Source organism: Crocosphaera chwakensis CCY0110 (assembly GCF_000169335.1).
Classification (GTDB): Bacteria; Cyanobacteriota; Cyanobacteriia; order Cyanobacteriales; family Microcystaceae; genus Crocosphaera; species Crocosphaera chwakensis.
The window spans coordinates 57,672-148,275 of the sequence record NZ_AAXW01000008.1; the positions used below are offsets into that span (position 1 = coordinate 57,672).

At 36.2% G+C, this 90,604-nt stretch carries 90 protein-coding genes, 1 pseudogene and 1 riboswitch; of the genes and pseudogenes, 36 read left to right on the forward strand and 55 right to left on the reverse strand.

From position 1 onward, the window contains the following. Positions 1-25 precede the first annotated feature (25 nt). From CY0110_RS07075 to CY0110_RS07110, 8 genes are all read right to left on the reverse strand, one after another. Positions 26-574: a hypothetical protein gene (locus CY0110_RS07075; protein WP_008274684.1), complete on the reverse strand. Its 549-nt coding sequence runs from the start codon at positions 572-574 to the stop codon at positions 26-28. Between the two features lie 138 nt (positions 575-712). Then, positions 713-1,963, reverse strand: a complete 1,251-nt coding sequence (locus tag CY0110_RS07080) for a cytochrome P450 (RefSeq protein WP_008274685.1) — start codon at positions 1,961-1,963, stop codon at positions 713-715. A 481-nt stretch (positions 1,964-2,444) separates the two neighbouring features. Then, a complete protein-coding gene (locus CY0110_RS07085) occupies positions 2,445-3,347 on the reverse strand; it encodes a metal ABC transporter permease (RefSeq protein WP_008274686.1) in 903 nt (300 codons plus the stop codon). A 23-nt stretch (positions 3,348-3,370) separates the two neighbouring features. Beyond that, positions 3,371-4,141, reverse strand: coding sequence for a metal ABC transporter ATP-binding protein (locus tag CY0110_RS07090; protein ID WP_008274687.1), 771 nt, complete (start codon positions 4,139-4,141; stop codon positions 3,371-3,373). Between the two features lie 224 nt (positions 4,142-4,365). Next, on the reverse strand, positions 4,366-5,349 hold the full coding sequence (locus CY0110_RS07095) for a metal ABC transporter substrate-binding protein (RefSeq protein WP_035798775.1): 984 nt from the start codon (positions 5,347-5,349) through the stop codon (positions 4,366-4,368). A 107-nt stretch (positions 5,350-5,456) separates the two neighbouring features. Next, positions 5,457-6,728: a sensor histidine kinase gene (locus tag CY0110_RS07100; protein ID WP_008274689.1), complete on the reverse strand. Its 1,272-nt coding sequence runs from the start codon at positions 6,726-6,728 to the stop codon at positions 5,457-5,459. A 41-nt stretch (positions 6,729-6,769) separates the two neighbouring features. After that, positions 6,770-7,447: a response regulator transcription factor gene (locus CY0110_RS07105; protein ID WP_008274690.1), complete on the reverse strand. Its 678-nt coding sequence runs from the start codon at positions 7,445-7,447 to the stop codon at positions 6,770-6,772. A 60-nt stretch (positions 7,448-7,507) separates the two neighbouring features. Further along, positions 7,508-8,476 carry a hypothetical protein gene (locus CY0110_RS07110; RefSeq protein WP_008274691.1) on the reverse strand — a complete coding sequence of 323 codons (969 nt, stop codon included), beginning with the start codon at positions 8,474-8,476 and terminating at the stop codon, positions 7,508-7,510. Positions 8,477-8,813: 337 nt separating this feature from the next. Between CY0110_RS07110 and CY0110_RS07115 the strand changes: the two genes are divergently transcribed. Beyond that, positions 8,814-9,005 (forward strand): phytochrome family protein, encoded by a 192-nt coding sequence (locus CY0110_RS07115; protein WP_008274692.1) that lies wholly within the window; start codon positions 8,814-8,816, stop codon positions 9,003-9,005. Here CY0110_RS07115 and CY0110_RS07120 read toward each other — a convergent pair. Then, entirely contained in the window at positions 9,002-10,453 is a 1,452-nt protein-coding gene (locus CY0110_RS07120) for an IS66-like element ISCysp3 family transposase (protein ID WP_008272619.1), read from the reverse strand. The genes CY0110_RS07115 and CY0110_RS07120 overlap by 4 nt on opposite strands. Before the next feature lie 37 nt (positions 10,454-10,490). Between CY0110_RS07120 and CY0110_RS07125 the strand changes: the two genes are divergently transcribed. Genes CY0110_RS07125 through CY0110_RS29870 form a run of 4 tightly spaced genes read left to right on the forward strand, consistent with a single transcriptional unit; the run spans position 10,491 to position 15,078 of the window. Then, positions 10,491-12,599 carry an ATP-binding protein gene (locus CY0110_RS07125; protein WP_008274693.1) on the forward strand — a complete coding sequence of 703 codons (2,109 nt, stop codon included), beginning with the start codon at positions 10,491-10,493 and terminating at the stop codon, positions 12,597-12,599. A 15-nt stretch (positions 12,600-12,614) separates the two neighbouring features. After that, positions 12,615-13,064 (forward strand): response regulator, encoded by a 450-nt coding sequence (locus CY0110_RS07130; protein WP_008274694.1) that lies wholly within the window; start codon positions 12,615-12,617, stop codon positions 13,062-13,064. A 12-nt stretch (positions 13,065-13,076) separates the two neighbouring features. Further along, positions 13,077-14,918, forward strand: a complete 1,842-nt coding sequence (locus tag CY0110_RS07135) for a diguanylate cyclase (RefSeq protein WP_008274695.1) — start codon at positions 13,077-13,079, stop codon at positions 14,916-14,918. After that, positions 14,911-15,078 carry a hypothetical protein gene (locus CY0110_RS29870; protein ID WP_008274696.1) on the forward strand — a complete coding sequence of 56 codons (168 nt, stop codon included), beginning with the start codon at positions 14,911-14,913 and terminating at the stop codon, positions 15,076-15,078. Before CY0110_RS07135 ends, CY0110_RS29870 begins: the two co-directional genes overlap by 8 nt. A 69-nt stretch (positions 15,079-15,147) precedes the next feature. Here CY0110_RS29870 and nadA read toward each other — a convergent pair whose 3' ends face one another. Next, positions 15,148-16,119 (reverse strand): quinolinate synthase NadA, encoded by a 972-nt coding sequence (gene nadA, locus CY0110_RS07140; protein WP_008274697.1) that lies wholly within the window; start codon positions 16,117-16,119, stop codon positions 15,148-15,150. A gap of 161 nt (positions 16,120-16,280) precedes the next feature. On the opposite strand from nadA, the gene CY0110_RS07145 reads away from it, so the two are divergent. The 4 genes from CY0110_RS07145 (at position 16,281) to CY0110_RS07160 (ending at position 19,135) form a co-directional block, all read left to right on the forward strand. Next, positions 16,281-17,327 (forward strand): anthranilate phosphoribosyltransferase family protein, encoded by a 1,047-nt coding sequence (locus CY0110_RS07145; RefSeq protein ID WP_008274698.1) that lies wholly within the window; start codon positions 16,281-16,283, stop codon positions 17,325-17,327. A gap of 54 nt (positions 17,328-17,381) precedes the next feature. After that, complete coding sequence (locus tag CY0110_RS07150; RefSeq protein ID WP_008274699.1) at positions 17,382-17,966, forward strand: Uma2 family endonuclease; 585 nt, start codon at positions 17,382-17,384, stop codon at positions 17,964-17,966. Positions 17,967-18,110: 144 nt separating this feature from the next. Further along, the gene (locus CY0110_RS07155) at positions 18,111-18,479 is read left to right on the forward strand and encodes a hypothetical protein (RefSeq protein WP_008274700.1); all 369 of its coding nucleotides are present in this window, start codon (positions 18,111-18,113) and stop codon (positions 18,477-18,479) included. 14 nt (positions 18,480-18,493) lie between these two features. Next, a complete protein-coding gene (locus CY0110_RS07160) occupies positions 18,494-19,135 on the forward strand; it encodes a hypothetical protein (RefSeq protein WP_198139116.1) in 642 nt (213 codons plus the stop codon). Positions 19,136-19,155: 20 nt separating this feature from the next. Here CY0110_RS07160 and CY0110_RS07165 read toward each other — a convergent pair whose 3' ends face one another. The 3 genes from CY0110_RS07165 to CY0110_RS07175 all read right to left on the reverse strand — a co-directional run bounded on the left by CY0110_RS07165 (position 19,156) and on the right by CY0110_RS07175 (position 20,688). Further along, on the reverse strand, positions 19,156-19,476 hold the full coding sequence (locus tag CY0110_RS07165; protein WP_008274702.1) for an addiction module antidote protein: 321 nt from the start codon (positions 19,474-19,476) through the stop codon (positions 19,156-19,158). Between the two features lie 16 nt (positions 19,477-19,492). Beyond that, positions 19,493-19,960 (reverse strand): SsrA-binding protein SmpB, encoded by a 468-nt coding sequence (gene smpB / locus CY0110_RS07170; RefSeq protein WP_008274703.1) that lies wholly within the window; start codon positions 19,958-19,960, stop codon positions 19,493-19,495. 107 nt (positions 19,961-20,067) lie between these two features. Continuing rightward, entirely contained in the window at positions 20,068-20,688 is a 621-nt protein-coding gene (locus CY0110_RS07175) for a vWA domain-containing protein (protein WP_008274704.1), read from the reverse strand. Between the two features lie 270 nt (positions 20,689-20,958). Between CY0110_RS07175 and CY0110_RS07180 the strand changes: the two genes are divergently transcribed. The 3 genes from CY0110_RS07180 to CY0110_RS07190 all read left to right on the forward strand — a co-directional run bounded on the left by CY0110_RS07180 (position 20,959) and on the right by CY0110_RS07190 (position 22,951). Continuing rightward, positions 20,959-21,279 (forward strand): hypothetical protein, encoded by a 321-nt coding sequence (locus tag CY0110_RS07180; RefSeq protein ID WP_008274705.1) that lies wholly within the window; start codon positions 20,959-20,961, stop codon positions 21,277-21,279. A gap of 524 nt (positions 21,280-21,803) precedes the next feature. Then, the gene (locus CY0110_RS07185) at positions 21,804-22,169 is read left to right on the forward strand and encodes a hypothetical protein (protein ID WP_008274707.1); all 366 of its coding nucleotides are present in this window, start codon (positions 21,804-21,806) and stop codon (positions 22,167-22,169) included. A 251-nt stretch (positions 22,170-22,420) separates the two neighbouring features. Further along, on the forward strand, positions 22,421-22,951 hold the full coding sequence (locus CY0110_RS07190; protein ID WP_008274708.1) for a pentapeptide repeat-containing protein: 531 nt from the start codon (positions 22,421-22,423) through the stop codon (positions 22,949-22,951). Positions 22,952-23,100: 149 nt separating this feature from the next. On the opposite strand, the gene accC is transcribed toward CY0110_RS07190, so the two are convergent. Then, entirely contained in the window at positions 23,101-24,453 is a 1,353-nt protein-coding gene (gene accC / locus CY0110_RS07195) for an acetyl-CoA carboxylase biotin carboxylase subunit (protein ID WP_008274710.1), read from the reverse strand. 86 nt (positions 24,454-24,539) lie between these two features. Beyond that, positions 24,540-25,310, reverse strand: a complete 771-nt coding sequence (locus CY0110_RS07200) for an MBL fold metallo-hydrolase (RefSeq protein ID WP_008274711.1) — start codon at positions 25,308-25,310, stop codon at positions 24,540-24,542. 669 nt (positions 25,311-25,979) lie between these two features. On the opposite strand from CY0110_RS07200, the gene CY0110_RS07205 reads away from it, so the two are divergent. After that, the gene (locus tag CY0110_RS07205; protein ID WP_008274712.1) at positions 25,980-26,609 is read left to right on the forward strand and encodes a cysteine dioxygenase family protein; all 630 of its coding nucleotides are present in this window, start codon (positions 25,980-25,982) and stop codon (positions 26,607-26,609) included. A 48-nt stretch (positions 26,610-26,657) separates the two neighbouring features. On the opposite strand, the gene CY0110_RS07210 is transcribed toward CY0110_RS07205, so the two are convergent. The 3 genes from CY0110_RS07210 to CY0110_RS07220 all read right to left on the reverse strand — a co-directional run bounded on the left by CY0110_RS07210 (position 26,658) and on the right by CY0110_RS07220 (position 28,519). Next, a complete protein-coding gene (locus CY0110_RS07210; RefSeq protein ID WP_008274713.1) occupies positions 26,658-26,882 on the reverse strand; it encodes a hypothetical protein in 225 nt (74 codons plus the stop codon). Between the two features lie 33 nt (positions 26,883-26,915). Beyond that, positions 26,916-26,997, reverse strand: a riboswitch (Glutamine riboswitch). A gap of 118 nt (positions 26,998-27,115) precedes the next feature. Beyond that, a complete protein-coding gene (locus CY0110_RS07215; protein WP_008274714.1) occupies positions 27,116-27,517 on the reverse strand; it encodes a hypothetical protein in 402 nt (133 codons plus the stop codon). Positions 27,518-27,829: 312 nt separating this feature from the next. After that, entirely contained in the window at positions 27,830-28,519 is a 690-nt protein-coding gene (locus CY0110_RS07220) for a riboflavin synthase (protein ID WP_008274715.1), read from the reverse strand. A gap of 184 nt (positions 28,520-28,703) precedes the next feature. Between CY0110_RS07220 and CY0110_RS07225 the strand changes: the two genes are divergently transcribed. The 5 genes from CY0110_RS07225 to prmC all read left to right on the forward strand — a co-directional run bounded on the left by CY0110_RS07225 (position 28,704) and on the right by prmC (position 33,085). Further along, positions 28,704-29,210, forward strand: a complete 507-nt coding sequence (locus CY0110_RS07225) for a bifunctional nuclease family protein (protein WP_008274716.1) — start codon at positions 28,704-28,706, stop codon at positions 29,208-29,210. A gap of 19 nt (positions 29,211-29,229) precedes the next feature. After that, complete coding sequence (locus CY0110_RS07230; protein WP_008274717.1) at positions 29,230-30,360, forward strand: aldo/keto reductase; 1,131 nt, start codon at positions 29,230-29,232, stop codon at positions 30,358-30,360. Between the two features lie 241 nt (positions 30,361-30,601). Beyond that, positions 30,602-31,348: a Tic22 family protein gene (locus CY0110_RS07235; RefSeq protein WP_008274718.1), complete on the forward strand. Its 747-nt coding sequence runs from the start codon at positions 30,602-30,604 to the stop codon at positions 31,346-31,348. A gap of 85 nt (positions 31,349-31,433) precedes the next feature. Next, positions 31,434-32,171: a Tic22 family protein gene (locus tag CY0110_RS07240; RefSeq protein ID WP_008274719.1), complete on the forward strand. Its 738-nt coding sequence runs from the start codon at positions 31,434-31,436 to the stop codon at positions 32,169-32,171. An 8-nt stretch (positions 32,172-32,179) separates the two neighbouring features. Next, positions 32,180-33,085: a peptide chain release factor N(5)-glutamine methyltransferase gene (gene prmC / locus CY0110_RS07245; RefSeq protein WP_008274720.1), complete on the forward strand. Its 906-nt coding sequence runs from the start codon at positions 32,180-32,182 to the stop codon at positions 33,083-33,085. Between the two features lie 330 nt (positions 33,086-33,415). Here prmC and CY0110_RS07250 read toward each other — a convergent pair whose 3' ends face one another. Genes CY0110_RS07250 through CY0110_RS07260 form a run of 3 tightly spaced genes read right to left on the reverse strand, consistent with a single transcriptional unit; the run spans position 33,416 to position 37,921 of the window. Beyond that, positions 33,416-33,859: a hypothetical protein gene (locus tag CY0110_RS07250; RefSeq protein ID WP_008274721.1), complete on the reverse strand. Its 444-nt coding sequence runs from the start codon at positions 33,857-33,859 to the stop codon at positions 33,416-33,418. Between the two features lie 56 nt (positions 33,860-33,915). Beyond that, a complete protein-coding gene (locus CY0110_RS07255; protein ID WP_008274722.1) occupies positions 33,916-35,367 on the reverse strand; it encodes a GGDEF domain-containing response regulator in 1,452 nt (483 codons plus the stop codon). Continuing rightward, positions 35,351-37,921 (reverse strand): CHASE domain-containing protein, encoded by a 2,571-nt coding sequence (locus CY0110_RS07260; RefSeq protein WP_008274723.1) that lies wholly within the window; start codon positions 37,919-37,921, stop codon positions 35,351-35,353. The genes CY0110_RS07255 and CY0110_RS07260 overlap by 17 nt, the downstream gene beginning before the upstream one ends. Before the next feature lie 358 nt (positions 37,922-38,279). On the opposite strand from CY0110_RS07260, the gene psb34 reads away from it, so the two are divergent. Then, on the forward strand, positions 38,280-38,468 hold the full coding sequence (gene psb34 / locus CY0110_RS07265; RefSeq protein ID WP_008274725.1) for a photosystem II assembly protein Psb34: 189 nt from the start codon (positions 38,280-38,282) through the stop codon (positions 38,466-38,468). 78 nt (positions 38,469-38,546) lie between these two features. On the opposite strand, the gene folE is transcribed toward psb34, so the two are convergent. The 4 genes from folE to CY0110_RS07285 all read right to left on the reverse strand — a co-directional run bounded on the left by folE (position 38,547) and on the right by CY0110_RS07285 (position 44,053). Further along, on the reverse strand, positions 38,547-39,266 hold the full coding sequence (folE, locus tag CY0110_RS07270; RefSeq protein WP_008274727.1) for a GTP cyclohydrolase I FolE: 720 nt from the start codon (positions 39,264-39,266) through the stop codon (positions 38,547-38,549). A gap of 27 nt (positions 39,267-39,293) precedes the next feature. Then, positions 39,294-40,022 carry an SDR family oxidoreductase gene (locus CY0110_RS07275; RefSeq protein WP_008274728.1) on the reverse strand — a complete coding sequence of 243 codons (729 nt, stop codon included), beginning with the start codon at positions 40,020-40,022 and terminating at the stop codon, positions 39,294-39,296. A gap of 296 nt (positions 40,023-40,318) precedes the next feature. Further along, entirely contained in the window at positions 40,319-41,317 is a 999-nt protein-coding gene (gene accA, locus CY0110_RS07280) for an acetyl-CoA carboxylase carboxyl transferase subunit alpha (RefSeq protein ID WP_008274730.1), read from the reverse strand. Between the two features lie 705 nt (positions 41,318-42,022). Then, the gene (locus tag CY0110_RS07285) at positions 42,023-44,053 is read right to left on the reverse strand and encodes an endonuclease (protein ID WP_035798780.1); all 2,031 of its coding nucleotides are present in this window, start codon (positions 44,051-44,053) and stop codon (positions 42,023-42,025) included. Positions 44,054-44,242: 189 nt separating this feature from the next. On the opposite strand from CY0110_RS07285, the gene CY0110_RS07290 reads away from it, so the two are divergent. The 4 genes and pseudogenes from CY0110_RS07290 to CY0110_RS07305 all read left to right on the forward strand — a co-directional run. After that, positions 44,243-44,485 (forward strand): hypothetical protein, encoded by a 243-nt coding sequence (locus CY0110_RS07290; RefSeq protein ID WP_008274732.1) that lies wholly within the window; start codon positions 44,243-44,245, stop codon positions 44,483-44,485. Positions 44,486-44,593: 108 nt separating this feature from the next. Further along, a complete protein-coding gene (locus tag CY0110_RS07295; RefSeq protein ID WP_035798783.1) occupies positions 44,594-45,355 on the forward strand; it encodes a tryptophan-rich sensory protein in 762 nt (253 codons plus the stop codon). Positions 45,356-45,831: 476 nt separating this feature from the next. Then, positions 45,832-47,313 (forward strand): alpha-amylase, encoded by a 1,482-nt coding sequence (locus CY0110_RS07300; RefSeq protein ID WP_008274734.1) that lies wholly within the window; start codon positions 45,832-45,834, stop codon positions 47,311-47,313. 241 nt (positions 47,314-47,554) lie between these two features. Beyond that, positions 47,555-49,042: pseudogene (locus tag CY0110_RS07305) on the forward strand (IS1634 family transposase); the annotation flags it as partial. Between the two features lie 212 nt (positions 49,043-49,254). Here the strand turns inward: CY0110_RS07305 and CY0110_RS07310 are convergent. The 3 genes from CY0110_RS07310 to CY0110_RS07320 all read right to left on the reverse strand — a co-directional run bounded on the left by CY0110_RS07310 (position 49,255) and on the right by CY0110_RS07320 (position 54,311). Beyond that, positions 49,255-52,071, reverse strand: coding sequence for a DNA double-strand break repair Rad50 ATPase (locus tag CY0110_RS07310; protein ID WP_008274736.1), 2,817 nt, complete (start codon positions 52,069-52,071; stop codon positions 49,255-49,257). A gap of 99 nt (positions 52,072-52,170) precedes the next feature. Next, entirely contained in the window at positions 52,171-53,562 is a 1,392-nt protein-coding gene (gene ftsY / locus CY0110_RS07315; RefSeq protein WP_008274737.1) for a signal recognition particle-docking protein FtsY, read from the reverse strand. A 242-nt stretch (positions 53,563-53,804) separates the two neighbouring features. Next, a complete protein-coding gene (locus CY0110_RS07320; protein ID WP_008274738.1) occupies positions 53,805-54,311 on the reverse strand; it encodes a DUF4168 domain-containing protein in 507 nt (168 codons plus the stop codon). A gap of 148 nt (positions 54,312-54,459) precedes the next feature. On the opposite strand from CY0110_RS07320, the gene CY0110_RS07325 reads away from it, so the two are divergent. Then, positions 54,460-55,410 (forward strand): DUF362 domain-containing protein, encoded by a 951-nt coding sequence (locus CY0110_RS07325; RefSeq protein ID WP_008274739.1) that lies wholly within the window; start codon positions 54,460-54,462, stop codon positions 55,408-55,410. Between the two features lie 55 nt (positions 55,411-55,465). Here CY0110_RS07325 and CY0110_RS07330 read toward each other — a convergent pair whose 3' ends face one another. From CY0110_RS07330 to lpdA, 7 genes are all read right to left on the reverse strand, one after another. Beyond that, on the reverse strand, positions 55,466-56,794 hold the full coding sequence (locus CY0110_RS07330) for an alpha-amylase family glycosyl hydrolase (RefSeq protein WP_035798806.1): 1,329 nt from the start codon (positions 56,792-56,794) through the stop codon (positions 55,466-55,468). A 204-nt stretch (positions 56,795-56,998) separates the two neighbouring features. Further along, positions 56,999-57,187: a hypothetical protein gene (locus CY0110_RS07335; protein ID WP_008274741.1), complete on the reverse strand. Its 189-nt coding sequence runs from the start codon at positions 57,185-57,187 to the stop codon at positions 56,999-57,001. Positions 57,188-57,383: 196 nt separating this feature from the next. Next, entirely contained in the window at positions 57,384-57,851 is a 468-nt protein-coding gene (locus CY0110_RS07340) for a TolB family protein (protein WP_008274742.1), read from the reverse strand. Positions 57,852-57,934: 83 nt separating this feature from the next. Next, entirely contained in the window at positions 57,935-58,438 is a 504-nt protein-coding gene (locus CY0110_RS07345; protein WP_198139120.1) for a TolB family protein, read from the reverse strand. 200 nt (positions 58,439-58,638) lie between these two features. Continuing rightward, positions 58,639-59,505 (reverse strand): Ycf66 family protein, encoded by an 867-nt coding sequence (locus CY0110_RS07350; RefSeq protein WP_008274744.1) that lies wholly within the window; start codon positions 59,503-59,505, stop codon positions 58,639-58,641. A gap of 154 nt (positions 59,506-59,659) precedes the next feature. Then, a complete protein-coding gene (gene psbX / locus CY0110_RS28475) occupies positions 59,660-59,782 on the reverse strand; it encodes a photosystem II reaction center X protein (RefSeq protein WP_012361448.1) in 123 nt (40 codons plus the stop codon). A 163-nt stretch (positions 59,783-59,945) separates the two neighbouring features. Beyond that, entirely contained in the window at positions 59,946-61,379 is a 1,434-nt protein-coding gene (gene lpdA / locus CY0110_RS07355) for a dihydrolipoyl dehydrogenase (RefSeq protein ID WP_008274746.1), read from the reverse strand. A 157-nt stretch (positions 61,380-61,536) separates the two neighbouring features. Here lpdA and CY0110_RS07360 point away from each other — a divergent pair, with 157 nt between their 5' ends. The 4 genes from CY0110_RS07360 to CY0110_RS29880 all read left to right on the forward strand — a co-directional run bounded on the left by CY0110_RS07360 (position 61,537) and on the right by CY0110_RS29880 (position 62,992). After that, positions 61,537-62,049 carry a hypothetical protein gene (locus CY0110_RS07360; RefSeq protein ID WP_157464550.1) on the forward strand — a complete coding sequence of 171 codons (513 nt, stop codon included), beginning with the start codon at positions 61,537-61,539 and terminating at the stop codon, positions 62,047-62,049. Positions 62,050-62,146: 97 nt separating this feature from the next. Further along, the gene (locus CY0110_RS07365) at positions 62,147-62,542 is read left to right on the forward strand and encodes a hypothetical protein (protein WP_008274748.1); all 396 of its coding nucleotides are present in this window, start codon (positions 62,147-62,149) and stop codon (positions 62,540-62,542) included. Positions 62,543-62,604: 62 nt separating this feature from the next. Next, entirely contained in the window at positions 62,605-62,790 is a 186-nt protein-coding gene (locus CY0110_RS07370; RefSeq protein WP_008274750.1) for a hypothetical protein, read from the forward strand. 37 nt (positions 62,791-62,827) lie between these two features. Continuing rightward, positions 62,828-62,992: a hypothetical protein gene (locus CY0110_RS29880; protein ID WP_157464551.1), complete on the forward strand. Its 165-nt coding sequence runs from the start codon at positions 62,828-62,830 to the stop codon at positions 62,990-62,992. Between the two features lie 60 nt (positions 62,993-63,052). On the opposite strand, the gene CY0110_RS07375 is transcribed toward CY0110_RS29880, so the two are convergent. The 3 genes from CY0110_RS07375 to CY0110_RS07385 all read right to left on the reverse strand — a co-directional run bounded on the left by CY0110_RS07375 (position 63,053) and on the right by CY0110_RS07385 (position 65,680). Then, positions 63,053-64,261, reverse strand: coding sequence for an NAD(P)-dependent oxidoreductase (locus CY0110_RS07375; RefSeq protein WP_008274752.1), 1,209 nt, complete (start codon positions 64,259-64,261; stop codon positions 63,053-63,055). A 96-nt stretch (positions 64,262-64,357) separates the two neighbouring features. Next, positions 64,358-65,470: a tocopherol cyclase family protein gene (locus tag CY0110_RS07380; RefSeq protein ID WP_008274753.1), complete on the reverse strand. Its 1,113-nt coding sequence runs from the start codon at positions 65,468-65,470 to the stop codon at positions 64,358-64,360. 3 nt (positions 65,471-65,473) lie between these two features. After that, a complete protein-coding gene (locus tag CY0110_RS07385; protein WP_008274754.1) occupies positions 65,474-65,680 on the reverse strand; it encodes a hypothetical protein in 207 nt (68 codons plus the stop codon). 586 nt (positions 65,681-66,266) lie between these two features. Between CY0110_RS07385 and CY0110_RS07390 the strand changes: the two genes are divergently transcribed. Then, on the forward strand, positions 66,267-67,277 hold the full coding sequence (locus tag CY0110_RS07390) for a septal ring lytic transglycosylase RlpA family protein (protein WP_008274755.1): 1,011 nt from the start codon (positions 66,267-66,269) through the stop codon (positions 67,275-67,277). A gap of 14 nt (positions 67,278-67,291) precedes the next feature. Beyond that, on the forward strand, positions 67,292-68,818 hold the full coding sequence (locus CY0110_RS07395; protein WP_008274756.1) for a bifunctional pantoate--beta-alanine ligase/(d)CMP kinase: 1,527 nt from the start codon (positions 67,292-67,294) through the stop codon (positions 68,816-68,818). Between the two features lie 89 nt (positions 68,819-68,907). On the opposite strand, the gene CY0110_RS07400 is transcribed toward CY0110_RS07395, so the two are convergent. From CY0110_RS07400 to CY0110_RS07415, 4 genes are all read right to left on the reverse strand, one after another. Beyond that, complete coding sequence (locus tag CY0110_RS07400; RefSeq protein WP_008274757.1) at positions 68,908-69,660, reverse strand: class I SAM-dependent methyltransferase; 753 nt, start codon at positions 69,658-69,660, stop codon at positions 68,908-68,910. 21 nt (positions 69,661-69,681) lie between these two features. Beyond that, a complete protein-coding gene (locus CY0110_RS07405) occupies positions 69,682-70,335 on the reverse strand; it encodes a hypothetical protein (RefSeq protein WP_008274759.1) in 654 nt (217 codons plus the stop codon). Between the two features lie 77 nt (positions 70,336-70,412). After that, positions 70,413-70,895: a hypothetical protein gene (locus tag CY0110_RS07410; protein ID WP_008274760.1), complete on the reverse strand. Its 483-nt coding sequence runs from the start codon at positions 70,893-70,895 to the stop codon at positions 70,413-70,415. Continuing rightward, on the reverse strand, positions 70,888-71,469 hold the full coding sequence (locus CY0110_RS07415) for a GNAT family N-acetyltransferase (protein ID WP_008274761.1): 582 nt from the start codon (positions 71,467-71,469) through the stop codon (positions 70,888-70,890). Before CY0110_RS07415 ends, CY0110_RS07410 begins: the two co-directional genes overlap by 8 nt. A 242-nt stretch (positions 71,470-71,711) precedes the next feature. On the opposite strand from CY0110_RS07415, the gene grxC reads away from it, so the two are divergent. Beyond that, a complete protein-coding gene (grxC, locus tag CY0110_RS07420) occupies positions 71,712-72,023 on the forward strand; it encodes a glutaredoxin 3 (RefSeq protein WP_008274762.1) in 312 nt (103 codons plus the stop codon). Here the strand turns inward: grxC and moaC are convergent. The 5 genes from moaC to cbiM form a co-directional block, all read right to left on the reverse strand. Next, the gene (moaC, locus tag CY0110_RS07425) at positions 72,020-72,517 is read right to left on the reverse strand and encodes a cyclic pyranopterin monophosphate synthase MoaC (protein ID WP_008274763.1); all 498 of its coding nucleotides are present in this window, start codon (positions 72,515-72,517) and stop codon (positions 72,020-72,022) included. The two genes, grxC and moaC, sit on opposite strands and share 4 nt — an antisense overlap. Further along, positions 72,510-73,268, reverse strand: coding sequence for a lipoate--protein ligase family protein (locus CY0110_RS07430; protein WP_008274764.1), 759 nt, complete (start codon positions 73,266-73,268; stop codon positions 72,510-72,512). The genes moaC and CY0110_RS07430 overlap by 8 nt, the downstream gene beginning before the upstream one ends. 6 nt (positions 73,269-73,274) lie before the next feature. After that, positions 73,275-74,045 carry a cobalt ECF transporter T component CbiQ gene (gene cbiQ / locus CY0110_RS07435; RefSeq protein ID WP_008274765.1) on the reverse strand — a complete coding sequence of 257 codons (771 nt, stop codon included), beginning with the start codon at positions 74,043-74,045 and terminating at the stop codon, positions 73,275-73,277. An 81-nt stretch (positions 74,046-74,126) separates the two neighbouring features. Further along, positions 74,127-74,480 (reverse strand): PDGLE domain-containing protein, encoded by a 354-nt coding sequence (locus CY0110_RS07440; protein WP_008274766.1) that lies wholly within the window; start codon positions 74,478-74,480, stop codon positions 74,127-74,129. 62 nt (positions 74,481-74,542) lie between these two features. Next, on the reverse strand, positions 74,543-75,250 hold the full coding sequence (gene cbiM, locus CY0110_RS07445) for a cobalt transporter CbiM (RefSeq protein ID WP_008274767.1): 708 nt from the start codon (positions 75,248-75,250) through the stop codon (positions 74,543-74,545). 245 nt (positions 75,251-75,495) lie between these two features. On the opposite strand from cbiM, the gene CY0110_RS07450 reads away from it, so the two are divergent. After that, positions 75,496-77,232, forward strand: a complete 1,737-nt coding sequence (locus CY0110_RS07450; protein ID WP_008274768.1) for a mechanosensitive ion channel family protein — start codon at positions 75,496-75,498, stop codon at positions 77,230-77,232. 65 nt (positions 77,233-77,297) lie between these two features. Here the strand turns inward: CY0110_RS07450 and thrS are convergent, their stop codons facing one another. The 5 genes from thrS to psb32 all read right to left on the reverse strand — a co-directional run bounded on the left by thrS (position 77,298) and on the right by psb32 (position 83,415). Continuing rightward, positions 77,298-79,121, reverse strand: coding sequence for a threonine--tRNA ligase (gene thrS / locus CY0110_RS07455; RefSeq protein ID WP_008274769.1), 1,824 nt, complete (start codon positions 79,119-79,121; stop codon positions 77,298-77,300). A 254-nt stretch (positions 79,122-79,375) separates the two neighbouring features. Continuing rightward, entirely contained in the window at positions 79,376-80,074 is a 699-nt protein-coding gene (locus CY0110_RS07460; protein ID WP_008274770.1) for a DevA family ABC transporter ATP-binding protein, read from the reverse strand. Between the two features lie 47 nt (positions 80,075-80,121). Continuing rightward, a complete protein-coding gene (gene devC, locus CY0110_RS07465; protein WP_008274771.1) occupies positions 80,122-81,273 on the reverse strand; it encodes an ABC transporter permease DevC in 1,152 nt (383 codons plus the stop codon). A gap of 5 nt (positions 81,274-81,278) precedes the next feature. Then, on the reverse strand, positions 81,279-82,595 hold the full coding sequence (locus CY0110_RS07470; RefSeq protein ID WP_008274772.1) for an HlyD family efflux transporter periplasmic adaptor subunit: 1,317 nt from the start codon (positions 82,593-82,595) through the stop codon (positions 81,279-81,281). A gap of 130 nt (positions 82,596-82,725) precedes the next feature. Continuing rightward, on the reverse strand, positions 82,726-83,415 hold the full coding sequence (psb32, locus tag CY0110_RS07475) for a photosystem II repair protein Psb32 (RefSeq protein ID WP_035798791.1): 690 nt from the start codon (positions 83,413-83,415) through the stop codon (positions 82,726-82,728). A gap of 340 nt (positions 83,416-83,755) precedes the next feature. On the opposite strand from psb32, the gene CY0110_RS07480 reads away from it, so the two are divergent. From CY0110_RS07480 to CY0110_RS07495, 4 genes are all read left to right on the forward strand, one after another. After that, positions 83,756-83,995 (forward strand): acyl carrier protein, encoded by a 240-nt coding sequence (locus CY0110_RS07480; protein WP_008274774.1) that lies wholly within the window; start codon positions 83,756-83,758, stop codon positions 83,993-83,995. Positions 83,996-84,088: 93 nt separating this feature from the next. Beyond that, entirely contained in the window at positions 84,089-85,339 is a 1,251-nt protein-coding gene (gene fabF / locus CY0110_RS07485; protein ID WP_008274775.1) for a beta-ketoacyl-ACP synthase II, read from the forward strand. Positions 85,340-85,440: 101 nt separating this feature from the next. After that, positions 85,441-86,067, forward strand: coding sequence for an esterase/lipase family protein (locus CY0110_RS07490; protein WP_008274776.1), 627 nt, complete (start codon positions 85,441-85,443; stop codon positions 86,065-86,067). A gap of 21 nt (positions 86,068-86,088) precedes the next feature. Continuing rightward, positions 86,089-86,595: an outer membrane protein assembly factor BamD gene (locus tag CY0110_RS07495; protein WP_008274777.1), complete on the forward strand. Its 507-nt coding sequence runs from the start codon at positions 86,089-86,091 to the stop codon at positions 86,593-86,595. Between the two features lie 13 nt (positions 86,596-86,608). Here CY0110_RS07495 and CY0110_RS07500 read toward each other — a convergent pair whose 3' ends face one another. The 3 genes from CY0110_RS07500 to CY0110_RS07510 all read right to left on the reverse strand — a co-directional run bounded on the left by CY0110_RS07500 (position 86,609) and on the right by CY0110_RS07510 (position 90,452). Continuing rightward, entirely contained in the window at positions 86,609-87,964 is a 1,356-nt protein-coding gene (locus CY0110_RS07500) for a cytochrome c biogenesis protein (RefSeq protein WP_008274778.1), read from the reverse strand. A 325-nt stretch (positions 87,965-88,289) separates the two neighbouring features. Continuing rightward, a complete protein-coding gene (locus tag CY0110_RS07505; protein ID WP_008274779.1) occupies positions 88,290-89,033 on the reverse strand; it encodes a cytochrome c biogenesis protein CcdA in 744 nt (247 codons plus the stop codon). A 162-nt stretch (positions 89,034-89,195) separates the two neighbouring features. Continuing rightward, positions 89,196-90,452 (reverse strand): bifunctional folylpolyglutamate synthase/dihydrofolate synthase, encoded by a 1,257-nt coding sequence (locus CY0110_RS07510; protein ID WP_008274780.1) that lies wholly within the window; start codon positions 90,450-90,452, stop codon positions 89,196-89,198. Between the last annotated feature and the right edge of the window lie 152 nt (positions 90,453-90,604).

The window sequence follows — 90,604 nt, forward strand, 5'->3', positions numbered from 1 at the left end:
CCCTAACCTTATTTTCAAAAAATAACTATCTATCTGATTCTTCAACAATTCCTGCTTGTTGGGTAATAATCTTTCTAGCGAGATCGATTTCTTGAACCGTTCCTTTGATCATTACTAAAAACATTTTTTCTAAGGATCTATTACTACTATTATTAATATTTTTTAAATCCTCGTCGGTTTTTGCAATATTAGCACCACTTAAGCTTAAAATAGACCCCATTCCTGCTGCTGCTACGATACCAGCAATCACAGGTGTAAGATAATGAATTGTTTTAAAATTTTCAAAAGCAGCAAATCCTAGGTGAGCAAAATCAGTCAGTATTAGACTCACTAAACAACCAATTAATGTCCCTAATATTCCTCCAGTAATTGCCCCCATTTTCAGGTTATTAATAGCTTGGGTTTGTTCAAGCTTTAGAGGGGGATTAAAGTTTTCAGTGGTGACAGTAATCTGCTCAGAATTAAGTCCTGACTCTTCTAATTTTCTTTTAGTTTCTTTGGCTGCGTCTTCACTGGGAAATTTGCCAAAGGTTGAATAAGGTCTTGTGGGAGATGATGGTGATTGTTTTGACATATTTTAAATTTTCCTATGCTATGTTTAATGAAAATAAGAACAGTTATTATTTTGCTTTGTCTAACTATTCTTATTTGATAACAGTAAGTAAATATATCCATCTCTCTCAGGTAAGATTATGGAAAAAAAAACATTTTATTAACATAAATTTACATTTTTGATCACGAAACCACTAGCAGGAACCGTCGGCATTTTTAAATGGTTAATCCGTAAATCTTGTTTAGGGACGTTATAGTTTATCGACTGAATTAAAAAGGTCATCGTTACCTTTAGTAATTCAATGGTAATCCATTCTCCTGGACAACGATGATTTGTGTGATAATCTCCCCCTCCTTGGGGAATAAACTTAAAAGAATCTAGCTCAGAGAAATTAAGAAATCGCTCTGGGTAAAAAACATCATGTTTGTCCCAAGATTGAGGATCACGGTTAGTCCCATAGAGATCAAGTAACACTCTTGTTCCCTCAGGAAAATGATACCCTTGCCAATCAAAGTCTTGACGAACACGAGCAGAAGCAAAGGGAAAAAAGGGATAAAAACGGCGAATTTCTTCGACAAATGCTCGTAAGTAATCTTCACTTTCCAAAAGTTTTGGTCGGCATTCTGGATGTTCATGTAAGGCTAATGCCCCAAAAGTGATATAACGATCAATGGCAACGATAGGACGTAGAACATTAATTAGTTCTACTGCTGCTACTCGTTTATCCAGTAATTCTCCCGATAAGTCGCGATGATTAGCAAAAATATAGGTTGCGCTAATTTCGGGAACCTCCAATTGATGATTACGCACTTTTTCGATGATAGTTTCTATCCATTGTTCATTTTCTTTGCGGGCTTTTCTTCCTTGCCAGTGTTTGGGTCCAACTACCCCAGAACCTGCGATCATCGCTTCAAACTGTTGGCTTCTAAGCTTTACCTCAGACTCTTCAAGAGGTACACCTGCCCAAGTACAAGCAACACGACATAAAACTTCTCTGGCTTCTTCAAATAGGACAATTGTATCCATTCTTTCCCATTTTTTAGCATAATTATGCCATTGTTTTTGGGTTAAAGTCCCTACTTCTTGAATGCGTTCTTTACTCATTAAACTCATAAACATTTGTTTGCGATGTAAATGAGCATCCCCATCCATTCCTTGAATGCCTTTTTCCCCGAATAAGGTTTTTTTAACCCTGTCAGGAGCAGCATTTTTACGGGTAAATTTTGTTTTATCGTAAAAAATTTTAGCAGCTTCTTCTCCTTTAAAACAAATTGTTTTTTCGAGCATTAGCCGAGTTTGGAAGATATTAGATTGATAACGTTTGCATCGTTTGGAAATAAAATCATAACCGTCGAATATTAAGGCCAGGCTGCTATCAATCCATTTGTCTTGAGGAATTTTCTTAATCACTTTTCACTCTCTTAAATATTGGTACGTTAAGCCGACTACAAATGTCGAGGTATCTAATTCTGTACATTCATAGTATTAAAGATAAACTCTTAAAAATATCTCTCTAAATGTATAAATTAATGATCAGGTTATCAGAGGTCTAGAGTTTAGGAGAACTCCTCAAAAATCATACTGTACAACCTAAGTAGTCTGACAGAAGAGGGATAAATATAGTGAACTGTTTTAAACAATGTAAATAAGCCGTAACTCTTCTCCCTACTCCCTGCTCTCCCGCTCATTTCACAGTAATATTTATTTTTTTCAGGTACTTAGTCTAGTTATTCGGGGTTGTGAGAAGTCAATTTGTAAAAGTAACGAATAATTAAAAATATTGAATCAATCTGCTTTTAAAATTCTAAATCTCAGAAACAAATTTTATTAACTTAAGTATATAAAATAATCGAAGCCTTTTGATGTTTCCTTTACAAACAGTCTCTTATACTCAACGGTGGGTTAATTCTTGATGTCGCTCCTCATCAAACCCCTTATTAGAGGGTTTTCTCAACTGTTGAGCTAAGATGCCGTATTTAGGAGCAAACATCATAGCAAAAAGAAAGAAAACCGTTAACAACACGACAATACTGCCTCCTGTCGAAACATCAAGATGATAGCTGAGATAGGTTCCCAAGACACACGAAAGAACGCTACTGATAACAGCAACCACCAACATATGATCAAAGCGATCGCTCAACAAATAGCCAATTGATCCAGGAGTCACTAACATAGAAATAACTAGAATAATGCCAGCAGTTTGCAATGCAGCCACAATAGTCAAAGCTAATACAGAAAGTAAGGTGTAATACATCATTTGAGTATTCAAACCAATAGCTTTAGCATGATTAGGATCAAAACAAAACAAAAGTAAATCTTTGCGCCTTAATAGAATAACAACTAAGGTAATAATTCCTGCAATTAAAGTTTGAATAATATCTAGTTGAGAAATACCCAAAACATTACCAAAGAGAATATGAAATAAATCAATATTACTGGGGATTTTCGTGACAAGAACTAATCCAAATGCAAAAAACCCTGTAAATACAATGCCGATGACGGCATCTTCTTTTAATCGGGTATTAGACTTAATATAGCCAATAGCCACCGTTGCTCCAAAGCCAAAGAGAAACGCCCCGATCGCAAAGGGAAGATTCATCGCATAGGCTACCACTACCCCAGGCACCACAGAATGAGAAATGGCATCCCCCATCAGTGACCATCCTTTGAGAGTGATATAGCAAGAAAGCACCGCACAAACTAAACCAACAAAGGCACTTACCCAAATAGCTTGCACCAAAAAACCATATTGCAAAGGTTCAATTAACCAGTGCCATAAAAAATTAGTTGCCATTAAATAATTCAAGTTTCTGACTCCTATTTACCTACAATTTGACTTAAGTTAGTTACTGGTAACCCACCAAAAGTCATCTCTAAATTTTCTTCTGTAAACGTTTCTTCTGTGGTACCAGAGGCTAAAATGGTTTGGTTAAGGAGAATAGTGCGATCGCAGAAGGTAGCAATGGACATCAAATCATGGGTTGACACTAAAATGGTATGACCTTCTTCTCGCAACTGGATCATCAGATTGATAATACTTTTTTCGGTCTTAACATCCACTCCTGTAAAGGGTTCATCGAGTAAAATTACTTTCCCTTCTTGAGCCAACGCCCTTGCTAAAAAAGCCCGTTTTTTCTGTCCTCCTGATAATTCACCGATTTGATGATAACGAAACTCCGTCATACCTACTCGTTCTAAGCTTTCCATCACCAGTCTCTTATCCTTAGCACTGGGAATGCGTAATAGGTTCATGTAACCATAACGTCCCATCATCACCACTTCAAAGACACTGACGGGAAAGTTCCAGTCTACTTCATCTGCTTGGGGTACATAGGCCATCCACTGTCGTTTTTGGGCTTTTTTGACGGAAGTCCCTCCTACCAAAACCTGTCCTTGACTGGGGGACAAAAACCCCATGATTGATTTAAACAAGGTTGACTTACCGCAACCATTGGGACCGACCAGAGCAGTAATCGAACCGGGTTCTACGGTACAACTGGCATTGTATAGAGCCAGTTTAGCGTTGTTATAGGTAACACTAAGGTTATCTACTGTAATATTGAGGGATGGGGAAGTTGTTGACATCATTATTAACTAATTCCTTAAATGGTTTGTATCCAAGAGTATGAGACGTTATACCGCTACGCACTCATGCAAAATTAGACTAGAAAAGGGTTTCAAGTTTTGTGAATCTCCGAACCATAATGTGTAGTGCTATAAGTGGTGGGACATAAATCTCATTCATTATCTTAAAAAATGTAAATTGGTATTAAACCTGTCTGAAGTTACACTTCCTTGATTCAAACAGGGACTTATTGAGTCTTACTACCAGCGAGTAACCCGTTAGAGATAACACGAGCATCATATTCGAGCAAATCTAAGAAAGTAGGCACTGGCCCTTCTTCGGTAGAAAGGGAGTCAACATAAAGGTTACCTCCAAACCGAGAGCCAGTGGTTTTGGCTACTTGTTTTTGTCCCTCGTCACTGACGGTACTTTCACAGAACACAGTAGGAACTTTATTCGTTTTCACCTTATCAATAACGGTTTTGACCTGTTTGGGAGTAAACTGCTGTTCAGCGTTAATCGGCCACATATAAACTTCTTTTAAATTGTAGTCGCGGGCTAAATAAGAGAATGCTCCCTCGCAACTCACTAAATATCGCTGATTTTCAGGTACTTGCTCTAAATCTTCTTGTAGTTGCTCGTCAATGGCTTTGAGTTTTTCGCTGTAAGCAGCAGCATTGGCGTTGTAAGTCTGAGCATTGTCGGGGTCAAGTTCTACAAATGCTTTACGAATATTTTCCACATAAACTAAAGCGTTTTTAGGGGACATCCAAGCATGGGGGTTGGGTTTATTTGTGTAGGGACCTTCTGCAATGGGAATGGGTTCAATTCCTTCTGTCAAAAGCGCCGACGGAACATTATCGACATTACCTAAAAACTGCTCAAACCAACGCTCTAAATTCATCCCATTGTATAAGACGAGGTCAGCGTTTTGAGCTTTGGTAATATCACTGGGAGTTGGCTCATAACCGTGAATTTCTGCGCCAACGCGAGTAATCGACTCTACGTCTAATTTATCCCCTGCTACATTTTGAGCCATGTCTGCTAGAACGGTAAAAGTCGTTAAGACTTTCTTTTTTCCCTGATTATCAGCAGCTAACTCTGTCGTTTCGGTATTGTCTGTTTGAGTTGAAGGAGCGGTAACTTCACTCGAAGTACAACTAATTAACCCAACCCCTAAGGTCAAACTCAGTGTGAAGACAATACCCCGTGAAAAGAATATGGGTATCATTGCAAAATTGCTTGATTTTATCTCATAATCTTATCATAATTTTATCATAATTATTTCATATTAGCTCACGATCCCCGATTTCAACCTAAATAATTGCAAGGATTTTCCTATTCTTTATGGTTTAAAATAGGTAAAGAAACTTGAAAACAAGTACCAATTCCTAACTTGCTTTTAACGGTAATTTTTCCTTGATGGGAGTAAGCGATCGCTTGAGCAATCGATAATCCTAACCCAGTTCCCCCACTATTATGACGAGCTTTATCAACACGCCAAAAGCGATCAAAAACATGGGGTAAATCTTCTTCTGCAATGCCAACGCCAGTATCTTCGATAGCGACTTTAACAAGCTGGTTATGTTGAACAAGTCGAACTAAAACCAAACCTTTTTCAGAGGTGTAATTTAGGGCATTATAAATTAAGTTAGAAAATAAACGGTTTAATTGATCGGGATTACCCATGACAAAAACTTCATCAAAAACCTGATAATTTAAAGTAATATTTTTTTCTGCTGCTAATGGTTCAAGTAAATCAATTAATTTTTGTAATAAATCATTAAGACAAATAGAACTATATTCAGGATTAGACTTAGTCGTTTTTTTTTCTGCACGAGCTAAAAATAATAAATCTTCAACCAAACGAGTCATCTGCTCCGTTGCATTAGCGATCGCTCCCACCTTTCTATTATCCTTTTCTTGAAAACGCTCTGGGTGACGACGCATGATATCAATAGAAGCTTTAATAGCGGTTAAAGGGCCTCGCAGTTCGTGGGATGCGTCAGCCGTAAACTGCTGTTGCTTGTCATAAGCTTCTTCAATAGGTTTAACGGCGGTATCCGTTAAAAAATACCCCCCCACAGCAGCTAAAGTAAAAGCAGCGATCGCGCTGAGAGATAAGATTAAAAGGAGTTGATGTTGTGATGCTTCTAAGTCTTCTAAAGATTGACTAATACGAACATAACCTTGTGAATAAGGTTGACTATGAACCGAAGCATTAACCGCAACAGACAAAGTAACACTACGAACTTCAGAATTATCTTGTTGAGAAGCCAGCGTAAATAAGCCTGGTTCAGGTTGAGAAGAAACTTCTAATGACCCTTGATGCCATAAAAGATTTTTGTTATGATCAAACCACTCTATCGATTGGCTTTCTGGATCAAAAAGTTGTTCATTATTCAACTGTTGCAACAAAGAGGCATCTTGATATTGAATTTTACTGAAGGTTGGCGCGACAACTTCAGCCAAAGCCATCAATTTATTATCTAGTTGTTTCGATTCTTGGCGAATAAAAGAAAAATAGATACTTCCACCGAAAATCATTAAGATCCCTTCCATTACCAATAAATAAGATAATAAGAGACGGAAGCGTGCATTTTGAAACATTAGTCATACCTCATCAGAATCTCAGCTTCATTTACGACAGTCTATGGAAACTCTTTAAGGCGATATCCCAAGCCGTATACTGTTTCAATGACATCCGATTCAAGTCCGGCCGTTTTTAGCTTTTGACGTAAACTACTTATATGGGCTTTAACGGTAGCTTCTTCAGGAATTTGATCCATAGCCCAAAGATGATCGAGAAGTTGCGAACGGCTAAACATACGACGGGGATGGCGTAAAAAAAACTCTAGCAGACGATATTCTTTTGGACTGAGGCTTAATACTTGTTGTTGATAGGTTACTTCACAACTACTTGGATCAACACATAACTCTCCCCAACTTAAAATAGGTGGTAAGGAGGTTTCTCCTCGACGGAGTAAAGCACGGACTCTTGCTGAGAGTTCTTCGAGATCAAAAGGCTTGATTAAATAATCATCAGCACCTGCATCAAGACCTTTCACCCTATCTTTGATGGTGTCTCTAGCTGTCAACATCAAAATTGGTGTCTTACAACCATTGGCTCGTAGTTGCTGACATAAAGAAATCCCATCGAGTTTTGGCAACATGATATCTAAGACGATGAGATCGTAATCGAAAACATCTAGAAATTCTCTAGCTGCTTGCCCATCAGACGCTATTTCAACGATATAGTTTTGTTCGTCAAGATACTCTTCAATGGGAATGATAATGTTTTCATCATCTTCGACAACTAAAATTTTCATGATGCTGATGGATGGAATTTAATAAACAAGGTAAGCAACAATCAGCAACACCCTAAAGGGTCATTCCTGATTAATCATGCTAATCTGGGGAGGATTAAAGCTACCAGGGCGATTTTGTCCATAGCGAGCTAACCACTTTAAAGTATCTGGGTCAATACCAGCTTTTTGGGCTGCCTCTTCTAAGGTTTGGCTGTTACCTTTACGCAATGAAAGAATAGCGGTTTGAACTCTTTTATAGTTTTTGGTGCCATAATTCAGTTCATTTCGATTATCTGCAACAATTAATCCTACAGATAAGTCATTAGCTAAGGTAATAGGTTGGTCTATGGGGGTTTTTGCTTGAGGAGCAGCGATCGAATAAGACGCTAATCTTGCTTGGTGTTGATTCGTTTGATTCAAATCCGCCACCGAGACAAAACCGTCAGGAGCAATTTGGCTGACCTCTTTGTTAGAAGGTTGATAAACAGCAAACAACTTATCAATGATGCTGGTGTAGACCATAAGATCAACCTCAGAAACCGATTCAAAGGATTTTTTCTCCTCAATAACAGTTACCTTGGCTTTTGCAGAAGTGGGTTTTGAGGGATTATTCGCCACTAATTTTTGCGAAGGTTGCTGCGGTGCTTTTGGTTGGGAAGGTGTTGCTATCTTAGTCTCAACCGATCTGTTCACAGAAGACTTAGATAGGTTTACTGGGGTTTGATATCTAGAAACAGGACTCATTTTAGTCGGATTACCCTCAACCGATGAACTATTGGCCGCCAATACTGGGGTAACAGTTTTAGCCTTTTGAGAAGCTTCTAACTTAGCTTGTAGCTGGTTTTTCTGGGCTTCGAGTTTTTCAAGTTTCTGCTGGTACTTAGGGGTGTCGTCTTGAATATTCCGGTGGAATTTTGAAGAGACATCATCTGCTGCAGCTAGATTTGTTGACTGCTGTTCATAGAGAGCCATAATGAGAAGGAAAGAAGGCAGTACAACGGCTCCGTTAATCAGCAATAGGGTTTTAATGACATCGAGTAATACTTTCATCAGTAGGACTCCTCACGTAATATAGCTATCTATGATAGCAATCTAATGCCTGGATTTTACATAAGCTTAAGTGTTTATCATATTTATAGATTTGAATCATGCCAATAAATGAGCCGTAAAATTGTCTATACAATTAGCCGAAAGCTTGAATAAATCAAGCTTTGCACTGAACTCTACCTAGTTGTAACCGATAGTTGTCAAGATTTTGTCAAGATTGTTCAGAAAATTGTATTAGATAGTTAAATAAGCTAGTTTGGATAATCGAGGATTGCTAGTTTTAGCACATCACTGATTCTCTAAATGATCTTGGCTTAAGGAAAAAGGACTGTATCCTAAAATGAATAACTCTCACCAAGAATTTTCAACTCATAAGATAGGTTGTATTCAACCTCATGGCATTTTATTGGTTTTAAAAGAACCAGAATTAATCATCATCCAGGTGAGTCAAAATACTGACACTCATTTAGGAATTTCCTGTAACGATTTGTTAGGTAAAAAATTAAATATTATCGTAAGGATTCAGGTCTAGAAGTTAGGAATTAGGGAAGGAAACAAACAATTCGGATGACCGACTTTGGCTATTAATGACTTCTCGAAAAAATCAATCACCGAACGTTCTTGACGACGACAAGTTTGAATAACCGTCAATAAGTTAGCTGTTTGTTTAAATCGTTCCATGCTTCTTGAACCCCCACTAACTTTCCGTTTCGTGATGGCTAATCTTAAGGATCTTTCAGCAAGATTATTATCAGGGGGGATCTCTGGATGCTCCAGAAAATACCACCATTGCTCTGCCTTTTGCCGAAGGTTTCGCAAAAGTTTTCCGGCTTCATAACCGGCTTTAGGCTTCCATTCTTCTGTGGCTATCTTTATCTTATCTTTGAATTGTCTTGCCCAAACTTGATAACCATGCCTATTCTTATCGTTTTGCCAAATACGATAATGACGGAAAGCTTCATCAATTAATTTGAGAAAAGTTTGACCGATGGTTTTGTTATATTGACCTGGAGTTTTTATTAATCGCTGAAAGTGACGGCGTAAATGTGCCAAACATTTCTGTTGAGCAACAACAGTATAACCATTGTAAACTCCCAAATCATCACTACTTAAAACACCACCATATTCATGGCCTAACTGATCTTCTAATTCCTTACGCCCCCTAGTATCAGCAGCCCGAAACAGGCAGAAAAGTTGATTGGTAAATACCCACAACCATTCTTTGACTCCCTTCACTGGCCAGGGTGTTTCATCAACATGAATTGGGGGTTGTTCTACTTTGACCCACTTGGATAATTGTTCAACCGACGGATTAATGGCTGTTTCTACTCGTTGATTGGTGGCTACGATGGTCCCCATACCTATCTCAATTTGCCCTAACTCCCACAACATCTCTTGTTGCTTTTCATAAGGTAGATGTCCATAATTCCCTAACCATCCCAGAAAAGCTTGTAACTTCACTCCTAAATCTTGTCCTGGGACGGTCTTGGGCGACCAATTCGCTTTGGTCACTTCACCACAATGCCCACAGCGACAATGATGACGATGATATTCTACTACCTCAATGGGTTTATCTACCAGTTGTGCTACCTGCTGAGAATCAACTTTCACTGGTTCTATTAATAATTCTGTTTGACCACAGTGACTACATATTGATGGTTGCAAGATTTGAATTCTGTCAATTCTCCCAAAGCCTTTCCTTGTTTTTCCCTTATGTCCAGGTTGTCCCCCTGGTTTTCTTTTCTTATCCTTATCGTCTTCAGTTGTTTTAGCCTTCTCAGACTTTTTCAATAAGTCTGTTGATGGGGGTTTTGATGAGGTTTGGCTATCTAAATTACGACTGAGCTTTAATTTTTCTATTTCTTTTTGTAGCTGCTCGATAAGTTTCTGTTGAGCCAAGATAATTTGTACCAACCCAGATTTTGACAGTTGGTTTAATTCGTCTGGATTTAACTGTACTCCTGGTTCAGTTTGACTCATACCGTTACTTTAGCGCAGTCAGCCTGTTTGTCAATATTTGCCACCTGAATCCTTACGTATTATCATTGGACAAGATCAAATCGATAAAATTCTCAGATATTTGGACAAAAAAGATTTTCAAGGGGTTGATTGTTTAGAGTTAAGCTTGAGTAATAATAAAAATGAAAAGTTATTTTATATTGGGAATATTCATCGTTATGATCAAGTTTTATTTTTAGAGTTAGAAAAGTATTTTCCTCAAGAAGAAATTTCTCTGATTGATTTTTACCAAGCGAGTGAATTTTCTATTTCTCAAATTAATAATAATCTAAGCCTTCAAGAACTTTGTCAGATTTCTGCCCAAGAAATTCGCAAATTGTCAGGATTTGATCGGGTTATGATCTATCAATTTGATCATGATTGGCATGGAAAAGTTGTTGCAGAATCTAAAATTACAGATATAGAGTCTTACTTAGGATTACATTTTCCTGCTGAAGATATTCCTCCTTTATCTAGACATCTTTTTAGTTTACAACCGTTACGATTTATTCCTAATGTTAATTATAAATCTGTTAAATTTTTACCGAATAATAATCCTATTACAGAAGAAGCTCTAGACCTTAGTTACTGTATTTTAAGAGGGGTTGCACCTGTTCATTTAGAATATCTACAAAATATGGGTATAGCTGCTTCTATGACTATTTCTTTAGTTAAGAATAATCAACTATGGGGATTAATTGCTTGTCATAATAAGACTCCTAAATTGGTAAGTATTGGGGTGAGAATGGCTTGTAAATTATTTGCTAGAGTTTTGATATTAGAATTAACGAATCTTATTGAAAATAATGATTTTAGATATAAGCTACAGATCCAAAGTAAAGAAAATAAATTAGTTCAATCAATTTCAAAACAGGATAATTTTCTACAAGTTCTAGTACAACATAAGTCTGATTTTTTAGGTTTATTTGATGCTAAAGGATTAGGAATTTATCTAGAAGACACTTATAGCACTATTGGTGATTGTCCCGAAAAAGAACAAGTTGTTGAATTAATTAGATGGATACAAAATAGTAATGTACAACCAATTTTTTACACTAACCAATTATCAGGAGTTTATCCCAAAGCAGAAGAATATAAAACCATCGCTAGCGGTGTTTTAGCCATGAAGTTATCTAATAATCCTTGGCAATATATTTTATGGTTTCGACCAGAAGAACAACAAATTGTAAATTGGGCAGGTAGTCGAAATAAACTGGTTTATGTTGATAAAAATCAAAAATTACATCCAAGAAATTCTTTTAAACAGTGGAAAGAAATTGTAGATGGAAAATCTTTACCTTGGCAAACGATTGAAATCGAAACAGCTTTAGAACTGAGAAAATCTATTTTAGAAATGGGATTTAAACAAATGAATAAATTAACTAAATTGAATGATGAATTACAACAAAAAAATCAAGATTTAGATGCTTTTGCTTACATTGCTTCCCATGATCTTAAAGAACCATTGCGGGGAATTTATAATTATGCTAACTTTCTTCTAGAAGATTACAGCGATCGCATCGATGAAGATGGGGTTTATCAGTTAAAAACCCTTGTTCGTTTAAGCAAAAAAATGAGTAATCTTCTTGACTCATTACTAGAATATTCTCGACTAGGAAGAGCTAATTTTTCCTCCGAAGAAGTTGATCTCAACGAAGTGATTGAACAAGTATTAGATATGGTCAAAGGAAGATGGGAAGAAAACTCAGTTACCTTGAATATTCCCCGTCCTCTACCTATCATTCAAGCTGATAGTGCAAGATTACATGATTTGTATATGAATTTGATTACTAATAGTATAAAATATAATGATAAGGAAGAAAAAATAATTGAAGTTGGTTATGTCAACAGAGAAGAAATGTTATCAAAATTTCCTTATGAAGAAGTACATGATTTCAATTATTCTCAATTCATTTTTTATGTTCGAGATAACGGAATTGGGATTTCTCCTGAACATGAAAAAAAGATTTTTCAAATATTTAAACGATTACATCCCCCTGAAAGATATGGAGGAGGAACAGGTATTGGTTTAACTATTGTTCAAAAAATTATAGAACGTCATGGGGGAAAGATTTGGATTAATTCAATAGTAGATCAAGGCACCACCTTTTACTTTACATTAACCTAATTATCAGTTATTTTAATGTCAAATTTAGTATCTAAATCCTTTGTATTGTTAGTTGAAGATAGCGATGAAGATTTCACCGCTTTTGTACGATTTAGTCGACCTTTTCTTCAAAAACATTCACTTAAACGTTGTCGAAATGGGGAAGAAGGGTTACAATTTTTACAAGAGATTGATTCTATTATTCAAGATTATAATAGTAACTATCCTTCTTTAATTATTCTTGATTTGAATTTACCTGGTATTGACGGAAGAGAAATATTAACCCGTATCACAGAAAACCCTCAATGGAGAAAAATTCCTATTGTAATTTTTAGTAGTTCTAACAATCCTAAAGATATTAATTTTTGTTATGAACATGGTGCAAAAAGTTATATACAAAAACCAATGGATATTGGTCTCTTAAAGAAAACAATTCATATTATTTGGGACTATTGGTTTAATGTTGTTGTTCTTGCTTCTAAATAGATTTTATGATGTATGTTTCCTCAAACCTGTACCGTATTAATTATTGATGATAATCAAGAAGATAGGTTTATCTTTAAACGCTATCTAAGCAAACAAAAAGACCAAAATTATCAGTTAATAGAAGCATCATCAGGAAGGGAAGGATTAGAAATTTTAAAGACAGTTCAAGTTGATGGGATTCTTTTAGATTTTCGTTTACCTGACATAGATGGTATAGAATTTTTGAAACAATTACAAAGTCAATTTTTTTATAGTTACTTTGCTATCATTATATTAACAGGAGTTGGAAACGAAACTGTTGCAGTAGAGGCCATGAAGAATGGCGCACAAGATTACTTAATTAAAGATAATTTAACTCCAGAAATTTTACATAAATCATTATATTTAGCCATCGAAAGGGTAAAATTACGTCGGCAATTAGAACAAAGTGAACAACGATTTAGAACAACGTTTGAACAAGCAGCAGTCGGAATTTATCATATTAACTTAGTTGGAGAATTTCTAAGATTTAATGAAAAATTTTTTCAAATTACAGGCTATTTACCAGAAGAGTTACAAGAAAAAACCCTAGAAGAAATTATGTTTCCTGAAGATTTACTCTTTTATCAAAAACAGCTAAAAAGACTTTTAAGTAATCAAATTAAAACATTTACGTTAGAACAAAGACTAATTGGATTCAATGATCAATTAGTTTGGATCAATTTAACAGTTTCTATGATTAATAAAAAAGATAATCGTCCTGATTATTTAATGGGAATTGTTCAGGATATTCAAGAAAGAAAAAAAACAGAAATTCAACTTAAAAAGGCTAATCAACAGTTAAAAGAAATTGTTGAACAATTAGCTAAACAAAACCAACAAAGAACTCTATTAAGTCGGGTAAGTCAATATTTACAAGTTTGTAATAATTTAGAAGAAGCTTATAATATTTTAGCTGATTTAATTCAACCCTTATTTCCTGATTGCTCTTTGGGTATTTATCAACTCAATAATCAGCAAACTCTCGCTACTTTAGTTTCATCTTCTGGAGATTTTCTTAATAGTAAACAAGACTTTAGATTTTGTGAATGCTGGGCATTACGTCAAGGAAAAGCCCATTATAATGATGTCACACATCGCCACTTATTTTGCCCCCATGTTGAAACAAATTTAATTACTAAAGCAACGTTATGTTATCCTATTATTGCTCAAGGAAAAACTCTAGGAATTCTTTATATTAGTGCTAGTAACCTCAGCAAATTAACGCCAGAAACAGAAAACTTAGCAGAAACAGTCAGTGATTATATAACCCTATCCTTGGCAAATTTAAAATTACAAGAAGACTTAAAAGAACAAAGTGTCAGAGATTCTTTAACAGGATTATTTAACCGTCGTTATCTTTATGAATTTCTTACCAAAGAAGTTGCTAAATCCCAAAGATATAAGACAAATATTGGTGTTATTTTAATGGACATTGATCATTTTAAACCAATTAATGATAATTATAGTCATGGTTTAGGCGATGTAGTTTTAGAGGAAATTGGTCAATTTTTAAGTAATAATATTCGAGAATCAGATATTGCTTGTCGCTATGGTGGAGAAGAATTTATTTTAATTTTTCCCCACGCTAGCTTAGAAAATACTTATCAACGAGCAGAAGCACTAAGAAAAAAAATAAAATGTCTCAATTTTCGCTATCAAAAATATTATTTAAACTCGGTTACTGTGTCGGTTGGAGTTGCTAATTTTCCTCAACATGGGGTGACGGGAGAAGAAGCAGTACATCATGCTGATCTTGCCCTATACGCAGCTAAAGCGCAAGGACGCGATCGCACTATTATTTACAGTGAAGAAATAACAGGTAACAGTGAGTAACAATGATAGAACAACTATTGATACTTGGGAAGAAAAACTAGAATCTTTCAATCAAATTAATCAACAAAAAAAACAAATATTTAAACGTTCAATCATTATATTATCAATATCAGGAATAACAGCAATTTTTGATAAAATTATTGCTTCAACTTTTTATTAAATTTAATATAAATAGGAAACAGGAAATAGGATATTATTATACTTCTCCCGACTCCTGATTCCTGACTCTTTACTTAGACATTTCTAACATTCTTTGAATAGGTTTTAAAGCAGCTTTTCGTGTAGATTCATCCATGATAATTTCTGGTTGTTTATACTTCATGGATAAATACAATTTTTCTAACGTATTCAAACGCATATAAGGACATTCATTACAAGCACAATTATTCATAGCTGGTGCCGGAATAAATGTTTTATTCGGCGCTTCTTTTTCCATTTGATGAATAATCCCTGGTTCCGTTGCCACAATAAAACTATCTTGTGAACTTTGCTGAGAATACTTCAATAATGCAGTGGTTGAACCGATATAATTAGCATGGCGTAAAACCGGTTCTTCACACTCAGGATGAGCAATAATTTCAGCTGAAGGATGTTCAATTTTTAGCTGAACAATTTTCTTTTCTGAGAAGGTTTCATGAACAATACAACTTCCTTGCCAAAGTATTAAATCTCTACCAGTTTGTTGAGAAACATATCGTCCTAAATTGCGATCAGGTCCAAAAATAATCGGACGATCTTTAGGCAGTTGATTAACAATTTTAACCGCATTTGAACTCGTGCAAATGACATCACTCATCGCCTTAATATCTGCGGTGCAATTAATGTAAGATACAACAATAGCATCAGTATATTGTGTCTTAAACTTGGCAAATTCTTTCGGAGGACAACTATCCGCTAAAGAACACCCTGCCTCTAAATCAGGTAATAGAACTAATTTATCAGGATTGAGAATTTTCGCAGTTTCTGCCATGAAGTGAACCCCCGCAAACACGATCACTTCTTTATCTGTGGTGGCTGCTTGCTGAGAAAGTCCAAGGGAATCTCCGATATAATCAGCAATGTCTTGAATATCAGGGTCTTGATAGTAATGAGCTAAAATAACCGCTTTCAATTCTTTTTTAAGCTCATTTATAGCAGAAAATAAATTTTTAGGCAGTGAGTTCGAGGTTTGGGATAGGGTCGGTTTCGCAGTAGTGAACACAGTGGTGAGCAACTCCTCCAGTAATTATAGTTAATCTTACCAAAACTATTATAACAAATAATCCATACTATCATCTTATGTTTAACAATAATGATGAGTTTTATTAAGATGATCCCCTTAGTCCTGTAAAATAAGAAAATGGAAATAGAGTCAAATCAAGCATGAGCAATACGTTTAGAGAGTATCTTAAAAAAATTGGTAGCGGGGTTCATACGGGCAGAGATTTAACCCGAAATGAGTCCGCAGATGCCATGAAATTGATGTTATTGGCAGAAGCAACCCCTGCACAGATAGGGGCGTTTTTGATGGTTCATCGTATTAAACGCCCGACTCCTGAAGAATTAGCAGGAATGTTAGATACTTACGCCGAATTAGGACCAAAATTGGACATTGATCACCTTGAGTTTGATTATCCTGTTACTGTTTTGGGAACTCCTTATGATGGGCGATCGCGTACTGCCCCTGTAACCACCCTCACCGCCTTGATTTTAGCCACTGTCGGGGTTCCTGTGGTACTTCATGGGGGAGAAGCCATGCCTACTAAATACGGGGTTCCTTTGGTCAATATTTGGCAAGGTTTAGGGGTTGATTTTGCTAAGCTTTCCCTCGAAGAAAGTCAAAAAATGTTAGAAAAAACAGGTTTAACTTTTGTCTATTTACCTAACCATTTTCCAGAAGCGCAGCAATTAGTACCTTATCGAGATCAAATCGGCAAACGCCCCCCCTTAGCTACTTTAGAATTAATGTGGTCTCCCTGTTCATCTTCTCAAGTTCATATTGTGTCTGGGTTTGTTCATCCTCCTACAGAAACCCTATTTAGAGACACCTTAAAACTGAGAAATTTTCACCATTTCACCACGGTTAAAGGGTTAGAAGGTAGTTGTGACTTACCCCAAAGTCGAACCGCTATTATCGGCATAAATCAACCTAGTAATAACCCTGAATGGCAACGGTTACACCTTCATCCCCAAGATTATGATTTAAGCGGTAAAGATGTTCCTTTAGAGTCTACAGAAAAACTTTTAGAACAAATGCAGCAAGTCTTACAGGGGAAAGATAACCCATTGATGCCTTTAGCTATTTATAACGGTGGGTTTTACCTCTGGCGTTGTGGGGTTTGTGCTGATTTAAAAACAGGATTTGACGAAGCAAAAACCCTATTAATGAGTGGAAAAGTTAGGAAAAAGTTACAGAGTATTCTTGAGTAATGATTATCATATAGACAGATATTATGTTTAATTGAAAAATTCACTCTTTTTATTATGACCAATGTTACCTTAAGTCTCAAACCCTTTATCGACAGAATTAGCGAGACAGATTTAGAAAAATTATGTCAAGAAAATCCCGAAGCTCGATTAGAAACTAATCCTCAAGGTCAACTAATTATTATGTCTCCTACAGGAAGTGAAAGTGGTAAACGCAATACAAGTTTAATTTTCCAAGTCGAGTTATGGAATCGTCAGCAAAATTCGGGAATAGTGTTTGATTCTTCAACAGGTTTTAAATTATCTAATGGCGCAGTACGTTCTCCTGATGTCAGTTGGATTACTCTTGCTAAATGGAATAGTTTAAGTAAACAGCAAAAAAGAAAATTTGCCCCGATCGCTCCTGATTTTGTTATTGAATTAATGTCTCCTACCGATGAGCTTAATGAGTTGCAAAATAAGATGGAAGAATATATGAATTGTGGTGTTCAATTGGGTTGGTTAATTAATCCTGACGAAAAACAAGTCGAAATTTACCGTCAACAAGAAAAGCCAGAAATATTAAATAATCCACTAACTTTATCGGGAGAGCAAATCTTACCTAATTTAATTGTTAATTTACAAGATATTATTGAAGATTAAACCAAGAACTGAGTTTTCTATGAGCGATCGCATTTTAATCATAATCTTAACACCAGCGATCACAATAAGCATCAGTATTATAACTATAACTAAAGTTTAATAGAATAGAGTGACTTATAAATAAAACTATTGAAGCAATTTCCTATGAATACTAGACAATGGCTTGTATCAGTCATATCTTATTACCGTAATTTAGGGTTTTTTCAGCAATATCCAAACTTATCAGATGAACAAATAGCAGATATCTTGGAAAATATCCAGAAAAAAAATCAATTTGGAGATGGAACATTTAATAGCCAAAAAGAAGAAGATGTTATTGTTTTAGATGAAACCAGAATTATTCCCATTTATTTAGAAGAAATGTATAGCAATTCTTGTGAACATAAAGAAGGCATTAATATAATAAAGTCAGTTTCAGAAGCACAGAATATCATTGAAGGAATATTGTTAGAGCTATCCTATATTGCCAGAGACGTTTTTACCATAAAAAATATTAAATGCTATCTTGTATAGATAACAGGGTTTCAGTGAAATTCACTTTGGGCGATAGCAAATATCTAATAGTAGCATTACAAGTTATTGATGATCCATCTCTAGCTATAACTAAACTCAACCCTATCTTAAAAGACACTAATTATCAATTTGAGATTTGGAATTTACTAGAAGCACAATTTATTTTATTGCTAACCTTGCAAGAAAAACAAAAACTACAAAAAGAAAAAAACTACGATTTTTTGGATTCTAATAGTGAATATGAAAATCCGAAGTATTCTCATCCACTAATTAAGAAAATATGTCTTCTTAGTGAATCAGTATGTTTGGGTTCAGAATCAGGCGAGCCGGTACAAATATACTTTACGCAAGCTGAGTCTTATCAAGCTGCTTGTAAAGAAGTTTTTAATTCCGAAGATGATATTTGTTGTATGACACTGAAGGATTTTGAGTATATGTATTTAGATGAATATGATGTTGTAGATGATAACCTGGAAAATATGGTTGACACATTCAAAAAATTAAGTGCTATTTATGGAGAAGTTACTCCTGAAGGATACATCAATGCGATACAAGAACATGGCACTCGTGGTTATTTTTATATTTGTTTTTTTATAAATCTTATTAAAGAAGCTGATACTAATATATTAATTGCTTTTCCTCGGTATGAAGGATAATAGAAGTTGAAGGAGGGACTTTACGAGTGCTGTGATGATTCTAACGAACTACGATTATTAGGGATAATAGTTATGTGACAGCCCAAACTTTCAAGAATATCGTAAATACCGATAAATTTTGGATTAGCATGGGATGAAAGGGTTTTATAAAGACTTTCCCGACTATGATTAATATCCTTAGCCAGTTGGGTCATGCCTTTTTGAGCATCAACCACATCCTTAAGGGCTAAAAAAAAGACATCCTTCCCTTCGGATAAGGCTGCATTAAGATATTCCCCTGCTTTAATGGGGTCTTGAAGGGATTTAAGTAAGTCATCTCGATAACTTCTACTTCTAGGCATCAGTTACATTGCTTCATCAAAAACGTTTCATCGCCCGTGAAATTTCCCGTTGATCTTGACGACGTTTGACGGTTTCTCGTTTATCATGGAGTTTCTTACCTCTTCCTAACCCAAGGCCGACTTTGACCCAACTTCCTTTAAAATAGAGTTTGAGTGGCACTAAGGTTAAACCTTTCTGCTCAATTTTCCCAATCAATTGACTAATCTGTTTACGATGTAAAAGCAGTTTACGGGTACGTTTCGGATCGTGATTGAAATATTGACTACTGCCTTGATAGGGTGAGATGTGAACATTGGTTAACCAAGCTTCACCATTTTTGATGAACGCATAACCATCGGCCAAGTTAACCCGTCCGGCACGAATGGACTTAACTTCCGTTCCCACCAGTTCAATTCCCGCTTCATAAGTCTCTAAAATTTCATAGAGGAAGCGAGCTTTACGATTATCACTAACGATTTTGATAGCTTTATTGTCATTTCCCATAGCCTTTCTAGGCTAACATTTTTTAAAGCTTTTAGCAATACCAAATAATGTTCTCTGATAAAACAGGTTTAAGCCCCTAACCGATAGAGGCTCAAAACCCATGTATCTTAGTCGATGAGAGCGTTTAACAAGACATCGGTTAAAGACATCCCTTTCATATCATCAACCGTAACCGTATCAACGATATCAAATTTCGCCCCAGCGGATTGAAGATCATCATCTAACGCCTTATAAAAACGAGTTGCGTTTTTATCAGTTCCCACTTGAATAAAGGAAATACCTAACTCATCTTCTCGATCAACGTTTTGAGACGCATCCATTATCAAACTGATAACGGCTTTACGATCCGTTGGTTCTCCATCAGTAATGATAATAAAGGTTTCTCCATTGGCTTGTGTTTTTCCTCCTGCTTTGCGTTCAAAATAGTTGTTTAGACCATCTTGCAAAACTCCAGCTAAGTCCGTTTGTCCCATCGGTTCGTTTTCTTCGTACACTTTTGTCACTTTATCCGATGTGACGTTATCGTACCGTCTAAAACGACCAGAAAATACATAGACTGTAATCCCATCAGGATCAATCTCTTCGCATTTCTTCGCTAAGGCTAAGGTTGACTCCTGGGCAATTTGCCAACGGGTTTTGCCATCAGGACCATCAGAAGTAGCCATACTACTGCTTTTGTCGATCATCAGGGTGTAATCCCGATTTTCGATACGTGAGTCTCCTGACATATCAGAAACAACCTCCTGGTAAATATTACATCTTATGATTATTCTGTTTTCTAGCCTATTATGACCTTTGAGAATTGCCCACAAATATCCTGATTTTCATCATAATTGAAAGGACTATTGCACTATGGTAGTTAAGGATCGATGACATAAATAAGTTGAATTGTAAAGTCATATTGCGACACTTTATAAAAATCTTTAAATATTGTCCTTTTATCTATCATCGTTATTAACGTAGAACATCAGAAGCAGCTAATTGTGGGAATTTTTATAATGGACAATGAATCTCAAAAATACCGTATGGTTTGCACCTTAAGTTTTGGTGATGTTTACGGTCAAATTATTGTTTGGTTAATCGTCATTTTCTTAACTTTAGCGAGTGCGTTAGGATTATGGAGCAGCACTCGTCAAATTTACGCTCTCGCTGTTGTGGGACTGGTTTTAGTGTTGTCTTTACCCTTCTTACTGTTTGCTTTCGTTACCACTTTACTCAACCATATTGAGTTCATCCCCCTCGAAGCAACAGAAAGCACTCGTTCTTCTTCTCGTAGAAAAATTAAGGCAAATCAACAACCTGCCGAAGCAGCCGGCTAATTTATATTGTGGAAACGTTAAGAGTTTATTGGTTAAGTGAATCTTAAAAGTTGCAGTAAAAAAATCTGAGTTTACTAATATGTAGGGTTCAGAATCTCATTTTCTTCAATTCAAAACCCTAATTATGCTCATTTTTTAACAAAAGTTCACAGTTTTGACTCGTTATCTCTTGTACAACGTTTCCACCCATTGACCCTGATTAACCTAACAAATAAAATTTTTGTTTATTTTTATTTAGTTTAGTCTCAACCTTCGACATAATGAAGTTAGTCAAAGTAAAGACAACAAAAAATTAAGTAATGAGGAGTGTTTAAGTCTCTAATTAGTTAACCTTTTGTTGGTGAAACTTTCCAAAAACTCTTAGAGAATTTGTGATCTCTTCGAGGTAAACATTCATGAGCAGTAAAGGCTCATATTCTTCTTAGTTCAAACTGAATAACTACACTCTTACTCTTAGCTCTATTTTAACTGGGCTATAGACGTAATATCCTTGAAAACCTCTACCAATAATTGGAGAGAAAATAATGAATATGTTTAACACTTTAGCACAGTTTTCTCAAATTGCCATCGGGAGTTTAACGTTGGGAATAAGTACCCTCGTTTTTATTATCCCAGTTGAGGCACAAACAGAAATTATTACTGATCCTAAACCTTTAGAAACCTATACGGGAAGCCTACAAGATTTAGAAGGAACAGAATCAAGAACTAGGGACGAAAGCTTGGCTGTTGGAGGCGAATATCCTCGCAATGTGGAAATTCCTTCCCTAGAAACTGATAAAAATTCCCTTGAGGCTAAAACTGAGGCTTTAAACGAAGTTTTAGAAGACCACGATTACAATTTAGGAGATGTAAAACGTCCAACCTATCGGGTTCCTTTCGTTCATTTTTGAATATTAGAACATTACAAAAATAGGTTTAATATCAGCCAGAAATTATAAAGTAATATCAATTTTTGTTAAAACTTATTGATTTCTGGCTAATTTATTGTTGTGAATTTATAAAAATCTTTTAAGATTAAATTATTGAATGCTGACATTTCGCTTCAATTCGGATAATTATTAATAACCCATAAAAGACCAGTCATAGATAACTAACAATTAAGCGAAAGAGAAGCCTATTCGCTGAGTCGGAGAAACACATCATGAAAGAGAGACAATTATTTACCAACTATTTGAAAAATCAACGAAATTTTCAAGGGGTTAGTTTACATAAAGCCAACTTAGAAGGACTCAATTTACAACGAATTAATTTAAGTCGTGCAGACTTGAGTGGAGCAAACTTAAAAGAAACCGATTTAAGTGGTGCTTGTTTATCTCAAGCCAATTTAACCGATGCGGACTTAACAAAAGCCCATTTAGTCGGTGCTAATCTCACAGAAATTAACCTCATTGGAGCAGATTTAAGCGAAGCAGATTTAACTGGAGTTGATTTAACCAACGCTGACTTACGCTGTGCTAATTTACAGAATGCCAATCTAAACAAAGCTAAACTTCAAGAAGTAAATTTAGATGGGGCAGATTTAAGCGGAGCGAAACTTTGCGGTGCTACTATTATTAACACTGATTTAACTGTAGCTGATACCCAAGAAATGTCTTTAGATAACACAGACCAATGTGAAGTAGACGAACCTTTATCAGCAACCTCAGCAAATTGGGTTAGTTGGGCTGGTTAAATTTAAGTTAAATTTATCTAAAAAAATTCAAAAATATGGCCTATTTTGACAGGTCTGCAACCCCAGAAGAAGCAGCAGGTGTTCAAGTGGATATTGCTGCTATTAGTGGGTTAACCAGTCCTTAAAAAAGATTCGGTTAACCCTAACATTTACGATTGAGGCATTAAATGTTCTGCCACAAAATTAGTATATACATCCCCTGCTAAAAAGGCGGGGGTTTCTAATACCCGTTTATGAAAATCAATCGTAGTAGGAACCCCTGTAATCGCACATTCTCTTAAAGCCCGTTTCATGCGTTTAATTGCTGTATTTCTATCAGGTCCCCAGACAATCAATTTACCAATTAAAGAGTCATAATAAGGAGGAATTTCGTAATCGGTGTAAACATGGGAATCCATTCTTACCCCTGGACCGCCTGGGGGAAGATAACCGCTAATTTTTCCAGGATGGGGACGAAAATTGAGATCAGGATCTTCAGCATTAATCCGACATTCAATCGCATGACCTTTTAAGGAGATTTCTGATTGTTTGAATTGTAATTTTTCTCCTTGAGCGATACGAATTTGTTCTGTAATTAAATCTAATCCCGTAATCATTTCAGTAACAGGGTGTTCAACTTGAATACGGGTATTCATTTCCATAAAATAGAAGTTCCCCTGATTATCCACTAAAAATTCAACGGTTCCGGCACCAACATAATTAATAGATTTAGCTGCTTTAACGGCAGCCTCTCCCATTTTTTTACGGAGTTGAGGAGTTAAAACAGGACTAGGGGCTTCTTCTAACAATTTTTGGTGACGACGCTGAATAGAACAGTCCCTTTCTCCTAAATGAATCACATTACCATAACTATCGGCTAATATCTGAAATTCAATATGACGGGGACGTTCAATAAACTTTTCTAAATAAACGCCAGCATTACCAAAGGCCGCCTCTGCTTCCCCTTGGGCTGCTTGAAAAAGGCGAGAAAACTCACTTTCTTCTCGGACTAAACGCATTCCGCGCCCACCACCTCCGGCAGTTGCTTTAATCATTACAGGATAACCAATATCGCGGGCGACATTTAAGGCTTCTTCTTCCGTGTCAAGGAGTCCGGCACTTCCAGGAACCGTAGGAACCCCTGCTTTTTGCATGGTTTTTTTAGCTGTGGATTTGTCCCCCATCGCCCGAATCGCTTCAGGAGATGGGCCAATAAAGACAATTTGATGATCAGCACAAATTTCTGCAAAACGAGCATTTTCTGCTAAAAATCCGTATCCTGGATGAATTGCCGTTGCGTTGCGCGTCAAAGCAGCCGAAATAATATTAGGAATATTGAGATAACTTTTACCACTAGCTGGCGGACCAATACACACACTTTCATCCGCTAATTGAACATGGAGGGCTTGACGATCAATGGTAGAGTGAACCGCAACCGTCCCAATACCAAGTTCTTCGCAAGTATGTAAAATACGTAAGGCGATCTCCCCGCGATTGGCAATTAGGATTTTGGAAAATTGCATCATTTAACCTGTGCTTTAACAGTCCTATTTAGTAGGATATCTGGTTTTGTGCTTGTGAGGATAGTCACGGGGAGATACAAGCGTCATTAATTAACCAATTGAGAGGTCAAATTAACGGTTTCTCCAGGATTAGGAGTCATGACTTGAGTGGCAAGGTTATTATTTTGTAACTGTTGACGAAACTTATCGATGGTTCCTTCTTGTCGCAATAAAGAAACTAACAATCCTTCATATTCTGTTTCTTTCGCCCCAGCAGTAGGTAAAATAAACTTCGGTTTTAGGGTTTGGCACAATTTTAGGGTGGTTTGTTGACCCTGCAATATAGGCAGAAGATGTAAAATACTAATTCCCACCACTGGGGTTAAAATAATGTCGATATCCCCTTCTCCTTGTAATTCTGAGCAATGATTGCCGTGGGGTTCATAGTAGAGTTTTTGCCCTTCTGTTAAATCGTTAATAATATAAGCATTTTCTACTAATTGTGGACCGACGAGAGATCCAGGAAAGGCTTTAATATCAATCGTTTCATCTAAGGTGTAACTATCACCGTGCTCCAGGGTACGAATATCAGTGTACCCTAATTCTTTGACAACTTTTGTGGCGTTGGGAGAGGCTACCACTGGAATATTATGATCCAGTTCTTTTAAAGTAGGAATGTGAGCATGATCGTCTAATCCTTGGGATAAAAGAATCAAATCAATAGGCTTATTAACATCATAAGCGTTTGATTTAACCCCTTTGAATAACCAATCTAAATTACCAAAGACTAACGGACCAACTAACCAGGGATCAAGAAGGATTCTTTTTCCTGAAATTTCTATCAACCAAGAGTTATTATCAAGCCAAGTAAGTTTCATAAAGATACTAATTATTGATTGTATTCAAAAAAATGATAATGCTACTATTATTCTGACATAACAACAAACTACTTTTCAAAAAAATTTGTTGATTATTCTTTAGTTAAGAGGTTTTTGAATTTTTCTTCTATCGATTTGTGACTATATTCATCGTTAGGATAGACCTTTTGTCCTAGAGATTGAAAATAAGGATGTTCATCATATATTGGTCGCCATTTAAAGTCAACTTGTCTGACTAATTCATGGAATAACTGAGAATTAGCTAAATTTTTATCTAACAGTTGTTTAAAAACTCATAATGATCCTGACGAATCCTGTAAATTACAGAGCCATAAATATGCAGTTATTATACTTGTGAGATATAGCGTTTTCTAGTTTTAGGAGTCAGAAGTTAAATATTCGGTGTATTTCATGAGTCCGAGAAACACTATATCTTCCATAATGATTATTAATGTCTTGAAATTAAACCTATTATATATCTCTCTGCCCCCTCCCTTTTGCCTTTTCACTCCTACCTCCTTCAAACCCAATTGAGGTGAATAGTCAAGAAACGTTAAATTTAATTGAACTCTGCTTAAATCATTGGTTACTGTAACCTATGATTGATTAAGTAGGATTGAATCAAGGTTTAAACCATAGGGTTTGGCGATTGATAGGAGTAATAATTATATGCCACAACAAGATTGGTTGATTCGAGATGATGGTGATTGTTTAGCGTTTCCATCTCCTCGACAATGGGACTTATTAAGCGCAACCACATCCTATCGTTTGCATCGCTTTTTGACAGAATTAGATGATGTGGTTAACCAAGCAGAAATCAGTAAACAACCAGAAACTGAGTATCTTCCTACCCTTCGTCGTTTGGTACGGAAGTTACTTTTAAATGTTTACTGGATAAGTCAAGAGATTCCTACCCCTTCTACAGCAACCGGAACCGACGTTAAATTACTCTACGATGAATCTGGATATCCCTTAACTCTACAAACAGAGATTATGTTACCAGGAACTAGCACAACTGTCCATAATCACGGAACCTGGGGAGTTGTGGCTACTTTAAAAGGAGAACAAAAAAATACCTTTTGGAAATCTGTCCCCACGGCAAAACATCCCCAAAATATTGAAAAGGTTGGTGAGCAAGTTTTTCAAACAGGGGATATTATTAGTTTTACAACAGGAGCCATTCATTGTGTTGAAGCGACAGGCAATGAACCAACTGTAACGCTGAATCTTTACGGAGATACTCACGCCTCGAAACGGTTCAAGTTTGACCCTGAGACTCACAAAGCCTATCACTTTTAGGTTAATTTGCTGAGTGAAGTTGTAAGAAGACGGAGATGAAAACTGAATCTAATTAGGAGATTCCTCGGTAGTTAAGTTATTTAGCCTATCAATCACTAAGGGAATAGCAATAATACTTAACTTCAAAATCCAAGGAGCAAATAAAAGCGTTAACAGAGATGATAGTAAAGCAACACACCCCATAGCAGCTTTCACCACATCTTCTTTTAAGTTATAACTCAAAAAAGCTGACACTGAAGCGATCGCTAAAGTGATTAAAGAAATGATAAGCATTGTTCTGTTACAACCTCATGTTTATCGACAGTTTGAGCGTTCCTTCGGCTTCATGATACAAGCCTACTTCCGTCCCTTCACTGTGTTTTCTCGTAACAATGTAGAGATGAACGACAAAGCTATTTGCATTTCTTAATAATACATAACTTTTAACATCAGTGTCAACCCTTAACTAGCAGTTGTCAAGGCTTCATGGGATTTACGTAATCAATCCCTTGACACCAACACAAAGACTAAAACCTAATTTCAGGATCCGTCATCTCAAAAGAGGGTACAGTCCCACTATTGGTATTTTGTGGGACTTGTCTTGTCGGTAAACCTTGCATCCATAACGCCATCACTAATAAAGCGACTGTTATTAACACTTCCCAAAAGAAGACTGGATAAGAAGAATCTGGTCTTTTTTGAGTAGAAGATGGGTTCATAATTTTCCAAGAATTTTCTTGAAGACTCAACTTTTTTTCAGGAGTCCATGAAGAAGGAGTTTCCTTAGTTAAGGAAGTTTTTTTTACAGTAATAATTTTAGTTGTTTTGTCTGTTTGGGAATCGTTAGAATATTGAGAATGCTTTTCATTGGGTTGAGATTTAATAACAGTTGATGGCTTTATATTGGGGTTACTTTGTCCGTGATTCATTGATTATTTTCCTCGTCAATAGCAAGCTGGGATAGAGATAATCCTGCGTTCACGGCTTACGATAGGACTATCTACTATCTCTTACTAGACATCAGTTATTATTTAAAATTTCCCACACCCACTTTTAAAAATAATGTCTAATGTCTGTAATTTTTTTAATTAAATTAACAGATGTAATATCTACTATACCTAGTATGCCTCATAATTCCAAATAAACAACCCAAGTTTAGGATCTTAGACAAAATTATGGAGATGCTGTTCAAATAAATATAGTGTTATCCGTTTTTTTACGTAAATAGACAAAATCAAAGTTTAAAGATAACCATGTTCTGTTAAGAAAGTTAAATTAATCTCAGCTACAGATTGATCCCCTTTGAACTGTTTTCCTAATAATTTCGCTACATACTTACCTAAAATATCCCCCTCAATATTGACCCAATCTCCTGTTTTTAGATAACAAAGATTGGTCTGACTGTAGGTATGAGGAATTACCGATGCTTTAAACCAAGTTCCTATAGCGTCACATTGAGCCACTGTCAAACTAATCCCATTGACAGTCACACTCCCTTTAGGGATCAAATAAGGTTTAATATAAGTGTCCCATTGTTCTTGACGAGAGGAAGGGGCTTGAAAGGACATTTCCCAGGCTTTGTCGGTAGCGATAGCTTCGACTAAGCATCCCAAACCATCCACGTGACCCGTAACAAAATGACCCCCTAATTTACTACCGACTCGCAAAGAAGGTTCTAAATTAACATAGCTGGCGGTTTCAATTTTTTGGGTTAAAGTAGTACGTTGTAGGGTTTCTGGGGAAGCCGTAGCAACAAACCCATTAGAGACAATTTCTTCTACCGTTAAACAAACCCCATCAACAGCAACACTATCCCCAATGGCCAAATCTGATAAAATAGAGGAGGAATAGCTATCGGGAATCGAGAGGGTAAAGCGATCAGATTCGAGGGGACGAATAATGCCAAGACCTTGAATTAAACCAGTAAACATTAACTAAGCTTTCCTCAAAAACATCTCCCCTATGTTCTATACAAGAATCTTATTTACATTTTGGGGCATACTGTGAGTATAACCCATTGTTCAACTTAGCTGATTAATCAATTAATACGGGGTCAATGGTTAGGTTAAACAGCAAAAATAATCGTTTTTTAAAGATATTAAAGAGGATTGGTCAATGATTGAAATGAAAGTGGCAGGAATTGCTTTAGACGCAGTTACTCGCAGTCCCATTGTTTTGTTAAAAGATGGTTCTGAACGTCGCGCTTTACCTATTTATATTGGGCAAGATCAAGCCAAATCTATTATTGGCGCGATCGAAAATCAAAAACCCCCTCGTCCTTTAACTCATGATTTAATTGCTAATTTGTTTGATGCTTGGGGAATGTCTTTAGAGAAAATTATCATTCATTCTTTACAGGATAATACGTTTTATGCCATTCTTTGCATGAAACAAGGAAAAAGGAAAAAAGAAATTGATTGTCGCCCTAGTGATGCTATTTCTATTGCTTTACGGACGAATAGTCCCATCTGGGTAATGGAAGAAGTGATTGCAGATGCCTCTATTCCAGTTGATAGAGAAGCGGATGAAGAAGAACGTCAAGCATTCCGAAATTTTTTGGACAAGTTACGCCCTGAAGATTTAATTCAACGGGGAAAATTAGAAAAAAATGATGAACAATAAAAGTTAAAAATTAGTTACAATGCGGTACAAGCGTTTTGGTAAAACGAATGTAAACTTGTCTATTTTTTCTCTAGGAACGATGCGTTGTCTAGCATCGGAAAGCGTATTTAATAACACTTTAGAAACAGGAATTTCTCTCGGTATCAACCATCTAGAAACAGCCAGAGGATACGGCAAAAGCGAACAATTTTTAGGTCACTTTTTGCAACAACAAACTTTAGTTTCTAGAGAAGAACTGTATATTACCACTAAGTTGACTCCCACCCCTGATGCTGAGTTAATGGCTCAATGGATTGATGAATCATTAGAACGGTTAAAATTGGATTATATCGATTGTGTAGCCATTCACGGGATCAATACTTGGGAACATCTTCAATGGATAACCCGCCCTAATGGCTGTTTTTTACCACTACAACGGGCATTACACCAACGTAAGATACGCCACATTGGTTTTTCTACTCATGGCAGCTTAGAATTGATTTTAGCAGCTATAGAGACTGATTTATTTGAGTTTATTAATCTACACTATTACTATTTTTTTCAACGGAATGAACCAGCGATCGCTTTAGCTGCTCAAAAGGATATGGGTATTTTTATTATTTCTCCTGGAGATAAAGGGGGTTTACTGTTTACACCTTCTACTTTACTTCAGGAGTTATGTTCGCCGTTGTCTCCTTTGGAATTGTCCTATCGCTTTTTGTTAAGCGATCAGCGAATTACTACCTTAAGTGCGGGGATGTCCGAGGCGAAGGAATTTAATTCAATTATATCTATGTTTGAGGGAAACAACCGACTAACCCCTGAAGAAAGTAAAAAATTAAATCAACTAGAGGAACATTTAAACACCGTTTTAACCACAGAAAAATGTAGTCAGTGCTATCAATGTTTACCTTGTCCTGAATCGATAAATATTCCTGAGATTTTACGATTAAGAAATTTAGCCGTTGCTTATGATATGAACAATTATGGACAATATCGTTATGGAATGTTAGAAAACGCCGGACATTGGTTTCCTGGAAATAAAGGACATCGTTGTACAGACTGCGGTGAATGTTTACCCCGTTGTCCTGAAAATTTAGAGATTCCTAAGTTATTAAACGATACTCATCAGAGATTAAAGGGTACAACAAGACGACGGTTATGGGAATGATCGGCTCACCGATTGATTCTCCTTAATGTGAACAGAGGAACTTACTGACAAAAAAAAAGTCTAATCACCTTAAGTGTCTATGTTTAAACGCTTTAAAAATAAATTTAGATGATTAACTGAGGCACTTTAAAACTGAATCTGATAAGGTAAAAAAGTTATCATAATGATCAACAGAGTCGCTACAACTCTAAAATTAGACTCTAATATATAAAGATAGTTATAAAATGCGAGGTTAATTTTTATGAAATCATTAATTCGTTGGAGTGCCACCTTAGGACTATTAGGTAGTACCTTACTAACCTCTTGGTTCGGTCAAGTTCCCAAAGCTTTAGCACTTCCTGAAGCTGAAGTCATCAAGGTATTACAGGGTGTTCCTGTTTTTACGATTACCACAGAAGAGGGTGGGCCTTTAATAGCAACGTTAGAAGACGATCAAAAGGTAACACAAGTTTTTATGAGCCAGGAAGATGCTAACCAGTTTCTTGCTAAACTTAAAGCAAATCAACCTGAAATCGGCAATAAAGTCAAAGTGCAACCCGTGTCTTTAGGAGCAGTATATAGCTTTGCCTTAGCCAATAACACCGAAACAGAGTCTTTGAAATTTGCTTATATTCCCATGGCCAGCGCGGTAGACTCTGCTAAAAAAGTTTTAAGTGATAACGGACAGCAATATCAAGGAGGCGTTCCCTTATTCACCTTACGGGGTGGACCAGATAATAGTATTTTAACCATTCAGCAAGACGATAAAGAAGTGATTCCCTTCTTCTTTGAAAAAGCGCCTATTCAGGCGATCGCAGAGCAAATGAAGAAAGATCAGCCCGATATTGCTGAAACCATGCAAATAGAAGTCATTGCTCTCGAAAATGTTATTGGTTTATTACAAAATAAAGATGATGCTATGCTCAAACAGATACAATTAGTCCCTTCCCAGGAAACCATGGAATTTATCCAAGAAGCTATTAAATCTCAGCAAAATCAAGGACAGTAACAGAATCATTTAATCGATAATGAAGATCCCCAGATGTTTTAGTTTGGGGATTATCTATTTGTTATACTAAGTACCAAAAAACGCCATGAAGACTTTAATTCGTTGGAGTTTAACCCTCGGAATTCTGATAAATCCTCTTACTAATCTAAATTTCATCCAACCTGCAGCCGTCGTTGCTTTACCTCAAAGGGAAATTGTCGAATTTTTATCGGGAGTCCCTGTTTATAGCTTACTCGATCAGCAAGGTTTACCCATTGGTCGTCAGTTAGACGATGGGAGTGTCATTACTCCTGTTTTCATGAGTCGCAACGAAGCACAAGCTTTTTTGAGAGAGTTAAAAGAAATTAATTCTCAGACAGCTGACTCTTATCGTATTCAAATTCTTCCCTTGAGTCGTATTTACGAAATTGCCAGAGATACTTCAACTAATTCAAGCCGTCTTTTTCTTGATTATATTCCCAGCGCTCAAGAATTACGGACGGCTCGTGAATTAGTCACAGAAAAAGGGCAAAAGTATCCAGGGGATGTTCCTTTATATTTAGCTAAACTTGAATCAGATCAATCCTATTTGACCATCAAACAAGAGGATCAAGAAGTTGTCCCTATTTTCTTTGAAAAGGCAACGATTGATCGATGGATTGAAACAGTTAGTCAAACTCGACCCGAATTAGGTCAGGATATCAGTATTAATGTGATTTCTCTAAGTAGTTTAATTGCTAATTTAGAAAACAATGATAACGCTTTACTGAGAAGTTTACGCTTTTGGCCCTCTCAGGAAATGATGAAAATTATCCGCTCTAATTCTGAGAATCAACTTCAATAATATTGTTTATGGACTCTCAAGGTACTATTTCAGGCCAAGAATTACAACAATGGTATGATTGGGCAAAACAAGAAGCGGTGTCTGCTCATATCTCACCCTCGGAGGTAGACTGGTTTGTGTTGGCGATGACTCCATTGGATAGTTTATCTTTGCGTTTAGGGTTATTTAAAGAGCGATCGCAGATTCCTATCAATTGTCCCTTACCAAAATTAAGCCAATTATGGCAACGCCGGGTCAAAGAAAGAGTTCCTTTACAATATTTAGTCGGGATGACTCCCTGGCGACGTTTTAGTTTAAAAGTTTCCCCTGATGTCTTAATTCCTCGCCCTGAAACAGAATTAATCATTGATTTTGCTCTCAAAGCGGTTCAACACAGTCCTAACCCTCATTTATCATCTGGTCATTGGGTAGATTTAGGAACAGGAAGTGGTGCGATCGCCCTTGGTTTAGCGGACAGTTTTCCCCAAGCAACTATCCATGCTGTCGATACTAGCATCGAAGCGTTAACCATTGCCCAGGAAAATGCCCTAAAAGAAGGCTTTTCTTCTCAAATTCATTTATATCAAGGATCGTGGTGGACTCCCTTACAACATCTTCAAGGACAAGTTAGCGCGATGGTTTCTAACCCTCCCTATATCCCCACTTCCTTATTATCTCAACTACAACCAGAAGTGAAAGAACATGAACCCATACTCGCCTTGGATGGGGGACATGAAGGGTTCGATGCGATTAATTATCTCATTGATACTTCCCCTAATTATCTCATTTCAGGGGGCATTTTTTTAGTAGAAATGATGGCCGGACAAGGAGAGAAAATCTCAAAATTATTACAAGAATCTTCCCGCTATCAAGACATTAATCTTTTACCCGATCTAGCAGGAATTGCCCGCTTTGCCTTGGCTTATCGTTGTTAAAAATAATAATTAAGTACCTAAAGTTAATTAATTGCACACTCGCTTCAAGTCGGGGAACCCGCCCAACTCGCTGAATCGCTTTTTGAGGTAAATAGGTATAAGCGATCAAGCCACCAAGACAATCATCGACATCACAGAAAACTTCAGTAAGATCGAGACGAGATTTTATATCCATAGCACCAGACCTTGAGGAATACTACTTCCAGCATAGGTCTGGTGTTCTCTGTTGGCCACAAAATTCTCGTCGAACTCACGTTAAATTTAGGTGAGCATTAGCCCACCTATAAAATGTCAGTTACTGAGTTAGAAATCTAACTAAAAAGATTAAACCTAACTATTCTTATCTTTAGACGGTGTGGTTAAAATTTCCCAAGCAGCTTTGGCCGCTTCATTAAGGCGATCGCCGAAACTACTCACCTCTTTAACCACACTATTCCATTCTTTAACCACACTCTCCCAATCTTTTTCTACCTCCGTTTGAATGTACTTAACCGCCTCATCAATGCGATGAGGATCAAAGAGTTTTCGTTCTTCGATATCTTGACGAATGCGCCGAACTGTGTCTAAATAGTTCTCACGGGCTAATTCTCCCGCCTCTTTTGCTTCGGTTAAGGCTTTACTTCTAATGGCCTCAATCAGTGCAGTAGTTTCTTGTTGAATCTCACTAGGGGTTTTAGAGGAGTCTTCGGAAACGACTTCAGGAGTAATCGCTGTTTCTTCAGTGTCTGTGGGAGTAATTGCACTTTCTTTAGGTACTTGAGATTCGGTAGTCATCTTAAATTTTCCTCCTGGGTAACTCTTTACATTACACTTACATTGTTACACAGGGATCAAGAGGTCTGTTTGTCCACACCTTTGAGGCGATCGCGTCCTTGTTTTTTAGCCTTAAATAACGCTTCATCTACCTGATCCACAAAGCAGGTGGCCTTTGTTTCCAAAGAAGGATTAATAGTTCCAACCCCTAAACTCATGGTGACATAGGGTTTAACATCAGAAGCTTTATGAGGCATCTTTAATTGGTGCAGGGAGTCTAAAATTCTTTGAGCAACTTGTTTTGCTCCTTCATAGGGAGTATCAGGTAGGATTACGGCAAATTCTTCTCCCCCGTAACGGGCGACTAAATCAGCCGGTCTTAAGGTGGCTTGGGCGATAGTTGCTGCCACTTTCTTTAAACAATCATCACCGCCTAGATGCCCATACTCATCATTATAGCGTTTAAAGTAATCAATATCTCCCAAGATTAGGGATAAAGGTTTTTTCTCTCTAGTCAAACGCTTCCATTCTTGTTCTAACGTCTCATCAAAACAGCGTCGATTAGCCACTTCTGTCAACCCATCCATATTAGCTAAACGATATAATTTTTGGTTCAGTTCATGCAATTCCCGATTCATTTTTTGTAGAGACGCTTCATATCTCTGTTGCTCTTCATTGGCTCTTTTTTTATCAGTAACATCCGTTTGTACGCCCACATAATAAATAATTTTATCTGATTCATCTTTAATGGGAGATAAAGATAGTTCATTCCAAAATAATGAACCATCTTTACGATAGTTTCTTAGTGTAATATGACAATTTTCTCCGTGGTAAAGACAATGACGTATTTGCTCAAGTTGAGGTTGTTTATGATCACTTCCTTGTAAAAAACGACAATTTTTTCCTTTCACTTCTTCAAAGAAATACCCTGTCATTACTTCAAATCCTGGATTAACATAGATAATTGGATAATCAGAAGTGGTTGCATCTGTAATAATGATACCATTATTAGTTGCAGCGATCGCTTGATACAAGAAGTAAGATTCCAGTGGCATTTGTTGATGAAATTTCTGAGAAACTTCTACTAATTTTAATTTTGGTTCTAAAAAATTATTCTTTTCTTGTAATCGTTTTATTTTTAAACTAATATTAATTTGGTTCTTTATTATCGCCAATAATTCTTCTTGTCGATAAGGTTTAATAATATAATCAATTGCTCCTACTTCTAAAGCTTTTACTTTTCCGCCAATTTCATCAAAATCACTTAAAAAAATAACAGGAATATTAGCAGTTTCTTCTTTTTCTTTAAATTTTCTACATAGGTCATAACTATTGAGTTTATCTAAATTAGTTCCTAATAAAATCAAATCAGGAATTTCTGTTTCTACTGCAATTAAAGCCATTTCACCATCAATAGCTTGTCTAACTTGATAGTCTTGATTTTCAATAATTTTAGATAATAATTTTAAACTGTCTACTTGATGATCGGCGATCAGAATATCTGCTTTTTTTTTATTTTTTAGAGTCATAATTAATTAATGGTTTAATAATTTGTATAATTTCACGATAATTAAAATTATCAATTAATTCCATCATACTTAGTATAACTGAAGAATTATTATCAGGAATATGTCGAATTAAGTCTTGTAAAATACGACCGTTTCCTGAACTAGCAGCCCAATAAACTTGCTCAAGCCATTGTGAAGACATCATTTCTAAAGCAGAAGAGTTTAGATTTTTAACAATTGTTCCTGTCGTAATTGTTTCGATATCTTCATATTCATAATAGTAATTAACTCCTAAATAATGATTAATTTTTTCTAAAATTAACTCAATTGCAAATGGTTTATAAAGACAATCGTCACAATACAATTGTAATTCGTCAACTTGATTATTTTCTATTTTTCCTGATGCTACCCCAATAATAATAGTTTTACCTAGTGATTGAAAACATTTGATATTCATCCAATCACTATTCTTCTGTAATAAGAGCATTTGAGTATCGATAAAAATTAAATGGGGATGCCAATTGTTTACTATAATTAAAGTATCTTCTTGGTTAGTTGATTCTTTTACGTTAAAACCGATAGGTCTTAAAAAGTTGATTAATAATTCTCGACTTTCAATCTGATCGTCAACAATTAAAATACGATAATTTGGTTCATCATTTGCAATACTAACTATTTTTTTACTTTTAGACGTTATGTGAATTTCTTCCGGTTTAGGAATAGTGACCGGTATATGAAATTGAAGAATTGTCCCCCTACCTAATTGACTTTTTAGGTAAATTTTTCCACCCATTAAACTAATTAATTTACGGGTAATAGATAATCCTAAACCAACTCCCTTATTTTCTTTCCATCTAAAAAAAGGTTTAAATACTTTTTTTTGAATTTCTATAGGAATACCATTTCCATGATCTTCTATTTCAATCCAAAGATTTTTTTTAAAACTATTATAATCGATATCATTATCTAAAAGCCAAGCCTGATTATCACAAAATAGCCTAATAGTGATAACACCTTTGTAACTAAATTTAACAGCATTATCTAGCAGGTTAATCAGAATTTTTGTCAGCTTATTTTCGTCTAGTTTTATATATTGAGAAACTTCTGAATCAATATAATACTTTAATTTTACTTGTTTTGCCTTTGCTTGCTGATCATATTGCTTTAAAACACTAATAACTAAATTTTTTAAATTCACAACATTATACTGAATAGATATTTCTTCTGATGTTAGCTTATAAAACTCTAATATTTGATTAAATAATTTTAATAAATATTGACTATTTTCGTGTATCATTTTAAAGCTATTTTGCTCTTTTTTTGTTAAGCTACTATTTTGAGTCAATACATCTAAAGATCCCAAGATATTATTTAATGGTACTCGCAATTCATGATTAATTTTATCTAGAATTTGATTTTTTTCTTCATTAGCTTTTTCTAGTTCTTTAGTTCTTTGCTTAACGATATTTTCTAATTCCTCAGTTGTTTTCATTAAAGCATTAGTTCTTTCTGCAACAACTTTTTCTATATGATTTTTCTCTGATAATGTCTTCCATAAATAATTTGTTATTAATGTAGTTAAGCCTAATCCTAAGAAAAAAACAAAAGTAGATTTTATTATCATATTTTTTTTATTGAATTGAGGAATTATTGTAATAAACCATTGATGATCTGCTATCATTACTTCATGTTGACATGGTAATATTTTTCTGCAACTTAATGGGATTGGAAATAGAATGGCTTTCGTGGTACTTGTTTGTTTTGTTTTAGCATCAAAATTTATAAAAACACTATTGTCTTGTAACTTTTTTGTATTACTAATATAAAAAGTATGATTAAGAAAAGATGAATTATTTAATATCGTTTTAATTACATCTTCTATTTGATAAACTGTATAAACAATTCCCTTAAATTCTTGACGACGCTCTTGAATATTTTTAGGATAACTTTCTCGACGATAAACGGGATAATATAACATAAATCCTTGTTCCCCATTAATTAAGGCAATTGGCTGACTAGAAGTAATTTCTCCTGTATCTCTTGCTTTTTCCAAAGGACTATTTAATACTTCATCTGAACTTAAGTCTAGACCAATAACGGATTCATAATTTTTTTTAGGTTCACCATAGGTTACTGGAAAATACTCAGTCCTATTATCAAGATTACTCCCATTTTTTGCCCAAATTATAAAATTACTAAACCCAGAAGTTTTCATTTTTTTTTCATAAAAAAAACGTTCTTGTTGAGAAATTTTTGGAACCCAAGCTATCCCTAAAATTTCTGAATATTCGTTTAAAAAGTTCTGAGTGAAAACCTGAAAGTCTTGACGAGTTACTAGGTCTGAAGCCTCATAAAATGCTCCTAATGTGTTGGTAATATTAGTATATTCTTGAATTTGTTTTTGTAAATGTTCAACTAAATAATTTCCTGGTTTTTCAAAACTTTTTTTAAACCTATCAATTTCCGAAGACCAATGTATCAAAGCAATAAAAATTGAAAGTCCTCCCCCTATTAAAATACTAATCAGTAGAGGAAGATACAAAGAGAGATGACGAGAGGAAAAAGGAAATTTCATCAGCAGGAACTACTAATATAAAAAGTAAAGGCAATGCAATAACTCTAATGGGATAACTTTAATTCTATTGTTGAAAAATAGTAAAAATTGGGTCTATCATATAGGCTAACTTATAGAAATGAAGATAGTTTCAGTAAACCTACGGGTTTCTGCCGATCTTTACTTATATACGAATACCTAATTTTACTAATTTACACAGTCAGAAGACTTATATCTCTCATTCAAACTAAACAAAGGACAAGATATTAATCCTATCGTTTTCATGGTAGTTCATTAGTCTTCCCTTGTTTGTAAAGTTTATTTATATTATATTAAGAGTGGTAACTTAAATTTTAAAAAGTACATAAGAGGATCTTTTATGCCCTATACCACAGAAGAAGGCGGACGCTTAAACAACTTTGCAGTAGAACCCAAGGTTTATGAAGCTAAGCCTCCTAGCCCCTCTCAACAACGTAACTATATTATCTTGGGAGTTGGCGCTGTATTGTTAGTCGGTGGCTTGCTTACCGTTGCTGTTTATGCTTCCTCCAATGCTGGTGTTAGCTAAATGAATTAACAAAACTAATTTATATTAAAATAAGGGGTCAACAGCAGTTGACCCTTCATCGTTTAATCCATCAATTCTCTAAAAGAATTTTGGTTGATGACGAATTAAATTGAGAAACTCTTCACGAGTTTTTTGTTCTTCATCAAATTCGCCAATCATAGCACTGGTAACTGTCCAAGATCCTGGCTTTTGAACCCCACGCATGACCATACACATATGACTGGCTTCCATTACTACCGCAACGCCACGGGGTTCTAAAATTTCTTGGATGGCTTCAGCAATTTGACGAGTGAGACGCTCTTGCACCTGTAAGCGACGAGAATACATTTCAACAATGCGAGCCAACTTACTCAAGCCGACTACTTTTTGGTTAGGAATGTAAGCCACATGAGCTTGTCCCATAAAGGGTAACATATGATGTTCACAGAGACTAAAGAAATTGATATCTCGAACTAACACCATTTCGTTATGTCCCTCATCAAAAATGGCTCCATTGACCAACTCTTCTAGGGACTGATTATAGCCTTGAGTCAAGAATTTCATGGCTTCTGCAACCCGTTTCGGGGTTTTAAGTAACCCTTCACGCTCAGGATCTTCTCCCACTGCTTCTAACATGGTATAAACCGCTTCTTTCATTTTCTCGGTGCTTTCATCAGAAGTGGGCTGAATTTTCGCCTGTTGTCCATTATGGGTGTTGCGATCTGGTCTACTGGCTACCCGATCTACTAAATTGGGATTAAGCACGTTAGAACCATTAGACTGACGAAAGTTGGAGCCGTTGGAGGAAGCTATTGTCATAGTAATAAAAAAACGCTGATCTTGGGATTAAAGAGTTCCAGCACTAGGTAAAATGGTTAAATCTTCAATGACGGCTTCGGCTGGTAATAAGACCGCTTGAAGAATGGTTTGCGCCACGAGATCAGGGGTTAGCATGGCACTACGATCAAAGTCAGCTTGTACCGTGTCTGTGTCCCAAATTGATGTATTAACCGCACCAGGAGAAATTGTCACCACACGAATGCCATGACTGCGTTCTTCGGCCGCTAATACTTTAGAAAAAGACAGTAACGCTGCTTTGCTCACAGAATAAGCTCCCCACTCTGGGAAAACTTGAGTGGCAGCAATGGAAGCAACATTAATAATGGTTCCTTTTTTCTGCTCTCGCATCTGGGGTAAAACCCCTTGCACACATTGAAAAACGCTGGTTAAGTTCAAATTGATAACCTGTTGCCAGTCTGCTAAGGAAGTTTCCCCTAGTAAATTGGTGTAGCCCATTCCTGCGTTATTGACTATAATATCGATGTTGCCAAAATCCCTAACAATTTCCTTAATCTTTGCTGGAATTTTGGTTAATTCTATTAAGTCCATAACATAGGGTTTGGCCTTTACTCCTTCTTGGGTACAAGCTTGAGCAACCGTCTCTAGAGCATCTGGAGAACGGCTAACTAAAGCTATATTAATCCCTGCTTGAGCAAAGGCTAAACTGGTTGCTTTGCCAATACCACTACTTGCTCCTGTAATGATGGCGTTTAGTTGACTTGAAGAAGAATTCATGGTATTATTGGCTTTCTATATTCAAATCTCAGCACTCTTGAGAGCATCATAGATAATTGGTAAGGGCTTGCGTTAAAGTTTTAGGAACTAAAACGACGGGATTACCCCATAGTTAGATCAGAAAATGTCTGATTTTTTTTAGAAGATAGTCCCCTTAGGCAAAGCCTCAGTAACATCTACGGTGTTTTTAATGTTTTGTTACAAAAGTTTACCTAATCAATTATAACATCCCTCGGTCAATTCTTAACGAGGGATCGCAAAAATCAATGGTTTTGCCTATGATCCCCGATGAAAAACTATGAGGGAACGGGAGTATTCGAGGTTGAATCAAGAAAAACACCAATCTCGCGGAATTTTTCATAACGTAAGTTTTTGCGTTCTTCGGGGGTTAAATTTGATAACTCTTCTAAATGATTCACTAACGTTTCTTTAAGGATAGCTGCTGCTTCTAAGGGGTTGACGTGAGCAGCCCCTGACGGTTCTGGAACAATAGTATCAATAATTCCCAATTCTTTCAAATCCTTAGAAGTAATTTTGAGGGCGACGGCTGCTTGAGCAGATTTTTTAGCATCTTTCCAGAGAATAGCTGCACAAGCTTCGGGAGTCGCTACGGTATAAACAGCGTGTTCAAGCATCAATAGTTTATCCCCCACACCGATGCCTAAAGCTCCACCTGAACCCCCTTCTCCGATGACAGTACAAATAATAGGAACATCAAAACTAAACATTTGACGCAGGTTAAAAGCGATCGCTTCCCCTTGACCTAATTTTTCAGCATCAACACCAGCCCAAGCTCCAGGAGTATCAATAAAGGTCAAAATGGGCATAGAAAACTGATTAGCGTGTTCCATTAAGCGAAGAGCCTTACGGTAGCCTCCTGGTGCCGGCATTCCGAAGTTTCTGGCCACATTATCTTTAGTATCCCGTCCTTTTTGATGGCCGAGAATGACCACCGGACGGCCTCCCAAACGGGCGACTCCTCCCACTAAAGCAGGATCATCGTAGCCCCCGCGATCGCCATGTAACTCAAACCATTCATCAGCAATGGATTGAATGTAGTCTAAGGTACTCGGCCGACGAGGATGACGAGCCAATTGTAGACGTTGAGAGGGGGTAAGACTGCTAAATATTTCTTGTCTGAGATTTTGCGCTCGACTTTCTAACTGAGCAATTTGTTCAGAAACATCGACATTATTTTCCTCAGCCAATTGCCGAATTTGTTCAATGCGAGCCTCTAATTCCCATAGTGGTTTCTCAAAGTCTAATAAGAAGGTTCGGCGTTCGTTTTTGCTCATTAGGTCTGATTAAAATTGTAACTGTCTTTCCTTCGGGGCTACTAAAAATAGGAACTTCCATGACAATTCTATCAGATGAGGGGTGCATGATGCTTAAGTATGTTGGTGAGTGTGTTTGAATAGTAACGTGAGTTTTTCTGTCTAATGCCAATTCTCAAAAGTGAGCGGAAACTTGGTAGGTTGGGTAACTTATATCTTGCACCTTCGATTAAATTAGCTAGTTTAGGGAGGGAAGAGGGAACGGGGAACAGGTAACAGGGTTCATAATGAAAGGTAACTGCTTAATAATTGATTTTTTTTGTTTTATATTTAGTTCTTATGTACTGGTGCAAGATGTCAGGTAAAACGATAGTGAAACCCAACAAAAGCTTATGGTTGTTGGGTTTCGTGCCTTAACCCAACCTACACTTTAAACACGATCTATCTAGCCATTTCTAAGAACTGGTATAAGTTATCAAATTGATAATTGTGCATAAAACCGCTAAAATGAACACTAAAAATTTCATTTTTCCCTTGATCGAACTCGAAGCGGGTAATCTCCACTCCACTATCCCTACTAATAGAAGTAAGCAAGTCAGTAGTTGCACTATATCAATATTCAATAATAGATCCATCGCTGTGAGTTTTGTTAATGAGTTGATAGTTATTGAAAATACAAAAGAAGGGGAAAACATAAAAAATTCCCCCTCAAAAGTAAAAAATTGTTTATTGACAATAGAGACGCTTTGCTAAAGATGGATCAAGAACAAAAGGATTATCATTGCCTTGTTTAGAAGCAATTTCATGACTGCGTTTTAGTTCAGCAGCATCGACTGGATCATTGATATTCCAATCACAAAGGGTATCTTGTTGTCCCTCAAAGAAACCCTCTTCAGCTTGATCTCGATAAATAGTGTAAAAGTAAAACAAGGCTCTGGCAATATTCCCTTTAAAACTTTCTTTGGGTTCAAAACCGCCGTTAATCCATTCACTATAAGCATCAATATTACTGCTAGGAATCATATTTTCTTCTCGGTTATCGATTAACCAGCGTTCGGTGCGACTATCCTCAATTTCTGCAAAGGGAAAACTACCCCGAAGACTATTGACTCTTACGTGAGTAGGAAAAAGATGATGAATATCACTTTTAGCCACCCCGGTTGCTCCTTTACTTTGAGGCCAAGAATGTTCAGCATTAATTCCTTTCCCATTTTGAAACGCATCTGATCGCGGACGGGAAGAATTAGAATTCACTCGAACCGTAAAATCTGAATAAACGCCACGAACTATCCCATTTTCATTATCCAATTCGCTGTACATGAAATCTCGTGCTTTATCGTATCCCAAGCTTGTTTGCACCTTATATTCTTTGGCTAAACGTGAGCGTAACCTTTCTCGGCTCAAATCAGGAAAAATGCTCTCAGAAGTCGGTTTTTCGGGTGTTGTGACCCTTTTAGGTAAGGTAAATTGAGCCAAAACTGGATCATGATCGCTCAAAGCGAGATTACTGGGTTGATTGACATTAACATGAACAATATCAAATTGACTTTTACCTGTGGTGAATAAATTGTCACTGACTAAAATGTAATCAAGTTGTTGAAGATTATTTCTGAATTCATAAGTATAGCGATCGCTTGGGGGGAGTAACTCAGACAAATTAGTTAATCCAGATGCTTCTAAAATAGCAATGGGTTCTGAATCAATAACATCATTAAGATCCCCTGCGACGATAACATTAGCTTTGTCATCTTCAGATAATAACGTTTTAACAAAATTCCCTACCGCCGTCGCTTGTTTCTCTCGTTTAGCATCATTTCCACCCCGTTGAGAAACGAAATGATTACCGATGATAAATAAAGGATTTTGGTTAAATTGAAACTCAGCGACAATCGGTTTACGACTGTTCTTAAATGCACCATTATCGGGTTCAATGCGTCCAGGGTTTAAGGATAATGTCGGACCTTCTAAAACGGTAACTGTATCTGTTGCTGTTCCTACAGTTCCTGGGGTTAACGCCACTCTAGCGGGTTGATATAAATAACCGACACGAATATTCCCCCCTGGTTGTCCTCCGTCTTTGTCATCGCTAGGAGGAATATCAAAGGCAATATAATCAGGTCCATCAGCTTTTTCAATGGCATCAATTAGAGCATTATAAGTTTCGGTTCCGTCGGTAATATCTGAATTATTTGGCCCGTCGTTGTCCTGTATTTCAGTCAGGACAATAATATCGGGGGATTTTAAATTGTTAACAATAAGTTTACCCAGAGGATTTAAGCGATCGCTATCGCCTGGATCTAAGTTTTCTACGTTCATTGCTGCTACAGTGAGCTTATCTTCTCCTGATAGCAAGTTAGTTACTTCACGATTATCTACAGTTTCCCCTGTAGAAGAGACGATACGACGGATATATCGCTCTACAATCCAATTTTGCGCTCCAGAGGCTAACTCAATCTCGATCCACCTTTGATTATTGGCTGTAGCTACCACTTCGGCAATCGTTCCATCCGATGTTCTCCCCACCAAGCTTGGAGACGGATTATCATGGAGCGGAACGCCCAAAGAAGAGGTTGCTTGGAGTTCAATGCGATCCCCTGGAGATACATTAATGGCCCAAGCTGGCTGAGTTACCAGTAAAACACAGAATAACGTGCTTCCGAAAATACGAGCAATTTTCTGAATCATGACGATAAGCTGGTTATTGTTCAATTTACCTTTAAGCTTACGAGTAAGTTGCTGATTTTGGGTTAATGTCAAGTTAATTAACTCAAAATTTTTACGTATTCTCTCAATGCAGGATACCTAAGCTTAATTTAGGTTGTTCATAAAGTAGGTTCGAGATTCTCTAGTAATTTTTGTCTTTTCTGTGTTTATTTCTAAAATGCTAGTTCCTTTACCTTGTACAATAAAATATAAGTCTTAAAAAAATATAAAAAATTTTCTAACATGGCTTCTAATGTACTAGGTCCGCAAAGTCTTCAGTTATTGTTATCCATACTGCTTCCGAGAGGTTGTCGTTTATCGTTGGTATCTGATAATACTTATCGCATCAACTGTCCTGATTATGAAATTGCCCACGTTGTCTGGGAAAATCGCATTAATTGCATTTATCCCCTTCTCGGTCCAGGAGAGGTTTTAGAAGTAGTTGCTTCTGATTATTATGCTAGAAGTTATCCTAAACCCTCTTAAGAGAGATAGTTTATTGTAGAAATTAATGTTAACTTTTAAAGAAGTTGAGAATGAAGCATAATTCTTAGCTTCTATTTTTTATTGTTAAAAATTCAAACATTGTTAATCATGAAAATAGATAAAAATACTATGAGACAATGGGCTAATTTATTAGCTATTTTAGCTGCTTTTTTCGCCAACGTATTAGCTAATATTGCCCCCATTAATGGTTTAACCATTGGAGAGATTTCCAATACTCTTTTCAAAAATGTTTTAATTACCCCTGCAAGTTATGCTTTTGCTATCTGGGGACTCATTTATTTAGGATTAATTAGTTTAGCAATTTATCAAGCGTTACCAAACAATAAAGATCATCCTTATTTACAAAAAATGGGTTACTATTTAGTAGTTAGTAGTTTGGCACAAATTGTTTGGGTATTTTTATTTTTATCTCGTCTTTTTGTTTTATCTACTGTGGCAATGTTAGCTATTTTAGTTTCTTTGGTGTTACTCTATTTAAAATTAGGAATTTCTTTAACTTCGATTTCCAAAAAACAGAAATGCTTAGTCAATTTTCCCATTAGTGTTTATTTAGGATGGATTACAGTAGCTACAATTCTTAATGTTTCTTTAGCCTTATCTTGGGTGAAATGGGATGGTTTTGGTTTATCTAATGAGATATGGACAGTAATTATGATTATTATTGCAGCTATACTTGGTATTCTAATCATAATTGATAGAAAAGATAAGGCTTATTCTGGTGTCTTTGTTTGGGCTTTAGTTGCTATTGCAGTACGTCATTTAGATACTTTGTCTATTGCCATTACTTCAGGTGTTTTTGCTATTATATTAGTTTTTTTAATAACAACCAATACTAAATTTAATAATTAGTCATTTCAGAGCTTTTCAAACAAAAACAAAAAAAATATAGTAATATTAAGAACGATTCATCAAACATGATTTTACCTGTTCTATTCCCTATGACCTATGCCTTTTGACTGAGTTTGATTTTTACTACTGATTATTGATGACTGATGAAAATCAAAAATTACCTTTCTAAGTGATTTTGGTTTTTTTTAGAATAAATTTGTCTATTAAATTAGAATTTTTAACCCAAACTCAGTTCAAATCTTTTGTTATTATACTTTAGATACTATTACTTAATTCAGGTTTAAAAAAGTTGACATTTTTCATAAGAAATGCTAACTTTATAAGCTATAGAAACAATAAAATAACAGCAAGTTTTTTTAGCACTTAACACAAACCTATAGTTCTATAAAAATACTGTCGCTGCGAATTTATTGAACTTAAGAATAAACATTGAAAAACACGTAATTTTTTTCTGCAAGCATAGCAGGAGTGTTAATATGTCTGAGTTTAATGGCGTAATGATGCAGTATTTCCACTGGTATAACGAGCCAAATGGCACGCTGTGGAATGAATTGGCAGAAAATGCAGCCGATTTAGCAAAAGCTGGTATTACTGCTGTGTGGTTACCTCCAGCTTACAAAGGGACAGCCGGTGGCTACGATGTCGGTTATGGTGTTTACGATCTTTTTGATCTAGGTGAGTTTGATCAAAAAGGCTCAGTTAGAACCAAATATGGAACAAAAGAGGAGTATGTTAACGCCATTAAAGTTGCTAAAGAAGCAGGGATGCACGTTTATGCTGATGCCGTGTTCAACCATAAACTAGGTGCTGACCAAGAAGAAGAAACCGAAGCAACACCCATGAACCCGGAAAACCGTCACGAGGCTATCGGAGAGTTGCAAAAAGTCAAGGTTTGGACTCATTTCACTTTTCCTGGTCGTCAAGGCAAATATTCTAACTTTGAATGGCATTGGTGGCATTTTGATGCGATCGATCACAATGTCTACGATGAAAACATGAACGCCATTTATTTGTTCAAAGATAAAAAATTTGACGAACAAGTGGACTTAGAAAAGGGTAACTTCGCTTATTTGATGGGTTGTGACCTTGATATGGAATGTGAAGAAGTCAGGGAGCAACTGAAATATTGGGGCGAATGGTATGTCGATACAACCGATATTGACGGGTTTCGATTTGATGCAGTCAAACACGTTAAAGCCGGATTTTTTCCGCAGTGGCTTAATCATGTTCGTCGTTATTCTGGTAAACGATTATTTGCTGTTGGAGAATATTGGTCTGGCGACATTGATGCTTTGAATTATTTTATCGAAGTCACTGGGGGAGATGTCGCCTTATTTGATGCACCTTTACACTACAATTTCTGTGAAGCCAGTAAAACAGGTGGCGACTACGATATGCGTCAAATATTTGACGGAACCTTAGTGCAACAGCAACCTACCTTAACAGTAACGTTAGTGGAAAACCACGATTCTCAGCCGTTGCAGTCTTTAGAATCGGTAGTTGAGAGTTGGTTTAAACCCCTCGCTTATGCTCTAATCTTATTGAGAAGAGATGGTTATCCTTGTGTTTTTTATGCCGACTATTACGGCGCACATTATAAAGATACTGGGAATGACGGTGGTGAATACGAAATTCACATGGACGCTCATCAGTGGATTATTGATAAATTTTTAGAAGCTCGTCAAGAATATGCTTATGGGGAACAGTATGATTATTTTGACGATAACAGTATCATCGGCTGGACTCGTCTGGGAGATGAAGAACACCCCAACGGTATGGCCGTGGTGCTGAGTAATCATCAAAAAGGGACAAAATGGATGGAGATTGGTCAACCTAACCAAACTTATATTGATCTTACTGAACACATTGAAGAACCTGTCGTTACCAACGATGAAGGTTGGGGTGAATTTCCCTGTTTAGCAGGTTCTGTGTCGGTTTGGGTTCCACAACCTAAATAGGCAATAGGGAGTCGTGAGTCGATTTTTGTAGAGTCAAACCTCTCGATTTAACGATTCCCTTTCCTGAATTCTATTTTATCTGAACTTACCCCATACAAATCTACTAAAATATCCTAAAACCCTTATCCATCAATGGATACAGACATCAACTCTTGTTAACGTACCCATGTAAATTGTAATATTTATTAATAGACAGCCATAAGGGAAGTAAGCTAAAATAGTAGTCATGTATATAGAGCGTGTGCCTATAGGATTAGATAAGATTATTGCTGGTAAGACCTCTCGAATTAGAAACTTAGTTTTGGGGATGATCATCGCTAGGATTATCAATCCTAAATCCAAATTAGCCACAGCTAGAGGATTTCATGAAAAAACTTGTAGCAATAGTTTAGGAAAAGTATTGAATTTAGAAAAAGCTGATGAGGATGAACTCTATGAGGCTTTAGACTGGTTATTAAATAAACAAGAGAAAATTGAAAATAAATTAGCTAGTCTTTATTTAGATAATGGCTCATTGGTTTTATATGATGTTACCTCAACTTACCTAGAGGGTAACGGGTGTGAATTAGGAAAATACGGATATAATCGAGATAAGAAGAAGGGAAAAACCCAAATAGTTTTTGGACTACTTTGTGACCAAAATGGTTGTCCTATCGCTGTAGAAGTTTTTGAAGGAAATACCTCAGATACTAGCACATTCTTGAGTCAAATAGAGAAAGTGAGGAAACGGTTTGGGGTGAAGAATGTAGTGTGGGTGACAGATAGAGGAATCTTAACATCTTCAAACATTAAAGAGTTAGTTAAACCAGTAGAAGGGTTAGATTATATAAGTGGTTTAACTAAAGCAAGCATCAGAAAATTGGCGGAAGTAGAAGCAATTCAATTAGGATTATTTGATGAGGTAAATCTAGTTGAGTTTGAAAACGAAGATTACCCAGATGAAAGATTAATTGCCTGTCGAAATCCCTTGGTAGCTGCTAAAAACAAGAAACAAAGAGAGGCATTATTAAAAATAGCAGAAGAACAATTTGAGTTAATTATTGAAGCTATAAAAAGGGAAAAAAGAGCTTTGAAAGGAGCCGATAAAATTGCTTTAAGAGTTGGGAAGGTCTTAAACAAGTATAAAATCAACAAATACTATGATTTAAACATCACAGATTCAGAGTTTACTTATGAGCGTAAAAAAGAATTAATCTCAGAAGAAATAGCATTAGATGGAGTTTATATTCTCAGAACTTCTGTAGATAAAACTCTGATGGATAGTTTTGAAGTTGTCAAAGCGTATAAAAGTTTATCTTCAGTTGAAGAAGCTTTCCGTTGTTATAAATCTATTGATTTGAAAGTTCGTCCAATTTATCATTATAAGGGAGATAGAGTGAAAGCACATATTTTTTTGTGTATGTTAGCTTATTACGTTGAATGGCATTTAAAACAAAAATTAGCCCCTTTATTATTTGAAGATGAAGAAATTGATGATAACTGTCTTGATGTCATCAAAGCTCGTCGCAGTGATTCTGCTATTGCTAAAGATAGAAAGAAACGCACTGAAAACAATCTCCCAGTTCACAGCTTCCGTACTTTACTAGAAGATTTGGGGACAATTTGCTTAAACACAGTTGAGTGTACTTTAGAGAGTGGAAAATACGTTTTTGACAAGATAACTCGACCCACTGAACTACAACAAAAAGCTTTAAATTTGTTAGGTATTTCTTCTATTTGTACCCAGTAACGATGGGTAGCTAATTCGGCGTATCCCTCATGAAGCATACCTTATGGCATTTTGTCAAAGGGGAAGTTCAGTTTTATGAATATAACGCTAGTTTGTAGCGAGTCCTTTAGAACTAGAAACCTAGTCATGATCAAGGATGAAGCCTTGACTACGGACTTTTATATTTTATTACACTTTATCTACTTAAAATACAATCAAATTTAATAATTAAATCAAGCTGGATTATCTGGTAATCCAGGTATTCTCCTTAAATCATACAGCATTTTCCTTTCATATAAATCTAAAATTTCTATAGGCACTTTTGTTTGAATATCACAATAATCTTTTACCATTTGTTGGTTTAAGTATTTTTCTTGAGACATAGTTTCTGTACTAGCATTTTCCTTTATTTCTAATTTATAAAGGTTTTTATCTAGGTCTTCTCTTATATTTTCTGGATATTTTTTTAAATTAATTGTTTCCTCTTCTTTTGGTATATTTTCTCTCTTTATAGATGGATCTTTTTTTAATTCTTTTCTATGTTCTTTAATTAGTTCTTCAAATTTTTGAGTAGTTTGTAGTTTCTCAATATATCCGTTTAATTCCTGATTAAATTTATTTGTATACTTAGAATTCTTTTCGGTTGGAAATTCACTTTGTAATACTTTTTCTCGGTTTTCATAAAATTTTTCTAAGCTGTGATTTTTATCATCTAATAATTTGATTGTACCGATACTAAGAAACTGTGCTAATCGATAATAGCATAACGGTTTTAAGATTTCTGCTTCAGGATTTTGTTCTTTAAAGTTTTTAAAACTTATGTCTTTGACAATTATTTCATTCTTATTATCGTTAGTTTTTACTTCATCTATAATTTTTACTTTTGAAGAAAATAAAGTCTCTTCGTTTGCTAAAATAAATGGTTTATCATCTTCTGATTGTATTTTCAACTTTAACTTTCCATCTACCTCCATATCTTCTAGTTCTCGTGAGATTTGAGGTTCAAGTAGTCCACTAAGAAGAGATGCCCATCGAAAATGAGTTTTAGCTTCTTTTAACTTATTAACTAATGTATATGATACTTGATTTCTTTCTTGAATATTCTCAGAATTCTGAACAGAATTCATGACTTCTTGAAAAGAGGATAACTCATACATTCCATGAACAAATTTTAAATTCCTTATTGCTTTTAAATATTCCATAAATAAACCATCAGCTTTGTTATTTGGCTTTTTTAAAAACTTTTCATCTGAATTTTTATTTTTACGTTTGTAAAATTTTCTATCAAGCTTATACCAGTCAATATCTTTCATATCTTTATATTCTGGATATTTTTCACCTGATAGAATGTCATTATTATACGGACACTGTTGCTCATTCTTTGTATTCATCAAACGCCTTAGTATCTCCGTAGACGCATACTTTTGATTATAGTTTTTCTCACCATCACATTCATCACTATCACTATTGTTAAGGATTTTTGAAAAATTACTAATAATATTTTTTCTATAAATTGAAGCTGATTTTTCTAAGAAAAATTTAGCATCTCTCATTCTTCTTTTATTGATAAACTCTCGTTGTTCTACTAATGTATTTTTATCCTTATCTCCCAAATTTCCAGAATAATCAAGACTATCATCTCTAGAACTAAGTCCATAAGATTTTAACACTAAAACTTTAGCAAGGTTGGTCAAATACTCCATATAAAATGCACCGTCTTTATTATCTTCGTTTTTGATTGCTGATATATAATATTCTTTTGCTTTATCTAAGTCTAGTTGTTTATAGTAAGCATAGCCTAATTTAAACAATGCTAATGGATGTTGTTGTTCAGTAAAAGATAAAGAAAGATAATTTTGTATTCTCTGGAAAGGAAACCACCAATTAAACCAATAATCATCTAAGTCACTAGGCGAGTCTAGATAAGTTAACGCTTTTTTGTACTGTATTTCTGCTTCAACATATTGAGTTTCGTCTAAAGCATCATCTCCGTTTCTTAAAGCATCTTCACCAGCAGAAGGTAGATGAAGAATAAACCCCCAAACAACTAAACTCAAAAGTCCTAAAGAAACAAGTGCCATAATTTCATCATGCCACTTTTCTAGTTGACGGGAAAATAAACCTAAAAGACGAATAAAGATTTGTTTTCCTTGTGATAAAAAAGTTCCACTAATAAGAGAAACAACTAAACCAGATAAGAATAAAGGCAATAATTCTAACCCACCAAAGTCAAATAATTGGATAATACTCCAACTACGAAGTAAGATGAGAACAATAGAAAAAATACAAAATAATGTTATAATTTGTGCAGGTAAATCAAACTCTCTATGTAATGGTATAAGATTTTTCCACCAATCATTTTCATAAGAAATATTATCCGATGCGCTCTGACAATATTCTTGAATTTTTTTATGGGTTGACGAATTAGATAGATTTTTGAAAAAGGGGATTATTTTAAAAATGAAAATAAGCAGAATTATCAATGCGCTTACTACTTGAATAAACCAAGGAAACCCCAGATATATACTTACGATTAAAGTAAGCGGTAGCCAGCAAAATAATATTAATATTAATCTAATTACTAATGGTATATTTTTAAGAATTTTCTTAACTTTATTAATAATTGTTTCTTCTTGATCACTTTTAGTAATAATTTTTTGTAGTTTATCAAGATAACTATCTAATTTATTTATTTTTTCAATCTCTATAGGAATAGGATATAGTTGAGAGAATAATATTTTCTGGACTTCGTCCCTAGCTTTTAGAAGTCGGAAATAATTATCATAAAAAACAACTTCAACGTCTTGCTTATTATTATCTATTTCTTCTTGTACTTCGTTTATTTTATCTTCATAGCTAAGTGGTCTTATATAATATGCTTCGTCTTCATTATTTGATATAATATCTAACTTTTCCAATTCGTTTTTGAATTCTGTAAACAATTCTTCTGTTTGATGAGCTTCTTGAGAATTAGCTCTAAACTTCTCAAAAACAAAAATTGTTTTTAATATAGATAAGGCATATTGTTCAATGGCAGAGTTCAAGTTCATTGTTTCTATTTCTTATATTTTTAGCTCGAAAGTCGCTTGAAAATTTAAGAAAAGAAAGTCTAGAAAAAGTTGACACTTCTCCTAAACTTTTATTTTCAATTATTCGTTCAATAAAGCTTCAACAAACTCATAACTAGAAAAAGGTCTTAAATCTTCAATTCCTTCCCCAACACCAATAAAACGAATGGGTAAATCTAATTGTTGGGCAACCGCTAAAGCGACACCACCTTTGGCAGTTCCATCTAATTTAGTTAAAACCACACCGCTTAAATTAGCTGCTTCAGAGAAAACTTGCGCTTGACGTAACCCATTTTGTCCTAAAGTTGCGTCTAATACTAACAAAGACTCAACTTGAGCTTTATCCGCTTTCTTATCAATTATACGCCGAATCTTAGCTAATTCTGCCATTAAATTCTTTTTATTTTGAAGTCTTCCTGCCGTATCTACCAATAATAAATCAGCTTCACGGGCTTGAGCAGCAGAAATGCCATCAAATACTACAGCAGCCGGGTCTGTATTTTTGCCAGGGTTGGCAATAACAGGAGTGTTGGTTCTTTCTCCCCAAACCTGCACTTGTTGAACAGCAGCAGCCCTAAAGGTATCAGCAGCAGCAATAATACAATTGTAGCCAGATTGTTGAGCTAAATGGGCTAATTTACCGATAGTAGTTGTTTTTCCTGCACCATTGACCCCCGTTAATAGCCAAATATTTAAAACTCCTTTTTCTGGGGCAAAACCAGGATTAACCACTTTTTGCAAAGGACGGTCTAAAATCTCTCTTAAAATACTTTTGAGGTATTCTAAAGCTTGTTCTGGGGGCAGTGCTTCTTCTAAAAGTTTATTTTGTAACGTAGAAATAATATAATCTGTCGCTTCTATCCCTGTATCCGCTTGTAATAACAGGGCTTCAATTTCCATGACAGCATCTTCATTAAGAGGCCCTTGACCGACAATAGATTTAAGTTGGTTAACTAACCCGCGTCGGCTTTTTCCTAACCCTTGACGCAGACGTTTTAACCAATTAATTTCTTCTTGTGAAACATCATCCGGGGCCCGTCCTTGTGCTGCTAAAACTTTAGCTGACCAAACAAATTCGTCATCGAAGGTGATGGGGGTTGTGTCTTCAACCGTTGCCTTCTCCATCGCCGTTTCTTTGAGTGCTTCTAAGCGATCGGATTTTTGCATCCACGCTGGTGTTTCCTCTGTTTTCTCTTTTTGAGGAGACTGAGACACCTGGGGAGTTTCTGGTTCAACCTCCGTTACTTGGTCATCTGTTGTTTCTGAGGGGGTTTCTGTTTCCTCTGACTCGGAGGTTGAAGGCGTTTGACGTTGTTGAATATTTTTATATGCTGTTTTTGCCCAACTTAAATAATCTTCTTGATCGCTTTGTTCACTAGAAGGTTCAGTTTCAGGAGTCTTGGTTTGTTGAGTGGGTTCTGAAACTTCTTCAGATTCGGTCTTATTAATTTTACGGCGAAACCAATTAAACATAGGAATAAAAATTAGTGCTATCTAAAACATTTTAAGCCTCTGTTTGACTTTTCACGATCTATTTTTAATCCATAGCCGAAAGTAATGCGCTTTTTCTGGTATGAGGCGAAGTGGGCAGACTTTCCCATCATCACCGTACCAGAAACTCTCATCACCACACTCACTGTGTACCAAGGCTTTGGCCTCAAAGGCAAGACAGGTGAATACTTTTGCCTTTTGTCTGTTGTGCCTGTTGTTTTGAATTATTGAGATAAGATTTCAACGACTTTCTTTTGAAGATCGCGATTATTTTCAACAATTTTGCCGATTTCATTAAACCGTGAAATTTCTAAACCGGCCTCTTTAACAGCAACTCTTTTTTTCTTGCGATCTTCTTCGTTGAGTTCTCGAACTGCTTCTAAGGCTTCTTCAAACTGCATTTGTTTATCAGCAGACAGATTCATTTGAGTGTCTTCTTGTTTGCCAATTTTCATAAACTCTTCAGGGGACATTCCTGTAGCTTGAACGGCTTCAATCATTTTTTGCTGAGTTTCTTCATCGATCGCCCGTAAATCGGCGATCGCGTCGGCAAATTTTTCTAAGTCTTGTTGGGAAATATTTTGCTCAGCCATTTCAGAAGACGATTGAGCGATCACTTCTCCTGGCTGACTATAAGCGGGAAATCCACCAAAACCAGTAGCGCAAATAACTACGCCAAGACACCCTTTCGATAATAATTGTTTAAGCATTTTGTTATTTGTAGAATCCATTACATTTAGCCATCAGTCTCAAGAAATGATTAATCTAGAGCTAACAGTTTTTAGCATCTTAGCAACTCTTGAGAAAAATGGAGCAGTAAAAATTTTATTTTTCAATTTTCACTAATATATTAAATAACCCAACTAAAAATAATCATTTATGTCTAGCGTTAGTTTATTATCAGCCCATTCTTACGATCTGCCTTTACTTAAAGCCTCTTTAGAAAAGCTTTTAGAACCATTAGGAGGAATCAAGTCTTTTGTTCAACCAGGACAAAGAGTTTTACTCAAACCAAATTTATTGACGGGAAGTCGTCCAACCAAAGAATGTGTCACTCGTCCTGAAATGGTGTATTGTGTGGCTCAATTGGTTAAAGAAGCAGGAGGAACGCCATTTTTAGGAGATAGTCCAGCCTTTGGTACAGCCCGTGGGGTTGCCTTGGCCAACGGTTACGGGTCTATTATTGAAGCGTTGGGGTTAGAGGTAGTCGAATTTAAAGGCAAACGTTACAGTCATGATAGTGACCATTTTGATCATTTACGCTTGTCTAAAGAAGTGATGGATGCAGATGTGGTCATTAACTTGCCTAAAGTTAAGTCTCATGTTCAGTTAAGTTTAACTTTGGGGGTTAAAAATTTATTTGGTTGTGTTCCGGGGAAAATGAAAGCCTGGTGGCACATGGAAGCTGGAAAAGATGCCGATCGCTTCGGAGAGATGTTAGTAGAGACAGCTAGAGCCATCGCCCCAAATTTAACCATCATTGATGGTATTATCGCTCATCAAGGTAATGGACCGAGCAGCGGCGAACCGAGGGATTTAGGCATTTTAGGAGCTTCTAGCGACGTTTTTGCTTTGGACTGCGCTATGATTGAACTCTTAAAGCTATCCCCTTCATCGATTCCTACATGGGTGGCTCAAAAAAGACTAGGATTAATTAGTAAGGTTGCAGACATCGAATTTCCCTTATGCCATCCGACTCAATTACAAGTGAATGATTGGCAGTTACCCCATAAAACAATGCCCATAGATTTTGGACTCCCTAGAGTGATTCGTTCAACCTTTAAACATTTATATATTCGTTTAGTACGAGAACCCTTAAAGATTTCTTAGATCATCAAGTTGACGGAAGCGATCTCGAAGAGATCCGCTTTGCGGTGCGCCTAATTTATTCAGATAACCACATTTGAGCCGTTCTAGGATGAATGGATAAGGTAAAGCGATCGCCCTCGATTGTCATTTTGTTATTATTTAGACAATCTTCATAGAGACTGGGATTTTTTAAACCCGAAGTGCTAAACTCCACCGAAGCATGATCACCCCCTTTATTAATAGCAACAATGCCACAATCTCCTCGTCTAAAGACTAGCACCAAGTCGCTTTCATATAACATAGCCATCTGTTTTCCTTGAACCTGACTGTGAAAGCGAATCATTCGCTTAATATCGTCTCGTTTAAACGCATTACACCAGCGATCGTGATCTTCAGGATGTCGGTGAACGGATTCGTTATGATCTGAGTAAATTAAAGGAAGACCCCCATCTTTCCCGACAATGTAAGCATAAGCTAAATTTTCATCGGTGCGATCAAGTAACAAGTTACGAAAATCCTCATTATGAGGAAGATCATGATTGACCACAAAAGTAACAGACCTAGACCAAGGTAAACCATTATTCTCGTTTTCAGGACGGGCTAATGTTCTAAGAGAACCTCCCATCTCAAATGCTTTTCGGATGGTTTGAAACAAACGGAAATCATAGGCAGATATCCAAGTTTCTTGGAGAAAGGGATCTAAAAAGGTTTTTTCTTCATGATCATTGGTGGTCAAAACTTCCCCGAATAAATAGCGTCCAGCCAATGAATCACTATCGGCAAAATTATCAATCATCCGCTTACTTATATGTTTGATAGCATCAATACGGAAGCCATCAAAGCCCATTTTTGCTAAGGCAGCTAACATGGTTCGTTGTTGCAATAACACCCAAGGAGAGTCCATTAAATCCGGTAAATCACTGATATCGCCATAGACAACTCGGTGTCGATCAGACCATTCATGATCTTCAATATTTCCGGAACGATTAAAATCATGACCAGAAAATAAACCCTCATTCAAATCGCCATACAATTTATTGGCTTCAAATAAGTCTCGATTATGTTGATAGTTAGCGAGTTCAGCGTCTCCTGGAAAGTTTAACCGATCTTCTCTTTGTTCATTAGCCATATGGTTGATGACAATATCAGCATAGACTTTGAGTTTATGCTCACCGGTATGACATTGTTTAATCAATTCCTCTAGTTCTTTTTTCCCTCCCAAATGGGACAAAAGCACTCGATAATCTTTCGGTTGATAACGTTGCCACCAGTCATGAGAATTGACATCTGAATAAAGAATCGGTGGAATGAGTAGCGCACCATAACCTGCTTCTCGTATTTCTCCTAGTCTGTCAATAATTTCTTGATACTTCCAATTGAAAACATGAAGTACGACATCACTCATAACAATTTTTTCCTTGTAGCGGGGTCTTGCTTTGGGTTGCAATAACGCCATTTTAACTGACAATACCCTTTTAATACGAATATATTACACCAATAACAAAAAACTTAATTCTTCTTATCGATTCTTTAATTAATGATAAAAACTCGTTACCTATTGATAACAACCATAAATATAAATATTAGATTTTCCAAAAATAAAGGATCATTAAGTATTTCTTGGATAAGCTCCTCGTTGCCGGATAGCAGACATACAATACTCAGAACCACATTTTGAGCAAACTAAAATAGCGGTTAATGTCGATTGAGATTTAATCAATAAACCTTTACTGTGACACTTGGGACAAATATCTAAAGCTAGATTTGTCCAGAGTTTTAATTCAATAGTATTATTCATAGCAATTTATTTGAACAATGATTTAAACTAAATTCCAGAATAATAGCTATCAAGAAAGGATGTCAGGGTAAAAAAATGTAGATATTTTGAGTAAAAATAGATAATTGATGTCAATGTAAAGTAGGCAAAAGTGGAAATTAGGAGAATTTAGGGGAATATAGTTTTCTTATTATTTTAAAAAGCTAAATAGGCATCTTTATGGGAATTTAAGAGGATTACCGAATAAATCATAAATCATAATATCCCATTGTCCGTCCTGGGCAATTTCAAAAGCAATTTGAGTCCCGTCGGCATTAATAATAGGATTCCGGACTTCTGCTTGTAAATCAGTTGTTAAATTCCGTTTTTGTTCGGTTTGTCGATCATAAACATAAATATTAGTTTTTCCTTGACGACTACCTGCAAAAACTACATAGCGACCATTTTCAGAAATAGACGGATGAGACGCTATTTCATCTAACGCATTTAACCCCGGTAAAGAAATTAATTGTCGTTGTTGAGCATCGAAAAGATAAACGTCTTGAGAACCATTTCTATCAGAGATAAAGACAATATAAGTAGAAGTCACTTGGGGTTCTAAGTCCGAAGCGCGACTATTTAATCCTCGTCCCCCTCCATCGAAAGGGAAATTAAGATAACGAGGATAACCTGTACACCCTGTCATCAGACTACTAATGACAACTATCCACGTAATAAGAAATTGTTTCACTGATCAATCCTAAACTTAAACGAATAACTGATCACTGCTTACTGATCATTGATCACTGGTGTACCATCAGGAATATCTAATTCAATTAATGGGCCACGATCTAATACTTCTATGTCCCATTGTCCTCGCCGTGCGGTTTCAAAAACAATGTAGCGTCCATCAGCACTAATTTGTGGATTTCTCACCCAATTACGATAACCTTGAGTTAACAGTTCTGCCCGTCGAGTGGCGCGATCATAAAGTGCTACGTCTGGCCGTCCTTGTACACTAGAAATATAAACTAAATATCGTCCCGTACGGCTTAAACTAGGACTTTCTAAGATAACGTTACTTTGATTTAACCCTGGGAGATCCATGAATTTTTCGCTACGCAAATCATAGAGTAAAATCTCGTTACTGCTGTTACGATTGGAGACTAGAGCTAACCAACGACCATCACCACTAAGAGCCGGTTGTTGGTCATTATAACGACTATTGAGGGTAGCCGGGGGTTCGGGACGGTTGAAGGCATTACAAGAGCCTAGGAGACTTATTAAGCTTATTCCTATGAGTAGCTTAAGAGATAGATAGGGTAAAGAAACTTGTGAGCGGAGGAGCAGGGAGCAGGGAGAGGGGAGAATTGCTAAAAACTCTCGTTGCTGACAAAGCCTTCTCCACTTTGGTATTCCTCGCTCATCAAATTTTTTGGCCTTTATGTTGTCTCCCTTTGCGCCTCTGTCTTGTTTACAGTGGAGCATTATTGTTAATAGTCAAAATTAGAGGGATCTGACGGGCGATCGCCTTCGTAATTATCCTCTGGTTTTGAGGGTCTAGGACTGCGCTTTCTAGGGCTTTCCTCTGAGTCAATGGGTTGATAGTCAACGTAGTCGGTGGTGGTTGGTGTTTCCTCTGGACTCGAAGGATAACCTTTTGTCTGACTACTGGGACGAGGACGGCGTTTCCGAGGGGGACGAGAAGGAGTTTGCGGGGACGAGCTTTCAGGACGAGGACGACTGGGACGACGTTTTTGGGGGCGATCTTCCCACATATCATCTTGACTACCCCAAGCATCATAGTTTTCCGTTGTCGGTCGACTGGGACGGGTTTGCCGTCTGGGGGAAGGGCGATCGCCGTAGGGATCGCTAGGGGGACGACGACGAGTTCTCGGTGTTCTAGGGTCATCCTCTGTGTAACCCCGATTGCTGCGAGGATCAGCATATCCTTGTAAACGGGGGTTATTCCGATAGGTGGGTTCTTCTTCTTCGTAAGGTTCTAAGCGATCGAGTTCTGCTTCTGTATAAACTCTTGTTTTACTCACCCGACGATCATCATCAACAAACGAAGAACTCCGTTTTGCTTGTTCGGTGGTAGCTCCTCTTAAGCGAATACTTTCGACGGCAAAAAATACGGCCGAACCTGTCAACAAAAATTGTCCAAACTGTAGGATCGGATCAAGTCGCCATCCTTGAAACAATAGTATAAGTCCGCATAATAAGCCGACTGCTGCAAAAAATATATCATGATCCCTCGACAACTCTGGCCGTACCGTTCGCAAGAAGTATAAACCGGCTCCGGCAACAGCTAAAAAAATTCCGAGGACACTGGCTGAGTTCAGCCCAAAATTAACCATTATCGCTCTCCGTTTTCATCTGCTATGGTAGCGAATTTTCTTTAATATTTCAGTCTTAGAATACCCAACAGGGTAAACTTTTTTCGTATTACTAATATAACTAAATAATGAAACTGACCCCACCCAACTAAGGATGGGGTTGATTCAAACAAGCTTAGAAGTTGCGCTTGATTTTATCGCTTTGACTGATGAATACCAGTCCGACGGTGACGGGGATAACAACGATAACGGTTCCCCAGACAAGGCTCCATAAGAAATTAGCTAAAGATGGTGTCATATATTTGTTACCCTTTTTTCGGTTTTGATACCTAACGTTACTTATTCTAAGGGGTTTTTTCCCCATTGCGTCAAGAAATTCTTGGATGGCGGGTGTGGGGTGTGGGGTGTAGGGTGTAATGTTTTTCTCCCTGCTCCCTTCTCCCTTGGCTCCCCTGCTTAGGCTAAACTCTAGCTTCAGCGCGTTTAAAGGCTTCGTCTAATACTTCGGATAGGGTGGGATGGGTATGAATATTAAACGAGAGTTTCTCGACACTTTGACGTTGAGCGATCGCATTTGCTGCTTCTTGGATCAAGTCGGAGGCGTGAATACCCATGATATGCACTCCTAATAATTCCCCGTTATCTTTACGGAAAACAATCTTAGCAATACCGTCGGTTTCTCCTTCTGCAAGAGCTTTAGAATTGCCTTTAAAGTAGGTTTTAACGGTTGCTACCTCAAATCCTTCTTTTTCTCCTAATTCACGGGCTGCTGGTTCAGTTAGCCCGACGTAACTGATTTCGGGGTGAGTAAAGGCTGCTGCTGGAATACTACGATAGTCGATGGTTTTGTCTCGTCCGCAGATATTTTCGACGGCGATCGCTCCTTGTCCCGATGCTGCGTGAGCTAACATCAATTTTCCGTTTGCGTCTCCTACTGCCCAGAGGTGGGGAACCGGTTCACCGTCTCGTAACACTTCCATTTTGTCGTTGACGGGGATAAAACCGCGATCGGTTTCAATACCAAGGTTTTCTAAGCCAAGATTTTTGGTTGCAGGGACTCTACCAGTCGCTACTAAACAAGCATCTACTTCTAAAACATCAATGACTTCTTTTGTCTTAGCATCGGTTAATTCAATGGTAACGGGTGCGCCTGGGGTGACTTTGGTAGCAAATACCCCGGAATAGGTTTCGATATCACGGGCTTTTAATAGGGTTCTTTCTGCTAATTTAGAGATTTCGGGGTCAAAACCAGGCATCAAGGTGTCTAAGGCTTCGATCATGGTGACTTCGCACCCTAATGCGGTGTAAATATCAGAAAATTCTAACCCAATATAACCACTACCAATAATGGCGATCCATTGGGGTAAAACGTCTAATTTAACGGCTTCGTCGCTGGTAAAAACGGTTTTATGATCGATTTCAATACCACGGGGAACAAACGGCACTGAGCCAGGACATAACATAATATCCTTGGCGGTAATAGTTTTTTCTCCATCGTCGGTAAGTACACTGACTTTTTGGGTGTCAATGACTTTTCCCCAACCTCGGATAGTTTCGACTTTGAGGCGTTTTAAACTGTTGGTGAGATCCCCGCGTATTTTATTGACTAAACTAAGGGCATGATCCGCGATCGCTTGTCTTTGGAAGTCTACCCCTTCTATATGAATTCCTAAATTGTAGAGATGTTGGGCATTTTGTAATTCTCGCACTCTTCCTGAGGCTGCTAAAAGAGCTTTTGAAGGGATACAACCCCGGTTAACACAGGTTCCTCCCATGTCTTTTGCTTCGATAATGGCGGTTTTTAAGCCACATTTGACGGCGTGTAAGGCTGCACCGTGTCCTCCGACTCCTGCACCGATAATGATTAAGTCATAATCGAATTCTCGCTCGCTCATAATCTTTTTCCTTAATGGTTTGATTATTCTTTCTTAGTGAAAGACCTATCTTCTGATCATAAATCTCTATATACAAGTTAGTCTAGTGGTTTAAGGTTTGATGGTGAAGCAAATTAAACAGAATGATTTTTACATGGAGAATATTCTTAATAAACTAATGATGAATAAACTTTTGAGAAAAACATGGAATGAATTTCAGTATATGATTTCTCAGATAGAAGATCAGGCTACTCCGCAACAAATCTTTGAAAGTTTCCAAAATTGGTATAAAAAAAATAAAAAAAACTTTTCCCCTAGTTTACTCAAAATATATAGAATAGAAGAATTAATCAATATCGATCCGAAAAAATATCCACTTGCTCATTCGCAATGTACGCCACAAACCCTTAGACGTTTCCTTCATTTAGAACTTTCACATGAAGATTCTTTTGTAATGTTTTTAAGAGATCAATTATGGGAACTTGTAGTTTTGACTATAGATGCTGAATGTCATAGATGTGGAACATTAGAAATGTCTGCTTTATTTGATGTTGAAGCACAACAAGTCGTTTTAGAATGTTTACAATGTGGAGAATTACAAACACTCAAAGGAAACTCCTGTAAATGCTTAAATCCTAAAATATTACGTTTAGCACAAAAAAAATACTTAGAAATTTTTGGATTAATCTAACAGAAAAAATACGATACCATCTTTTTAGTTTATTTCTTACTTGAATTTTGCCAAAATTAATCATAATATAAGTAGCAATATTGATAGTTAATTCATTATGAATGCTGTCCCAGAACGATTTCCTCCTTCAACAATAAAAAACTTTCAAAATTATATTTGTCCGATTAGTGGAATTAAAGCTAATGGAAAAAATGTACCTAATCAATGGGTAAATTGTCCGCTAGTTGAGCAACCAATTTGTTACGGACTTTGCTTGGATTTACAATCAATTGCTCGTGATGATGAATTTGATGATCATCCTTATGTGGACGATTTTTATAAATTAGCGAAAAAGCTAAATGTTGATGTCCTTAAGTTAAGAAAAACTTGTTTAAATCATCAAAAAAAGATTCTTATTGAAATGCTTAACGATGAATTCTATCCATATCCTGGAGACAAAAAAGAGAGTAAAGTTTTATTAGATTGGATAGTAAACCTTTCTAACGAGCTTTAAATTACTTTTTGAGTTTATATTGATAATGTTTATAATAAATAAAAAGATTAGTAAATTAGTTGATGCTAAAAATTTTAATTGAATTAGAATCAAATGTGATTGAAGAAATTGATAGCTTTAGTACAGGTCATATTACTATTGAAGTAAACAACAAGATTCTAAGCTCAAAAAATCAGACTCCTAGTCAATCCATGATGATTTTTATCTCTCTTGTTGAACTCCTTGATGGCGTTTATTTATTTAATTAAACACAATACTAACAAAATAAGCTTTACTAACAGTAAAATGGAAACTTTGGGTCAAATAACAGAACTAGAGATGATTAAATCTCTGTGGCAAGGAGTTCAAAGTTTTATTTTTAAATATGGTGATTTTCTTGGTGAAAACGAAATTATCAAAAATGATTTTGATAGTTCTCTAGAAAACTTTAAAAAGCAATTCAATCTTTAAGTAAGTATATAGTAGAGTGTTTTACTAATGAGTAGGCAATATATTACTTTACTGATTTACTTATTTCTCAAAATCAACAAAATCTTGTAAATATTCATAAGGTTTATTTAATTGCCCACTAATCGCAATAGTCGCCTCATTAATCATTTGACTATCAGGTTTTTTTAACTCATCCCAAACTCTTTCAATTAATTGGTTTCCGAAATCTTCTGAAGCGTCACGGGGTAATTCATTGGGTAAATTATCAACAGCCATAATATCAATACTTTGCGGTTGAAAAGGCTTTATTTCTGTTTCTAAATTGGGATCATAACCATAGATAGGATTTTCAATAGTAGATGCTCTTATAGTACAAGGAATAGAAGCATTTGGGGCAATATCACAGGTTATATCTGCAATCACTTTTATTTTAAAATCATTTTTTTTCAGATCTTCTTTTGTAAAAAATATAGGGACTTTTTTCTCCCAATAAATACCATTAATCATAATATCGCTGACTTTTATATAAGGTTCAAAAATGGAATAATATTGTTCTGGATGTTGATAATAATCAGATTCATTAAATATATCTTCTTCTTTTTTAGCATACATATCTTTGACTGATAATTGTGTATAAACAGGATAAGAAAATTCTTGATTTAACAAGTCTTGAGGTGATACTTTTTTGATATTCATTAAATTAAGAACGGTTGCTGCACCATTACTAACTCTTCCATCTCCCGTAATAATAATTTTAAAATTAGGAAGAGATAAATCATTATAATAAGTCTTCGCTTCAGCAAAATCATGACATTGGTGCATGGGTTTTAAATCAAAAGTTTGCTTACGTTTTCCCCAGGCTAATATAGCATTATGCGCGCCAACAACACCAGCCCAATGACCAAAAGCAATCACTCTTTTTCCTTGTGCATCACAGAGACATTCATAGTCAATTAAACGAATATTTTTTTGTAAAATTGTTTGTAATAGTTGACGGTTATAAGGTTGTTTTTTATGAGTATGAGAAAAAAATAAATAGGTTTTCTTAGCAATCAAAGAATTAATAGGAACTTCTTTGACTCCTAATAAAATGTCACAATGACTAATATCTTCAACCACAGAAATATTTTTTTCTTGGTATTCTGAATCAGAAAAACATCGTTTGTCACTTGATTGAATAAATATGTCTAAATCTTGGTTATTTTCGATTAAATATTGACATTGTTCTGGAGTTAAAGGAACCCTAGAATCTGGGGGATTTTTTTCTTCTCGAATAATACCAACTTTCATAAAACAATAAGAAAATTAAGTTTTAGAATCTTTCTTTATTAGTCTAATTATAATAAATATAACTTTTTAAAAACAAATTTTCTGATATTATTTATACTATTTTCCATAAATCCAATCTTGAACCCAAGGAGAACCCCCAATTTCTAAACCTCCTAAAGAACTTGTTGCTTTTAGTATTAGTTTTCCTTCATTATTATATAATTCTATTACTAAATTTCCTTGAGTAGTATCACGACAAAGAAACTTTAACCCTTCAGCCGTAGGAACCCTAACATAATTACCAATGTCGTCTGTTTTTCCTTCAATTTTAATTGAAAACTCTGTATTTCTTCCTTCGATTATCCAACTTCCCCACGGTTTAATTTGCCAAGATAACTGACTGTTTTCCCTGGTAAATTCATAAAATTTGCCTTGATAATGTAATCCAATAATGCCTACAGATTCTTGCCAGTTGAAGACTTGTCTAATACCACCAGCTGCCGTTAAAGATAACTCAGATTCTTCTTGAAAACTATTACAATTAATCCAAAACCATTTACTCGGAAAAGAATGCCCCCAATTTTTTTCACTGTAGGCAGGAACTTCGTTAAATTCGTATTTTTTCCCATTCCAATCAATATAACCGGTTGCCCATCCATGAGCCATTAAAACTTGCCATCCTGGATCAAAAATCGGTAAAAAAGATAACCACCCTGCTGTTGCTTCTTGAGGAGAAAAACGATTTCCCCAACCATCTATAGGCTTAATATCATAATACCAACGACAATAATTTTTAGTCATAGGATCTTCAATATATCCCTGATTTAAAGTAGCCGTTGCTTGATATCCTTCGGTTACTGTTGCTTCAAAAATAATCGGATCAAGAATTTGAGGTTTTTGAGTAAGAATATCTTGTTTCCAATGACATAAAGCTAATTCTTTTTGACTCGCCCAAAATCTTTTAACATCTGGAAAAATGCGGTATAGGTAGTTATTATTTTCTCCTAAAACTTGCGCTGCGCCACCACTATAATATTTTTCTCCAATTGGATCATCAATAGAATACATAAAGGCAAAACTTTGACCCAATTGCGGTAAGGTAACCCGATAATACCAACCTTCAAAAAAACGCTGTGAACTACCATCCCAATGATAGCTAGAGTGGGGCGTTTTCCATAATTGATCGTTAGGTAATAATTCTTGTAAGAAAAAACAATTCTCGATTTTCACTTCTTAATGATGGATCGAATACGCTTTTAAAACTAATTCCAAATTCGCAAAAGGAAGGACTACGACCCAGAAACTAGAACCAATAATAAGAACAATCCAAGAGGATAAATCATTTTTAGCCGTCGTTTCATCAGCCCAAAATACCTTAAACCATACACAGAAGACGATTAAGGCAATAACCCAATAATAACTAATGGCGGTCGCTAACATAATGTAAATCCAAAGGAGTTTCTCCTTCTACTTTAATCTATCTGAAGGTAGATGCACAGTGTTAGAAACTGAAACAAGGTTCTATGACCAGACCTATATCTGTCTCTTTTTGTCAAGATGTTATTTGAAAATCTGATATAAATATCCAAAAACGATCAAGATATTTAGTCTTTTCAGGGTCATCATGTTTAAAATATCACACTTATTTTTACGTATAAATACTGAAAGTTTGCCCCGATGTCATCTGAGATGTTACAAGGTTCATCCTCTTACAGAGTCAAAGGTTTCCACCTTAATCCTTTCTTAAGTGTCAACTAGATCACATTGGTTTCACGGATCGTTTCGGAGCAAATTTAAGTAAATACACCATCGTAATCGATCTTCTTTTTCCTGTAAACCTTTATTTAAAGATTCAATGAAAACTATTCCGAATGATTATCAGGAATAGGACACCCCCTGAAAAATTCATGCTACTGTGTAAAGGTTTAAGAAATGTAAAACGCAGTTCTGTGAGGATTCAAAGTTGGAAAATCCATTAAATCACAAGAATTTCCAGGGGTTGAACAACTCACTTAACAAAGGATCTATGAATAAGAAATTTTGGACCGGACTAACAACTGCCTTAATGACGACTGTAGGAACCACTGCCATTATTGGCGCTTCCTTACAGGATTCAGAAGCATCTGATACCAGTGGAAAAGTAGGGCAAATAGGAGAAATCCTAGGCATTGGGACGCTAATAGCCCAAGAAAGTTCCAATTTCCAAACAGAAAATGTTGTCAGTTTAGGGCCAATTGAAACTGATGCCAACGCTCAAACGTCTTCAAAGGAGATAGCAACCCTTCATCTCCATCAATGGCAATATCAACTGGCAGTCACTTTAAAAATTCGTCAGATTCCAGTTTTAACTTTCTTGGGGTCAAAAGCGGACTTAGCAGCCCTCAAAGAACAAGGAGATGACATTGACCCCAGTCACATTGAAAGCGAAGCCCTCAATAATGCTAAAGCTTTCGCTCATCGGCTAAATAAACTTAGTCAAGATAATACTTTTAAAGCAGAAAAATTAACGGTCAGCTTAAATTCTGACCAAACTCATAGTATTAAATTAGATTCAGAAGAACTCATCAAACTCGATAAAGGCGTTATCTTACCAGATACCACTCGGAATGAAGCGGTAGACGCTTTACAAGCCACTAACCGTCTCAGACGACTAATGGGAGATGCCCCTCCTTTAACTGCCATCGTTAAGCCTGAACAAACTCCTAGCCAAGAATCCGGTTTAGCCAGTGTTCGCCCTGTTACCAGTCGTCGTAAAGGAATGGCCTCCTGGTATGGGCCTGGTTTTCATGGCCGTTTAACCGCGAATGGAGAACGATATAATCAAAACGGGTTAACTGCAGCCCACAAAAGCCTACCTTTTGGTACTCAGGTACGAGTGACGAATCTTCGTAATGGTCGTTCTGTCATAGTTCGTATCAATGATCGCGGTCCTTATATTCATGGTCGAGTGATAGATTTATCAAAAGGAGCAGCCAATGTTATTGGCTTACTTAATAGTGGAGTCGCTCCAGTGCAATTGGAAATTTTGGGACGTTAATAAATAACAAAAAAATGCGTCTGTTTAAAACTGTGGCCGGGTTACGTACCTATTTAGCTTCTAAAAAGGATAAGCAAACTATTGGCTTAGTTCCTACTATGGGAGCTTTACATCAAGGTCATCTCAGTCTAATTCATCGTGCCATAGCTGAGGTAGATGTGGTGGTGGTTAGCATTTTTGTTAACCCCTTACAATTTGCCCCTCACGAAGATTTAGGCCAGTATCCTCGTCAATTGGAGACAGACGCAAAACTATGCGAACAATCAGGAGTGACAGCAATTTTTGCCCCAACTCCTGACGAAATGGGTGTCGATCCTACTTTTGATCAACTCACTCAAGTCATTCCTCCTTCGAGCATGATTTCCTCATTGTGTGGACCTTTTCGTCCGGGTCATTTTCAAGGAGTGGCCACCATTATCACCAAACTCTTGAATATTGTCAGTCCCGATGTGGCTTATTTTGGGGAAAAAGACGCGCAACAACTTGCTATTATTCGTCAGTTGGTTCAGGATTTAAACTTACCCGTTATTATCAAGGGTTGTCCGATTATTCGAGAACCTTCTGGACTGGCTTATAGTTCTCGAAATCAATATCTTTCAGACAAGGAAAAAAAAGAAGCGATCGCTTTATATCAAGGGTTAGAATCAGCAAAGCAAGCTTTTATGGCTGGAGAAAGACACACTAAAATCTTAATAGCTTGCGTCAAAGATACAATAACCTCCCATTCTGACATAACGATCCAATATATTGAATGTGTGCATCCTCAAACCTTACAACCTCTAGACACCATTGAAGAAGCTGGATTATTAGCGATCGCTGCTTATGTCGGCTCAACTCGACTGATTGATAATGTGGTCTTACGACTGCGAAAACCGATTATCGCTATCGATGGGCCAGCCGGTGCAGGAAAATCTACCGTCACCCGTCGGGTAGCCAAAGCCTTAAATTTGACTTATTTAGACACTGGAGCGATGTATCGAGGGATCGCCTGGTTAGTCTTAAACTCAGGAATATCAATAGAGGATGAAAGTGCGATCGCAGAATTAGTGTCCCAAGCGGATCTAGAATTTATTCCCTCCTCAGATGATCAACCACCACAAGTGATAATCAATGGAGAAAATGTGACTAATGCCATTCGCACCCCTCAAATTACAGCATTAGTATCTCCTATTTCTGCTTATGCTGCAGTTCGTCAAAAATTAGTCAACTACCAACAAAAATTAGGGAAATTAGGGGGTATTGTGGCCGAAGGGCGAGATATTGGTACTAATGTGTTCCCGGATGCCGAGGTTAAAATTTTCTTAACCGCCTCAGTCCAAGAACGAGCAAGACGACGGCTCCTTGATTTTCAAGACCAAGGACAAGATAATCTTGATCTTCAACAACTAGAACGGGAGATTGAACAAAGAGATTATCAAGATAGTCATCGTACCTTAGCTCCTCTTCGCAAGGCTAGCGATGCCATAGAATTAAACACTGATGACTTAACTGTTGAAAAAGTTGTCAACAAAATTGTTCATTTTTGTCAAATCAATGAATAATTGATGATCAATAGTTTAATACTACTCGGTTAAGCCCAAAAACCTAGTTGAGACTGCAAGGGAACTTCTGCGCAGGGACAGGTGGAACCTTAATTCAACTTTCTGGCGATATACACACCATAACTGTAGTGAGTTTTATATTTCTCATACAGTTCAATTTCTCGATTTTCCGATTTTACTATTGTCTGTGCTTCTTCGCTGTTGCCGTTTCGGTATAGAAAATCCTTAAAGCTATTTTGCATCGGCCGATAATAATTAGCCAGCCAACAATGCTCTGGTAGAATAAAGTAGCCAATGGGAGAATAGCCATTTTTCTCCAGTATGCCGATCTTTGAAGATGCCACATCTATTTCGGGGTATTCCTCATCCCAATATTTTTGAAGTTCCGAGGGACGGGAGTCGGTAATCCAGGTAATCTCCGAAACAACCAGGACTCCGCCCATTTTCAGATAAGGTTTCCAGTCTTTTACCCCTCTTTCAAAGCCAATATTATAGATCGCCCCTTCAGACCAGATAATATCAAATTCCTCATTTCCAAAGGGCAGGTTCTCCATTGAACAGCAAAGGGTTGTTATTGTTTCAGAAAGCCCCATATTTTCGGCTTTACCTTCAAGCACGTCAAGAAACTCCTGAAGGAAATCCACTGCCGCAATTTGAGCTTCCAATAGTTGAGCAAGCAGCAGTGTAGAGGCTCCGGTACCGCAACCGATATCAGCAATCTTTAATGGGGCAGACTGATCTATCATAGACAAGTCGAGGGCCATTTTCGTCTCAGCATCACCTCCTGGACCCTGCCGATTGGCACTTTTATGAAGGTCTATTAACAGTTGATAATCTTCCACCCATTTCTCCTTATCTATTCATCAAAATAATTTTATCCCTTGACCTTCTAAATAAAGTTCTTGCCAAGACGGTTGACGATAATCTGGGTTTTGGCTTTGATCGACGTATCCCACTAAATTCGGGAGTTGTTTAAAGTGAATTTCTTTATTAAGATATTGACTAATTTTCTCGACAAAATCTTGAGGATAATCTCGAATAATGGGATGTTTAATCACCATTGATTGATATTTACCTTCATCGGGATCTGTGACAATATCTAAACTCAAAGCAGCTAAAGGTTGAATAAACATTCCGGTGGCAGCGATTTTAAATTCTCCGTTGACCTTATTTTGTTTCAAAACAGCGACGAAGTGACCTCCCTCTGGAATATTATAGGGAATGCTGTCATGATCAACGATGGGTTCAACCTCGACGTTATAGCCTAAGGTTAGTCCTTCTTCTAAGCTAATGTCTTCGTAGGTTTGATCGGGATGAGGGACATAAATGGTAAATTGATGCAAATCTAACCAAGGATTATTAATTAGATCATCTGTTTCAGATTTCCAGTCATTGTAACGTTGTTTCATGGCTTTACCCACAGGACTGTCTTGATTACAAATATTAATTAAGGCAAGACTGAGAACACATTGATCAAATTTATTGGTTGCCAGAATTTCTGAGGGTAGGAGTTCCATGAACATCAATCCTTATATTGACCTAACCCCATCATAAGAGGGAATTTAGCAAAGGAATCTTAATTTTCCTTAAAAAGTTATTGCGACAGTAGTTCACTTTGGGTGCGAACTTTTTTTATAGTTTGAGGGAGTACCCCTACTAATAAAGCAAAGGTTTCATCGGGTAAAAGACTGGCAGTTTGGAAATCAAACCAATGTTCAAATTGATTTAAAATGACTTGGGCTCTTTGTTGAGCAATAGTATTATCACTAATTTGTTTAGCTAATTTAACCCATTGTCGCCGAATTAAATAGCTATTGATTCGTTCTGGGGAAGTTCTGGGGATGCTTAAGGATAATTTACCCACCGGAAGAACATCAAGAACATCTTGATCAAAATTAGCCCCGATCGCTGCTCCGGGTCCTGCAAATTCGGCATGATAAGGTTTATAAAGAATTAAACCATTTTTACGACGGGGATTAATAACCAAAAGTTCTTTATTATGCAAATGCTGAAGTATTTCATCAATTTTTTGTCTTTTTTTGACGTTTATTTCCTGGTTGAAAATATCGTTAGACATGGGGTTTTATCTGTTTTTGTAAGAGCAATTTTTGAGAACGAAACAGAGACCAACTGGGCCAAGTTAATTCAGCGTCAGATACTTGATAACCGTTACTTAAATATAGTTTTTTAGCTGCATAATTTTCATCTAAAACGTGAAGATTTAGCGTATTGTATCCCCATTTTGAAGCAATTTGTTCACATTGTTCTAAGAGTTGTTTGGCAATTCCTTGTCGTCGATGACTCTGTATAACAGCTAAGTTACTAATATAGAGATAATGGCAATTAAATCCACTTTTGAGACTTAGTTCAATGGTTCCAATGATTTTTTCTGTGGTGTTGGTAAAGGTTGAGTTTGTTTCGACGGCTACTAAACAACAATAATAGGGAATAGTTCCTCGAAGACGCGATCGCAAATCTTCATAAACCCCTAATTTTAAAATAGGTTGTAAAAAAGATAACCATCCTTTAGTCGGATGAAAGCTGAGGGTGAGAACCTCTGTCAAAGCTTTAATGTCTTGTAATTGAGCCTCTCTAATAGTAACAGAAACGGCACAGGGCTGATTGTCATCCAACTCTGAACCATCACTCATCAATGACGACAACCCACAACAGTCCACAACCTTTCCCCAGTTAATTTTTAAATGATGTGAATTTCTTTGTATCATCTATTATGACCTTTATATCATTTCTTTTGTTGATTAGCTAAAGATTTTCTAGACTTAGGGAATAGGTAACAGGCAATGGACAAGGATTAATAACCTAGATATTGTCTGTTAACTTTAAGCCTACCTTGTCTTTTATAATAATAAACGTAAAAACATAAAAGGTTACTATGTTTAATATTTTTAATTCGTTATTAGGTCGTCATCCAGAAAAGATGAAAGCGGATGTAGAAATCTATACTTGGCAAACTTGTCCCTTTTGTATCCGTGCTAAATTACTTTTATGGTGGAAAGGGGTTAATTTTACTGACTATAAAATCGATGGGGATGAAACCGCTAGGGAAAAAATGGCACAACGTTCCCAGGGAAAACGAACGGTTCCTCAAATTTTCATCAATAATCAACACATTGGGGGATGTGATGATCTCTATTCTCTTGATCAACAAAATAAGTTAGATTCTCTTTTAACTAAAGAAAACTAAGGATTTAAAAGGGTATAATTACCAGATTTTCCTCCTGTTTTACTCATTAAACGTATATTTTCAATTTTCATAGATTTTTCTAACGCTTTAGCCATATCATAAAGGGTTAAAGCAGCAATAGAAACGGCGGTTAAAGCTTCCATTTCTACCCCTGTTTCTGCTTTGGTGATAACGGTTGCTTCGATTTGATAACCGGGTAAGGTTTTGTCTCCTATTATCTTTACATCTATTTTTTGTAGGGGTAAAGGATGACATAATGGGATCAAGTTTGCTGTTTGTTTTGCGGCCATAATACCCGCTATTTTGGCTGTTCCTACAACGTCACCTTTTGGTGTGTTTCCTGTTTCTATTGCCTCAAAAGTTTCTAATTTCATTTTTATTTCTCCTTTGGCAACGGCTTGGCGACGGGTTACATTTTTATAAGAAACGTCCACCATTTGCGCCTCTCCTGTTTCATTCAGATGAGATAGTGTCAAATCATTTTGATCAGGCATTACTTCTTGACTCTCCATTATTAATTTTCATAATTTTTTGCCATTCTTCTTCTGATAAAGGTTGTGTCGTTAATTCTATTTTAAAGTGTTCTTTTGCTGCTTGGGTTAAAAACTCAATAATATTATCTATAGAATAATCTTTAAATAGTTGTTCTCTTAACGTTAAATTCCAAGGTGCAACTTGATCAAAAATCATTTCAAATAAAGCTTTATCCGTTGACAAAACCATAGAACCATGTTGCAAAATTGATTTTTTTCCGCGTCGTTGTGCGCTACCAATTAATTTACTCCCTTCTGCTGTTATTAAATCTGCTATCGTGGCAGTATTAAAGCAACTAGAATTATGAATATATCCCCGTTTAGCTGTGCCATACCTGAGGGGAATTCCTAATATTTTCCAACCTTCAATTAAAAATTGACAAATATCTCGATAAATATCCAATGTTTTACGATGATCTAAGGACATAATCACCATATAAGTTAAATCTCCTTGATGTAAAACCGCTCTGCCTCCTGTAGGACGCATAACTAAATCTAAGGGGTCATTTTTCCATATTAAATGATTCCAAGGATCAGGGTATTTTTTTTGTAAATATCCTAAAGAAATGGTAGGTTTTGACCAAGTATAAAAGCGTAATATAGGATAACTCAATTCATTTTCATATTGTTGAAATAACCAACTATCGATAGCCATCTGGATTCTTCCTGAAGCTTGAATCGGAGGAATCAAACGCCATTTTTTTTTATCCATAAAATTTTAAAGATAAATTACTTGACCCCAAAAAACGATTCCTATGGTAATAATTAAAGCGATAATATCTTGTTTTGTATAAGAAATTTTTTCTGGAATAACAGGAATACCCTTATACCCTCTTGATAACATAGCCTGATAAATTAATTCCCCTCGTTCATAGCTACGAATAAATAAAGAACCAATAGCATTTCCTACAACATAACGGATCATTTTACCATTACTCATTAAATTTCGAGAAATTGCTGCTTGTTTCATGGCAGTAAATTCTCGATTTAATACATCTATATAACGATACATCGAAGCCATAATCGCTACTAATAAAGGAGGCATTTTTAAAACTAATAATGCTTTAAATAAATCAGGAATTTCTGTGGTAAGAATTAATGTATTTAACATCAATAACGACAATATTACCTTAGTAGTTACACTACCTAATACCATGATTCCAGTGGTCGTAATTTGTAGTATTCCCCAAGACCAAATCACATCCCCTTCAGGACGAAATAGAGTACCTAATAACACCACTCCTACAAAGGAAAATTCAATGATTACCCTCGATAATAAACTAAGCCAAGAAACTCGGCTAATTAAGATTATTAATAACACTCCAACTCCATAAATGCCCCAAGTTTTCCATTGTCCATTGGGGGTTAAGGCAATAGCAAAAACACTGATAAATGCACATAAAAGCCGTACGGAAACATTCAAGGAATGCCAAAAAGTATCGGGTTGTTTTTCTTGATTATTGATAAAAGAATGAATATGTAGCAACATCTTTAATTTAGAATTAAGAATTAAAAATTTAGAATAAAGATACTGTTACCATTCCAAATTCTTAATTCTACATTTCCTCTATCACTCTTCCCCATGTTCATTATTAGTTTCCCCAGAGGGACGAATGAATAATTTACCAGCACCCCAAGCTAGGCCAAAGGTTACTACAGTCCCTGCTAAACCAGCGAGAGGGGTAGCTACAGCTTCAGGAACCCCTCGCAGGGCATATTCTTCAAAAACGGTGTAGAAAGGCAACTTATTGGCTGGAGCATCTTCTATAGCTCTATCCTCAAATTCTAAGTCTTGGGCGACTCTCTCTAAACCGTCGGGATCAGAACTAGCAAAGGGAGAGACAAATACAGCGATAATGAGAGCAATTCCGAGTCCAGTGAATATGAATAAGCGATTACGTTGATTAGAAAAATTATTGGTCATCTTACAGTTACTTCTATTGTTAGGGTATTAGGGATCAATGTTTATAGATAACAATTAAATATTTAATCTGCATCTAACTTGAGAGAGAGAGGGCTATCATAGATGAGATCCGGACGCGATCGCCAAACAAATCCTACAGCGATCACGGTAATTATGGCTTCTCCAACCCCAATGAAAATGTGCCAAGATACCATTGCAATCATTGATACCATTAAGGGAACCGTTCCTGATAAGGCTAATTGTAAGGCAGTTGCGATCGCTGCGATCACCACACTACACCAAGCTGCCACTACCGTTGCAATGGTCATGCTTTTCCAAGAATTTCGACCTAGGGAAAAACGAATGGCTTTGTAGAGATAATATCCGCAAAAGGTTCCGATGAGTCCCATATTCAAGACATTTGCCCCTAAAACCGTTAAACCCCCATCTTGGAATAAAACTGCTTGAACGATAAACACCACAGTTACTACTAAAGTTCCGGCCCACGGTCCAAGGATAATGGCTGCGAGGGTTCCCCCTACTAAATGGCCTGAGGTTCCCCCAGGAATAGGAAAGTTAATCATTTGTGCTGCAAAAATAAAGGCTGCACAAACCCCCATCAAAGGCACTGTTTTTTCCTGATAGTCTTTTTGTACTTTGTTTAAAGAAACAGCTATTAAAACAAGGGTAATCACCCAACAAAATATGCTGATACCAGGACTTAAAAAGCCGTCAGGAATATGTAAGGCGAAATAGGGAGTAAACAGAGAATTTTGTATGATTTGTTCCATAAAAAGTAAGCAAAAGCCTCTTTGTATTGATTTAGTTTCGTTTTCCTTTGTAAACGTTTTTTCTGGGTTTAACAATTATTTTCACAACATCTTTAGATTTAGGGTGAAAAAATAGGGGTTAAAAATAGTTTATCAACATCTAAACAATTTCTGAAATTAATCTAAAATAATGGGTCTTCTTCCTTAATGATTAGGCACAATTACTTTAGAGGCTGATTCAATCATACTTAGGGAATAAAACTCAGATGAAACGTTATTTTTTAAATTTCCAGCCAAATAAAACTTATCAAAAGGTAATTTTATCTATTGTTACCTTATTAATCGTGCTATTTCAAAGCAACTTTTTACCTAGTTATGGCTTAGAAGATATTTCTAATGCTCAAGGTTTTCCTGTGGTTTTGGATCATAGTAATCTTTTCTCTATTTATAAGGGAAATGGTTCTTTGTCAGCAGAAGAAAGAGCAGATATTGTCACTCGCCGATTAAATAATATTGCTAGTAATAATAATATTGAAATCACAGATGATAAATTTGATTTAGATGATCGGGGTAATGTTATCGTTATTTTATATAATAAAAAAACTTTGATGACTATAACTGGAGATGATGCTACTACTGCAGAATTATCTCGGCAAAATTTAGCAGAACAATATTTAAAGACTATCAAAAAAGCCTTAAAAGCTTATCGAATTGAACGCCGTCCTTTTTATTGGGTTATCGGTGCTGTTTCTACGGTAATTAGTTTATTGATTTTATTGTTGATTTTCAAAATATTTAGTTTTACTTTTCCTTATATTTATTCTCGACTAGACAGTTGGGAAGGAACCTTAATTCCATCGATTAGAATTAAAAACCTCGAACTCTTATCAGCAGAAAAACTAACCAAGACATTTAAAACAATTGTTAAATCTGTTCGTATTATTTTGACTTTTTTTATTCTTTATATTTTTGTTCCCATTGTTTTAGGTTTTTTCCCACAAACCCGACAAGCGGGCAATGTATTATTTGACTATTTAATTCGAGCAATCAATACTGTATTTAGTGGATTAATTGGTTATTTACCGAATATTTTTGTTGTCGGGGTAATTGTTTATCTGACTTATTATATTTTACGATTTTTGAAATTTATTTTTGATGCAATAGAAACAGGCAATCTACAATTTGCTGGCTTTTATCCTGAATGGGCGCAACCGACTTATCGACTGTTAACTTGGTTAACCATTATGTTAGCTGCGGTATTTGCTTTCCCTTATTTACCAGGGTTTAATTCCCCTGCATTTAAAGGTGTTTCTGCATTTGCTGCCCTTCTATTTACTTTAGGTTCAACGGGAGTTATTTCTAATACAGTATCAGGATTAGTCTTGATTTATACTCGTGCTTTTCAACTTTCTGATCGGGTAAAAATTGGTGATGCGGTGGGAGATGTTTTAGAAAAAAACCTATTAGTAACCCGAATTAGAACGATAAAAAATGTTGTTATTACCATTCCTAATTCAGTTATTATTAATAGTAATGTTATCAATTATAGTGCTTTAAAAAGAGACTTACAACGGCCTCTAATTTTACATACAACCATTACCCTTGGTTATGATGTTCCTTGGCGAAAAGTTCACGAGGTGTTAATTTTGGCTGCTCAATCTACTGATTATATCTTAAAAACACCGTTACCTTTTGTTTTACAAACAGGGTTAAATGATTTTTATGTTAGCTACGAAATTAATGCTTATACTAACGAATCAACAAAAATGGCAGAAATTTATTCTCATTTACATCAAAATATTCAAGACAAATGTAATGAGGCCGATATTGAAATTTTATCTCCTCATTATAGTGCCATTCGTGATGGTAATCATAATACAATACCCGCAGATTATTTACCCGAAGATTATACAGCACCAGGATTTCGTTTAGATCCAGTTACTAACTTATTCAACCAAAATCATAATCAAAAAAATGGTTCTTTTGAAAGTCACGAAAATTAATAAGTATATGAACAGTTGAAGTGTTTATTGAAAAATAGTTGGGTGGGCTATGCCCACCCAAACCGTTAAAAGTTGCCATGATTCGTGATAGTATCCCTTAACTTTTCTATCACTTCATCAACAGCCATTGTTCCTAACTCACCCGATGCACGAGTGCGAATACTCAAAGCATTGGCTTCTACTTCTTTTGCTCCTACAATAGCCATAACAGGAATCTTTTGTTTCTCCCCGTTACGAATCATTTTACCGAGTCTTTCTCCTGATGTATCTGCTTCTGCACGAATACCCAAAGAAAGCATTTTATTAGCGATATCTTTAACATAGTCTAACTGGACATCACTCACCGGTAAAAGACGCACTTGAATAGGTGCTAACCACAGAGGAAAATCACCGGCATACTCTTCGATTAAAATGCCAATTAAACGCTCTAAAGACCCAAAAGGTGCGCGGTGAATCATCACGGGACGGTGACGATTTCCTTCTTCTCCCACATATTCTAACTCGAATCTTTCGGGGAGGTTATAGTCAACTTGCACCGTTCCTAGTTGCCATTCTCTTTCTAGTGCATCTTGGAAAATAAAGTCTAATTTTGGACCATAAAAGGCCGCTTCTCCTTCTGCTTCAAAATAATTCATATCCAAAGTTTGGACAGCGCGACGGATGGCATTTTCTGCCTTGTTCCATGCTTCATTTGAGCCAATATATTTATCAGAGTTGGGATCTCGGAAACTCAATCTTGCTTTAAAATTCTTCAGTTGTAAACTTCTAAATACTGACAGAATTAAATCCACAACATTGAGAAATTCATCATCTAATTGATCGGGAGTGACAAACAAATGAGAATCATCTACTGTAAACCCACGAACACGGGTTAAACCCCCTAATTCTCCTGATTGTTCGTAACGATAAACGGTTCCAAATTCTGCTAAACGCATCGGTAAATCACGATAAGATCGTAACTCACTCTTATAAATTTGGATATGAAACGGACAATTCATCGGTTTAAGAACAAACCCCATTTCTGAGGTTTTTGCTTCCTCATTTTCCGCCATCATGGGAAACATATCTTCTTTATAATTTTGCCAGTGACCGGAAATTTTAAACAAGTCCACTCGGCCAATATGAGGAGTCACCACCGGAAGATAACCCCGTTTCAGTTGTTCTTGTTTCAAAAAGTCTTCTAAGGTAGACCGAATAATGGTTCCTTTAGGAGTCCACAAGGGTAAACCAGGACCCACGGGGTCTGAAAAGATAAATAACCCCAACTCCTTCCCTAAACGCCGATGATCACGCTTTAATGCCTCTTCCTTGCGTCGTTTATACTCAGCTAACTGTTCGGGGGTTTCCCACGCAGTCCCATAGATGCGTTGCAGTTGCGCTTTGGTTTCATCTCCTCGCCAGTATGCACCGGCCACAGATTCAATCTCAAACGCTTTGGGGTTCAAGTCTCCCGTGGTTTCCACGTGAGGACCGGCGCAAAGATCCCACCATTGATCCCCTAAATGATAGAGGGTGATAGGAGGTTCTAAACCTTCGAGGATTTCCAGTTTATAGGGTTCTTGTAGCTCAGTAATGCGTTTTTTGGCTTCTTCGGCCGAAACTTCTTCACGGGTTAGGGGAAGTTTCTTTTTGATGATTTTGATCATCTCTTTTTTGATCGCTTTTAAATCTTTGTCCGTGAAGGGTTCGGGAACATCGAAATCGTAGTAAAATCCGGTTTCTGTCCAAGGGCCAATGGTAACTTGCGCTTTCGGGAATAATTTTTGTACGGCCATGGCCATCACATGGGATGCAGTGTGACGGATACGCTTGAGTTTATCAGATTCGCTGGTGCGGGGTAGTTTGATGGGTTGTTCTAACACTTCGGGTGATGCAACTTGTTTAACCATTCACATTCATACAATAACTCTTTATCTAGTTTATTGTGCGCCTTAACTTTTTGTACCACACTAAGTCAAAAACTGCTGTAGTTCTTGAGGCTCTTTTTTTATCATGCAGAAATTGCTTATTGTGATCAAAAGTATCGTTATAATTTGGCAAATTTTGAATACTTTAATTCTAATTTCAGAAGTAATGAAACCAGAGGAAATGGAAAATAAACTTGAACTTTTATAATATCAGATTACATTAATCAGAACACATCTTAACTAACTTCTATTTTCGTCTGTTTAAGATGACCGTCTTCTAATTCTACAATACGATCAGCTACATCTAAAATGCGATTATCATGGGTAACAATTAAAATAGTACATCCTTGGTCTTTAGCTAATTTTTGCATAATATTAACCACATCATGACCTGATTTACTATCAAGAGATGCGGTAGGTTCATCAGCTAAAACCATCTTTGGATGACTCACCAATGCACGAGCGATCGCAACTCTTTGCTTTTGTCCTCCAGAAAGGTTTTGAGGATAATAATTAATCCTGTCTCCTAACCCTACTGCTTCTAATATTTCTTCGGTTTTTTGCTTCATTTCTTCCCTAGAATATTGAGAATGTAATTCTAAAGACATGGCTACATTTTGTCTTGCAGTTAAGCATTCTAAAAGGTTATGAGATTGAAAAATATAACCAATATTACGCCTAATTTTAACTAATTGATGTTTTTTTGCACCGACTAACTCTTGTCCCAATACTTTCAAACTTCCTGTTTGTGGCGATCGCAGTCCTCCCATTAAAGTTAATAAAGTTGTTTTACCCGAACCCGATGGGCCTTTTAAAATGACGACTTCTCCTGCTTTTAAAGTCAAATTAATATCAAAAAGAATCTGTTTTCTTAACTCACCTTTTCCAAAATAATGGCTAAGTTCCTTAATATCAATAACAATATTATTATTCATAATCTACTTAATTAACTAATTCATAAAACACTGATAACTATTCACTATTAAAAAATATCAGCCGGATCAGCAGCGCGTAGTTTACCCACAGCAATAACCCCAGAAATACAACACATCAAAATTGTTAAAATTAAAACCATAATCGCTCTTGATGTTACCATCATAATTGGTAAACCCGTCGCTTTAGCTGCATTATAATACAGTAACATCGAAAAAGAAACACCAGGAATAAACCCAATACAACCTAATATAATTGCTTCTTGAAATACAACTGTTAATAAATAAAAATCCGTATATCCCATCGCTTTCAAGGTAGCATATTCTGGTAAATGATCAGCTACATCTGTATATAAAATTTGATAAACAATAACCGTTCCTACGATAAATCCCATTATGGTTCCTAGGGTAAAAATAAAACCAATGGGTGTTCGATTTCTCCAGAACTTTTGTTCATGTTTGATAAATTCTTGTTTAGAATAGAAACTGATATCTTCATAATCAAATGTATCTCGTAAAAACTCAAGATTATTTTCTAAATTAGTCTCTGGTTTTAATTTAATTACTCCAATATCAATTAATCCTTGTTTTCGATCAGGAAATAAGCGTAAAAAATTAATATCGCTGGTAATAACAGTACCATCTGCACCAAAAGAAGTACCTACCGAAAACAGTCCACCAACTTTTATTTGACGGTTCCCCAGTTCGGTTTTGACTGTTTTTCCTGACTCAAACAATTCAGCGATCGGACCAAATTCTTTTCGAGAAAGACGATCAAATAAAACCACATCTTGCTTTTTTGTTACTGATATATTCTCTTGTACTTCCGGTAACATGATTACATTTTGATCGGGGTTTAAACCCACATTAAAAATATTTCTCGTTTTTCTTGCTAGAGGATTTTTCCAGGTAGAAACTCCAATATACATAGGGGTAACACTGTCTACTTTATCCACGCCTAATGTTTCATATAATCTACGGCGAGAAAAACTTCTAATTCCTGTTAACGTATCGGTTTTAGAATTAAGCATAAAGATATCACCGTCTAAACTTTGATGAAGTCGGACAGAACTATCAAACAAAGCATCTCTAAATCCTAACTGCATAAACATCAAAACATCAGCAAACGTAATTCCTGCTAATGCTACTAATAAACGGGTTTTTTCATGGGTCAATTGTAACCAAGCTAAAGGAGTTTTCATAATACTTATAATTGAATTTCTGTAATTACTTTTGCATAAGTGAGTCCCGAAACTTTAGCAGATGATTCTGGGGTTAACAAGATGTCGACTTCAACCACTCTGACATCAACATCGGCTGCGGGATCAGTATCTAAAACATCTTTTTTACCAATTTGTAAACCAATTTTATTAACAGTTCCTTCTAAGGTTCCTACAAAGCTATTATTATCACTTTTTATGATGGCTTTTTGTCCTATTCTTACCTGATTAATTTCACTTTCATAAACTTCTGCTACTACCATCATCTGCTCAGTTTTCCCGAGTTCTAAAATACCATTATTATCGTCAACTTTTTCCCCTGGATATGTATGAATTTTTAACACTTGTCCATCTAGAGGAGACTTAATATAAGCTAAGTCTAAATCTGTTTGTTTTTCTTCTAATTGAGCCATCGCTCTATCTAATTCTGCTTGAGCTTTTTGAACATCCACAGGTCTAATTTCTGCAATACGGTTTAAATTGGCTTTGGCTGCTATAATTTGTTGATTTAGACTATTGATTTCTTTGTTAGATTGTGAGCTTTCTGCTGCAATTTGTTCTTGTAATGTATTAATCGTTTTATTTAGTCTTTCTTGACCTTCTTTTAAACTTTCTTGTGCTTGTTCTAATTCCAATTCACGTTGCTCTAATTCTGACTGAGAAATCACGCCATTTCCTGCTAAATTTTTATATCTTTGATACTCTCTTTGAGCATCTTTTAATTCAGCTTTTAATCGCTCAATGGTAGCAGTTTGTTGTCTTTTCTCCCCATCTAATTCCATTTCTAATTGTGCAATAGTGGCTTGATTTGTAGTAAGTTCCCCCTTTAACTCTGCTTCTAATTGTTGAATGGTCGCTTTTTGTGCTTCTATTTCCCCTTGTTTAGCTCCTGCTTTAACAATTTCTAAGTTAGCTTGGGCTACTTTGACTTCTTCTTGGGCTGCTTTGAAAGCAGCTTTTTTGCTGTCTATATTATCTAAAATAGCAAGGGTTTGCCCAATTTTTACCCTGTCCCCTTCTTGAACTAATAATTGTTCAATTTTTGCTCCTCCTTGGGTGGGTGGTGGGGCTAAATGAATCACCTCTCCCAACGGTTCGAGTCTTCCTAAGGCTGAAATTGTTTCTACTTCGGGTTGTTTAATAGACGTGCTAATCTCAGACTGTTGTGACTCATTACGACTTAGGTTTAGTAGGTAAAAGGTTGTTACCCCCATCAAAGCAACCCCTAGAATAGAAACCGCAATTACCCAAGGTTTACCCTTCTTCGATAGTAAGGTCTTTTTGAACTCTATTGCTTGTCCCATGGCGTTTCACCACACTCATATAAAATTAGACTAGACTGTACAGTTTGATTATAAGGTTTTAAACTAAAATAAACTAGGGGTCAACCATCGTTAACCCCTATCTAAATACGATCTAAACAGGATTGTTTTCTTATCGGCCTGGTATCCCAACATACCAGAAATAGGTAGCCATAGGAATAACTGTAGCTAGAACCATTAATACCACTACCCAGATGGTTGCGCTGGTATCGTCCGTATCTTCAGCACTGGTAAAGGTGCTTTCGATGTTAATTCCTTGAACTTCAGGGGGACCAGGATCAGGGTTTCCGGATAAAACAGCTACAAGGCGATCGCCGGCTTCGAGAAAGGCTTCATTATACTTTGCACTCCGTAAAGGCACAGCAACTGTTTCTTTAACCACACTCGTAGCAATTTCATCAGTTAATAAAGACTCGGTATTGTCTCCTTGACGCAAGGCAGTTTTATTAGTCAAAGTATCAACCACTAAAATTACTTGATTAGCTTGTTCTTCAGGGGTAGGATACCATTGATCAAAAATACCATCGGCCAAGTCCTCCATTGTTAAACCATAATCTAAACGACGAATAGCAATGAGTCTCACTTCGTTACCAGTATTATTGGCTAATTTTTTAAATTGACCATTCAAGCGATTTTCATTAGCAAAACTAATGGCATCAGCTTGGTCGACCACCCAAGTATCTGATCCTGGACTCAACACAGGCAAATCATAGACTCCGGTAGCATTTGCTGGAGCGATCGCGGTACTAAAAGCGATCACTAGACATAGTATTAGTCCTATGACGTATTTTATAGGTTTCATAGCAAATAGTTGAATGAAGATAATAGCTTAATTTTCAACTATTTTCACATACAAAGGCGTACCTGCAAATAGAAAGGAACACTATTAACCACTGACTCACTGAATAAACTCTCATTAATACTTAATTTATACTCACACCTCTAAACTGGGAACTCAGGTTTGTGCCAATTAAAGAATCTTCCTTATTCCCCTATTCCCTCACTGACCATTTACCGATAATATGAATAATGCCCAATAAACCTTAACTGTACAATCAATTTTAGGAAATGGTAAATTCCGCCCCATTTCCTCCCCATCATAGTTAAACTAACGGGGTTCTTAGCGGTTAACTTAAAGATTAATGAACCAAGAAATATTTGATAAAGTAAAAACCATCGTCGTTGAACAACTCGAAGTTGAAGAAGATAAAGTAACCCCAGAGGCCAACTTTGCCAATGACTTGGGGGCTGACTCTTTAGATACAGTAGAATTAGTAATGGCCTTAGAAGAGGAGTTTGATATCGAAATTCCTGACGAAGCTGCTGAAAACATTGCCACAGTGCAAGCTGCTGTGGAATATATCGAAAAAGAGCAAGCTTAAAGCCTAATTAATAACAAAAATAAGTTATTTATCCCCCCATCTCCCCTCCTAAGTGCATTGCTGGGTAGATCAATTTTTTTATAAGGGAAAATCATGACGAATTCACAATTAAAGCGAGTAGTAGTAACCGGGTTAGGTGCGATTACCCCCATTGGCAATACCCTAACAGACTATTGGGAAGGTTTAATGAATGGAAAAAGTGGGATCGCCGAGATTACCCATTTTGATCCGTCTCAACACACTTGTCGTATTGCTGGTGAAGTGAAAGGATTTGACCCTCATGACTACTTAGATCGCAAAGAAGCAAAGCGGATGGATCGTTTTTCTCAATTTGGCGTGTCAGCCAGCTTACAGGTATTGGCTGACTCTCAGTTAGTGATTAATGACTTAAATGCAGAGCAAATTGGGGTAATTATTGGTACAGGAGTGGGGGGAATCAAAGTTCTCGAAGACCAACAGGAAATTTACTTAAACCGAGGACCGAGTCGTTGTAGTCCTTTTATGATTCCCATGATGATCGCCAATATGGCCTCAGGATTAACAGCAATCCATACAGGGGCTAAGGGACCGAATACTTGTACGGTAACTGCTTGTGCTGCCGGGTCTAATGCCATCGGCGATGCCTTCCGTTTGGTGCAACGAGGTTACGCTAAAGCCATGATTTGTGGGGGAACCGAAGCGGCCGTTACTCCCTTATCTTTAGCAGGTTTTGCTTCGGCCAGAGCCTTATCAACTCGTAATGATGAGCCTCAACGGGCAAGTCGTCCTTTTGATAAGGATCGAGATGGCTTTGTCATGGGAGAAGGATCAGGAATCTTACTACTCGAAGAATTAGAACACGCTTTAGAACGAGGAGCAAAAATCTACGCAGAAGTCGTGGGTTATGCCATGACTTGTGATGCCTATCACATGACGGCTCCAGTCCCCAATGGTGCTGGTGCTACCCGTGCTATAGAATTAGCTCTAAAAGACGGAGGGATTTCTCCAGAAAAAGTCAGTTATATTAATGCTCACGGAACCAGTACGGCAGCTAACGATGTTACCGAAACCAAAGCCATCAAAAAAGCGTTAGGCGATCATGCTTATCGTATTGCTGTTAGTTCCACTAAATCTATGACGGGTCATTTATTGGGAGGTTCTGGTGGTATTGAAGCCGTCGCTACAGTGATGGCGATCGCGAATGATCGCATTCCCCCAACCCTTAATTTAGATAACCCTGATCCTGAGTGTGATCTTGATTATGTTCCTTACCAGAGTCGTCCTTTAGAGATTGATGTGGCTTTATCTAACTCCTTTGGTTTTGGTGGCCATAATGTTACTTTAGCTTTTAAAAAATATATTTAACTCAGTATTGTTGTTCAGTCAGTCATCGATCACAAATACTTTTCTTTCTCCTACAAAGCTGTAGGAGTAATAGTATTGAGAATAACTAAAATGATGTCATTATGATAGGAAATCATAAAAATCCAGTATTATTGATTCATGGAATTTACAACACATCGGCTAAATTTAATATAATGGCAAACTATTTGACTAATTTAGGTTGGTCGGTTCATCGTTTGTCTCTCAAACCTAATAACGGAGATGGTCATCTTGAACATTTAGCCCAACAAGTTCATGATTATATTAATGATAATTTTGAAAATAACCAACCTATTGATTTAATCGGTTTTAGTATGGGAGGATTAGTAACTCGTTATTATTTACAACGTTTAGAAGGAATCAAAAGAGTTCAACGTTATATTAATATTTCTACCCCCAATTATGGAACCATTACTGCTTATGTATTACCCAATCCAGGAATTAAGCAAATGCGTCCTAATAGTCAATTTTTACAAGACTTAAATAAAGATATAGAGACAACTTTAAATAAGATTGATGTTACCGTAATCTGGACTCCATTTGATGTGATGATTTTTCCAGCATCTAGTTCTAAAATAGCCATAGGAGAAGAAATTAAACTCTCTATTTTGACCCATGAACAAATGGTAAGCCATCAGAAACTTCTAAAAACGATTTCTGACTCCCTTTCTAAACCTCTTAACATTAATAAGATATCCGTTAAACTGTAAAAAAGCAAAGTTATTATAACGATGGATTCTAAGTTAGAACAAGTCAAACTAAAATATCAACAAGGACAAGTATTATTAGATCGGGGACAATATCGTAGTAGTGTCCAAACCCTCGAAGACGCAAAATCATTAGTTAACCTATCTTCAAAGTTAGGAGGAGAGGTTCAATTGTCTTTAGTCACAGCATATCAAGGAGTGGATAAATTAGACGATGCGATCGCCCTTTGCGAGGAATTAACCCGTCACCCTAACTTAGCTATACGTCAACAAAGTCAACGTATATTATACATTCTCAAAGCACCTCAGTTAAAGCGTCCTGAAGCATGGATGACCAAAATTCCAGCAACTAATTCTGAAGATAACCCAACTCCTCGCTATGTACAAGCAAAACCAGCTACTAAACCCATGAAAACATCATCCTTAGACTTAGAAGATATTACCCAAATGGATACCAAGGATAATGGGTTTATTGGCTTAGCATTGGGATTATTTATTATTATTATTGGTGGGTTAATTTGGTTAAGTTAAGGGTCATTGATTCTTAATTTTTCTCTAGTTCTAATGATTCAATAATTCCTAATAATTCCCGTTCAAAGGTGACTTGAGATCGGTTTGTTTTTCCTCCAATATAACAACGTTCGTCTTCTTGTAAGACCCAAATCTGAGAATGAGACACATAACTCATGATTACACCAATCATTAATAAACCGAAACCAGTATAAACAAAAGGAATACCTGGATCGGCTTTAATTTGCAACCCTGTACTACCAATTAATTGATAAATTTTTAATTTAACTCCATTAATTTCTAAGATCATTCCAGGTCTAACTGCACTGTAAAGATTTCCTTTTTGATCATAAACCATCATCGTGCCTTGTAGGTCTTTGGCTAATAAAGAAACCCCTTCACTTAAATCGGGTTTTGTGGGTATCCAAGTTCCCCAAATTCTACCGTTTCCATTGGTATTTAAAGGGGCCATAGGAAGTTGAAAAATCGGACTATTATTAACTTGTGCTTGGACTCCTGCAATTCCCCAATCTGTCTGATAAAAAGTGACTCCATGATAACGCAAAGGTTCATTAACATAAATCGTTTTGCTTTTTAATTCTTCCCCATCATTATTAATGACAGAAAGATCAGAATAAAACTGATCAATAGTTCCATCTGGGGTGTAATCAATCCAAAATCGATTCACCCGAATTCCCCAATCTGTAGGGATTTGAGGTTTAGATAAAGGACCTGCTTCAATAATATTATTAACCTTAAAATCAGTGCCACTGGGTACCATTGCTTGGGCTAAAAATCCCGTTAGTGCGCCCCAAATAGCACCCCCTAATATAATTAACATAGCAGCATGAACTACAATCGGACCAATTTTTCCGATGATTCCTTTTCTAGCATAAATAGATTTATTTTCTTGAAATGTTTTATAGCCTTTCCTCTCTAAAATATTGTTAACGGAACCAAGATATTTATTGTGTAATTCTGTGCTTAATGCTAACTTTTGAAACTGTCGAGGTTTTTGGTAAAATTTCCATTTTTTCGCTGCTTTTAAGGCAGGAAATTGACGAGTAAAGGTACAAGCAGTTAAGCTAGTACCAAAAAGAACTAATAGAGATAAAAACCACCAAGTTGTATAAACATGGTTGATGCCTAAAATTAAAATGACTTTCCAAGTTAAAAAGCCAAATAAAGCTGGATTTTCGGGATAGTTTTGTTGATAAAAAGGAATACTTTCACCTTGTTCGATGACAGTACCACTAATACTAAATAAAGCGATCGCTAATAACAGAACAATAGCTAAACGAAGATCGGCAACTATTTTAATCAGTTGTCTAAATCCTTGTTTTGGCAAGGATATATTGTCAGTTGTTTGAGGAGAATCAGATATTGTCATATTTCACACCTTATCTTACTTTTATTATAAACTGATCGCTTGTTAGTTGCTATCTTTAATTTTTCTTGTTTTTTATCAGCATCTTTAGTTAAAAATGGAGCAATGCTTAATGTTTCTTTAAGATACAAAGAAAAAAGTCTCAGAAATGTTTTAGAATTTTGGTTAATAAATTTTCTACAGTCCTTTTTTCACTTCTTCCCATTCATTCTAATTTCTCAAAGACATTCTTCAATCCACTACAGAAAACTTTCCTTGTTTAATATACTGAATCGTTGTCTTTAATCAGAGGTAGTAATCTAAGTTATGTAGGTATGGATAAGATAATTCAAGACAACTTATTTAATGGTAAACGAGATAGTAAAGAAAACATTCCGAATACGATTAAAAAAAACCCACTAACTGGATTAATCCAAGTAGACCAACGACGTAATTCTAACAATTTTTTCAACGTAGCAGTAAAGGTTCCTGCTAAGATTAAGGGAAGCACATAACCCACTGTATAAGCTAATAATAATATACCGCCTAAAATTAAGTCTTGTTTGGTAGCAACCCACCCTAATAATGTCGCTAAAACGGGGGTACTGCAAGGAGAAGCAACTAAACCAAAAGTCAACCCCAAAGAATAAGAACGAATTCCTGGGGGAAGATCATCAGAAATCCAATTAGTTTCTCCTAAAGAGGGAAATTGAAAAGAAATGACATCTAAAAGATTCAACCCCATTAAAATAGCAATAAAACTCACAATAATCGGTAATCCTAAGCCAATTTGTCCATAAACTTTTCCTAATGATGCTGCTAGAATTCCTAATCCTGCCAAAGTTGTTGCTAATCCAAAAGAGAACCAAACAGATTGACGCATTCCTTGCAATTTACCTTGAGATTCATAACCTCCAATATAAGCAATCGTAATAGGTAACATAGACAACATACAAGGGGTTAAACTGGTTAATAATCCTGCAAAAAAAATGATAGTAATACTAATTAAACTGAGATGTTCGAGTTCCAGAGAAACTAATTTATTAGCAAATTGTTGAAGATGATAAAGTTGTGTTTGCAAAGAATTAAACATAATAGTAGTTAGGTGAAAATAAACTTAAAATAGGAGTCAAACGAAAAAATGATACTTTTAATTCTTGTTTCATTGTCTCCACCATTTTATAATTAATTCTGCCTACCTATTGAAGACAGTATAAAAGGAGAGTAACTTGTATTTTATTATAACTTAATTATCTTAAGATTGAAGTGTATTGGATTGGATATTACTTAAAAAATGACCAATCAAATACAAAGAACCTGCGATAACAATTATTTTATCAGAATCTTTGTCTTTGATAATTTCATCTAGAGCATAAAATATAGTTTTTTTTGTTTTAATTTGTGCTAATTTTGGACAAATTTGATCAGCTAATTTTGCTAAGTTATCAGGATTTTCTGTACTGTGATCAGGTACAGGAACCAAATATAAACTATCATCTTTTCTCAGTAACTCTTGAAAAATTTTATCATGTTCTTTTGTCGATAACATTCCTATAACCCAAATAACCGATTTATCCAGACTATCAATATAATTACGTAACATTTTAGCAGCAGCAGTATTGTGCGCCCCATCGATTAAAATAGAACAATTTTTCCATTTTATCCATTGTATTCTACCCAACCATTGAGTATTTTTGATGCCTTGTTTAATATGGTCTTCCGTAATTTTCCAACCTATTTCCTGTAATAAATTTATAGTCTCTATAGCTAACGCAGAATTATTTAACTGCATTTTTCCCAATAATGGTAAAGAATATTGAATATTTTTATAAACAACCTGACTCTTGTCTATATAACTAGCAGAATTAACCCAAATATTAGGACAATTTAAAGCTTTAATACGAGACTCAAAAACAGATTTAACTTCCTCAGGAACTTGACCCATAATCACAGGACATTCTGACTTAAAAATCCCTGCTTTTTCTCCAGCAATATCTTGGATAGTTGGACCTAAACGTTGCCAATGTTCTCGACTAAGAGAAGTGATAACGGTAACTAAAGGGCGATCGCAAATATTAGTAGCATCTAAACGACCTCCTAAACCAACTTCTATAATAGCAATATCGACTTTTTTTTGAGCAAAATAAACAAAAGCTGCTGCTGTAATAATTTCAAATTGTGTGGGACTCTCTTGAGTAATATCAAGAGAATTTTTTATTTTAATCAAAATAGTTTCTAGTTCAGCTTCTGTAATGGGTTGATTATTAAGACAAATTCTTTCCGTCCAATCAATTAAATGAGGAGAAGTATAACGCCCTACTTGATAACCTGCTTCAGTCAAAATTGAAGATAGATAAGCGCAAACAGAACCCTTGCCATTGGTTCCACCAACATGGATGATAGGAGTATTTTCATGAGGATTATTCAATTGATTTAATAACGTTTTGATACGTTCTAACCCTAGATGAACACCAAAATGCTGAAAACTTTGCAAAATAGAATTAATACTCATTAACAGTAACTAAAAAAATACAATGTTTTTCTCTAATCTAATTAGAATATCTGAGAGACTGTTCCTAAAGACAACATTAAGTAGGGTATATTTTAGCAAACTATAATTTTTAGAGTAATTCCTCTACTTTTTTTATGCCATAACACGCCAAA

What these genes read in the sequence shown, in the direction of transcription:
- CY0110_RS07460 (WP_008274770.1), bottom strand. Translation starts at nt 80,074, where the DNA reads ATGAATAATAATATTGTTATTGATATTAAGGAACTTAGCCATTATTTT.
- CY0110_RS07240 (WP_008274719.1), top strand. Translation starts at nt 31,434, where the DNA reads ATGAAGACTTTAATTCGTTGGAGTTTAACCCTCGGAATTCTGATAAAT.
- CY0110_RS07310 (WP_008274736.1), bottom strand. Translation starts at nt 52,071, where the DNA reads ATGAACTTGAACTCTGCCATTGAACAATATGCCTTATCTATATTAAAA.
- CY0110_RS07100 (WP_008274689.1), bottom strand. Translation starts at nt 6,728, where the DNA reads ATGTTTCAAAATGCACGCTTCCGTCTCTTATTATCTTATTTATTGGTA.
- grxC (WP_008274762.1), top strand. Translation starts at nt 71,712, where the DNA reads ATGTTTAATATTTTTAATTCGTTATTAGGTCGTCATCCAGAAAAGATG.
- cbiQ (WP_008274765.1), bottom strand. Translation starts at nt 74,045, where the DNA reads ATGTTGCTACATATTCATTCTTTTATCAATAATCAAGAAAAACAACCC.
- CY0110_RS07220 (WP_008274715.1), bottom strand. Translation starts at nt 28,519, where the DNA reads ATGTTTACTGGTTTAATTCAAGGTCTTGGCATTATTCGTCCCCTCGAA.
- CY0110_RS07110 (WP_008274691.1), bottom strand. Translation starts at nt 8,476, where the DNA reads ATGAAAGTATTACTCGATGTCATTAAAACCCTATTGCTGATTAACGGA.
- CY0110_RS07175 (WP_008274704.1), bottom strand. Translation starts at nt 20,688, where the DNA reads ATGTCAGGAGACTCACGTATCGAAAATCGGGATTACACCCTGATGATC.
- CY0110_RS07300 (WP_008274734.1), top strand. Translation starts at nt 45,832, where the DNA reads ATGTCTGAGTTTAATGGCGTAATGATGCAGTATTTCCACTGGTATAAC.
- CY0110_RS07505 (WP_008274779.1), bottom strand. Translation starts at nt 89,033, where the DNA reads ATGTTTAATTCTTTGCAAACACAACTTTATCATCTTCAACAATTTGCT.
- CY0110_RS07510 (WP_008274780.1), bottom strand. Translation starts at nt 90,452, where the DNA reads ATGAGTATTAATTCTATTTTGCAAAGTTTTCAGCATTTTGGTGTTCAT.
- psb32 (WP_035798791.1), bottom strand. Translation starts at nt 83,415, where the DNA reads ATGAAACCTATAAAATACGTCATAGGACTAATACTATGTCTAGTGATC.
- ftsY (WP_008274737.1), bottom strand. Translation starts at nt 53,562, where the DNA reads ATGTTTAATTGGTTTCGCCGTAAAATTAATAAGACCGAATCTGAAGAA.
- CY0110_RS07215 (WP_008274714.1), bottom strand. Translation starts at nt 27,517, where the DNA reads ATGAATCACGGACAAAGTAACCCCAATATAAAGCCATCAACTGTTATT.
- CY0110_RS07205 (WP_008274712.1), top strand. Translation starts at nt 25,980, where the DNA reads ATGCCACAACAAGATTGGTTGATTCGAGATGATGGTGATTGTTTAGCG.
- CY0110_RS07130 (WP_008274694.1), top strand. Translation starts at nt 12,615, where the DNA reads ATGTCAAATTTAGTATCTAAATCCTTTGTATTGTTAGTTGAAGATAGC.
- psb34 (WP_008274725.1), top strand. Translation starts at nt 38,280, where the DNA reads ATGCCCTATACCACAGAAGAAGGCGGACGCTTAAACAACTTTGCAGTA.
- CY0110_RS07415 (WP_008274761.1), bottom strand. Translation starts at nt 71,469, where the DNA reads ATGAGTGATGGTTCAGAGTTGGATGACAATCAGCCCTGTGCCGTTTCT.
- CY0110_RS07395 (WP_008274756.1), top strand. Translation starts at nt 67,292, where the DNA reads ATGCGTCTGTTTAAAACTGTGGCCGGGTTACGTACCTATTTAGCTTCT.
- CY0110_RS07120 (WP_008272619.1), bottom strand. Translation starts at nt 10,453, where the DNA reads ATGAGTCAAACTGAACCAGGAGTACAGTTAAATCCAGACGAATTAAAC.
- CY0110_RS07185 (WP_008274707.1), top strand. Translation starts at nt 21,804, where the DNA reads ATGAATATGTTTAACACTTTAGCACAGTTTTCTCAAATTGCCATCGGG.
- CY0110_RS07410 (WP_008274760.1), bottom strand. Translation starts at nt 70,895, where the DNA reads ATGTCTAACGATATTTTCAACCAGGAAATAAACGTCAAAAAAAGACAA.
- CY0110_RS07370 (WP_008274750.1), top strand. Translation starts at nt 62,605, where the DNA reads ATGCTAAAAATTTTAATTGAATTAGAATCAAATGTGATTGAAGAAATT.
- cbiM (WP_008274767.1), bottom strand. Translation starts at nt 75,250, where the DNA reads ATGGAACAAATCATACAAAATTCTCTGTTTACTCCCTATTTCGCCTTA.
- CY0110_RS07440 (WP_008274766.1), bottom strand. Translation starts at nt 74,480, where the DNA reads ATGACCAATAATTTTTCTAATCAACGTAATCGCTTATTCATATTCACT.
- CY0110_RS07225 (WP_008274716.1), top strand. Translation starts at nt 28,704, where the DNA reads ATGATTGAAATGAAAGTGGCAGGAATTGCTTTAGACGCAGTTACTCGC.
- CY0110_RS07165 (WP_008274702.1), bottom strand. Translation starts at nt 19,476, where the DNA reads ATGCCTAGAAGTAGAAGTTATCGAGATGACTTACTTAAATCCCTTCAA.
- CY0110_RS07150 (WP_008274699.1), top strand. Translation starts at nt 17,382, where the DNA reads ATGACCAATGTTACCTTAAGTCTCAAACCCTTTATCGACAGAATTAGC.
- CY0110_RS07295 (WP_035798783.1), top strand. Translation starts at nt 44,594, where the DNA reads ATGAAAATAGATAAAAATACTATGAGACAATGGGCTAATTTATTAGCT.
- accA (WP_008274730.1), bottom strand. Translation starts at nt 41,317, where the DNA reads ATGAGCAAAAACGAACGCCGAACCTTCTTATTAGACTTTGAGAAACCA.
- CY0110_RS29880 (WP_157464551.1), top strand. Translation starts at nt 62,828, where the DNA reads ATGGAAACTTTGGGTCAAATAACAGAACTAGAGATGATTAAATCTCTG.
- CY0110_RS07250 (WP_008274721.1), bottom strand. Translation starts at nt 33,859, where the DNA reads ATGACTACCGAATCTCAAGTACCTAAAGAAAGTGCAATTACTCCCACA.
- CY0110_RS07290 (WP_008274732.1), top strand. Translation starts at nt 44,243, where the DNA reads ATGGCTTCTAATGTACTAGGTCCGCAAAGTCTTCAGTTATTGTTATCC.
- CY0110_RS07200 (WP_008274711.1), bottom strand. Translation starts at nt 25,310, where the DNA reads ATGAAACTTACTTGGCTTGATAATAACTCTTGGTTGATAGAAATTTCA.
- smpB (WP_008274703.1), bottom strand. Translation starts at nt 19,960, where the DNA reads ATGGGAAATGACAATAAAGCTATCAAAATCGTTAGTGATAATCGTAAA.
- devC (WP_008274771.1), bottom strand. Translation starts at nt 81,273, where the DNA reads ATGAAAACTCCTTTAGCTTGGTTACAATTGACCCATGAAAAAACCCGT.
- CY0110_RS07105 (WP_008274690.1), bottom strand. Translation starts at nt 7,447, where the DNA reads ATGAAAATTTTAGTTGTCGAAGATGATGAAAACATTATCATTCCCATT.
- CY0110_RS07095 (WP_035798775.1), bottom strand. Translation starts at nt 5,349, where the DNA reads ATGATACCCATATTCTTTTCACGGGGTATTGTCTTCACACTGAGTTTG.
- CY0110_RS07135 (WP_008274695.1), top strand. Translation starts at nt 13,077, where the DNA reads ATGTTTCCTCAAACCTGTACCGTATTAATTATTGATGATAATCAAGAA.
- folE (WP_008274727.1), bottom strand. Translation starts at nt 39,266, where the DNA reads ATGACAATAGCTTCCTCCAACGGCTCCAACTTTCGTCAGTCTAATGGT.
- CY0110_RS07490 (WP_008274776.1), top strand. Translation starts at nt 85,441, where the DNA reads ATGATAGGAAATCATAAAAATCCAGTATTATTGATTCATGGAATTTAC.
- CY0110_RS07340 (WP_008274742.1), bottom strand. Translation starts at nt 57,851, where the DNA reads ATGACAGGGTGTACAGGTTATCCTCGTTATCTTAATTTCCCTTTCGAT.
- CY0110_RS07500 (WP_008274778.1), bottom strand. Translation starts at nt 87,964, where the DNA reads ATGACAATATCTGATTCTCCTCAAACAACTGACAATATATCCTTGCCA.
- CY0110_RS07210 (WP_008274713.1), bottom strand. Translation starts at nt 26,882, where the DNA reads ATGCTTATCATTTCTTTAATCACTTTAGCGATCGCTTCAGTGTCAGCT.
- CY0110_RS07330 (WP_035798806.1), bottom strand. Translation starts at nt 56,794, where the DNA reads ATGAGTGATGTCGTACTTCATGTTTTCAATTGGAAGTATCAAGAAATT.
- CY0110_RS07075 (WP_008274684.1), bottom strand. Translation starts at nt 574, where the DNA reads ATGTCAAAACAATCACCATCATCTCCCACAAGACCTTATTCAACCTTT.
- prmC (WP_008274720.1), top strand. Translation starts at nt 32,180, where the DNA reads ATGGACTCTCAAGGTACTATTTCAGGCCAAGAATTACAACAATGGTAT.
- CY0110_RS07320 (WP_008274738.1), bottom strand. Translation starts at nt 54,311, where the DNA reads ATGGATTCTACAAATAACAAAATGCTTAAACAATTATTATCGAAAGGG.
- CY0110_RS07180 (WP_008274705.1), top strand. Translation starts at nt 20,959, where the DNA reads ATGGACAATGAATCTCAAAAATACCGTATGGTTTGCACCTTAAGTTTT.
- CY0110_RS07385 (WP_008274754.1), bottom strand. Translation starts at nt 65,680, where the DNA reads ATGTTAGCGACCGCCATTAGTTATTATTGGGTTATTGCCTTAATCGTC.
- CY0110_RS07325 (WP_008274739.1), top strand. Translation starts at nt 54,460, where the DNA reads ATGTCTAGCGTTAGTTTATTATCAGCCCATTCTTACGATCTGCCTTTA.
- CY0110_RS07085 (WP_008274686.1), bottom strand. Translation starts at nt 3,347, where the DNA reads ATGGCAACTAATTTTTTATGGCACTGGTTAATTGAACCTTTGCAATAT.
- CY0110_RS07470 (WP_008274772.1), bottom strand. Translation starts at nt 82,595, where the DNA reads ATGGGACAAGCAATAGAGTTCAAAAAGACCTTACTATCGAAGAAGGGT.
- moaC (WP_008274763.1), bottom strand. Translation starts at nt 72,517, where the DNA reads ATGCCTGATCAAAATGATTTGACACTATCTCATCTGAATGAAACAGGA.
- CY0110_RS07375 (WP_008274752.1), bottom strand. Translation starts at nt 64,261, where the DNA reads ATGAAAGTTGGTATTATTCGAGAAGAAAAAAATCCCCCAGATTCTAGG.
- CY0110_RS07235 (WP_008274718.1), top strand. Translation starts at nt 30,602, where the DNA reads ATGAAATCATTAATTCGTTGGAGTGCCACCTTAGGACTATTAGGTAGT.
- CY0110_RS07145 (WP_008274698.1), top strand. Translation starts at nt 16,281, where the DNA reads ATGAGCAATACGTTTAGAGAGTATCTTAAAAAAATTGGTAGCGGGGTT.
- CY0110_RS07275 (WP_008274728.1), bottom strand. Translation starts at nt 40,022, where the DNA reads ATGAATTCTTCTTCAAGTCAACTAAACGCCATCATTACAGGAGCAAGT.
- CY0110_RS07430 (WP_008274764.1), bottom strand. Translation starts at nt 73,268, where the DNA reads ATGGATAAAAAAAAATGGCGTTTGATTCCTCCGATTCAAGCTTCAGGA.
- accC (WP_008274710.1), bottom strand. Translation starts at nt 24,453, where the DNA reads ATGCAATTTTCCAAAATCCTAATTGCCAATCGCGGGGAGATCGCCTTA.
- CY0110_RS07390 (WP_008274755.1), top strand. Translation starts at nt 66,267, where the DNA reads ATGAATAAGAAATTTTGGACCGGACTAACAACTGCCTTAATGACGACT.
- CY0110_RS07190 (WP_008274708.1), top strand. Translation starts at nt 22,421, where the DNA reads ATGAAAGAGAGACAATTATTTACCAACTATTTGAAAAATCAACGAAAT.
- CY0110_RS07155 (WP_008274700.1), top strand. Translation starts at nt 18,111, where the DNA reads ATGAATACTAGACAATGGCTTGTATCAGTCATATCTTATTACCGTAAT.
- CY0110_RS07450 (WP_008274768.1), top strand. Translation starts at nt 75,496, where the DNA reads ATGAAACGTTATTTTTTAAATTTCCAGCCAAATAAAACTTATCAAAAG.
- CY0110_RS07405 (WP_008274759.1), bottom strand. Translation starts at nt 70,335, where the DNA reads ATGGAACTCCTACCCTCAGAAATTCTGGCAACCAATAAATTTGATCAA.
- fabF (WP_008274775.1), top strand. Translation starts at nt 84,089, where the DNA reads ATGACGAATTCACAATTAAAGCGAGTAGTAGTAACCGGGTTAGGTGCG.
- CY0110_RS07255 (WP_008274722.1), bottom strand. Translation starts at nt 35,367, where the DNA reads ATGACTCTAAAAAATAAAAAAAAAGCAGATATTCTGATCGCCGATCAT.
- CY0110_RS07495 (WP_008274777.1), top strand. Translation starts at nt 86,089, where the DNA reads ATGGATTCTAAGTTAGAACAAGTCAAACTAAAATATCAACAAGGACAA.
- CY0110_RS07365 (WP_008274748.1), top strand. Translation starts at nt 62,147, where the DNA reads ATGAATGCTGTCCCAGAACGATTTCCTCCTTCAACAATAAAAAACTTT.
- CY0110_RS07335 (WP_008274741.1), bottom strand. Translation starts at nt 57,187, where the DNA reads ATGAATAATACTATTGAATTAAAACTCTGGACAAATCTAGCTTTAGAT.
- CY0110_RS07230 (WP_008274717.1), top strand. Translation starts at nt 29,230, where the DNA reads ATGCGGTACAAGCGTTTTGGTAAAACGAATGTAAACTTGTCTATTTTT.
- CY0110_RS07260 (WP_008274723.1), bottom strand. Translation starts at nt 37,921, where the DNA reads ATGAAATTTCCTTTTTCCTCTCGTCATCTCTCTTTGTATCTTCCTCTA.
- CY0110_RS07360 (WP_157464550.1), top strand. Translation starts at nt 61,537, where the DNA reads ATGATGAATAAACTTTTGAGAAAAACATGGAATGAATTTCAGTATATG.
- CY0110_RS07350 (WP_008274744.1), bottom strand. Translation starts at nt 59,505, where the DNA reads ATGGTTAATTTTGGGCTGAACTCAGCCAGTGTCCTCGGAATTTTTTTA.
- lpdA (WP_008274746.1), bottom strand. Translation starts at nt 61,379, where the DNA reads ATGAGCGAGCGAGAATTCGATTATGACTTAATCATTATCGGTGCAGGA.
- CY0110_RS07090 (WP_008274687.1), bottom strand. Translation starts at nt 4,141, where the DNA reads ATGATGTCAACAACTTCCCCATCCCTCAATATTACAGTAGATAACCTT.
- thrS (WP_008274769.1), bottom strand. Translation starts at nt 79,121, where the DNA reads ATGGTTAAACAAGTTGCATCACCCGAAGTGTTAGAACAACCCATCAAA.
- psbX (WP_012361448.1), bottom strand. Translation starts at nt 59,782, where the DNA reads ATGACACCATCTTTAGCTAATTTCTTATGGAGCCTTGTCTGGGGAACC.
- CY0110_RS07115 (WP_008274692.1), top strand. Translation starts at nt 8,814, where the DNA reads ATGAATAACTCTCACCAAGAATTTTCAACTCATAAGATAGGTTGTATT.
- CY0110_RS07480 (WP_008274774.1), top strand. Translation starts at nt 83,756, where the DNA reads ATGAACCAAGAAATATTTGATAAAGTAAAAACCATCGTCGTTGAACAA.